Source organism: Geodermatophilus sp. SYSU D01186 (genome assembly GCF_054050215.1).
In genome coordinates this window covers 57,672-167,140 of sequence record NZ_JBJGYW010000008.1, presented here as the reverse complement: position 1 = coordinate 167,140, position 109,469 = coordinate 57,672, and the positions used below count along the sequence as shown (strand labels likewise).

General features: G+C 74.9%; 120 protein-coding genes and 1 tRNA gene (1 of these 121 only partly in view). 56 read left to right on the top strand and 65 right to left on the bottom strand.

Annotated features, from left to right (window positions below):
• Nucleotides 1–49 precede the first annotated feature (49 nt).
• The 11 genes from ACI784_RS08780 to ACI784_RS08730 all read right to left on the bottom strand — a co-directional run bounded on the left by ACI784_RS08780 (nucleotide 50) and on the right by ACI784_RS08730 (nucleotide 8,396).
• Nucleotides 50–646 carry a hypothetical protein gene (locus ACI784_RS08780; RefSeq protein WP_457013167.1) on the bottom strand — a complete coding sequence of 199 codons (597 nt, stop codon included), beginning with the start codon at nucleotides 644–646 and terminating at the stop codon, nucleotides 50–52.
• A gap of 134 nt (nucleotides 647–780) precedes the next feature.
• Nucleotides 781–1,401: a signal peptidase I gene (locus ACI784_RS08775; protein ID WP_457013165.1), complete on the bottom strand. Its 621-nt coding sequence runs from the start codon at nucleotides 1,399–1,401 to the stop codon at nucleotides 781–783.
• Nucleotides 1,402–1,435: 34 nt separating this feature from the next.
• Nucleotides 1,436–2,053, bottom strand: a complete 618-nt coding sequence (locus ACI784_RS08770; RefSeq protein ID WP_457013164.1) for a TasA family protein — start codon at nucleotides 2,051–2,053, stop codon at nucleotides 1,436–1,438.
• Between the two features lie 213 nt (nucleotides 2,054–2,266).
• Nucleotides 2,267–2,938, bottom strand: coding sequence for a response regulator (locus ACI784_RS08765; RefSeq protein WP_457013166.1), 672 nt, complete (start codon nucleotides 2,936–2,938; stop codon nucleotides 2,267–2,269).
• Entirely contained in the window at nucleotides 2,935–3,555 is a 621-nt protein-coding gene (locus ACI784_RS08760) for a signal peptidase I (protein WP_457013165.1), read from the bottom strand. The genes ACI784_RS08765 and ACI784_RS08760 overlap by 4 nt, the downstream gene beginning before the upstream one ends.
• A 34-nt stretch (nucleotides 3,556–3,589) precedes the next feature.
• Nucleotides 3,590–4,207 (bottom strand): TasA family protein, encoded by a 618-nt coding sequence (locus ACI784_RS08755; protein ID WP_457013164.1) that lies wholly within the window; start codon nucleotides 4,205–4,207, stop codon nucleotides 3,590–3,592.
• A gap of 242 nt (nucleotides 4,208–4,449) precedes the next feature.
• Nucleotides 4,450–5,685 (bottom strand): sensor histidine kinase, encoded by a 1,236-nt coding sequence (locus ACI784_RS08750; RefSeq protein ID WP_457013163.1) that lies wholly within the window; start codon nucleotides 5,683–5,685, stop codon nucleotides 4,450–4,452.
• Entirely contained in the window at nucleotides 5,682–6,059 is a 378-nt protein-coding gene (locus ACI784_RS08745) for a response regulator transcription factor (protein ID WP_456923205.1), read from the bottom strand. Before ACI784_RS08745 ends, ACI784_RS08750 begins: the two co-directional genes overlap by 4 nt.
• Before the next feature lie 196 nt (nucleotides 6,060–6,255).
• Complete coding sequence (locus ACI784_RS08740; protein ID WP_456923204.1) at nucleotides 6,256–6,954, bottom strand: DUF3618 domain-containing protein; 699 nt, start codon at nucleotides 6,952–6,954, stop codon at nucleotides 6,256–6,258.
• Between the two features lie 38 nt (nucleotides 6,955–6,992).
• Nucleotides 6,993–7,538: a phage holin family protein gene (locus tag ACI784_RS08735; RefSeq protein ID WP_456923203.1), complete on the bottom strand. Its 546-nt coding sequence runs from the start codon at nucleotides 7,536–7,538 to the stop codon at nucleotides 6,993–6,995.
• A gap of 3 nt (nucleotides 7,539–7,541) precedes the next feature.
• Nucleotides 7,542–8,396 carry a hypothetical protein gene (locus ACI784_RS08730; protein ID WP_456923202.1) on the bottom strand — a complete coding sequence of 285 codons (855 nt, stop codon included), beginning with the start codon at nucleotides 8,394–8,396 and terminating at the stop codon, nucleotides 7,542–7,544.
• Nucleotides 8,397–8,768: 372 nt separating this feature from the next.
• On the opposite strand from ACI784_RS08730, the gene ACI784_RS08725 reads away from it, so the two are divergent.
• The gene (locus ACI784_RS08725; protein WP_457013162.1) at nucleotides 8,769–9,611 is read left to right on the top strand and encodes a siderophore-interacting protein; all 843 of its coding nucleotides are present in this window, start codon (nucleotides 8,769–8,771) and stop codon (nucleotides 9,609–9,611) included.
• A 4-nt stretch (nucleotides 9,612–9,615) separates the two neighbouring features.
• Here the strand turns inward: ACI784_RS08725 and ypfJ are convergent, their stop codons facing one another.
• Nucleotides 9,616–10,533: a KPN_02809 family neutral zinc metallopeptidase gene (gene ypfJ / locus ACI784_RS08720; RefSeq protein WP_456923200.1), complete on the bottom strand. Its 918-nt coding sequence runs from the start codon at nucleotides 10,531–10,533 to the stop codon at nucleotides 9,616–9,618.
• Nucleotides 10,534–10,609: 76 nt separating this feature from the next.
• Complete coding sequence (locus ACI784_RS08715) at nucleotides 10,610–11,467, bottom strand: formate/nitrite transporter family protein (RefSeq protein ID WP_456923199.1); 858 nt, start codon at nucleotides 11,465–11,467, stop codon at nucleotides 10,610–10,612.
• 143 nt (nucleotides 11,468–11,610) lie between these two features.
• On the opposite strand from ACI784_RS08715, the gene ACI784_RS08710 reads away from it, so the two are divergent.
• From ACI784_RS08710 to ACI784_RS08695, 4 genes are all read left to right on the top strand, one after another.
• Nucleotides 11,611–12,006 (top strand): hypothetical protein, encoded by a 396-nt coding sequence (locus ACI784_RS08710; protein WP_456923198.1) that lies wholly within the window; start codon nucleotides 11,611–11,613, stop codon nucleotides 12,004–12,006.
• A 100-nt stretch (nucleotides 12,007–12,106) separates the two neighbouring features.
• Nucleotides 12,107–13,351 carry a glutathionylspermidine synthase family protein gene (locus ACI784_RS08705; protein WP_456923211.1) on the top strand — a complete coding sequence of 415 codons (1,245 nt, stop codon included), beginning with the start codon at nucleotides 12,107–12,109 and terminating at the stop codon, nucleotides 13,349–13,351.
• Between the two features lie 9 nt (nucleotides 13,352–13,360).
• Nucleotides 13,361–13,804 carry a nitroreductase family deazaflavin-dependent oxidoreductase gene (locus ACI784_RS08700; protein ID WP_457013161.1) on the top strand — a complete coding sequence of 148 codons (444 nt, stop codon included), beginning with the start codon at nucleotides 13,361–13,363 and terminating at the stop codon, nucleotides 13,802–13,804.
• Nucleotides 13,805–13,883: 79 nt separating this feature from the next.
• Nucleotides 13,884–14,852 (top strand): ABC transporter substrate-binding protein, encoded by a 969-nt coding sequence (locus tag ACI784_RS08695; RefSeq protein WP_457013160.1) that lies wholly within the window; start codon nucleotides 13,884–13,886, stop codon nucleotides 14,850–14,852.
• Between the two features lie 8 nt (nucleotides 14,853–14,860).
• On the opposite strand, the gene ACI784_RS08690 is transcribed toward ACI784_RS08695, so the two are convergent.
• From ACI784_RS08690 to ACI784_RS08665, 6 genes are all read right to left on the bottom strand, one after another.
• Nucleotides 14,861–16,411: an FUSC family protein gene (locus ACI784_RS08690; protein ID WP_457013159.1), complete on the bottom strand. Its 1,551-nt coding sequence runs from the start codon at nucleotides 16,409–16,411 to the stop codon at nucleotides 14,861–14,863.
• A gap of 63 nt (nucleotides 16,412–16,474) precedes the next feature.
• Nucleotides 16,475–17,446 carry an aldo/keto reductase gene (locus tag ACI784_RS08685; RefSeq protein ID WP_456923194.1) on the bottom strand — a complete coding sequence of 324 codons (972 nt, stop codon included), beginning with the start codon at nucleotides 17,444–17,446 and terminating at the stop codon, nucleotides 16,475–16,477.
• A gap of 50 nt (nucleotides 17,447–17,496) precedes the next feature.
• On the bottom strand, nucleotides 17,497–18,552 hold the full coding sequence (locus tag ACI784_RS08680; RefSeq protein ID WP_457013158.1) for a winged helix DNA-binding domain-containing protein: 1,056 nt from the start codon (nucleotides 18,550–18,552) through the stop codon (nucleotides 17,497–17,499).
• Nucleotides 18,553–18,587: 35 nt separating this feature from the next.
• Nucleotides 18,588–19,127 (bottom strand): GNAT family N-acetyltransferase, encoded by a 540-nt coding sequence (locus ACI784_RS08675; RefSeq protein WP_456923192.1) that lies wholly within the window; start codon nucleotides 19,125–19,127, stop codon nucleotides 18,588–18,590.
• A gap of 87 nt (nucleotides 19,128–19,214) precedes the next feature.
• Nucleotides 19,215–20,450, bottom strand: a complete 1,236-nt coding sequence (locus tag ACI784_RS08670; protein WP_457013157.1) for a hypothetical protein — start codon at nucleotides 20,448–20,450, stop codon at nucleotides 19,215–19,217.
• 86 nt (nucleotides 20,451–20,536) lie between these two features.
• Nucleotides 20,537–21,397 (bottom strand): hypothetical protein, encoded by an 861-nt coding sequence (locus tag ACI784_RS08665; protein ID WP_457013156.1) that lies wholly within the window; start codon nucleotides 21,395–21,397, stop codon nucleotides 20,537–20,539.
• A 243-nt stretch (nucleotides 21,398–21,640) separates the two neighbouring features.
• Between ACI784_RS08665 and ACI784_RS08660 the strand changes: the two genes are divergently transcribed.
• Genes ACI784_RS08660 through ACI784_RS08650 form a run of 3 tightly spaced genes read left to right on the top strand, consistent with a single transcriptional unit; the run spans nucleotide 21,641 to nucleotide 23,201 of the window.
• Nucleotides 21,641–22,453, top strand: a complete 813-nt coding sequence (locus tag ACI784_RS08660; RefSeq protein WP_457013155.1) for an SDR family NAD(P)-dependent oxidoreductase — start codon at nucleotides 21,641–21,643, stop codon at nucleotides 22,451–22,453.
• A 12-nt stretch (nucleotides 22,454–22,465) separates the two neighbouring features.
• The gene (locus ACI784_RS08655; protein WP_457013154.1) at nucleotides 22,466–23,065 is read left to right on the top strand and encodes a class I SAM-dependent methyltransferase; all 600 of its coding nucleotides are present in this window, start codon (nucleotides 22,466–22,468) and stop codon (nucleotides 23,063–23,065) included.
• A gap of 10 nt (nucleotides 23,066–23,075) precedes the next feature.
• Nucleotides 23,076–23,201 (top strand): hypothetical protein, encoded by a 126-nt coding sequence (locus ACI784_RS08650; protein ID WP_456923187.1) that lies wholly within the window; start codon nucleotides 23,076–23,078, stop codon nucleotides 23,199–23,201.
• Between the two features lie 219 nt (nucleotides 23,202–23,420).
• Here ACI784_RS08650 and ACI784_RS08645 read toward each other — a convergent pair whose 3' ends face one another.
• The 3 genes from ACI784_RS08645 to ACI784_RS08635 all read right to left on the bottom strand — a co-directional run bounded on the left by ACI784_RS08645 (nucleotide 23,421) and on the right by ACI784_RS08635 (nucleotide 27,251).
• On the bottom strand, nucleotides 23,421–24,236 hold the full coding sequence (locus ACI784_RS08645; RefSeq protein WP_457013153.1) for an alpha/beta fold hydrolase: 816 nt from the start codon (nucleotides 24,234–24,236) through the stop codon (nucleotides 23,421–23,423).
• A 27-nt stretch (nucleotides 24,237–24,263) separates the two neighbouring features.
• Nucleotides 24,264–25,478, bottom strand: coding sequence for an LLM class flavin-dependent oxidoreductase (locus ACI784_RS08640; RefSeq protein ID WP_456923185.1), 1,215 nt, complete (start codon nucleotides 25,476–25,478; stop codon nucleotides 24,264–24,266).
• A gap of 471 nt (nucleotides 25,479–25,949) precedes the next feature.
• Nucleotides 25,950–27,251: a phosphoribosyltransferase family protein gene (locus tag ACI784_RS08635; RefSeq protein ID WP_457013152.1), complete on the bottom strand. Its 1,302-nt coding sequence runs from the start codon at nucleotides 27,249–27,251 to the stop codon at nucleotides 25,950–25,952.
• Between the two features lie 195 nt (nucleotides 27,252–27,446).
• Between ACI784_RS08635 and ACI784_RS08630 the strand changes: the two genes are divergently transcribed.
• Both ACI784_RS08630 and ACI784_RS08625 read left to right on the top strand, forming a co-directional pair.
• The gene (locus tag ACI784_RS08630; RefSeq protein WP_456923183.1) at nucleotides 27,447–27,641 is read left to right on the top strand and encodes a three-helix bundle dimerization domain-containing protein; all 195 of its coding nucleotides are present in this window, start codon (nucleotides 27,447–27,449) and stop codon (nucleotides 27,639–27,641) included.
• Nucleotides 27,642–27,698: 57 nt separating this feature from the next.
• Nucleotides 27,699–29,318 (top strand): ABC-F family ATP-binding cassette domain-containing protein, encoded by a 1,620-nt coding sequence (locus ACI784_RS08625; RefSeq protein ID WP_456923182.1) that lies wholly within the window; start codon nucleotides 27,699–27,701, stop codon nucleotides 29,316–29,318.
• Between the two features lie 115 nt (nucleotides 29,319–29,433).
• On the opposite strand, the gene ACI784_RS08620 is transcribed toward ACI784_RS08625, so the two are convergent.
• On the bottom strand, nucleotides 29,434–30,660 hold the full coding sequence (locus tag ACI784_RS08620; RefSeq protein WP_457013151.1) for an amino acid deaminase/aldolase: 1,227 nt from the start codon (nucleotides 30,658–30,660) through the stop codon (nucleotides 29,434–29,436).
• Between the two features lie 111 nt (nucleotides 30,661–30,771).
• Between ACI784_RS08620 and ACI784_RS08615 the strand changes: the two genes are divergently transcribed.
• Nucleotides 30,772–32,106: a D-arabinono-1,4-lactone oxidase gene (locus ACI784_RS08615; protein WP_457013150.1), complete on the top strand. Its 1,335-nt coding sequence runs from the start codon at nucleotides 30,772–30,774 to the stop codon at nucleotides 32,104–32,106.
• A gap of 4 nt (nucleotides 32,107–32,110) precedes the next feature.
• On the opposite strand, the gene ACI784_RS08610 is transcribed toward ACI784_RS08615, so the two are convergent.
• The 3 genes from ACI784_RS08610 to ACI784_RS08600 all read right to left on the bottom strand — a co-directional run bounded on the left by ACI784_RS08610 (nucleotide 32,111) and on the right by ACI784_RS08600 (nucleotide 35,574).
• Complete coding sequence (locus tag ACI784_RS08610) at nucleotides 32,111–32,992, bottom strand: aldo/keto reductase family oxidoreductase (RefSeq protein WP_457013149.1); 882 nt, start codon at nucleotides 32,990–32,992, stop codon at nucleotides 32,111–32,113.
• A gap of 28 nt (nucleotides 32,993–33,020) precedes the next feature.
• Nucleotides 33,021–34,223, bottom strand: coding sequence for an MFS transporter (locus tag ACI784_RS08605; RefSeq protein ID WP_457013148.1), 1,203 nt, complete (start codon nucleotides 34,221–34,223; stop codon nucleotides 33,021–33,023).
• Between the two features lie 169 nt (nucleotides 34,224–34,392).
• The gene (locus ACI784_RS08600) at nucleotides 34,393–35,574 is read right to left on the bottom strand and encodes an alcohol dehydrogenase catalytic domain-containing protein (protein ID WP_457013147.1); all 1,182 of its coding nucleotides are present in this window, start codon (nucleotides 35,572–35,574) and stop codon (nucleotides 34,393–34,395) included.
• Nucleotides 35,575–35,863: 289 nt separating this feature from the next.
• Between ACI784_RS08600 and ACI784_RS08595 the strand changes: the two genes are divergently transcribed.
• The 3 genes from ACI784_RS08595 (at nucleotide 35,864) to ACI784_RS08585 (ending at nucleotide 39,085) form a co-directional block, all read left to right on the top strand.
• Nucleotides 35,864–36,931, top strand: coding sequence for a peptidoglycan DD-metalloendopeptidase family protein (locus ACI784_RS08595; RefSeq protein WP_457013146.1), 1,068 nt, complete (start codon nucleotides 35,864–35,866; stop codon nucleotides 36,929–36,931).
• 168 nt (nucleotides 36,932–37,099) lie between these two features.
• The gene (locus tag ACI784_RS08590; protein ID WP_457013145.1) at nucleotides 37,100–38,023 is read left to right on the top strand and encodes a cation diffusion facilitator family transporter; all 924 of its coding nucleotides are present in this window, start codon (nucleotides 37,100–37,102) and stop codon (nucleotides 38,021–38,023) included.
• An 81-nt stretch (nucleotides 38,024–38,104) separates the two neighbouring features.
• Nucleotides 38,105–39,085: a cytochrome c oxidase assembly protein gene (locus tag ACI784_RS08585; RefSeq protein ID WP_457013144.1), complete on the top strand. Its 981-nt coding sequence runs from the start codon at nucleotides 38,105–38,107 to the stop codon at nucleotides 39,083–39,085.
• Between the two features lie 295 nt (nucleotides 39,086–39,380).
• Here the strand turns inward: ACI784_RS08585 and ACI784_RS08580 are convergent, their stop codons facing one another.
• Entirely contained in the window at nucleotides 39,381–40,928 is a 1,548-nt protein-coding gene (locus ACI784_RS08580) for an MFS transporter (protein WP_456923173.1), read from the bottom strand.
• A gap of 80 nt (nucleotides 40,929–41,008) precedes the next feature.
• Here ACI784_RS08580 and ACI784_RS08575 point away from each other — a divergent pair, with 80 nt between their 5' ends.
• The 5 genes from ACI784_RS08575 (at nucleotide 41,009) to serB (ending at nucleotide 46,856) form a co-directional block, all read left to right on the top strand.
• Nucleotides 41,009–41,512, top strand: a complete 504-nt coding sequence (locus ACI784_RS08575; protein ID WP_457013143.1) for a metallophosphoesterase family protein — start codon at nucleotides 41,009–41,011, stop codon at nucleotides 41,510–41,512.
• Nucleotides 41,509–42,738, top strand: coding sequence for an MFS transporter (locus ACI784_RS08570; RefSeq protein ID WP_457013142.1), 1,230 nt, complete (start codon nucleotides 41,509–41,511; stop codon nucleotides 42,736–42,738). Before ACI784_RS08575 ends, ACI784_RS08570 begins: the two co-directional genes overlap by 4 nt.
• Nucleotides 42,735–43,601: a putative RNA methyltransferase gene (locus ACI784_RS08565; protein WP_457013141.1), complete on the top strand. Its 867-nt coding sequence runs from the start codon at nucleotides 42,735–42,737 to the stop codon at nucleotides 43,599–43,601. The genes ACI784_RS08570 and ACI784_RS08565 overlap by 4 nt, the downstream gene beginning before the upstream one ends.
• 125 nt (nucleotides 43,602–43,726) lie before the next feature.
• On the top strand, nucleotides 43,727–45,484 hold the full coding sequence (gene ctaD, locus ACI784_RS08560) for an aa3-type cytochrome oxidase subunit I (RefSeq protein WP_457013140.1): 1,758 nt from the start codon (nucleotides 43,727–43,729) through the stop codon (nucleotides 45,482–45,484).
• 112 nt (nucleotides 45,485–45,596) lie between these two features.
• Nucleotides 45,597–46,856, top strand: coding sequence for a phosphoserine phosphatase SerB (gene serB / locus ACI784_RS08555; protein ID WP_457013139.1), 1,260 nt, complete (start codon nucleotides 45,597–45,599; stop codon nucleotides 46,854–46,856).
• 104 nt (nucleotides 46,857–46,960) lie between these two features.
• On the opposite strand, the gene ACI784_RS08550 is transcribed toward serB, so the two are convergent.
• Together ACI784_RS08550 and ACI784_RS08545 are read right to left on the bottom strand one after the other, a co-directional pair.
• Complete coding sequence (locus ACI784_RS08550; protein WP_457013138.1) at nucleotides 46,961–47,536, bottom strand: isochorismatase family protein; 576 nt, start codon at nucleotides 47,534–47,536, stop codon at nucleotides 46,961–46,963.
• 13 nt (nucleotides 47,537–47,549) lie between these two features.
• Nucleotides 47,550–48,833, bottom strand: a complete 1,284-nt coding sequence (locus ACI784_RS08545) for a nicotinate phosphoribosyltransferase (protein WP_457013137.1) — start codon at nucleotides 48,831–48,833, stop codon at nucleotides 47,550–47,552.
• A gap of 66 nt (nucleotides 48,834–48,899) precedes the next feature.
• On the opposite strand from ACI784_RS08545, the gene clpS reads away from it, so the two are divergent.
• Both clpS and ACI784_RS08535 read left to right on the top strand, forming a co-directional pair.
• On the top strand, nucleotides 48,900–49,196 hold the full coding sequence (gene clpS / locus ACI784_RS08540; RefSeq protein WP_456923165.1) for an ATP-dependent Clp protease adapter ClpS: 297 nt from the start codon (nucleotides 48,900–48,902) through the stop codon (nucleotides 49,194–49,196).
• 4 nt (nucleotides 49,197–49,200) lie between these two features.
• The gene (locus ACI784_RS08535; protein ID WP_456923164.1) at nucleotides 49,201–49,698 is read left to right on the top strand and encodes a DUF2017 family protein; all 498 of its coding nucleotides are present in this window, start codon (nucleotides 49,201–49,203) and stop codon (nucleotides 49,696–49,698) included.
• Here the strand turns inward: ACI784_RS08535 and ACI784_RS08530 are convergent.
• Nucleotides 49,637–49,993 (bottom strand): hypothetical protein, encoded by a 357-nt coding sequence (locus ACI784_RS08530; RefSeq protein ID WP_456923163.1) that lies wholly within the window; start codon nucleotides 49,991–49,993, stop codon nucleotides 49,637–49,639. The two genes, ACI784_RS08535 and ACI784_RS08530, sit on opposite strands and share 62 nt — an antisense overlap.
• A gap of 86 nt (nucleotides 49,994–50,079) precedes the next feature.
• Here ACI784_RS08530 and ACI784_RS08525 point away from each other — a divergent pair, with 86 nt between their 5' ends.
• From ACI784_RS08525 to ACI784_RS08500, 6 genes are all read left to right on the top strand, one after another.
• Entirely contained in the window at nucleotides 50,080–50,553 is a 474-nt protein-coding gene (locus ACI784_RS08525; protein ID WP_457013136.1) for a Mov34/MPN/PAD-1 family protein, read from the top strand.
• 160 nt (nucleotides 50,554–50,713) lie between these two features.
• On the top strand, nucleotides 50,714–50,992 hold the full coding sequence (locus ACI784_RS08520; protein WP_436693918.1) for a ubiquitin-like small modifier protein 1: 279 nt from the start codon (nucleotides 50,714–50,716) through the stop codon (nucleotides 50,990–50,992).
• A 52-nt stretch (nucleotides 50,993–51,044) separates the two neighbouring features.
• Nucleotides 51,045–51,995 (top strand): PLP-dependent cysteine synthase family protein, encoded by a 951-nt coding sequence (locus ACI784_RS08515; protein ID WP_456923161.1) that lies wholly within the window; start codon nucleotides 51,045–51,047, stop codon nucleotides 51,993–51,995.
• Between the two features lie 141 nt (nucleotides 51,996–52,136).
• Nucleotides 52,137–52,877: an MBL fold metallo-hydrolase gene (locus ACI784_RS08510; protein WP_456923160.1), complete on the top strand. Its 741-nt coding sequence runs from the start codon at nucleotides 52,137–52,139 to the stop codon at nucleotides 52,875–52,877.
• A gap of 38 nt (nucleotides 52,878–52,915) precedes the next feature.
• A complete protein-coding gene (locus tag ACI784_RS08505; RefSeq protein ID WP_457013135.1) occupies nucleotides 52,916–53,869 on the top strand; it encodes a DNA polymerase domain-containing protein in 954 nt (317 codons plus the stop codon).
• Nucleotides 53,870–53,963: 94 nt separating this feature from the next.
• The gene (locus ACI784_RS08500) at nucleotides 53,964–55,190 is read left to right on the top strand and encodes a monooxygenase family protein (protein ID WP_457013134.1); all 1,227 of its coding nucleotides are present in this window, start codon (nucleotides 53,964–53,966) and stop codon (nucleotides 55,188–55,190) included.
• Nucleotides 55,191–55,381: 191 nt separating this feature from the next.
• Here the strand turns inward: ACI784_RS08500 and bcp are convergent, their stop codons facing one another.
• On the bottom strand, nucleotides 55,382–55,882 hold the full coding sequence (gene bcp, locus ACI784_RS08495; protein WP_456923156.1) for a thioredoxin-dependent thiol peroxidase: 501 nt from the start codon (nucleotides 55,880–55,882) through the stop codon (nucleotides 55,382–55,384).
• A 144-nt stretch (nucleotides 55,883–56,026) separates the two neighbouring features.
• Between bcp and ACI784_RS08490 the strand changes: the two genes are divergently transcribed.
• A complete protein-coding gene (locus ACI784_RS08490; RefSeq protein ID WP_457013133.1) occupies nucleotides 56,027–56,815 on the top strand; it encodes a methyltransferase domain-containing protein in 789 nt (262 codons plus the stop codon).
• 10 nt (nucleotides 56,816–56,825) lie between these two features.
• Here ACI784_RS08490 and ACI784_RS08485 read toward each other — a convergent pair whose 3' ends face one another.
• Nucleotides 56,826–57,230 carry a YjbQ family protein gene (locus ACI784_RS08485; RefSeq protein WP_456923154.1) on the bottom strand — a complete coding sequence of 135 codons (405 nt, stop codon included), beginning with the start codon at nucleotides 57,228–57,230 and terminating at the stop codon, nucleotides 56,826–56,828.
• Nucleotides 57,231–57,289: 59 nt separating this feature from the next.
• Between ACI784_RS08485 and rph the strand changes: the two genes are divergently transcribed.
• Nucleotides 57,290–58,045, top strand: a complete 756-nt coding sequence (gene rph, locus ACI784_RS08480; RefSeq protein ID WP_456923153.1) for a ribonuclease PH — start codon at nucleotides 57,290–57,292, stop codon at nucleotides 58,043–58,045.
• Complete coding sequence (rdgB, locus tag ACI784_RS08475; protein WP_456923152.1) at nucleotides 58,042–58,653, top strand: RdgB/HAM1 family non-canonical purine NTP pyrophosphatase; 612 nt, start codon at nucleotides 58,042–58,044, stop codon at nucleotides 58,651–58,653. The genes rph and rdgB overlap by 4 nt, the downstream gene beginning before the upstream one ends.
• Before the next feature lie 6 nt (nucleotides 58,654–58,659).
• Here the strand turns inward: rdgB and ACI784_RS08470 are convergent, their stop codons facing one another.
• The 5 genes from ACI784_RS08470 to ACI784_RS08450 all read right to left on the bottom strand — a co-directional run bounded on the left by ACI784_RS08470 (nucleotide 58,660) and on the right by ACI784_RS08450 (nucleotide 61,877).
• Nucleotides 58,660–59,238 carry a hypothetical protein gene (locus ACI784_RS08470; RefSeq protein ID WP_457013132.1) on the bottom strand — a complete coding sequence of 193 codons (579 nt, stop codon included), beginning with the start codon at nucleotides 59,236–59,238 and terminating at the stop codon, nucleotides 58,660–58,662.
• On the bottom strand, nucleotides 59,235–61,283 hold the full coding sequence (locus ACI784_RS08465) for a glycosyltransferase (protein ID WP_457013131.1): 2,049 nt from the start codon (nucleotides 61,281–61,283) through the stop codon (nucleotides 59,235–59,237). Before ACI784_RS08465 ends, ACI784_RS08470 begins: the two co-directional genes overlap by 4 nt.
• A 70-nt stretch (nucleotides 61,284–61,353) precedes the next feature.
• Nucleotides 61,354–61,539: a hypothetical protein gene (locus ACI784_RS08460; protein WP_456923149.1), complete on the bottom strand. Its 186-nt coding sequence runs from the start codon at nucleotides 61,537–61,539 to the stop codon at nucleotides 61,354–61,356.
• A gap of 79 nt (nucleotides 61,540–61,618) precedes the next feature.
• Nucleotides 61,619–61,756 (bottom strand): hypothetical protein, encoded by a 138-nt coding sequence (locus ACI784_RS08455; protein WP_457013130.1) that lies wholly within the window; start codon nucleotides 61,754–61,756, stop codon nucleotides 61,619–61,621.
• A 40-nt stretch (nucleotides 61,757–61,796) separates the two neighbouring features.
• A tRNA-Leu gene (locus ACI784_RS08450) sits at nucleotides 61,797–61,877 on the bottom strand.
• Between the two features lie 90 nt (nucleotides 61,878–61,967).
• Between ACI784_RS08450 and ACI784_RS08445 the strand changes: the two genes are divergently transcribed.
• Nucleotides 61,968–62,198 carry a DUF3618 domain-containing protein gene (locus ACI784_RS08445; RefSeq protein WP_456923147.1) on the top strand — a complete coding sequence of 77 codons (231 nt, stop codon included), beginning with the start codon at nucleotides 61,968–61,970 and terminating at the stop codon, nucleotides 62,196–62,198.
• A gap of 24 nt (nucleotides 62,199–62,222) precedes the next feature.
• On the opposite strand, the gene ACI784_RS08440 is transcribed toward ACI784_RS08445, so the two are convergent.
• Nucleotides 62,223–62,846, bottom strand: a complete 624-nt coding sequence (locus ACI784_RS08440) for a TetR/AcrR family transcriptional regulator (protein ID WP_456923146.1) — start codon at nucleotides 62,844–62,846, stop codon at nucleotides 62,223–62,225.
• A 125-nt stretch (nucleotides 62,847–62,971) separates the two neighbouring features.
• Here ACI784_RS08440 and ACI784_RS08435 point away from each other — a divergent pair, with 125 nt between their 5' ends.
• The gene (locus ACI784_RS08435) at nucleotides 62,972–64,066 is read left to right on the top strand and encodes an EAL domain-containing protein (RefSeq protein WP_456923145.1); all 1,095 of its coding nucleotides are present in this window, start codon (nucleotides 62,972–62,974) and stop codon (nucleotides 64,064–64,066) included.
• A gap of 174 nt (nucleotides 64,067–64,240) precedes the next feature.
• Here ACI784_RS08435 and ACI784_RS08430 read toward each other — a convergent pair whose 3' ends face one another.
• Nucleotides 64,241–64,822 (bottom strand): histidine phosphatase family protein, encoded by a 582-nt coding sequence (locus ACI784_RS08430; RefSeq protein ID WP_456923144.1) that lies wholly within the window; start codon nucleotides 64,820–64,822, stop codon nucleotides 64,241–64,243.
• A gap of 124 nt (nucleotides 64,823–64,946) precedes the next feature.
• Nucleotides 64,947–65,441: an STAS domain-containing protein gene (locus ACI784_RS08425; protein WP_457013129.1), complete on the bottom strand. Its 495-nt coding sequence runs from the start codon at nucleotides 65,439–65,441 to the stop codon at nucleotides 64,947–64,949.
• Between the two features lie 173 nt (nucleotides 65,442–65,614).
• Here ACI784_RS08425 and ACI784_RS08420 point away from each other — a divergent pair, with 173 nt between their 5' ends.
• On the top strand, nucleotides 65,615–66,769 hold the full coding sequence (locus ACI784_RS08420; protein ID WP_456923142.1) for an acyl-CoA dehydrogenase family protein: 1,155 nt from the start codon (nucleotides 65,615–65,617) through the stop codon (nucleotides 66,767–66,769).
• On the top strand, nucleotides 66,762–67,451 hold the full coding sequence (locus ACI784_RS08415) for a PaaI family thioesterase (protein ID WP_457013128.1): 690 nt from the start codon (nucleotides 66,762–66,764) through the stop codon (nucleotides 67,449–67,451). The genes ACI784_RS08420 and ACI784_RS08415 overlap by 8 nt, the downstream gene beginning before the upstream one ends.
• Here the strand turns inward: ACI784_RS08415 and ACI784_RS08410 are convergent.
• On the bottom strand, nucleotides 67,448–68,566 hold the full coding sequence (locus ACI784_RS08410; protein ID WP_457013127.1) for an NAD-dependent epimerase/dehydratase family protein: 1,119 nt from the start codon (nucleotides 68,564–68,566) through the stop codon (nucleotides 67,448–67,450). The genes ACI784_RS08415 and ACI784_RS08410 overlap by 4 nt on opposite strands.
• Nucleotides 68,567–68,719: 153 nt before the next feature.
• Between ACI784_RS08410 and ACI784_RS08405 the strand changes: the two genes are divergently transcribed.
• A complete protein-coding gene (locus ACI784_RS08405; RefSeq protein WP_457013126.1) occupies nucleotides 68,720–70,075 on the top strand; it encodes an ammonium transporter in 1,356 nt (451 codons plus the stop codon).
• Between the two features lie 97 nt (nucleotides 70,076–70,172).
• On the opposite strand, the gene ACI784_RS08400 is transcribed toward ACI784_RS08405, so the two are convergent.
• From ACI784_RS08400 to ACI784_RS08360, 9 genes are all read right to left on the bottom strand, one after another.
• Nucleotides 70,173–71,513 carry an MFS transporter gene (locus tag ACI784_RS08400; RefSeq protein ID WP_457013125.1) on the bottom strand — a complete coding sequence of 447 codons (1,341 nt, stop codon included), beginning with the start codon at nucleotides 71,511–71,513 and terminating at the stop codon, nucleotides 70,173–70,175.
• Between the two features lie 52 nt (nucleotides 71,514–71,565).
• Nucleotides 71,566–71,757: a hypothetical protein gene (locus tag ACI784_RS08395; RefSeq protein WP_456923136.1), complete on the bottom strand. Its 192-nt coding sequence runs from the start codon at nucleotides 71,755–71,757 to the stop codon at nucleotides 71,566–71,568.
• A 107-nt stretch (nucleotides 71,758–71,864) separates the two neighbouring features.
• Nucleotides 71,865–72,854 carry a heme-dependent oxidative N-demethylase family protein gene (locus ACI784_RS08390; RefSeq protein WP_457013124.1) on the bottom strand — a complete coding sequence of 330 codons (990 nt, stop codon included), beginning with the start codon at nucleotides 72,852–72,854 and terminating at the stop codon, nucleotides 71,865–71,867.
• Complete coding sequence (locus tag ACI784_RS08385) at nucleotides 72,851–73,789, bottom strand: PDR/VanB family oxidoreductase (protein WP_457013123.1); 939 nt, start codon at nucleotides 73,787–73,789, stop codon at nucleotides 72,851–72,853. Before ACI784_RS08385 ends, ACI784_RS08390 begins: the two co-directional genes overlap by 4 nt.
• Nucleotides 73,786–74,340 (bottom strand): dimethylamine monooxygenase subunit DmmA family protein, encoded by a 555-nt coding sequence (locus ACI784_RS08380; protein ID WP_457013122.1) that lies wholly within the window; start codon nucleotides 74,338–74,340, stop codon nucleotides 73,786–73,788. Before ACI784_RS08380 ends, ACI784_RS08385 begins: the two co-directional genes overlap by 4 nt.
• On the bottom strand, nucleotides 74,337–75,329 hold the full coding sequence (locus tag ACI784_RS08375; RefSeq protein WP_457013121.1) for a heme-dependent oxidative N-demethylase family protein: 993 nt from the start codon (nucleotides 75,327–75,329) through the stop codon (nucleotides 74,337–74,339). Before ACI784_RS08375 ends, ACI784_RS08380 begins: the two co-directional genes overlap by 4 nt.
• On the bottom strand, nucleotides 75,326–76,312 hold the full coding sequence (locus ACI784_RS08370; RefSeq protein ID WP_457013120.1) for a PDR/VanB family oxidoreductase: 987 nt from the start codon (nucleotides 76,310–76,312) through the stop codon (nucleotides 75,326–75,328). The genes ACI784_RS08375 and ACI784_RS08370 overlap by 4 nt, the downstream gene beginning before the upstream one ends.
• Entirely contained in the window at nucleotides 76,309–76,848 is a 540-nt protein-coding gene (locus ACI784_RS08365) for a dimethylamine monooxygenase subunit DmmA family protein (protein ID WP_457013119.1), read from the bottom strand. The genes ACI784_RS08370 and ACI784_RS08365 overlap by 4 nt, the downstream gene beginning before the upstream one ends.
• Before the next feature lie 5 nt (nucleotides 76,849–76,853).
• Nucleotides 76,854–77,213 carry a cupin domain-containing protein gene (locus ACI784_RS08360; protein WP_456923129.1) on the bottom strand — a complete coding sequence of 120 codons (360 nt, stop codon included), beginning with the start codon at nucleotides 77,211–77,213 and terminating at the stop codon, nucleotides 76,854–76,856.
• Nucleotides 77,214–77,432: 219 nt separating this feature from the next.
• On the opposite strand from ACI784_RS08360, the gene ACI784_RS08355 reads away from it, so the two are divergent.
• Together ACI784_RS08355 and ACI784_RS08350 are read left to right on the top strand one after the other, a co-directional pair.
• A complete protein-coding gene (locus ACI784_RS08355) occupies nucleotides 77,433–78,047 on the top strand; it encodes a helix-turn-helix domain-containing protein (protein WP_456923128.1) in 615 nt (204 codons plus the stop codon).
• A 245-nt stretch (nucleotides 78,048–78,292) separates the two neighbouring features.
• On the top strand, nucleotides 78,293–79,621 hold the full coding sequence (locus ACI784_RS08350; RefSeq protein WP_457013118.1) for an ammonium transporter: 1,329 nt from the start codon (nucleotides 78,293–78,295) through the stop codon (nucleotides 79,619–79,621).
• Nucleotides 79,622–79,765: 144 nt separating this feature from the next.
• Here ACI784_RS08350 and ACI784_RS08345 read toward each other — a convergent pair whose 3' ends face one another.
• Nucleotides 79,766–80,050, bottom strand: a complete 285-nt coding sequence (locus ACI784_RS08345) for an SDR family oxidoreductase (RefSeq protein WP_457013117.1) — start codon at nucleotides 80,048–80,050, stop codon at nucleotides 79,766–79,768.
• A 500-nt stretch (nucleotides 80,051–80,550) separates the two neighbouring features.
• Between ACI784_RS08345 and glnT the strand changes: the two genes are divergently transcribed.
• Genes glnT through ACI784_RS08320 form a run of 5 tightly spaced genes read left to right on the top strand, consistent with a single transcriptional unit; the run spans nucleotide 80,551 to nucleotide 86,000 of the window.
• Nucleotides 80,551–81,912 carry a type III glutamate--ammonia ligase gene (glnT, locus tag ACI784_RS08340; RefSeq protein ID WP_457013116.1) on the top strand — a complete coding sequence of 454 codons (1,362 nt, stop codon included), beginning with the start codon at nucleotides 80,551–80,553 and terminating at the stop codon, nucleotides 81,910–81,912.
• A gap of 32 nt (nucleotides 81,913–81,944) precedes the next feature.
• Nucleotides 81,945–82,838 carry a hypothetical protein gene (locus tag ACI784_RS08335; protein WP_457013115.1) on the top strand — a complete coding sequence of 298 codons (894 nt, stop codon included), beginning with the start codon at nucleotides 81,945–81,947 and terminating at the stop codon, nucleotides 82,836–82,838.
• A complete protein-coding gene (locus ACI784_RS08330; RefSeq protein WP_456923123.1) occupies nucleotides 82,826–83,569 on the top strand; it encodes a GltB/FmdC/FwdC-like GXGXG domain-containing protein in 744 nt (247 codons plus the stop codon). Before ACI784_RS08335 ends, ACI784_RS08330 begins: the two co-directional genes overlap by 13 nt.
• An 11-nt stretch (nucleotides 83,570–83,580) precedes the next feature.
• Nucleotides 83,581–84,885 (top strand): FMN-binding glutamate synthase family protein, encoded by a 1,305-nt coding sequence (locus tag ACI784_RS08325; protein ID WP_456923122.1) that lies wholly within the window; start codon nucleotides 83,581–83,583, stop codon nucleotides 84,883–84,885.
• Entirely contained in the window at nucleotides 84,882–86,000 is a 1,119-nt protein-coding gene (locus ACI784_RS08320; protein WP_457013114.1) for an FAD-dependent oxidoreductase, read from the top strand. The genes ACI784_RS08325 and ACI784_RS08320 overlap by 4 nt, the downstream gene beginning before the upstream one ends.
• Nucleotides 86,001–86,044: 44 nt before the next feature.
• Here ACI784_RS08320 and ACI784_RS08315 read toward each other — a convergent pair whose 3' ends face one another.
• From ACI784_RS08315 to paaK, 5 genes are all read right to left on the bottom strand, one after another.
• The gene (locus tag ACI784_RS08315) at nucleotides 86,045–86,572 is read right to left on the bottom strand and encodes a DUF6653 family protein (RefSeq protein ID WP_457013113.1); all 528 of its coding nucleotides are present in this window, start codon (nucleotides 86,570–86,572) and stop codon (nucleotides 86,045–86,047) included.
• Nucleotides 86,573–86,695: 123 nt separating this feature from the next.
• Nucleotides 86,696–86,935, bottom strand: coding sequence for a hypothetical protein (locus ACI784_RS08310; protein WP_456923119.1), 240 nt, complete (start codon nucleotides 86,933–86,935; stop codon nucleotides 86,696–86,698).
• Nucleotides 86,936–87,052: 117 nt separating this feature from the next.
• Entirely contained in the window at nucleotides 87,053–87,886 is an 834-nt protein-coding gene (locus ACI784_RS08305; protein WP_456923118.1) for an alpha/beta fold hydrolase, read from the bottom strand.
• A gap of 44 nt (nucleotides 87,887–87,930) precedes the next feature.
• Nucleotides 87,931–88,527, bottom strand: a complete 597-nt coding sequence (locus ACI784_RS08300; protein WP_456923117.1) for a TetR/AcrR family transcriptional regulator — start codon at nucleotides 88,525–88,527, stop codon at nucleotides 87,931–87,933.
• Nucleotides 88,528–88,552: 25 nt separating this feature from the next.
• Nucleotides 88,553–89,926, bottom strand: coding sequence for a phenylacetate--CoA ligase PaaK (gene paaK, locus ACI784_RS08295; protein WP_457013112.1), 1,374 nt, complete (start codon nucleotides 89,924–89,926; stop codon nucleotides 88,553–88,555).
• A 117-nt stretch (nucleotides 89,927–90,043) separates the two neighbouring features.
• Here paaK and paaA point away from each other — a divergent pair, with 117 nt between their 5' ends.
• The 9 genes from paaA to ACI784_RS08250 all read left to right on the top strand — a co-directional run bounded on the left by paaA (nucleotide 90,044) and on the right by ACI784_RS08250 (nucleotide 96,629).
• Nucleotides 90,044–91,003 (top strand): 1,2-phenylacetyl-CoA epoxidase subunit PaaA, encoded by a 960-nt coding sequence (paaA, locus tag ACI784_RS08290; protein WP_457013111.1) that lies wholly within the window; start codon nucleotides 90,044–90,046, stop codon nucleotides 91,001–91,003.
• Nucleotides 91,000–91,365, top strand: a complete 366-nt coding sequence (gene paaB, locus ACI784_RS08285; protein ID WP_456923114.1) for a 1,2-phenylacetyl-CoA epoxidase subunit PaaB — start codon at nucleotides 91,000–91,002, stop codon at nucleotides 91,363–91,365. The genes paaA and paaB overlap by 4 nt, the downstream gene beginning before the upstream one ends.
• Nucleotides 91,366–91,457: 92 nt before the next feature.
• Nucleotides 91,458–92,369 carry a 1,2-phenylacetyl-CoA epoxidase subunit PaaC gene (gene paaC / locus ACI784_RS08280; RefSeq protein ID WP_457013110.1) on the top strand — a complete coding sequence of 304 codons (912 nt, stop codon included), beginning with the start codon at nucleotides 91,458–91,460 and terminating at the stop codon, nucleotides 92,367–92,369.
• A gap of 5 nt (nucleotides 92,370–92,374) precedes the next feature.
• Entirely contained in the window at nucleotides 92,375–92,875 is a 501-nt protein-coding gene (paaD, locus tag ACI784_RS08275) for a 1,2-phenylacetyl-CoA epoxidase subunit PaaD (protein ID WP_456923112.1), read from the top strand.
• Entirely contained in the window at nucleotides 92,875–93,951 is a 1,077-nt protein-coding gene (gene paaE, locus ACI784_RS08270; protein WP_456923111.1) for a 1,2-phenylacetyl-CoA epoxidase subunit PaaE, read from the top strand. Before paaD ends, paaE begins: the two co-directional genes overlap by 1 nt.
• Before the next feature lie 57 nt (nucleotides 93,952–94,008).
• Nucleotides 94,009–94,551 (top strand): isopentenyl-diphosphate Delta-isomerase, encoded by a 543-nt coding sequence (gene idi, locus ACI784_RS08265; RefSeq protein ID WP_457013109.1) that lies wholly within the window; start codon nucleotides 94,009–94,011, stop codon nucleotides 94,549–94,551.
• Between the two features lie 91 nt (nucleotides 94,552–94,642).
• On the top strand, nucleotides 94,643–95,458 hold the full coding sequence (locus tag ACI784_RS08260; protein ID WP_457013108.1) for a polysaccharide deacetylase family protein: 816 nt from the start codon (nucleotides 94,643–94,645) through the stop codon (nucleotides 95,456–95,458).
• Nucleotides 95,459–95,535: 77 nt separating this feature from the next.
• Nucleotides 95,536–96,315: an SDR family NAD(P)-dependent oxidoreductase gene (locus ACI784_RS08255; RefSeq protein WP_456923108.1), complete on the top strand. Its 780-nt coding sequence runs from the start codon at nucleotides 95,536–95,538 to the stop codon at nucleotides 96,313–96,315.
• A 29-nt stretch (nucleotides 96,316–96,344) separates the two neighbouring features.
• On the top strand, nucleotides 96,345–96,629 hold the full coding sequence (locus ACI784_RS08250) for a hypothetical protein (protein ID WP_456923107.1): 285 nt from the start codon (nucleotides 96,345–96,347) through the stop codon (nucleotides 96,627–96,629).
• On the opposite strand, the gene ACI784_RS08245 is transcribed toward ACI784_RS08250, so the two are convergent.
• The gene (locus ACI784_RS08245) at nucleotides 96,626–98,935 is read right to left on the bottom strand and encodes a SpoIIE family protein phosphatase (protein WP_457013107.1); all 2,310 of its coding nucleotides are present in this window, start codon (nucleotides 98,933–98,935) and stop codon (nucleotides 96,626–96,628) included. The genes ACI784_RS08250 and ACI784_RS08245 overlap by 4 nt on opposite strands.
• On the bottom strand, nucleotides 98,932–99,537 hold the full coding sequence (locus tag ACI784_RS08240; protein WP_457013106.1) for a biliverdin-producing heme oxygenase: 606 nt from the start codon (nucleotides 99,535–99,537) through the stop codon (nucleotides 98,932–98,934). Before ACI784_RS08240 ends, ACI784_RS08245 begins: the two co-directional genes overlap by 4 nt.
• Nucleotides 99,538–99,694: 157 nt before the next feature.
• Here ACI784_RS08240 and ACI784_RS08235 point away from each other — a divergent pair, with 157 nt between their 5' ends.
• The gene (locus ACI784_RS08235) at nucleotides 99,695–100,630 is read left to right on the top strand and encodes a proline dehydrogenase family protein (RefSeq protein WP_457013105.1); all 936 of its coding nucleotides are present in this window, start codon (nucleotides 99,695–99,697) and stop codon (nucleotides 100,628–100,630) included.
• Nucleotides 100,631–100,682: 52 nt separating this feature from the next.
• The gene (gene pruA, locus ACI784_RS08230; protein ID WP_457013104.1) at nucleotides 100,683–102,308 is read left to right on the top strand and encodes an L-glutamate gamma-semialdehyde dehydrogenase; all 1,626 of its coding nucleotides are present in this window, start codon (nucleotides 100,683–100,685) and stop codon (nucleotides 102,306–102,308) included.
• A gap of 44 nt (nucleotides 102,309–102,352) precedes the next feature.
• Here the strand turns inward: pruA and ACI784_RS08225 are convergent, their stop codons facing one another.
• Nucleotides 102,353–102,997, bottom strand: coding sequence for a nitroreductase family protein (locus ACI784_RS08225; RefSeq protein WP_457013103.1), 645 nt, complete (start codon nucleotides 102,995–102,997; stop codon nucleotides 102,353–102,355).
• A complete protein-coding gene (locus tag ACI784_RS08220; RefSeq protein ID WP_457013102.1) occupies nucleotides 102,994–103,533 on the bottom strand; it encodes a DUF488 domain-containing protein in 540 nt (179 codons plus the stop codon). Before ACI784_RS08220 ends, ACI784_RS08225 begins: the two co-directional genes overlap by 4 nt.
• 87 nt (nucleotides 103,534–103,620) lie before the next feature.
• Here ACI784_RS08220 and ACI784_RS08215 point away from each other — a divergent pair, with 87 nt between their 5' ends.
• Nucleotides 103,621–104,769: an MFS transporter gene (locus ACI784_RS08215; RefSeq protein WP_457013101.1), complete on the top strand. Its 1,149-nt coding sequence runs from the start codon at nucleotides 103,621–103,623 to the stop codon at nucleotides 104,767–104,769.
• Nucleotides 104,770–104,820: 51 nt separating this feature from the next.
• Entirely contained in the window at nucleotides 104,821–105,261 is a 441-nt protein-coding gene (locus ACI784_RS08210; RefSeq protein ID WP_456923098.1) for a nuclear transport factor 2 family protein, read from the top strand.
• Between the two features lie 3 nt (nucleotides 105,262–105,264).
• Here the strand turns inward: ACI784_RS08210 and ACI784_RS08205 are convergent, their stop codons facing one another.
• The 5 genes from ACI784_RS08205 to ACI784_RS08185 all read right to left on the bottom strand — a co-directional run bounded on the left by ACI784_RS08205 (nucleotide 105,265) and on the right by ACI784_RS08185 (nucleotide 109,124).
• Nucleotides 105,265–105,606 (bottom strand): hypothetical protein, encoded by a 342-nt coding sequence (locus tag ACI784_RS08205; protein ID WP_456923097.1) that lies wholly within the window; start codon nucleotides 105,604–105,606, stop codon nucleotides 105,265–105,267.
• 96 nt (nucleotides 105,607–105,702) lie between these two features.
• Nucleotides 105,703–106,515, bottom strand: coding sequence for an ABC transporter permease subunit (locus ACI784_RS08200; protein WP_457013100.1), 813 nt, complete (start codon nucleotides 106,513–106,515; stop codon nucleotides 105,703–105,705).
• A complete protein-coding gene (locus tag ACI784_RS08195) occupies nucleotides 106,512–107,429 on the bottom strand; it encodes an ABC transporter ATP-binding protein (protein ID WP_457013099.1) in 918 nt (305 codons plus the stop codon). The genes ACI784_RS08200 and ACI784_RS08195 overlap by 4 nt, the downstream gene beginning before the upstream one ends.
• A gap of 222 nt (nucleotides 107,430–107,651) precedes the next feature.
• The gene (locus tag ACI784_RS08190; RefSeq protein ID WP_457013098.1) at nucleotides 107,652–108,716 is read right to left on the bottom strand and encodes an NAD(P)-binding domain-containing protein; all 1,065 of its coding nucleotides are present in this window, start codon (nucleotides 108,714–108,716) and stop codon (nucleotides 107,652–107,654) included.
• Nucleotides 108,717–108,767: 51 nt separating this feature from the next.
• Nucleotides 108,768–109,124, bottom strand: a complete 357-nt coding sequence (locus tag ACI784_RS08185) for a hypothetical protein (protein ID WP_457013097.1) — start codon at nucleotides 109,122–109,124, stop codon at nucleotides 108,768–108,770.
• Between the two features lie 145 nt (nucleotides 109,125–109,269).
• On the opposite strand from ACI784_RS08185, the gene ACI784_RS08180 reads away from it, so the two are divergent.
• Nucleotides 109,270–109,469, top strand: partial view of a hypothetical protein gene (locus ACI784_RS08180; protein ID WP_457013096.1) — the start only. Its footprint extends 409 nt past the window's final position; only the first 200 of its 609 coding nucleotides appear in the window; the start codon lies at nucleotides 109,270–109,272; its stop codon lies beyond the right edge, outside the window.

The window sequence follows — 109,469 nt, the reverse complement described above, 5'->3', positions numbered from 1 at the left end:
GGGCCCGGACCTGATCAGGTCCGGGCCCGCCGTCGTGTGTCCGAGGGGATCACTGCCGGCAGGTGGACACCATCACCGTGGCGTTCGCCGCCCAGCCGTAGGACGTCCGCGCCGTGACGGTGATCGGCAGCGTGTAGTTCTGGTCGATCGAGATCGGCGCGTAGGTGAACTGGGTCGTGTCACCGAGGTCTGCCGAGTACGGCGCGGGGCCGGGGATGGTCAGCGTGTAGCTGGTGACGTTCGGGGTCGTGCTCCGCTGCCAGGTGGCCACGCCCGACACGGTGGTGTCCTGGGTGGTCTGCCGGGTCGTGGTGGTGGTCGTCCCGTCCGGGTTGGTGGTCGTCTCTGTCGAGGCCGGCGGGTAGCTCCGGACCGGCGTGGTGACCGTGGTGGAGGAGGACTCCGTCACCGTGGACTGGCCGATGACGGTGCCGTCGGCCGCCTTCCGCGTCGTGGTGGTGGTGGTCGTCGTGGTCAGCGTGCAGGGCGCCGTGGCGCTCAGGCCGGTGACCGGGGCGACGGTGAGCGTGCCGACCGTGGTGGCCACGGATGCGCTGTCGCCGAAGGCGGCGCCGGCGAGCTGCTGCCCGCCCAGCACCATCAGGGTCGCGGTGGCGAGCACCGTGACTGCGCGGCGGACGATCATCGCCGGGCCTCCCCTTCCTCCACGCCGGGCAGGGGGGTCTGCCAGGTCCGTGTCGAGATCGACTGTGCCGGGCCGGCCGCAGGATCCCCGCGACGCATCCGCAAGGGATCCGCAAGGTGTGCCGGACGCGGTGGTCATGGCTGGTCCTGGTGGGTGTCGGTGTGGGTGTCGGTGGTGGGGCGCCAGATGGTGAGCAGGAGCCAGCCGGCCAGGAGGGTGGGGGCGCCGTAGACGAGCAGGTGGCTGAGCCAGGGGGTGCGCAGGGCGGTGATGGCGTGGCCGACCTCGGGGATGACGGCCTGGACCTGGTAGGCGGTGTCGCCTTGGAGGACGGCGGTCCAGGGGTCGGGGTGGTCGTTGGCGTCGCCCTGGGTCTGCACGGCGACGGTGCCGTCGGGGTTGTGCTCGACGGAGAGGACGCGGTGGGTGACCAGGCGGTGGTCGTCGATGGGGATGTGGTAGGTGATGATCATGCCCGGGGTGACGTCCTGGACGGCCAGGGGCGTGGTGACCACGATGTCGCCGGGGTCGATGGCCGGGGCCATGGAGGCGGTGAGCATGGTCAGGGTGCGGTAGCCCAGGACGTGGGGGCCGATGGCCAGGCCGGCGAAGGCCAGGACCGCGATGCCGACCAGGGCCCGGACCAGCCAGCGGCCGGTGGCCGCGGCCAGCGGCCGGAGCAGGGGCCCGGTGGTGGCCGCGGGGGGCCGTGGGTGGGCCGGCCCCGGTGCGGCGAGGGGGAGGACGGCGGTCATGGCGGGGTTCTCCGGTCGGCTCGGGGGGCGTCGGTCAGCGGGCGGTGCCGGTGCGCTGCAGGGCGGAGAAGGTCAGGCTCAGCGCGGCGGTCTGCTTCTGGAAGGCGTTGCCGGCGTCGGAGGGCAGCGAGACGGTGAAGACCAGGTGGTCCTTGGCGCCGGCGGTGAGGCTGGCGGCGTTGGTCACCTCGAAGGTGCCGACCGCCGGGCCCTGGCCGATGAGGCGCTCGGTGCCACCGGTGCAGGCGTAGGTCGGCGCGCCGGCGGCGGTGAGCGTCTCGGTCCAGGCCACCGAGCAGGACTTCAGCGCCAGCTGCAGGCCGTTGGTCTTGTCGCTGGTCAGGATGTTGGCCGGGCTGGTGGTGGTGACGGTCAGGTTGACCGAGGACAGCGCGGCGTCGCCGATGTTGGCGAGGGTGACCGCCCGGCTGAGCGAGTCGCCGGGGACGAAGGCGCTGGTGGTGACCGGGATGGAGGTGCCGGCGGGGGTCAGGTTGATGTCGACGTTGCCGGCGGTGACCTGGGTGGAGACCGGGGTGGTGGAGTCGGTGAAGGCGCCGAAGGTGCCCAGGCCGGCGACGGCGGCGGCGGCGCCGATCACGCCCAGGGAGCCGATGACCTTGCGGGTGGTGGTGCGGGTGGTGGTGCTCATGCGGGGCGTCTCCTGTGTGGGGGGCCGGAACGGGGTGTTCCGGCGGCACAGACGACGATCGGGGGGCAACCGCAGGGCACCCGCCCGCCTCCCGCAAGAAAGCCGCAAGCCTCCCGCGGGATCACACCCGGGGAGGCTCGCAGCAGGACCGTGTCGGTCCCCTGCAGGGTCCCGCCGCGAGCGTGCGAGCGGTGGGGGGCAGGGGGTCCTTCTTCAGGCGCCGGCGACGGCCTGCAGCTCGAGGACCAGGTGGTGGGCGAGGACCCCGCGCCGGGCGTCCTGCGCGATCGCGCGGCACACCGCGGCGACCTCCGGGTGGCCCAGCTGGGCGCTGGTCCCGGCGAGGGTGGCCGAGGCCCACGCGAGCGCCGTCGCGTCGCCGGACCGTGCGCCGTCGCTGATGGCGGTGAGCCGGTCGGGCAGGGCGGTGGCGTAGAGCTCCTGCAGCCGGTCCATGAGGTCGGCGTCCACGTCGTCGTCATGGAGGTCGGCCACCTCGCTGATGGCCTGCAGCGCTGCCGGCGGCCGGGTGGCCGCCCGGCGGCGGAGCGCGGTGAGCAGGAGGCCGGCGTCGACCGGCTTGGCCAGGCAGGCCAGGGCGCCGGCCCGCAGGGCGGCGGCGCGGTCCTCGGCGGTGACGGTGTCGCCGGCGACCACGAGCAGGTGGGCGCGGCAGCCGGCCAGCCGGAGCCGGCGCAGCAGGACCGGCCCCTCCCCGTCGGGAGCCAGGTCGATCACGACGAGGTCGGGGTCCAGCCGGCGGGCCAGGGCCGGTGCCTCGTGCGTGGACGGGGCCTCGTGCACCGCCCAGCCGGTGACGGCCAGGAGCCCAGCGACGCGGGCGCGGTCGGCCGCCTCGGCGTCGACGACGAGCGCGGTGGTCATGGCTGGTCCTGGTGGGTGTCGGTGTGGGTGTCGGTGGTGGGGCGCCAGATGGTGAGCAGGAGCCAGCCGGCCAGGAGGGTGGGGGCGCCGTAGACGAGCAGGTGGCTGAGCCAGGGGGTGCGCAGGGCGGTGATGGCGTGGCCGACCTCGGGGATGACGGCCTGGACCTGGTAGGCGGTGTCGCCTTGGAGGACGGCGGTCCAGGGGTCGGGGTGGTCGTTGGCGTCGCCCTGGGTCTGCACGGCGACGGTGCCGTCGGGGTTGTGCTCGACGGAGAGGACGCGGTGGGTGACCAGGCGGTGGTCGTCGATGGGGATGTGGTAGGTGATGATCATGCCCGGGGTGACGTCCTGGACGGCCAGGGGCGTGGTGACCACGATGTCGCCGGGGTCGATGGCCGGGGCCATGGAGGCGGTGAGCATGGTCAGGGTGCGGTAGCCCAGGACGTGGGGGCCGATGGCCAGGCCGGCGAAGGCCAGGACCGCGATGCCGACCAGGGCCCGGACCAGCCAGCGGCCGGTGGCCGCGGCCAGCGGCCGGAGCAGGGGCCCGGTGGTGGCCGCGGGGGGCCGTGGGTGGGCCGGCCCCGGTGCGGCGAGGGGGAGGACGGCGGTCATGGCGGGGTTCTCCGGTCGGCTCGGGGGGCGTCGGTCAGCGGGCGGTGCCGGTGCGCTGCAGGGCGGAGAAGGTCAGGCTCAGCGCGGCGGTCTGCTTCTGGAAGGCGTTGCCGGCGTCGGAGGGCAGCGAGACGGTGAAGACCAGGTGGTCCTTGGCGCCGGCGGTGAGGCTGGCGGCGTTGGTCACCTCGAAGGTGCCGACCGCCGGGCCCTGGCCGATGAGGCGCTCGGTGCCACCGGTGCAGGCGTAGGTCGGCGCGCCGGCGGCGGTGAGCGTCTCGGTCCAGGCCACCGAGCAGGACTTCAGCGCCAGCTGCAGGCCGTTGGTCTTGTCGCTGGTCAGGATGTTGGCCGGGCTGGTGGTGGTGACGGTCAGGTTGACCGAGGACAGCGCGGCGTCGCCGATGTTGGCGAGGGTGACCGCCCGGCTGAGCGAGTCGCCGGGGACGAAGGCGCTGGTGGTGACCGGGATGGAGGTGCCGGCGGGGGTCAGGTTGATGTCGACGTTGCCGGCGGTGACCTGGGTGGAGACCGGGGTGGTGGAGTCGGTGAAGGCGCCGAAGGTGCCCAGGCCGGCGACGGCGGCGGCGGCGCCGATCACGCCCAGGGAGCCGATGACCTTGCGGGTGGTGGTGCGGGTGGTGGTGCTCATGCGGGGCGTCTCCTGTGTGGGGGGCCGGAACGGGGTGTTCCGGCGGCACAGACGACGATCGGGGGGCAACCGCAGGGCACCCGCCCGCCTCCCGCAAGAAAGCCGCAAGCCTCCCGCGGGATCACACCCGGGGAGGCTCGCAGCAGGACCGTGTCGGTCCCCTGCAGGGTCCCGCCGCGAGCGTGCGAGCGGTGGGGGGCAGGGGGTCCTTCACCGAGGGGTGGGGAGGACGGGGTCCTCTCTCAGCGCGGCAGCGTCAGGGTGAACGTGGTGCCGCGGCCCTCGGTGCTGGCCACCTCGAGCGTGCCGCCGTGGGCGGTGGTGATGGCCTTGGTGATCGCCAGGCCCAGCCCCACACCCGGCACCGCGTGCCGGCGGGCGGTCGAGGCGCGGAAGAAGCGCGCGAACAGCTGCGCCTGCTCCCCGGCGGGGATGCCGATGCCGGTGTCGCTGACCGCCAGCTGCGCGACCGGGGTGGCACCCGGCTGCTCCCCGGCGACGACGGCGCCCTCCGGTGTGCGCCAGGCCGCCCGCAGGGTGAGGGTGACGCGGCCGCCGTGCGGGGTGAACTTGACGGCGTTGGAGACCAGGTTGTCGCATGCCTGCCCGAGCCGGACGGCGTCCCCGCGGACCGTCAGGTCGCCGTCGGGAACCTCCACCACCACCTCGACGCCCGCGGCGGCGGTGACCCGGGCGGTGTCCTCCGCGGCGCGGGCCACTGCGACCAGGTCGACGTCCTCGGGCTGGAGGCTGAACCGGCCGGCGTCCACCTGCGCGGTGAACAGCAGGTCGCCGACCAGGCGCAGCAGCCGCTGGGCGTTGCGCTCCACGGTGGTCAGGTACTGCCGCTGCTCGTCGGTCAGCGGTTGGTCGGGGTCGTCGAGGACCAGTTCCAGGTAGCCGAGGATCGAGCTCAGCGGGGTGCGCAGCTCGTGGCTGATCAGGCTCACGAACTGGTCCTTCATCCGCTCGGTGGCGCGGACCTCGGTCATGTCGGTGCCGACGAAGTTCCAGCCGGCGTGCGCGCCGCTGTCGTCGGTGCGGGGGGTCACCGCCACCGAGACGGTGAGCTCCTCTCCGGCGGCGGAGACGTAGGTCCAGTCGCGGACGTCGCTGCCGTGCTCCTGCGCGGTCCGGACGAGCGCGGCCAGCCCGCCGCCGGCCTCCTCGAGCTCCTCGGGCAGGTGGAACTCGGTGATCGAGCGGCGGCGGACGACGTCGGCGCGGGGCAGGCCCAGCATCTTCTCGGCGCCCGGGTTCCAGACGCGGACGACGCCGTCGACGTCGGTGCCGATGATCGACTGCTCGGTGACCGCGTCGATGACGCTGGTCATCGTCTGCGCTCGCGCCTGCAGCATGCGGGTGGCGACCTCGAGCTCCTCGTCACGGTGCTGCATCTGCGCGCGCAGCGCCGCGTTCTCCCTGCGCAGCCGCGCCACCTCGGGATCGGTGGTGGGGGTGGCGTCGATGGCGGTCACGCGGTGGCTCCGGAGGTCAGCTCCCGGACACGGGCGACCAGCCCCGCGACCGAGAAGGGCTTGGCGAGGTGGTCGTCGGCGCCGGCGGCCAGCCCGCTCGCGACGTCGTCCGGGGAGGCGCCCGCCGACAGCAGCAGCACGCGGACGGCGGCGGTGGCCGGGTCGGACCGGAGGGCGGCGCACACCTCCAGGCCGGTCGCTCCGGGCATGGAGACGTCGAGGACGGCGAGGTCCGGCGGGTCGGTGCGGGCGGCGGTCAGCGCGGACGAGCCGTCGGCGGTCTCGGCCACGACGGTGCACCCGGCCCGGCGGACGGCGAGGCAGACCAGGCCGCGGATGTCGTCCTCGTCGTCGGCGACCAGCACGGTCGGCACGGGGCGGGCTCCCTCGGTCGGGCGGCCGGTGCCCGGGGGCCCGCGCCGGTGGCGTCGTCCTCTCGGACGTCGGCCTCCGCGTCGGGTGGCTGCAGCCGGGGCGTCGCGGCCTCACCCCAAGAGGGGACCGGCCCCGGACAGCACTGCGCCCCGCCGGGGGAGTCCCGGCGGGGCGCAGTACGAGGGAGGGAACGGCTCAGCTGGTGCGGCTCTGCACCGTCTCCCGGGACTGCTGGGCCTGGCCCTGCACGTCCTGGGCGGCGGACTGGCCCTCCTGCTTGACCGTCTGGGCGGCGTCCTGCGCGGTGGCCTTGACCTCCTCGACCGCCTGCTGGGCGGCCGGCTTCAGCTGGTCACCGATCTCCTGGGCGGCCTGCTTGGCCGGCGCGAGCAGCGCGTCCTTGTTCTCGCGGACCGCGGTCTCGGCCTGCTGCGCGAGCTGCTTCTCCTTCTCCGACGCCGGCATGAGGCTGGAGACCAGCCAACCGACACCGAAGGCGATCAGCCCGGCCGCCAGCGGGTTGCCCTGGGTCTGGCGCACGACGGTGTCGGGCGCCTGCTGCACGGCCGAGGCCGCCGACTGCGCGGCGCCCTGCACCGACTCGGCGGCGCTCGACGCGACGTCCTGCACCGTGCCGGCGGCGTTCTGGGCGTGGTACTGGGCCGTCGACCGGGTGTCGTGGGCAGAGCCCATCACCGACGACCGGGCGTTCTGCGCGCTTCCCATCACCTTCTCCTTCACGCTGGTGATGCGGCCCTTGGCCGCGGTGACCCGCCGGTCCACCACCCGGGCGGGGTTGACCTTCTCGTTGAGGGCGTCGACGTCGTAGCTCAGCTCGCGCTGGGTGGCCTCGATCTGTGCCCGGATGACGTCGGGATCGCTGCTGCTGGTCATGTCTGCAACTCCAAGTCTCGGAAGGGCTGAGGCCGCGGTCAGTGGGGCTTGAGGGCGTCGGGCACCTGCTGCAGGGTGTCGACGGTCCGCTCGGGCTTCGGGTTCACGGTCTTGAGCTGCTTGCGGCCCATGACGAACGTGATCGCGGCGACGATCCCCCAGATCACGGCGACGATGAGCGCGGCCAGGCCGGCGTCCATCACGTTCTCCAGCGCCCACCACAGGGCGATGGAGAGGAACAGCAGGACCATGTAGCCGGCGAAGCCCGCCGCGCCCATGAGCCCCGCGCCCTTGCCTGCCTTGCTCGCCTCGGCCTTGACCTCGGCCTTGGCCAGCTCGAGCTCCTGGCGCATGAGGGTGGAGAGGTCCTTGGCGACCTCACCCATCAGCTGGCCGACCGAGGTGCCCTCCACGTCGGGGCGGCCCTGCTCGGTCGTGGGGGTGCCCATGGCGCCGCTGTGCGCGCCGTAGGCCTCGTCGGGGGAGACCGCGTAGTTGGCCTGCCCGGCGGCGGTGGCGCCGGTCGGGTCCTGGTAGCCCTGCGGCGTCCCCACCGGCGTGGCGCCGGAGTAGGGAGACGTCATCGGTCAGACCCCCCGATCCGTGGTGCGCGCGGGGTCGTCCCAGCCGGCCGAGGTGGTCGGCGGGACGGGCGCGTCCGGCGGCACGGTGCCGTACGGGGGCGGCGGCACGGGGGCGGTGCTGCTGGTGCCGTAGCCGGCCGTCTCGCCGTAGCCCGGGGTGGTCCCGGTGGTCCCGGTGTAGCCGGTCGTCGTCGTCTCGGTGTAGCCGGAGTAGGCCGGCGTCGGGGCGACGTAGTCGGTCTGCGTGTAGCCCACCGGCGTGGCGCGGTGCTGGCCGCTGGGACCGGAGTCGCTGTGCGCGGCCTTGACCCCGCTGGTGAGCCGGCCGGCGACGATCCCGGCGAGGGCGGCACCGAACAGGAACGTGCCCGGCTTGCGGCGGGCGAAGGAGCGGACCTCCTCGAGCAGGTCGGCCGGCTCGCGGTTCTGCAGCCAGCCGGCGAACTCCTCGACCTTGCTGGTGGCCTGCTCGACGATGTCGCGGGCCGGGCCGGCCTGCGCGCCGTTGCCCTCGACCATCCCGCGCAGCTGCGAGGCGATGCCCTGCAGGCCCGTGGCGGCCCGCTGCTGGGAGGCGACGGCCTGCTGGCGGAGCTGGGTGCGGCCCTGCTGGACGAGGTCCTGGGCCTGCGCCTTGGTCTCGTAGGCGACCCCCTTGGCCTGGTCGGCGGCGGTCGAGGCGACCTGGCTGCCGGCCTGGGCCGCGGTCTGGCCGACGTTGCGGGCCTCGTCCTTGGCGACGTCGGTGGTGGACGGGGAGCCCGTGGTGCCGGTGCTCGTGGTGCTCGTACCCGCGGTGGCGCCGCTGCCGTGGGTGGCCGGCGGCGGCGGGAACGGGGTGTCGATGGAGTGCGTCATCGTTCCTCCTCGGCATGCGTCGTGGTCAGAGCAGGCGCTACCCAGATCGCGATCACCCACACATCGCCGAACGACGGCCGTTCGGCGTTGACGTGCGGATATGGGTCTGGCCCGAGCCGCATGAGCGGGCCGGGTCGAGCGGTGTCGCCCGCCGGACGCGTCGTCGCGTGCTCGGCGGAGGGTGGAGCGGGTGGCCGGGGACGGACGGCCGGGCCGGTCGACCCACCGCGTCTTGGTGGCGCCCTGTCGCGGAACCGCTGGTACCCGGCGCGGAGGAGCCGAAACGAGACCGGTCGGTCGACGCCCGCCGTCACCGTCGGATCGCGGACTAAGGTGAGGCACACCTATCTCCCTCCCCGAGGAGCTTCGACCATGGCCGAGCAGGCCCCGCGCCGTCCGCGCTCCCCCCGGCTGGCCACGGTGCTCCGGACGTCCCGCCCCACGCCGCACCTCGTGCGCCTCGTCCTGGGCGGGGAGGGGCTCGCCGGCTTCGCGCCCGAGCACACCGACTCCTACGTCAAGCTGGTCCTGCCGCCGGCCGGCGCCCCCTACGCCGCGCCGTTCGACGTGGAGCGGGTGCGCAGCGAGCAGCCGGCCGAGCTGTGGCCCTGCCTGCGCACGTACACCGTCCGGGCGTGGGACGCCGCGGCGGGGGAGCTGACCCTCGACGTCGTCGTCCACGGCGACGAGGGGGTCGCCGGACCCTGGGCGGTCGCCGCCGCCCCCGGCGACCCGGTCCAGCTGCTGGGCCCCGGCGGCGCCTACTCCCCGGCCGACGACGTCGACTGGCACCTGCTCGTGGGCGACGAGACCGCGCTGCCGGCGATCGCCGCCTCCCTCGAGCGCCTGCCGGCCGGCGTCCCGGCCCGGGTGTTCGTCGAGGTGGCCGACGCCGCCGAGCAGCAGGACCTCGGTGCGCCGGCCGGCGTGGAGCTCGAGTGGGTGCACCGTGCCGGTCCGCCCGGGGCCGCCCTCGTGGCCGCCGTCCTGTCCGCCGAGCTCCCGGCCGGCACCGTGCACGCCTTCGTGCACGGGGAGGCCGGCTTCGTCCGCGACCTGCGCCGGTTCCTGCGGGTGGAGCGGCTGGTGCCGCGCGAGCGGCTGTCGGCCTCGGGCTACTGGCGGCTGGGCCGCACCGACGAGGGCTGGCGGGCGGAGAAGGCGGAGTGGAACGCCGCCGTCGAGGCCGACGAGCAGCGCCTGCCCGTGGCGTAGCGCCTCAGCCGAGGTCGTCGGTGGTGAAGGTGTCGCACTGGCCCGGGTCGCCGGTCTCGTAGCCGGTGCTGAACCAGCGCTGCCGCTGCTCGGACGAGCCGTGGGTGAAGGCGTCCTGGTCGACGGTGCCGCCACCGAGCTCGCGCTGGATGAAGTCGTCGCCGATGCGTCCGGCGGCGTCCAGCGCCCGGTCGATGTCGTCCTGCGTGATCTCGGCGATCAGCGGCTCGCCGGACTCGTCGGGCACCGTCTCGGCGTGGTTGGCCCAGGCGCCGGCGTAGCAGTCGGCCTGCAGCTCCAGCCGCACCGTCCCGCTCTCCGGGCCGGTCAGGCCGGGGGTGACCTGCTGGTTGGTGCCGAGCAGGTTCTGCACGTGGTGGCCGTACTCGTGGGCGATCACGTACGCGTTGACGAACAGCCCGCCCTCGGCGCCGAACTGCGACCGGAGCTGGTCGAAGAACGACAGGTCGATGTAGACGAGCCGGTCGCCCGGGCAGTAGAAGGGCCCCGAGCCGCTGGTCGCGCCGCCGCAGCTGGTCTGCACCGAGCCGTTGAAGAAGACGGTCTGGGTCGGCTGGTAGTCGGCCCCGAGCACGCCGGACCAGTAGTCCTGGATCGACTCGATGTCGGCGACCACGGCGCAGTCCACCGACTCGTTGGCGTCCGCACCGGTCCGGCACTGTGCGGCGAGCTGGCCGTTGTCGGCCGTCTGCCCCTGGCCGAGGCTGCCCAGCTGGCCGAGGGCCGCACCGGTGCCGCCGTCCCCGCCGCCGAGCAGTTGGAACAGCACCAGGACGACGACGCCGACCAGGCCGAGCCCGCCGCCGCCGACCGCCAGCCCGCGGCCCCCGCCGAGCCCACCACCGCCGCGCCGGTCCTGGACGCCGGACGTGTCGAGATCGGCACCTTCGCTGTACCTCATGGGCTGGGAGCTCTCCTGGTCCCCGGCACGCTCGGTCGGTGCCGTCGGTCCGCGCGGTGCCCCGCCGAGCCCCCGGTCATGCGCGCTCGGCGGCCTCCCCGCCGGTCGGCGTCCGGGTGGGCTGCTCGCGCGGCTCGTCGCGCAGGAACAGGTACCAGTAGGACGTCGCGACGAAGACCACCGCGCCGACCAGGTTCCCCACGCCGGCCAGCACCCAGTTGAGCAGCACGTCGCCCCAGCCGATGTCCGGGACGCCGGCCCACATCGCCGCCGGCAGGAAGAACATGTTGGCCACGACGTGGTCGAAACCCATGGCGACGAACGCCATGACCGGGAGGAAGACCGCCAGCACCTTGCCCGACACCGACTGCGCGGCCAGCGACATCCAGACCGCCAGGCACACCAGCCAGTTGCAGCCCACGCCGCGCAGGAAGACCTGCCACGGGGACTCGTGCAGGGCCTTGGCCTCGGCGATCGCGGCCAGCCGGTCGTGGGTCAGCGCGGCGTTGCCCGTGGCGCCGGGCGGGCCGATGACTCCCGTCTGCACGGCGAGGAAGTAGGCGACCACCAGGGCGCCGAGCAGGTTCCCGAGCAGCACGAGCGTGAGGTTCTTGACGACGTCGCTGCCGCTGAGCCGGCCGTGCATCGCGCCCAGCGGGACCAGCATCATGTTGCCGGTCGCGAGGTCGGAGCCGGCGACGATGACCAGGATGAGCCCGAGGGTGAAGGCCGCGCCCATGAAGAGGGTGGGCAGCGTGCCCCAGGTGTCGGGGTCCAGGCCGGAGGAGACGGTGATCGCCACCAGCGCCCCGAAGGCGATGTAGGCGCCGCCGAGGAAGGCGCTGACCAGCACCCGGTCCCACGTGCGGTGCACCTTCTTGGCGCCGGTCTCGCTGGCCACCTGGGCCATCTCGGGCGGCTGACGGTCGGACATCGCGCCTCCACGTGGCAGCGGACCTGGCCCTTCGGACGCTAGTGCTCGGGAGCCGTCCCGGCTCGTCGGCGACGCGAGAGCGTGGCCTGGCCCGCGGGCCGATCTATGGTCGGCCGACACCCCGACGTCCCCTGGGAGAGCACATGGCCGTCTCCAACCGCGTCCGCAGCGCCCTCACCACGACGGTGCTCGCGACCGCGGCCACCGGGTTCCTCGCCGGGTGCGGGACGGACGAGGACGAGCAGGAGCAGGTCGCCTACTGCACGAACGAGGACGGCGAGATCGTCGACGACGACTACTGCGACGACGGCTACCGCGGTCCGGGCGCCGGCCTGTTCTTCCTCTACCTGGGCGGGTTCCGCCCCGGCCTCCCGGTCGGCACCGTGCTGCCCGCCGGGGGCACCCGCATCCACCCCGCCGACAGCGCGGCCCGGCAGCGGGCCGGCCTGCCCGCCAGCGGCAAGGTGACCGGCGGCACCCGCGTGACCGGCGGCCTCGGGTCCGGCACCGGCGGCCGGGTCGGCACCGCCGGCGGCTGACCTCCTCCGGCAGCGAGATCAGCGCAGTGGCGGCCATCGGCCGGGGAACGACCGCGAGTGTGCAGATCTCGCGGGGAAGGGGAGGTGTCCGGTGAGGCGGATGGCGACCGGCGTCGTCCGGCCCGGGTGGGAGGCCGAGATCGAGGCCCAGGGGCTGGTCTACAACCGCACCACCACGCCCGGCGGCGAGGAGCGCAGCTACTGGCGGGAGGGCCCCTTCTACGACTTCACGATGGCGGAGGTGCAACGACTGGAGGGCTGGGTCGCCCAGCTGTTCGAGATGTGCGTGGCCGCGGGGGACCACGTCGTCGAGCACGACCTGTTCGACCGCATGCGGATCCCGCCGATCGCCCGCCCGGAGATCCGGCGCACCTGGGAGGCGGAGCCGCCCAGCGTGTACGGCCGGTTCGACCTGCGCTACGACGGGCTGGGCCCGCCCAGGTTGCTGGAGTTCAACGCCGACACCCCCACCGGGCTGGTCGAGTCGGCCGTCACCCAGTGGAACTGGCACCTGTTCACCGGCCAGGGCGCCGACCAGTGGAACGCGCTCCACGAGAAGCTCGTCGCCGCCTGGCAGCGGAACCTGCTGCGGTGGGAGCGGCGGACCGGCGTCCGGCCCCGCGTGCACCTGGCGTGGACGTCGGAGGAGCGCTCCGGCGAGGACCGGATGACCGTCGCGTACCTGATGGACACCGTCGTCCAGGCCGGGTACGAGGCGATCGAGCTGGTCGTCGAGGACATCGCGCTGGACGACGGCGACGGGCGCTTCTACGACCCGCAGGGCCGCCACCTCGACGTCGTCTTCAAGCTCTACCCCTGGGAGTGGCTGGTCGAGGACGAGTTCGGCGCCGCCGTCCTCGCCGACGCCGCCCGGCCCGGCGGGACCACGTGGGTGGAGCCGGCCTACAAGATGCTGTGGAGCACCAAGGCGCTGCTGCCCGTGCTGTGGCAGCTGTTCGGGGGCGACGCCGAGCTGTCGCAGCTGCTGCTGCCGGCCTACTTCGCCGACGAGATGCCGTCGTCGTGGCGGGACTACGTCCGCAAGCCGCTGTGGGGGCGCGAGGGGGCCAACGTCTCGATCGTCCGCGGCGGGCAGGTGCAGCTGAGCCAGCCCGGCCGCTACGGCACCGAGGGCTGGGTGGTCCAGGAGCTCGCGCCGCTGCCCGACTTCCCGGGCGTCGACGGTCCGCACCACCCGGTGCTCGGCGCGTGGGTGGTCGACGGGGAGCCGGCCGGCCTGGGCATCCGCGAGAGCGACGGGCTGATCACCGACAACCTGAGCTGGTTCGTGCCCCACACCATCGACCACCGGGCTCCACAGGCCGAGGGGCAGCGGCCCGTCTAGGGTCCGGCCATGCCTCTCTCCGGCGAGTACGAGCCCAGCACGCAGCAGTGGGTCCGCGACCAGGTCGAGCGGTACGAGGCCACCGGGGGGCGCGCGGCCAACACCCTCCGCGACACCGGCCTGCCCGTCGTCGTCTTCAGCACCCGGGGCGCGAAGAGCGGGAAGGTCCGCAAGCAGCCGCTCATGCGGGTCGAGCACGACGGTGCCTACGCGATGGTCGGCTCGGTCGGTGGCGCCCCGAAGGACCCGGCGTGGGTGGCCAACGTGCGGGCCCACCCGGACGAGGTCACCGTGCAGGACGGCCCGGAGCCGTGGGACGGCGTCGCCCGCGAGGTGGTCGGCGAGGAGAAGGCGCAGTGGTGGGAGCGCGCGGTCGCCGCCTATCCCGAGTACGCCGTCTACCAGCAACGGACCGACCGGGAGATCCCGGTGTTCGTCGTCGAGCGGCGGTGACCCCCGCCACGAGGATGAGGTGAGGCTGCCCTAAGTTCTTCCCGGGCGCCGGACGGTCCGGCGGCCAGGGAGGACGGCTGTGCACGAGATCGGGCGATACCGCGGCGGAGTGCTCGCGGTGGCGGTGGGGCTCGCGCTCACCGGCTGCGGCGGCGGGACGACGGACGAGGCAGCGGCGACCGCGACCGCGACCGCGCAGACCCGCACCGTGGAGCACGCGGCGGGGACGACGGAGATCGAGGGCACCCCGGAGCGGGTCGTCGTCCTCGACACCGGGGAGCTCGACGCCGTCCTCGCGCTCGGCCTCGCGCCCGTGGGCGCGGTGCGGACGTCGGTCAGCGACGAGCTGCCCGCCTACATCGAGGACGCCGGGGCCGACCCCGCCGAGATCGCGAACGTCGGCACCATCGCCGAGCCCGACCTCGAGGCGATCGCCGCCCTGACCCCGGACCTCATCCTGTCCAACGCCGTCCGGCACACCGAGATCTACGACCAGCTGTCGGCGATCGCCCCGACGGTGTTCGCCGAGGCGATCGGCGAGACGTGGAAGGACAACCTGCGGCTGGCCGGCGAGGCGCTGGGCCGGTCGGAGGAGGCCGAGGAGCTCCTCGCCACCCACGAGGAGCGGGCCGCGGAGGTCGGCGCGCTGTTCGGCGACCCGGCGGCGACCGAGGTGAGCATGGTGCGCTTCCTCGACGGCACCGCCGTCCGGCTCTACGGCGAGGGCTCCTTCATCGGCGCGGTGCTGGCCGACGTCGGGTTCGCCCGGCCGGAGGTCCAGCGCACCGGCGAGACCTTCGTCGAGGTCGCCCCGGAGGCCATCAGCCAGGCCGACGGCGACCTGCTCTTCCACGCCTCCTACGGCGAGGACGGGCAGACCGCGGCCGGGCAGATCACCGGTGGGGGCCTGTGGGCCGGCCTGTCGGCGGTGCAGAACGGCCGCGCGTTCGAGGTGGACGACGACCGGTGGTTCCTCGCCATCGGCCCGCTGGGGGCCTCCCTGGTGCTCGACGACCTGGAGGAGATCGCCGGCCGCTCGGTGGGCTGAGCGACGGGTCAGCCCGTCAGGTCCTCGCCGATCCGGCGGGCCAGGGAGTCGCCGAGCGCCTCGTCGCCGCGCGCCCGGGCACCCAGCAGTCCCCACCCCAGGTCGGCGACCCAGCGCGAGCGCTGCGTCCAGGCGGTCACCGACGGGGTGGGCAGCAGCTCCGCCCGGGCCGCGGTGGCCACCTCGTTGAGCTGGACGAGGGTGTCGTGCAGCCGGGCGTCGGCCGGGGAGCCGGGGGCCGCGGCGGCCGCGGCCACGGCGGCGTCGGCCGTGGCGCGCACCGCCCCGGGCAGCCGCCGGCTGGCCGCCCGGGGCAGCAGCGCGAGCCCGACGACGAGGGCGAGCACGATGCCGACCGCGGTCTCGGCCAGCCGTTCCCCGATCAGGTCCGTGCCGGACAGCCCGGGCCGGCCGATGTGCACCAGCATCAGCACCAGCGGGGTGATCGAGGAGACCGCGAGCACGTACTGGTGGGCGATGAGCAGCTCGACGCCGAGCTGCAGCACCCCGACCAGCGCGATCTCCACGCCGATCGGCAGGTCCAGCCAGATCAGCAGGCCGGCGACCAGGACGCCGAGCACCGTGCCGGTCGCCCGGTGCAGCGCGCGGGCCCGGGTGGCCCGCGCGTCGGTGCCGAGCTGGACGCCGACCGCGGTGGCCACCGCCCAGTACGGGCTGTGCAGGCCCAGCGCCGTCGCGACCAGCCCGGCCGCGGCGGCGCCTCCGCCGATGCGCAGCGCCGTCGCCGCCCACGGCGAGTGCCACCAGCGGTGGTCGGGCAGCTCGGCCTCCGGCAGCGGGGCGGTGCTCCGCGGTGTCGCCGGCAGCGCCCGCATGAACCGCTGCTCGACCTCGTCCAGGCGCCGGCGCAGCGTGCCGTCGCCCCGCCGGCTGCTGCTGCCGACGGCGGCCTCGGCCACGCGGATGGCGCGGGCGACGGTGCCGGGCCGCTGGGTGCCCGGCCCACCCCGCTCGACGACGTCGACCGCCGCGTCGGCCGCGGCCAGGGCCCGCCGCTCCGGTCCGGTCGGGTCCCACAGCCACGGCAGCATGCAGCCGGCCCAGGCCAGGGCCGCGCCGCCGGCCGCGGCCAGGGCGTGCAGGCCGAGGTCGCCGGGGCCGGTGCCGAGGGCGCTGGACCCGCCGGCCACCAGCACGATGCCCAGCGGGCCGGGCGGGCCGACCCGCCAGAGCACCGTGATCGCAGCCGCCGCGGCGGCCATCGCCCCCAGCAGCAGGGACAGCGCCACGGGGTGGCCACCGGCCAGGGCGCCGAGGGTGCCGGCCACGGTGAGGGTGACCCCGACGGCGGCCACGACGACGGCCCGGCGCCGGTAGGGCAGCGCGTGCCCGTAGACGGCGGTCAGGGCGGCGAGGGCGGCCGCCGACCCGAGGTCGGCCCGGCCCGCGGCCACGCCGAGGGCGAGGGGCACGGTCATGCAGACCGCGGCGGTGACCCCCCGGCGGCCGCCGGCCTGCCACAGGGCGGACAGCGCCGGGAGCGGCGGGCCGACGAGGTGGGGGCGTACCCGCCGCACGCGGGAGGGGGCAGCGGACACGCCCCTCATCCTCACCGGCCGGCCGATTCCCCACCCGCCGGCGGACCGGTGATCCTCATCCCCTCAGAAGCCGGCGACGGCGTGCGGGGTGTAGGGCTCCTCCAGCCGTGCGACCTCCTCCGCGGTCAGCTGCAGGTCCACCGCGGCGACGGCGTCGTCGAGGTGGGCGTCCTTGGTGACCCCGACGATCGGCGCGGTCACCACCGGCTTGGACAGCACCCAGGCCAGCGCGACCTGCGCCCGCGGGACGCCGCGCTCCGCGGCCACCTCCGCCACGCGCTCGACGATGGCCCGGTCGCTGGCCTCGTCGTAGAGCCGCTTGCCGAACTCGTCGGTGCCCGACCGGTCGGTCGACTCGTCCCAGTCCCGGGTCAGCTTGCCGCGGGCCAGCGGGCTCCACGGGATCACGCCGATGCCCTGGTCGGCGCAGAGCGGGTGCATCTCCCGCTCCTCCTCCCGGTTGAGCAGGTTGTAGTGGTCCTGCATCGACACGAAGCGGTGCCAGCCGTGCTCCCCGGCGAGGTGCAGCGCCTTGCTGAACTGCCAGGCCCACATGGACGACGCGCCGAGGTAGCGCACCAAGCCCCTCCGCACCGCGGAGTCCAGCGCCTCGAGCGTCTCCTCGACCGGCGTGTGGGGGTCCCAGCGGTGGATCTGGTAGAGGTCGACGTACTCCGTGCCCAGCCGCCGCAGGCTGTCCTCGAGCTCGCGCAGGATCGCCTTGCGCGACAGCCCGGCACCGTTGGGTCCCGGCCGCATCCGGCCGTGCACCTTGGTGGCGAGGACGACGTCGTCGCGGTCGGCGAAGTCGCGGATGGCCCGGCCGGTGATCTCCTCGCTGGACCCGTCCGAGTAGACGTTGGCGGTGTCGAAGAAGGTGACGCCCGCCGCGATCGCCTTCTCGATCAGCCGGCGGCTGTCCTCCTCCGGCAGGCTCCACGGGTGGTTGCCGCGGGCCGGGTCGCCGAAGCTCATCATCCCGAGGCAGATCCGCGAGACCTGCAGGCCGGTGCTGCCCAGACGCGTGTACTCCATGACCTCGGAGCCTTCCGCGGTCGCCCGGCCGCGGCCACCCGGCTCCCGCCTCACGGCAGGGCGGCGGCCACCTCCGGGAGGGCCCTGGCCACGTCGGCGGGGAACGTGGTGAACGGCTCGGCGACCAGCCGCCGCCGCGGGCCGGTCCCGGTCCAGCGCCAGGTGCCGACCACCCGGCCGCCGGCGACGACGGTCGGCCGGAAGACGCCGTTGCCCCCGGGGACGATCCGCTCGGCGAACTCCGGCGGCACCGCGCAGCTGCGGTCGGCGTAGCCGAGCACGAACTCGTCGAAGCCAGGCAGGAGCAGCAGCCGCTGCGCGTCGGCGCGGTGCGCGGCCAGCAGGTCCGGGGTCTCCGGTGCCATCAGGTGTTCCCGGCCGTCGACCTCCACGGCGGCCAGCTGCTCCCGGACCGCGGCCAGCCCGGCGCGGACGTCGCGCAGCGGCAGCCCGGCCCAGCGCGCGAGGTCGGCGACGGTCGCGGGGCCGTGACCGGTGAAGAACCGCAGGGCCAGCTCGGCCAGCGCCTCCTCGCGGCCCAGGCGCCGGGGGCTGGGCACCCACTCGTCGAGGAGCACGAACAGCTGCTCGCCGTCGCGGGTCGGCCCGAGGCAGAGCGTGCCGGTCTGGGCCAGGTACCAGAGCAGGTGGTAGCCGCGCTGCCCGCCGGTCGCGACCCCGCCGTCGGCGACCGCGGCCAGCAGCTCCCGGCGGCCGCACCGCCGGCCCCCGGCCAGGGTGGCGGTGACGACCCCGCGGGCCCGCTCGATCTCGTCGACGGTCAGGTCGAGGGCGGCCCGCCGGTGCGTGGCGCCGGCCAGCACGCGGGGGCCGAGCAGCTCCAGCAGCCAGTGCAGGTCCTCGGCGGCGACCAGGTGCAGGGTGCCGCGCATCGGCCAGGAGCGGACGACCTCGCCCGCGTCGAGGGCCGCCTCCACCGCGGCGCGTGAGCGGCCCGCCGTCCGCAGGGCCACCGAGGTGAGCGCGCCCGGGTGGTCCTGGGCCTGGACGCAGGTCAGCCGGCGGACCGCCGCCCCCGGTGTGGGCAGCGGCGGGCCGGCCAGCCGCTGGGCGACCAGCCGGAGCAGTGCGAGGTCCGGCTCCACGGCGGCAGCCTGGCAGGAGGGGCCGACAGCGGCGGTCAGCGCAGCCGGTGGAGGTAGACCATGTCCTCGGCGTCGGGCTCGGTGGTCAGGGGGCGGAACCCGGCCGCGGCCGCGGCGCGCAGGCTGGCGCCGTTGTCCGGCTCGATGCCCAGGACGAACTGCTCGACGTCGGTGGTCTCCGGCGCCGCCACCAGCGCGGCCAGGGCTGCCCGCCCGTACCCCTCGCCGGTCCGCTCCGGGTCGACGACGTAGGCCGCGCCCATCGTGCGGCGGGGGTCCTCGGCCAGCACCTGCTCCCGCTCGGGGTCCCACGCCGTCCAGCGGTCGTAGACGTCCCCGCCGATCTGCGCGACGGGACGGTCGTCGGGACCGAGGACGACGAAGGTGTGCGCGCGGAGCACCCGGCGGCCGCGGAACTCGTCGGTCCACGCCGCCGTCCGCAGCGCCAGCTCCCGCTCGGGCCACTCGCGGCCGCCGAGCCGGCGCTGCACCTCCGGGTCGTCGAACCAGGGGAGGACGGCGAGCAGGTGCTCCGGCTGGAAGGGGACGAGCCGGACGGGTGGGTGCTCGCTCACGGCGTCACCCTGCCGTCGCCCGCGCGTCTCCGCACGCCGGCGGCCCGGACGCCGGCCGTGCCGACGTCCGGGTCACCGGGGGTGGGGCTACGCCCGGTGCCGCGCGCGCCGGCCGCGGGGAACGGTCAGCAGGAGCCCCGCGAGCAGCGTCAGGACGCCGGCCGTGACCGTTGCCGGCCCGGCGGCCGCCGCCGGAGAGGTCGCCGACCGCGTCGCGACGGCCTGCGGGGTGCCGGTGCCGCACGCGTCGCCGGTCCCCGTCCCGTCGGCGTCCGTGCCGCCGGTGCTGGGGCCCTCGGCGTCCGGGTCGCCGGTGTCCGCTGAGCCGGTCGGCCCGCCGGTGCCCGGACCCGTGGGGGAGCCGGTGGCGCTTCCGGTGCCGGTCGTGCTGCCGGTGCCGGACGAGCCGGCGGCCGGGACCGTCCGGCCGGCGGCGCCGGTGCAGTCGCCGTCCGCGTCAGCCGCGGTGGAGCCGTCGAGGGAGGGAGCGGCGGTGCTGCCGGCCGCCGTGCCGGCCGCCGTGCCGGCCGCCGTCCCGCCGTCGCCGGAACCGCCTCCGGGCCGGCCCGCGCCGTCGCCGGACTGCTCGCTGCCGTCGCCGGGCTGCTCGCTGCCGTCGCCGTGCTGGTGCCCCTCGCCGTCCCCGCCGAGCAGGCCCGGCAGGAGGTCGCCGGTGGCGGAGGGCAGCGGCAGGGTCACCGTGCTCGGCCGGTCGCCGTCGAGGCCGGCCGGGAGCTCCAGGACGGTGTCCGGCGTCGTCGCGCCGTCGGTGTCGCCGATCGTCACCGTGTCCCGGAGGTCGAGCAGCAGGCCGTCCCCACCGGGCCCGGCCGTCACCGGGTCGGTCAGGTCCACGTCGACGTCGGCGCCGGTGAGCGGGTCGCCGTCCAGGGCGTCGCCGAGATCCCCGGTGACGATCGGGACGGTGATCGTCGTCCCCGCCGTCCCGCCGCCGGAGGTGTTGACCGGGACGGTGACGGTGAGGCCGTCCGCCGGGTCCGGGAGGCGGTCCTCGGCCTCGGTGACCCGCACCGGGACGCTGACGCCCCCGTCGCCGAGGACGGTCGTGCCGGGCGCGGTGTTCGTGTCGACCGGGAGCCTGAGGTCGTCCCCGGTTCCCGTGCCGACGGCGAGGTCCTCGCCGGTGCCGGTGACGACCGGTGTGCCGAGGACGGCCCCGTCCTGGACCGGGACGGTCACGGTGGCGCCGAGCAGGTCGGCGGTGAGGTCGTTCTCGTCGGCCGCGGCGACGCCCGCTCCGGCGGCCAGCAGGCCCCCGGTCAGCAGGGCGGTGCGCAGGCCGCGCTGCACCCATCTGTTCATGGCTGGTTCCTCCTCCGTGCTGAGTGGACCGGCCCCGGACGGGACCGGGAGTCGTGCCGTGCCGGCTCGGGGCCGGCCGGCCGCACTCAGTCGGGCGAGGTGGAGGGGTCGTCGGCGAGGTCGCCGACCGCGTCGCGGGCCGCGTCGGAACGCATCCCCGTGGCGGTGAGGGCGGCGGTGCGGGGGTCGGTGGGCAGCGTGGCGGTGCCGGCGTCCGGGCCCGGTGCGGCGCCGCCGGCACCCGCGGCAGGAGCCGGGACGGCCGGCACGGCGCCGGACAGGGGACCGGGGCCGGCCGGCACCGGGACGGGGAGCGGCGACGGTGCGACCGAGGGCGGCGTCTCCTGGAGGAGGCGGAGGTCGGACGTCGGCGCGACCGGGCGCGCCACCGGGGCGAGCGGCGCGGCGGAAGCCGGTGGCTCGGCGGCGACGGCGGCGGGGGGCTGGACCGTCTCCGGAGCCGGGGGCAGGAGGTCGGGCGCGACCGGTGCGGCGACGTGCGGTGCGGGCGCCGGGGCGGCGGGCACCGGGCGATCGACCACGGGCGACACGACCTCGGCCACCGGGGACACGACCTCGGCCACCGGGGACACGACCCCGGTCACGGGGGACACGACCCCGGTCACGGGGGACAGGGCCTCGGTCACGGGGGACAGGGCCTCGGCCACCGGTGGAACGACCTCGACGACCGGCGCGGGAACCGCGGTGGTCGTCCGTGCGACCTCGGCGATGACCTGCTGCGGAACCGCGAGGGAGTCGGCCGGCGAGCCGTGCACGATCCCGGGGAGCACGCCGGTCAGCGGCGCGACGAGGCCCTCGTCAGCAGAGGCGCCCGACGTCCCGGTCAGCCAGAGGCCGACACCGAAGCCGCCGAGCAGGACCGCGCGGTACAGCAGCCGGCGGCGCCGGGGACGGGCGCGGAGGAGGGGAGCGGTGTCGTCGGGCACGACGTCCTCCCTCACTCCGCGTGTTGAGCCGGTCACACCGAGGCTAGGCAGGGGTCATCGCCTCCCGCGCGCCGAGACGGGTCGCCCGACCGGGTGGACAACGCTCGTCGTCGTCACAGGAGGTCACCGGTCCCGCGTCCGGCGTCCGGTTGCGGCACGCCGGGGTCCGGAACCCGCACCACGTCTGGACGTCGGCAGCGTGGGTACGCCCGCCCTCGGACCGCACCCGACGAGAGACTCCCCATGCCCCCGCTGCACCCAGCCCTGGCCGCTCCCGCGGCCGAGCCCATCCCGCTGCGTCCCCGCGGACGACGGCTGTCCGGACGGCGCGTGGTCGTGACCGACGGCGCCGACGGCCTCGGCGCGGCGATCGTGCGTGCCTTCGCCGACGAGGCGGCGACGGTGGCGGTGCTCGACCCCCGTGCGGAGGCCGCCCTCCGGCTGGCCGCGGAGGTCGGCGGCCGGGCGTACCCCGTCGACCTGGCCGACCCCGTGGACACGCGGGAGGCGATGGAGAAGGCGGTCGCCGGGCTCGGCGGGCTCGACGTCCTCGTCGCCTGCGCCGGCGAGCAGCGCTACGCCCCGCTGCTGGAGATGGACCCGCTGGACCCGGACGGCGCCTTCCCCCTGCCCGTCCAGTCGATGCTCGCCGCGATCCAGGCCGCGGCCTGCGCGATGGTCGGGTTCCGGACGCCCGAGGACGACTGCGTCGGCAAGATCGTCACGGTCGCCGGCGCCGGCGCGCCCGGTTCCGGCGGACCGGCGCACCACGCCGCGGCGAGGGCGTCGGTCGTCGCCCTGACCCGCGCTGCGGCCCAGGAGCTCGGCCCGCACGGCATCACGGTCAACTGCCTGTGCCCCGGCTACGTGCTCCCGCCCGCGGAGGCCGCCGCACGCCACCGCGCCGAGGTGGCCGCCTGGTCGGCGCTGTCCCCGCTCGGGCGGCTGGGGGAGCCGCGGGACGTCGCCCGCGCCGCGGTGTTCCTCGCCTCCAGCGACTCGGACTACCTGACCGGGGACGCGCTCAACGTCGGCGGGGGCGTGCCGCTCCACTGACAGACTGCCCGCGTGCGCGCACAGGAGTGGGACCAGCGCTACGCGGAGCAGCGGCAGTGGTCGGCCGAGCCCAACGCGCTGGTGGCCGAGCTGCTCAGCGGCCTGCCGCCGGGGACGGCCGTCGACCTGGCGGCGGGGGAGGGCCGGCACGCGCTGTGGCTGGCCGACCGTGGCTGGCTGGTGACCGCCGTCGACTTCTCCACGGCCGGGCTGGACCGCGGCCGCCGGCAGCCCGGTGCCGAGCGGGTGACGTGGGTGGCCGCCGACGTCCTCGGGTGGGACGCGCCGCCGGACTCCCTCGACCTGGTGCTCGTCGCCTACCTGCACCTGCCCGAGGCCGACACCGTCGCGCTGCTGCGCCGGGCCGTCGGCTGGCTGCGCCCGGGCGGCCGGCTGCTGGTGCTGGGGCACGACGTCGACAACGTGACCGCCGGCGTCGGCGGCCCGGAGGACCCGGCGATCCTGCACAGCGTGGCGCGGCTGGCCCCGGTGGCCGGGCTGCTCGACGTCGACCGGTGTGCGCAGGTGCCCCGGTCGACGCCGGCGGGGACCGCGCTGGACACCCTCCTGTGGGGCCGTCGACCGGACCCGACCGCCGGTCCCCAGCGGTAGCGTGCCGACCGTGATGGGGATGGGGGGCGCCGGCGGGCGCCGGGCGGAGCGACGGCGGCGGATGGTCGCCGCGGTGATCGTGGTCGCGATGCTCGTGGTGGCCGGTGCGACCGTGCTGTCGATCGCCCTGGGCTGAGGAGCCCGGGCAAGGGGATCGAGGCGTGGTCCGCCGCGGCCACCCGGCGCGATGAGGAGCCGTTGCAGGGGAACGGTGAGCGCTGCCCGGCCGCTCGGACGCTGGCTAGCCGTACCCCGCTCCAGGCTCCTGGTCCGGTTCCAGGTGTCTGGAGGGGGCACGGCTGTCCGCCCTCCGCGAACGCACCCCGAGGTGGTGTGGCGAGTTGTGGGCGGTGCCCTATGAGGCGCCGACCGTCTCCTCGCTCAGGAAGTCCCGCACCACCCGTTCCACTCTCTCGACCTGCTCCCACTGGGGGACGTGGCCGGCACCTTCGATGATCTCGACACGAGAGTCGCTGATCCGTTCAGCGAACTCCTGGGCGTAGACCGGCGAGATCAGCCGATCCTGCTCGCCCCAGATGATCAGCGTCCGTGCGGTCACTCGGTGCAGCCGCTTCTTCAGGCCCTTGTCAGGCACCGGCCAGACGAACTTCCCTGTCGTACCGAGCGCCCACACCGAGTCGGCCTGCGCTCTCGCCAACTCCTGTGGATCTGTGGGCAACGCGAGGAAGTCCTGCACCGACGGGGCCTCCAGATTGCTGAACAGCGTCGTCACGAGCTCCTCGGGATCCAGGAGCATGTACTGCGTGACGGGGGCATCGTCGCGCCACAGTCCGATCGGGTCGATCAGCACGAGCCGGCTGACCCGGCCAGGGTTGTGGGCCGCCACTTCGCACGCCATCATCCCGCCGAACGAAGAACCGACGAGGGTGACCGAGGAGAGTCCGAGCGCCTCGAGGAGTTCGTCGTAGATGAGGACGAGATCCCAGAGCGTGTCCACTCTGTAGATGGCGTCCCGGTCCGTTTCTCCCAGTCCGGGATGGTCGGGTGCGTAGACCGTGTACTCCTCGGCGAGCTTGTCGAGGAACAGGTCCCACTTCGGGCCACCCGCGGTGTGGAGGTAGACCAGGGGCGGACCATCTCCTGCCACCTTCACCTTGGCTTCGAAGTCGGCGTGCTTGAGCTGGACGGTTTCGACTCTCGGTGCAGCCATCGTCTTCGCTTCTCCTCTCTGCCTCGTTCAGCGGACGGGCGTCTTCTCGAGCCGCTTCGGCCACCAGCGCTGTTCCCATCCGTCGCCGTCCCACATCCGCTGCAGATGCGGGAGGACCTCACGACCGAACAGTTCGATGTTCCTCATCGCCTGTTCATGGCCCATGGAGCCGAACTGGAGCACCGTCATGAGGTGGCCGACGTTGAGGCGCCGCGCCATCTCCTCCAATCTCTGCCGTACGGTCTCCGGGCTCCCGACGACCGCAAATCCCTCTTCGATCATCTGCTTGCCGCTGACCTGGGTCAGTTCTCGGTAATCGGAGTGCTTGAGCATCCCGGAGCCGAACAGGTTGATGAGACTCTTGTAGTCCGTGGCGCCAGGGACGGCGAGGTACTGCGGCGGGATGTAGAGCATCTTGTGGTAGAAGTACTCGACGTGCTCGATGAACTCCTTCTCCGCCTGGGCGTCCGTCTCGGCGACGCCCACCAGTTGTAGGAACGCCGCTCGATAAGGGTTGCGGTCCCTGCCCTTCTCCTCGGCTCTCGCCCAGAAGCGGTCCATGACCTTGACCGCGGAATCGCCGCCGAAATAGCTGAGGTAGGCGTAGGGGAGATCCCGTTCGTGACAGTAGTCCCAGGTCGACGAGCTGGCGGCGCCCGGGATGATCAGTGGCGGATGAGGAGACTGGATGGGGCGCGGCCACAGGTTCACCTTCGGCAGCTGGAAGTGCTTGCCGTTCCAGACGAAGAACTCATCGGCGGTCCAGGCCTTGATCATCAGATCAATGCCTTCCCGCCACCGCTCGCGCTGCTCCATGGGAGGAACGCCATAGGCGATGTTGGCGTCCGCGCCCAGGCCGTGCGGTAGGCCTGCCACGAGTCGGCCGCCACTGATGCAGTCGATCATCGCGTACTCCTCCGCAATGCGTATCGGAGGAGAGGTCGAGGAGATGGTGGCACCCAGTTGGACGATCGCCACGTCGTCCAGACCCTGGTCGTGGGTCAGCTTCGCCAGCGTGGCCCCGAAGAGGTTCGGGTTGTTCCAGAACCCGTACACCGCCTGGTGGTGCTCGTTGGTCCCGAGACCGTCGAAGCCCAGTTGTGCGGCGAACATCAACTCGTCCAGCGACCAGTGGTAGTACTGGCCTGCCTTCTCGGCATCGCCCAGTTCCCACCACGGGGCGTCGGTCCAGGAGCCGGTGTAACGCTTCTCGAAGTCCGCAGGCAGGTCGCGATGCGGCATGAAGTGGAAAGATGTCACTTTCACGGCGACTCGATTCCTCTCTCTGGACGAACATCTGGCGGTCCCGGTCGGTGGCCCACCTCGACGACGGATCGATGACGTGCCTCAGCGCTGTGCGGTGACGCTGTCCGACCGCTCCTCCTCATCGCCGGAGTGCTCGGGTGCACGACGGCGGTGTGTCCGCACGGATGGGGCCCGGTCGGTTGGCGCGGACAGTCTGTGATGTGGGTCACGAACGGGCCGCGAGTGTGTCGGGTCGGGAATTCCGAGGTCAAGCCCTCACTGCAGCGGTCGACGGTCGTGGTCGTCTCCGGGGACCGGTGGCGAGGACCACCCGTGGCGCCGAGGAGGCGGCTCGCCGAGTCGGAGCGCGATGTCCACGATCCGATCCCGCATCAACGGGACGGCCCGCGGCTCGGGGGCGGCCGATCTGCCTCCGTCGCCGTGGCGCACCTCCGCCGGACGCAACGGCTACTCCGCCGGCTGACCGGCGGCCGGCCGGGGGAGGTGGTCGAGGAACCAGTCGCGGGCCAGGGCGGCGGCCGTCTCCAGCGTGCCCGGCTCCTCGAACAGGTGGGTCGCGCCCGGGACGACGGCGAGGCGGTTCACGCACCGCAGCTGCTGTTGCGCCTGCCGGTTGAGCTCCAGCACCTGCCCGTCCTCGCCGCCCACCACCAGCAGGGTCGGCGCGCGGACGTCGGCCAGCAGCGGCCCGGCCAGGTCGGGACGCCCGCCCCGGGACACCACCGCCCGCACCTCCCCGTCCCGGGCCGCGGCCTCCAGCGCGGCGGCGGCACCGGTGCTCGCACCGAAGAACCCCACCGGCAGCTCCGCGCAGGCGGGCGTCGCGCGCACCCACGCGGTCACCGCGCCCAGCCGGTCGGCCAGCAGCCCGATGTCGAAGACGGCGGCGCGGTCCCCCTCCTCGGCAGGGGTGAGCAGGTCGAACAGCAGCGTGCCCAGGCCCGCCTGCTGGAGGACGCCGGCCACGAACCGGTTGCGGGGGCTGTGCCGGCCGCTCCCGCTGCCGTGGACGAAGACGACCAGGCCGGCCGCGCCCGCCGGCACCGTGAGCGTGCCGGCCAGGTCCACCCCGCCGGCGGGCACCGTGACCTCGCCGCCGGCCGGCTCCGCGGCGGGGCCGGCGGGCGTCCCCAGCAGTGCCACGACCTCCTCGTCGGCCGTGGGGCGGAAGTCCTCGTAGAACCGGCCCACGGCGGCGAACCGGTGCGGCACCTCCAGGCACACCACCTCGTCGAACTCGTCGGTCAGGGCCTGCGCACTCTCGCGGGCGCACACCGGCGCGGCGAGGACGACGCGGCCGGCGCCCTGGGCCCGGACGACCGCGCCGGCCGCCCGCGCGGTGGAGCCGGTGGCGATCCCGTCGTCCACCACGACCGCCGTCCGGCCGGTGAGCGGCACCGGCGGGCGGTCCCCGCGGAAGCGCCGCGCGCGCTGCACGAGCTCGGCGCGCTCCCGCTCCTCGGCGCGGGCCACGACGTCCGGGCCCACCCCGGCCATCGCCACGACCCGCTGGTCGACCACGGTGACCCCGCCCTCGCCGACGGCGCCCATCGCCAGCTCGGGCTGGGAGGGCACCCCCAGCTTGCGCACCACGACGACGTCCAGCGGCGCGCCGAGTGCGCGGGCCACCTCGTAGGCCACCGGCACCCCGCCGCGCGGCAGGCCCAGCACCACGACGTCGTGCCCGCGCAGCCGCTCCAGCTGCCCGGCCAGCCGCCGTCCGGCGTCCCGGCGATCGAGGAACGGCACGTCGCACCTCCTGGCCTCCGGTCCCCGATGCTGCGCGTCCCGGGGCGGTCGCCGACAGGGGACGTTGGTCCCCGATGGGGGCGGGGTGACCAAGGTCCCTGGTGTCGGATCCGGGGGGCAGCTTGGGTGGAGACCACTCCCGGGGGCAACTGCTCAGCGCCCCCGGTCTCCACCCGGCACGAAGGGGCCCGCCGCATGACGCTGACCGACGACTCTGCCGTCGACCAGGCCGTGGCCCGTCTCGCCGACGAGTTCCGCGCCCGGTTGCGGCCGCAGGTGATCGGCACCGTGGTCCGCAACTGCCGTCGGGACCTCAGCGGGGTGCCGGCCACCGCGCTGCCCGAGCTGGTCGAGCGCCTGGCGCGGGCCCGGCTGGAGCAGGTGGGCTGAGCGCCGGTCCCGGGGGCCGCCGCGGAACTCGCTTGCCGCCGCCCGGACGATGACCGGGTGGGCTTCGTCGACGTCACCGGCATCCGGCACACCCTCCCTGACGGGCGGGTGCTGCTCGACGACGTCTCCTTCCGGGTCGGTGACGGCGCCCGCGCCGCGCTCGTCGGTGAGAACGGCGCCGGGAAGACCACCCTGCTGCGGATCGTCGCCGGCGACCTCGTACCCGAGGCCGGCGCCGTGGCGCGCAGTGGCGGCCTCGGCGTCATGCGCCAGTTCATCGGCTCGGTCCGGGACGACACGACCGTGCAGCGGTTCCTCGTCGACCTCTCGCCGCCCGACGTCCGCGCCGCGTGGGAGGCGGTCGAGGCCGCCGAGCTGACCCTCATGGAGACCGACGACGAGGCCGCCCAGCTGGCCTATGCCGACGCGCTGGGGCAGTGGGGTGACGCCGGCGGCTACGAGGCCGAGGTGACCTGGGACGCCGTGACCGTCGCCGCGCTCGGCGTCCCGTACGAGCGCTGCAAGTACCGCGACCTGTCCACCCTCTCCGGTGGCGAGCAGAAGCGGCTGGCCCTGGAGGCGCTGCTGCGCGGTCCGGACCAGGTGCTGCTGCTGGACGAGCCGGACAACTACCTCGACGTCCCGGGCAAGCGCTGGCTGGAGGAGCGGCTGCTGGAGACCCGCAAGACGGTGCTGTTCGTCAGCCACGACCGGGAGCTGCTGGCCCGCGTCGCCGACCGCGTGGTCACCGTGGAGGGCGGGACGGCGTGGGTGCACGGCGGCGGGTTCGCCGGCTACCCCGCCGCGCGGACCGCCCGGCACGAGCGGATGGCCGAGCTGCGCCGCCGCTGGGACGAGGAGCACGAGCGGCTGGTCGAGCTGGTGCGCACGCTGCAGCAGCAGGCCGCCAACTCCCCGGACATGGCCTCGCGGTACCGGGCGATGCAGACCCGGCTGGCGCGGTTCGAGGCGGAGGGGCCGCCCCCGGAGCGGCCGCCGGAGCAGAAGGTGGCCATGCGGCTGCGCGGCGGGCGCACCGGCGTGCGGGCGGTGATGGCCGAGCAGCTGGAGCTGACCGGGCTGATGCGGCCGTTCGACCTCGAGGTCTGGTACGGCGACCGGGTCGCCGTCCTGGGCGCCAACGGCGCGGGCAAGTCGCACTTCCTGCGGCTGCTGGCCGGCCAGGAGGTGGCGCACACCGGCGCCTGGCGGCTGGGCGCGCGCGTCGTGCCGGGCTTCTTCGCGCAGACCCACGCGCACCCGGAGTGGCTGGACCGCACCCTCGTGGACCTGCTGTGGCACGGCGAGCCCGGGCGGCCGGGGGTCGACCGCGGGCGGGCGATGGCGGCGCTGCGCCGCTACGGCCTGGCCGACCAGGGCGACCAGCTGTTCCGCACCCTCTCCGGCGGGCAGCAGGCCCGCTTCCAGGTCCTGCTGCTGGAGCTCTCCGGCGCCACGCTGCTGTTGCTCGACGAGCCCACCGACAACCTCGACGTGCTCTCGGCCGAGGCGCTGGAGGAGGCGCTGGCCGCGTTCGAGGGCACGGTCCTCGCGGTGACCCACGACCGCTGGTTCGCCCGCTCCTTCGACCGCTTCCTGGTCTTCGGCGCCGACGGCCGGGTGTACGAGGCGCCCGAGCCGGTCTTCGACGAGGGGCGCGTGCAGCGAGCCCGCTGACCTCGACTGCCCGCGCCCTGGCGGGGGACGACGCCGACTGAGCAGTCGTGGTCGCCGGACGCGGCGTGTCCGCCCGTGTCGGCGACCGCAACTGCCCACTCGGCGCAGCGGCGGCTCAGCCGAACGCCCGGCCCTCGCCGCGGTAGGTGGGGACGGCGCCGGTGCGGACGTCGCCCTCCAGCGTGTGCAGGACGTCGACGTGCTCGCACAGCTCCCCGGCCTTGGCGTGCCGGAACCAGACCCGGTCGCCGACCCGCAGCCGCGCGGCGTCCGGACCGCGCAGCGGGGTCTGCACCTCACCGGCCCCCTCCGCGCCCAGCAGCCGCAGGCGCGGAGGGTGGGTCGGCCGCGGCTGCCGGTCGCCGCCCGGTGGGCCGGAGGCCGACCAGCCACCACCGGCGACGGTGACCGTGCCCGGCGCGGGGACGCGGGTGACCGGCAGGGCGAAGAGCGCGGCCGGGCGGGCGGAGAAGGCGCGGTACCCGTCGAACAGCGTCGGGCAGAAGAGCCCGGAGCCGGCCGCCAGCTCGGTCACCGACGGGTCGGCCGCGGTGCGCTCGAGGCTGCCGGTGCCGCCTCCGTTGACGAACTCCAGCGGGCTCACCGCGCCGACCGCGGCCACCACCGCGGCCCGCCGGCCGGCCAGCTCGCGGGCCGACACCGCCTGCATGCCCCGCACGGCCAGGCCGCGCGCCCACCGGCCCGGCGGCGCGTCGGGCACCCCGGCGATCTGCGCCTCGTAGGCCAACAGCCCGACCAGCGTGAACCCCGGACGGGCGGCGACGGCGCGGGCCAGGGCGGCGGCGTCGGCCGGGTCGTGCACGGGGGAGCGGCGCACGCCCAGGTGCACCCGGCCCCCGGCGGTGCGCAACGACGCGTCGACGTCCAGGCAGATCCGCACCGGCGGACGCCGGCCCGGCGGCGCGACCGCGTCGACGACGTCGAGGTGCTCGGGGGAGTCCACCATGAGCGTCACCCGGGCCGCCGCGGCCTCGTCGGCCAGCAGCCGGCGCAGCGCGCCGCGGTCCACCGACGGGTACCCGACGACGGCGTCGGCGGTCACGGGGTCGTCACCGCCGGTCAGCCAGAGCGCCTCGGACAGCGAGTAGGCGAGCACGCCGGCGAAGCCCGGCCGGGCCAGCACCCGGCGCAGCACCGGCCGGCAGCGCACCGACTTGCTCGCCACCCGGACCGGCCGGCCCCCGGCGCGGGCCACGAGGTCGGCGGCGTTGGCGTCGAGGGCGTCGAGGTCGACGACGGCCAGCGGCGGGTCGAGGTCGGCGGTCGCGCCGTCCAGTCGCGCCCGGGCCGCCTCGGCGGACAGCTGCGGTGCCGCGGTCACGCGGCGAGGGTGGCCGTCCGACAGCGGAGGGTCAACCCCCGATCAGGCCGTTGACCTGCGGACTCCGCGCCGTGCAGAGTCCCTGGGAGCGAGCGGGAGGAGGACGGCCGGGTGGCGGTACGGACGGCGTTGCCCGGGAGCACCACGCGCTGGCGCAACTGGTCGGGCAACGAGCGGGCCGAGGTCGCGGTCGTGCACCCGGCCTCGGTGGAGGAGGTCGCCGCCGTCCTCACCGCGGCCGCCGGGGCCGGGCGCCGCGTGCGGCCGGTGGGCAGCAGCCACTCGTTCTCCGCCATCGCGCGCCCCGAGGCCGTGCAGGTGGTCCTCGACGAGCTGTGCGGTGTCGCGGTCGGCGCCGACGGCCTGGTCACCGTCGGGGCCGGGACGCCGCTCTACCGCCTCAACGCCGAGCTGGCCCGGACCGGCTGGGCGCTGACCAACCTCGGCGACATCGACCGCCAGACCGTCGCCGGTGCCCTGGCGACCGGCACGCACGGCACCGGCGCCCGCTTCGGCGGGCTGGCCACGCAGGTCCGGGCGCTCGAGCTGGTCACCCCGGCCGGGGAGGTGCTCCGCTGCGACGCGGCCACCCGGCCCGACGTCTTCAGCGCCGCCCGCGTGGGCCTGGGCGCCCTGGGCGTGGTCACCTCGGTGACCCTGCAGGCCGAGCCGGCGTTCGCGCTGCACGCCGTCGAGGGGCCGGGCCGGCTCAGCGCCGCGCTGGAGCGCTTCGAGGAGCTGATGACCTGCACCGACCACGTCGAGTTCTACTGGTTCCCGCACACCGACGCGACGCTGGTCAAGTGCAACACCCGGGTGCCGCTGGCCGAGGGGCTCGACCCGCTGCCGCGGTGGCGGGCGGTGTGGGACGACGAGGTGCTGGCCAACGCCGCGTTCGCCGGTGTGGTCGCGGCGGGGCGGCGGGTGCCGGCGCTCGTGCCGCCGCTGGCCCGCGTCTCGGCCCGTGCCCTGGGCGCGCGCAGCTGGACCGACCACTCGCACCGGGTGTTCGTCAGCCGCCGGCGGGTGCGGTTCCTCGAGATGGAGTACGCCGTCCCGCGCGGCGACGCGCCGGCGGTGCTCGCCGAGCTGCGCCGCGTGCACGAGGCCGGCGACTGGCGCACCGCCTTCCCCGTCGAGGTCCGGCTGGCCGCCGCCGACGACGTCCCGCTGTCGACGGCGTCCGGCCGCGACACCGCCTACATCGCCGCGCACGTGCCCGCCGGCACCGACCCCGGCCCGTGGTTCGCCGCGGTCGAGGCGGTCGCGGGCGAGGTGGGAGGCCGCCCGCACTGGGGCAAGCTGCACGGGCTGGACGCTGACGTGCTGCGGGAGCGCTATCCGCGGTTCGACGAGTTCCTCGCCGTCCGCGACCGGCTGGACCCCGGCGGGGTGCTGGCCAACGCCCACCTCGACCGCGTGCTCGGACCGGCGCCCGGCCGCTGACGCCTCACGCCGTCGGCGTACCGCCGATCGCGTCGAGCTCCTCCAGCTCCCGCGGGCCGAGCACCAGCGCGGCCGCGGCGAGGTTCTCCTCCAGGTGCGCCACCGACGAGGTGCCGGGGATGAGCAGCACGTTCGGGCTGCGGGCCAGCAGCCAGGCCAGCGCCACCTGCATGGGGGAGGCCTCCAGCCGGCGGGCCACCGTCTCCAGCGCCGCCGACTGCAGCGGGGTGAAGCCGCCGAGCGGGAAGTACGGCACGTAGGGGATGCCCTCGCGGGCGAGCGCGTCGATCATCGGGTCGTCGCCCCGGTGCACCAGGTTGTAGTGGTTCTGCACGCAGGCCACCGGCGCGATCGCCCGCGCCTCGGCCAGCTGCTGCGTCGACACGTGGCTGACCCCGAGGTGCCGCACCAGCCCCTCCTGCTGCAGGGCGGCCAGCGCCTCGAACGGCTCGGCCAGCGACCGCTCGACCGGCCCGTGCAGCCCGGGCATCCGCAGGTTCACCACGTCGAGGGCCTCGACGCCGAGGTTGCGACAGTTGTCCTCCACGGCCGACCGCAGCTCGGCGGGGGAGAGCGCCTCGGGCCACCCGCCGTCCGGCGTCCTCCGGGCACCGACCTTGGTGACGATGACCAGGTCCTCGGGGTAGGGGTGCAGCGCCTCGCGGATGACCTCGTTGGTGACGTGCGGCCCGTAGTAGTCGCTGGTGTCGACGTGGTCCACGCCGAGCTCGACCGCGCGGCGGAGGACGGCGACCGCGGCGTCCCGGTCGGCCGGCGGCCCCATCACGTGCGGGCCGGCGAGCTGCATCGCGCCGTAGCCGATGCGGTGCACCGGCCGGTCACCGAGGGTGGACTGTCCGGACCGCTGTGCGGTGAACGTCGTCATCCCCGGCCCCTACCCATCCGGGGGCGGGTCAGGCGGTGCTGCCGACCACCTCGGCGACCGGCCGCGGGGCGTCGGGGACGGAGGCGTCGTCCCGCCGGGTGACCGACTGGGCGAGGACGGCGATGCCGGAGCCGGTCAGGGCGAGGACGGCACCCACCCACATCGGCGCGGTGTAGCCGAAGCCGGCCGAGAGCACGAGGGCGCCGAGGGCGGCGCCGACCGCGTTGGCCACGTTGAACGCGCCCTGGTTGGCCGCCGAGACCAGGCTGCCCCCGCGCACCTGCGCGGCCTCGATGACGCCGTTCTGCACCACCGGGCCCAGCGCGAAGGACACCGTCCCGAACAGGACAAGGAGCACGACCGCCGCCACCGGCGTGCGGGCGAGGAAGGCGAAGGCGACCAGCACGACGGTGGTCGCCAGCAGCCCGACGGCGACGAAGGAGAAGCCGTGGCGGTCGCCGAAGCGGCCACCCAGCAGGGTGCCCACGGTCGTGCCGATGCCGAACAGCGCCAGCACCGGGGTCACCCACGCCTCCGGGATGCCGCCGAGCTCGGTGAGGATCGGGCTGACGTAGCTGTAGACGGCGAACAGCGCGGCGAAGCCGACCATGGTCAGGCCGAGCACGAGCCACACCTGCCCGCGGCGGAACGCGCGCAGCTCCGAGCGCAGGTCGCTGGGCTCGCCGACGTCGTGGGGCATCCACGCCAGCAGGCAGGCGATGGTGACCACGCCGATGACGGCGATCGCGCCGAGCACCAGCCGCCAGCTGGTCTGCTGGGCCACGAAGGTGCCGAGCGGGACGCCGATGACGTTGGCCAGGGTCAGCCCGGTGATCATCAGGGAGATCGCCTGGGTGGCGCGGTCGGGGGAGACCAGCCGGCGGGCGGCGACGGCCCCGACGCCGAAGAACGCGCCGTGCGACAGCGCGGTGAGCACGCGGGCGGCGGCCAGCGTCTCGTAGGTCGGGGCCAGCGCCGACAGGGCGTTGCCGACGACGAACACCACCATGAGGCCGACGAGGGTCTGGCGGGGCGAGAAGCGCACGCCGAGCGCGGTCAGCGTCGGCGCGCCGACCACCACGCCGATCGCGTAGGCCGAGATGAGCATCCCCACCGCGGACACCGACACCCCGAGACCGCCGGCGATCTGGGGCAGCATCCCCATGACGACGAACTCGGTGGTGCCGATGCCGAAGGCACCGATGGCGAGGGCGAGCAGACCGCGGGGCACGAGGGTGACTCCAGGAGGACGACGGCGAGTACGGGTGTGGCTCGGACTGCGTCGTCCTGCCGGGGGTCGTTGCCCGACCCTCTCTCAGGGCAAGTCAGTGCCCCGCGACGGCATGCCCCGAACGTCGGGTGGGTCTCCTCACACCCGGCGTCCGGGACCGAACCCCGGGTCAGGGCCTGAGGAGCACCTTGACGGCGCCCTCCTTCTTCTCCCGGAAGTTCGCGTAGGCCTCCGGTGCCTCCTCCAGCGGCACGTGGTGGGTCGCGAAGTCGTCGACGCCCAGCGGGTCGCCCTCGGTGAGGATCGGCAGGATGTCGGGCACCCAGCGCCACACGTTGGCCTGGCCCATGCGCAGCTGGATCTGCTTGTCGAACATCCGCATCAGGGGCAGCGGGTCGGTCGCGCCGCCGTAGACGCCGGACAGCGAGATCGTGCCGCCGCGGCGGACGGCGTCGATGGCGGTGTTCAGGGCGGCGAGGCGGTCCACGCCGGCCACCTGCATGACCCGCTCCATGATGGCGTCGGGGACGACGGCGGTCGCCTTCTGGGCGAGCGAGGCCAGCGGCGAGCCGTGCGCCTCCATGCCGACGGCGTCGATGACCGCGTCGGCGCCGCGGCCGTCGGTCGCGTCCTGGATGGCCTGCACGACGTCGTCCTTCCTGGTCGACCGGATGACGTTCGTGCCGCGGGCCGTCGCCCGCTGGAGCCGCTCGGGGACGACGTCGGAGGCGTAGACCTTCTCGATGCCCAGGTGGTGGGCGATGCGGGTGCACATGTCACCGATGGGGCCCAGCCCGAGGACGAGCAGGGTGCCGCCAGGCGGGACCGCCGCGTACTGGACCGCCTGCCAGGCGGTGGGCAGCACGTCGGACAGGTAGACGAAGCGGTCGTCGGGCAGCCCCGTCGGGACCTTGATCGGCAGCGTGTTGCCGAACGGAACCCGCAGGTACTCGGCCTGGCCGCCCGGGACCTGGCCGTAGAGCTTCGTGTAGCCGAACAGGGAGGCGCCGAAGCCCTGGTCGCGGTTCTGCGTCGTCTCGCACTGGGACTGCAGCCCCTGCGAGCACATCCAGCAGGTGCCGCAGGAGATGTTGAAGGGGACGACGACCCGGTCCCCGGGCTTGACGGCGGTCACCTCCGACCCCACCTCACGGACGACGCCCATCGGCTCGTGGCCCATGACGTCGCCCACCGACATGAAGGGCGCCATCACCTCGATGAGGTGCAGGTCGGAGCCGCAGATGCCGCTCGAGGTCACCTCGATGACGACGTCGGTCGGCTCCTGGATCGTGGGGTCGGGGACGGTGTCCACCCGGACGTCCGCCCGGCCGTGCCAGGTCACTGCGCGCATGTCGATGTGCTCCTCGGGTCCGCGTCGGAGGGCTCCGACGGAGCCCTCCTGCCCTGCCGTGAGGCGCATCGCTCGTGTATCGAGCCGCCGTCGGCGCGCCGGTCACTCTGCGGAGTGAATGTTGCACGCGCAGCTGAAGGGCAATGGTGCATTCCTGTGTTCCTGCTCACAAAACCGCAGGTCACGAGGGGGGTGGGCACATCACGAATTGATAACGGCATGTTTACATGGACCACGTCCGCTCCCCCGGGCACCGCACGCCGTCCTGTCCCCCACGGAAGCCAGGTGCATGACTCAGCTCCACGACGACCGCCTCCTCGCCGAGGGGTCGGCACCCGTCCCGGGTGTGCGCGACCCCCTCGACCCGGCCGCGGTCCCGTCCTCGCGACGGCAGCAGGCACCGGCGGGGGAGCCGACGGCGCAGCCCATCCCGACGCCGCGCGTGGGGGACGCGCAGCAGTCCGAGGCCGGCGGATCCGAGGCGCCGCACGAGCTGGCCGAGGTCACCGACCTCGCCGGCCTCAGCGGGCTCGCCGAGGCCACCGCTCGCGCCGGCATCGACGCCCTCCACGCGATCCCGGTCCCCGGCCCGGAGGCCGGGGGCGCCGTCCCGCCGGGACGCCGTCGCGGCCGGCGCCGCCGTCCGGCGCTGCCCGCGCCGTCCCGCCGGCCGGCCGCGTACCTGGCCGCCGCCCTCGTGGGCGCCGCAGGACTGGGTCTGTTCTCCCCGGGGGACCCGGTGGCGCAGGCCGAGCCGGTGAGCTCCTCGGTCAGCGTCGCCGAGGAGCTCGGCCTGGACGAGCAGGCCGCCGCCGCGCCCGTCATGCCGGACGACGCCGCCGCGCGGCTGGAGGAGATGGCCGCCAGCCGCACCGCCCGGGAGGCCGAGCAGGCCGCCGCGGCACAGGTGCAGGCCGAGGCCGACCGGCTGGCCGCCGAGGCCGCGGCGGAGGCCGCCCGGCCCAAGGCCGTGCTGCCCGTCGCCGGAGCCCGGCTGAGCAGCACCTTCGGCTCCCGCTGGGGTCGGATGCACGCCGGCATCGACCTCGCCGCCCCCATGCGCACCCCCGAGTACGCCGCGATGGACGGCGTCGTGCTCGAGGCGGGCCCGGCCAGCGGCTACGGCAACGTCGTCTACATCCAGCACGAGAACGGCGACGTCACCGTCTACGGGCACATGGAGGAGATCCTGGTGTCCGCCGGCCAGGTCGTGCGCGCGGGCGACACGATCGCGCTGCTCGGCAACCGCGGCCAGTCCACCGGGCCGCACCTGCACTTCGAGGTGGCGATCGGTGGCCTCGACGGCCAGAAGGTCGACCCGCTGCCGTGGCTGCGGGAGCGCGGCGTCCAGATCTAGGAGGACCCCCTTGCCCCCACCGCTCGCACGCTCGCGGCGGGGCCCTGCAAGGGAGCCGTTCCAGCACGTCACCCCGATGGACGCCCTCCTCCCGGCCGGTCCGGGCGGAGGGCGTCGTCGGTTGCGGCACACTCGCGGTGTGCGGCGCGGGACGGAGGTGGGCAGCTGATGGGACACGACCACGGCCACTCCCATCGGCCGGCGACCGCCTCGGCGGCGCACCGGCGCCGGCTGGCCGTCGTCCTCGTCCTCACCGTCGCCGTCATGGCCGCCGAGGTCGTCGGCGCGCTGGTCTCGGGCTCGCTGGCCCTGCTCGCCGACGCCGGGCACATGGCCACCGACGCCCTCGGCCTCGGCTTCGCGCTGGGCGCGGTCACGCTCGCCCAGCGCCCGCCGCGCGGCCGCCGGACCTTCGGCTGGCAGCGCGTGGAGATCCTCGCCGCGGTCGCCAACGGGCTGCTGCTGGTCGGGGTCGCCGTCTACGTCCTCGTCGAGGCGGTGCGCCGGTTCGGTGACCCGCCGGACATCGGCTCCGGCGTGATGCTCGTCGTCGCCGCGGTGGGCCTGACGGTCAACCTCGGCGGGCTCGTCCTGCTGCACCGGGGCCGGAGCGAGTCGCTCAACGTCCGCGGGGCGTACCTGGAGGTCCTCGCCGACGCGCTGGGCTCGGTGGCGGTCATCGCCGCCGCCGTCGTCATCGCCACCACCGGCTGGACGCCGGCCGACACCGTCGCCTCGATCGGGATCGGCCTGCTCGTCCTGCCCCGGGCCTGGTCGCTGCTGCGCGAGGCCGGCGACGTCCTGCTCGAGGCCGCACCGCGCGGGGTGGACCTGGACTCGGTGCGGGCGCACATCCTCGCGGTCGACGGCGTCCTCGGCGTCCACGACCTGCACGCCTGGACGATCACCTCCGGCCTGCCGGTGCTCTCCGCCCACGTCGTCGTCACCGACGAGGCCCTCGAGGCCGGGCACGGCGGGCGGGTGCTCGACGCCCTGTGCGGCTGCCTCGGCGACCACTTCGACGTCGAGCACTGCACCTTCCAGCTGGAGGCGGCCTCCCACGCGGGGCACGAGGCGCCCGTCCACGACTGAGGGCCTGCCTGAAGGGTCCCCGTTCCCGCACGTCGCCAGGTGGGACAGTGGGGGAGCAGTCGGGACGCAGGAGGCGCAGCGGTGGAGCACGGTCAGCACTCGGGCATGTGGGTGCCCAGCGAGCCACCGACCTGGGGGCGGATGTTCCTGCCGCACCTGGACGGCTGGTCGCTGCTGGCGGTGCTGAGCCTGCTCGGGATGGTCGGTTACCTGGTGGCGCTGGTCGTCCTGCGGCGCTCCGGAGTCGCCTGGCCGTGGTGGCGGACGGCGTCCTGGCTGGCCGGCTGCCTCTCGCTGTTCGCCGTGACCGGCACCTGGCTCAACGGCTACAGCATGGTGCTGTTCAGCATCCACATGGCCCAGCACATGGTGCTGTCGATGGTGTCGCCGATCCTGCTGCTGATCGGCGCCCCGGTCACCCTCGCGCTGCGCACGCTGCCCCGTGGCAAGGGGGTGGCCGGCGTCCCGCGGGCCCTGCTGCTCGACGTCCTGCACAGCCGGGTGGCGCGCTTCCTGTCGCACCCGGCGTTCACGCTGCCGCTGTTCCTGGCCAGCCTCTACGGCGTCTACTTCACGCCGGTCTTCGACGCGCTCATGGCCGATCCGTTCGGCCACCAGTTCATGCTCGCCCACTTCACGGTGACCGGGCTGCTGTTCTTCGGCCCGATCCTGGGTCAGGACCCCTGGCCCCGGACCACCGGCCACGGCGGCCGCATGCTCGAGCTGCTCATCCCGATGCCGCTGCACGCCTTCTTCGGCGTGGCCGTGATGATGTCCAGCGCCCTGGTCGTGACGACGTTCGCCGACCCGCCGGCCGGCTGGGGCATCGACACGCTCGCCGACCAGAAGGCCGCCGGCAGCATCGCCTGGTCCTTCGGTGAGCTGCCCACCGTCTTCGTCATGGCGATCGTGCTGTTCTCGTGGATGGGGTCCGAGGAGCGACGCGCCAAGCGCCTCGACCGCGCCGCCGTCCGCACCGAGGACGCCGAGCTCGAGGCCTACAACGCCCGCCTCCGCGCGATGGCGGCGGTGACACCGCCGTCCTCCGGGACGCCGCGCTGATCCCGTCGTCCTCCGGACGACGCCGTGGCCAGGTGCCGTCCCCGACGTGCGGTGAGCCCACCCGTGTCCAGGTCGGGAGGCCCTCCGGGCCTCCGCGACCGGTCCACTCCGAGTGGATGTCGTCCCGCCCCGTGGGCCGGGCTCTCGTCTCCTCCCGCGACTCCGGGGAAGGTGTCGCCCGTGGCGCCGGGGGAGGCGCACCTCCCCCGGAGTCGCGGCCCGGACCCCGGCACGACGCACCGCGGCCCCTCTCCGGACGGATCCGGGGAGGGGCCGCGGCGGGTGGGAACGAGGCTCAGCCGACGTGGACGACGGCGTCGCTGTCGGTGGGCAGGTCGTCCTTGGTGGCCTTGATCAGCACCGCGGACACCACCGCGCCGAGGACCAGCAGCGCCGCCGCCCAGGTGAAGGCGGTCGTGTAGCCCTCCACCTGCGCCTGCAGCGCCACGGCCGGGTCCTGCGGGTTGCCGCCGGAGGTGGCGACGTCGGTCAGGTGGTTGGTGATCGCGCCGACCGACAGCGTCGCCAGCAGCGCGGTGCCGATGGAGGCGCCCACCTGCTGGGTGGCGTTGAGCACCGCGCTGGCCGCGCCGGCGTCGTGCGCACCGGCCCCGACCAGGGCCAGGTTGGACAGCGGCACGAAGGTGAAGCCCAGACCCAGGCCGAGCAGCAGCTGGCCGGGGAAGGCCAGCGACCAGAACCCGCTGTCGACGTCCAGGAACGACAGGACGAACAGCCCCGAGGCCGCCAGCAGCCCACCGAGCACCATCAGCGGCTTCGGGCCGACCTTGACCACCAGCGCGCTGGCCGCACCGGCGGAGAGCAGCACGCCGAGGGTCACCGGCAGCGAGGCGATGCCGGCGTGCACCGGCTTGTACTGGAGCACCTGCTGGAAGTAGAGGCTCAGGAAGAAGAAGGCGCCGATCAGCCCGGCACCCACCAGCGTCGAGGTCAGGTACGCCCCGCCCCGGTTGCGGTCGAGGACGATGCGCATCGGCAGCAACGGGTTGCGGGTCCGCAGCTCCAGGACGACGAACGCCGCGACCAGCAGCACGCCGACGACGATGAACGCCAGCGCGGCCGGGTCGGTCCAGCCGCTGTCGGGGTTGCCGGCGGCCGCGTTCTCCTGCGACTTCTCGGCGACCTGGGTGAACCCGTAGACGAACGACGCGATGCCCGCGGTCACCAGGACCGCGCCGGGGATGTCGTAGCTGGTGTCACCCGGCGCCCGGCTCTCCGGGACGATCGGGATGGCCGCCACGATGGCGACGACGGCCACCGGCAGGTTCACCCAGAAGCACCAGCGCCAGTCGGCGTACTCGGTGAGCACGCCGCCGAGCAGCAGGCCCACGGCCGAGCCGCCGCCGGCGATCGCGCCGTAGACGGCGAAGGCCTTCGCCCGCTCCTTGGCGTCGGTGAAGAGCACGGTCAGCAGGGCCAGCGAGGCGGGCGCCAGCAGCGCGCCGAAGGCCCCCTGCAGCGCGCGGGCGGCGAAGAGCATCGCCTCGTTCTGCGCGATCCCGCCCAGCGCCGAGGCGACGGCGAAGCCGGCCGCGCCGACGAGATAGGTGCGCTTGCGGCCCCAGAAGTCGGCGATCCGGCCGCCGAGCAGGAGGAAGCCGCCGAAGGTCAGCGTGTAGGCGGTGACGATCCACTGCTGGCTGGCGGCGCTGATCTGCAGGTCGGCCGAGACGGCCGGCAGGGCGATGTTGACGATGGTGGCGTCGAGGATGACCAGGAGGACGGTCAGTGCGATGACCCCCAGGGCCAGCCACCGCCTCGGGTACGGCTCCTCGCCGACGTGGCCGGCGCCGGAGGCGCGCGTGGACGTGGGGTCAGTCATGGAGAGGTCCTCAGGAGGTCGTACGGGGAGAACCCGGTCGTCGGGCGCTCCGCAAGGTAACCGCCTGGGACCATGTCCGCGTGCCGCTCTCCCTGGTGTTCACCTCGGACACGCACGTCCCCAAGCGTGCGCGTGACCTACCTCATTCCCTGTGGGCGGCGATCGACGAGGCCGACGTCGTCGTGCACGCGGGGGACTGGGTCGACGTCGCACTGCTGGACCGGCTCGAGGAGCGGTGCCGGCGGCTGGTCGCGGTGCACGGCAACAACGACCACGGGGCCCTGCGCGAGCGGCTGCCGGAGGTGGCCCGCGCCGAGGTCGAGGGGATCCGGCTGGCCGTCGTCCACGAGACCGGCGACCGGAAGGGCCGCGAGGCCCGGTGCGCCGCCCGGTTCCCCGACACCGACCTGCTCGTCTTCGGGCACAGCCACATCCCCTGGGACACCACCACCGACACCGGGATGCGGCTGCTCAACCCCGGGTCGCCGACCGACCGGCGCCGGCAGCCGCACGGCACCTTCGTCACCGCGGTGGCCGCCGACGGCGCGCTGCGCGACGTGACGTTCCACCCGGTCCCGAGGTGACGGAGGACGACGCGTCGAGGGCGCGCTGGCGCCACCTCGGGGTGGGCCTCGCCGGGCTGGTCGCCGCCTGCGCCGCCCAGAACGGCCTGCCCTTCCTCACCGTCGCCCTGCGCGAGGAGGGCCTGAGCCTGACCGCCATCGGGCTGCTGGTCAGCGCGCCCGCGGTGGGCCTGGTCCTCAGCCTCCTGGCCTGGGGGGCCGCCGCCGACCGGTACGGCGAGCGGGTGGTGCTGACCGCGGGCCTGACCGTCGCCGCGGTCGCCCTCACCGGGGCGGCGCTGGCGGGGACGCCGGTCGCGGTGGGTCTGTGGCTGCTGCTCGCCGGTGCCGGCAGTGCCTCGGTGCACGCGGCCAGCGGGCGTCTGGTGCTCGGCTGGTTCCCCGCGCGGCAGCGGGGGCTGGCCATGGGCATCCGGCAGGCGGGGCAGCCGCTCGGGGTGGGCCTCGCGGCCCTGCTGCTGCCGCGGCTGGCCGAGGGTGGCACCGGGCGGGCGTTCGCCGCCCTCGCCGCGGGCTGCGCGGTCACCGCCGTCCTGATCGGCGCGCTCGTGCGGGACCCGGCCCGGCCGCCGGTGGTGGCCGGGGCGCCGCGGCCGGCCTCGCCCTACCGGTCCCCGGTGCTGTGGCGGGTGCACGCGGCCAGCACGCTGCTGGTGGTCCCGCAGTTCGTGGTGGGGGCGTTCGCCTTCGACTTCCTCGTCCGCGACGCCGCGTGGACCGCGGCCGCGGCCGGCACGCTGCTGGCGGTCACCCAGGCCGGCGGCGCGGCCGCGCGGCTGGGCGCGGGCGTCTGGTCGGACCGGGTGGGCAGCCGGCTGGGTCCGCTGCGGCTCATCGCGCTCGCGGTCGCCGCCGTCGTCGCCGCGCTGGCCGTCGCCGCCGCGCTGACCCCCTCGGCGCTGGGCCCGGCCGCCGCCGCGGCCGCCGTCGTCCTCGCCGCGGTCGTCACCGTGAGCCCCAACGGGGTGGCCTTCACCTCGGTGGCCGAGCACGCCGGGGCCGCCTGGGCCGGTCGCGCGCTGGGGGCCCACAACACCGCCCAGAACCTCTCGGCGGCGGCGACCGTGCCGCTGGCCGCGCTGCTCGTCGAGGGCGGCGCCGGGTACCCGGCGGCCTTCGCCGCCGGCGCCGTCGCCGCGGCCCTGGCGGTCGGCGTCGTGCCCGGCCGGGTGGCCGAGGCGCGCCCGGCGGCGCCCCGGCCCGGTGCCGCGGTGCCGACGCCGTGAGCGCCCGCCGTCCCTGGCCCTCGCGCGCGGTCGACCTGCTGGCCTGCCCGGTGTGCGGCGGGTCCCTGACGCCCCTGCCCGGCGACGCCGGCCTGCGCTGCCCCGCGGGCCACTCCTTCGACCGCGCCCGGCAGGGGCACGTCACGCTGCTGCCGCCCGGGCACGTGCCGCCGTCCGGCGACTCGGCGGCGATGGTCGCCGACCGGGTCGCCTTCCTGGCCGCCGGGCACTACGCCGGCATCACCGGCGCCCTGGCCGACGCCGTCGCCACCGGGGACGACGGGCCCCCGACGACCCTGCTCGACCTGGGCGGGGGCACCGGGCAGCACCTGGCCGGCGTCCTCGACCGCCTGCCGGACGCGGTCGGCGTGGTCCTCGACTCCTCCCGGTACGCGGCCCGGCGGGCGGCGGGTGCCTCCCCGCGGGCGGTCGCCGTCGTCGCCGACGCCTGGGCGCGGCTCCCCGTCCGGGACGCCGCCGTCGACCGGGTGCTCGTCGTCTTCGCCCCCCGCAACGGGCCGGAGATCGCGCGGGCGCTGCGGCCCGGCGGCCGGCTGGTGGTCGTCACCCCCGCCGCCGACCACCTGACGGAGCTGGTCGGGCCGCTGGGGCTGCTGCGGGTCGACCCGGAGAAGGGCCGGCGGCTCGCCGCGACGCTCGAGCCGCACCTGCGGCCGGTCGCGGCCGCGGACCACCGGGAGCGGCTGGAGCTGGACCGGGCCGCCGTCACGACGCTCGTCGGCATGGGTCCGCACGCGCGCCACCTCGGGCCCGGGGCGCTGGCCGTCGCCGTCGCCCGGCTCCCGGAGCGGTCTCCGGTGACGGTGTCGGTCGACGTGACGAGCTGGGTGCGGGCCGGCTGACGGGCCCGCCGCGGTGCCGCCGGGTCACGGGTGTGCGCTGGGACACAGTGCACTCACCGGTGGTGTGCGGCGCGCCTCCACCGTCGGGAGGAGACGCCGGTGGGTCACCGTCTAAGCTCGCGGCCGTGACGATCGCACCGGCGCCGATCGTGAGCCGGCCGAGCCCGGCTCACGAGGTCGAGAAGGGTTCGCGGCTCTCGAATCTGCTGCGGACCACCGACCACAAGACCATCGGCCTCATGTACCTGGCCACCTCGTTCGCATGGTTCCTGCTGGGCGGGCTGATGGCCATGCTCATCCGTGGAGAGCTGGCCCAGCCGGGCCTGCAGTTCCTCTCCCCGGAGCAGTACAACCAGCTGTTCACCATGCACGGCACGGTGATGCTGCTGATGTTCGCGACGCCGCTGTTCTTCGCCTTCGGCAACCTGATCATGCCGCTGCAGATCGGCGCCCCCGACGTCGCCTTCCCGCGGCTGAACGCCTTCTCCTACTGGCTGTTCCTGCTCGGGTCGATCGTCGCGCTGTCGGGCTTCCTCACCCCGGGTGGTGCGGCCGACTTCGGGTGGACCGCCTACACCCCGCTGTCGGACGTCACGAACAGCCCCGGCGCCGGCGGCAACCTGTGGATCACCGGCCTGGCCGTCAGCGGTCTGGGCACGATCCTCGGTGGCGTCAACTTCACCGCCACGATCGTCTGCCTGCGGGCGCCCGGCATGACCCTGTTCCGGATGCCGATCTTCACCTGGAACGCGCTCGTCACCAGCGTGCTGATCCTGCTGGCCTTCCCGATCCTCACCGCCGCGCTGCTGGCGCTGCTGGCCGACCGGAACCTGGGCGCGCTGATCTACTCCGAGGAGAACGGCGGGGCGCTGCTGTGGCAGCACCTGTTCTGGTTCTTCGGGCACCCCGAGGTCTACATCATCGCGCTGCCGTTCTTCGGCATCATCACCGAGATCATCCCGGTGTTCAGCCGCAAGCCGCTGTTCGGCTACAAGGGCATGGTCTTCGCGACCCTGGCCATCGGTGGCCTGTCCCTGACGGTGTGGGCGCACCACATGTACGCGACCGGTGCGGTGCTGCTGCCGTTCTTCGCGTTCCTCACCTACCTGATCGCCGTGCCGACCGGCATCAAGTTCTTCAACTGGATCGGCACCATGTGGCGCGGCCAGCTGACCTTCGAGACGCCGATGCTGTTCTCCATCGGCTTCATGGTCACGTTCCTCCTCGGCGGCCTGACCGGCGTCCTGCTGGCCAGCCCGCCGCTGGACTGGCACGTCTCCGACTCGTACTTCGTCGTCGCGCACTTCCACTACGTGGTCTTCGGCACCGTCGTGTTCGCCGCGTACGCCGGCATCTACTTCTGGTTCCCCAAGATGTGCGGCCGGATGCTCGACGAGCGGCTGGGCAAGCTGCAGTTCTGGCTGACGTTCATCGGCTTCCACGGCACGTTCCTGGTCCAGCACTGGCTGGGCAACGAGGGCATGCCGCGCCGGTACGTCAACTACCTGCCCACCGACGGGTTCACCACGCTGAACACGATCTCCACGATCTTCTCGTTCGTGCTCGGCGCCTCGACGATCCCGTTCCTGTACAACGTCTTCAAGTCGTGGCGGTTCGGCCGGCTCGCCGTCCGCGACGACCCCTGGGGCCACGGCAACTCGCTGGAGTGGGCGACGTCCTCGCCGCCGCCGCGGCACAACTTCGTGGAGATCCCGAAGATCCGCTCGGAGCGGCCGGCGTTCGAGGCGCACTACCCGCACCTGCTCGACCGTCTGCAGGCCGAGGCGCACGCCGGCAAGCGGCACGAGCCGTACGCCGGAGTCAGCAACCTCGGTCTCACCGAGGGCCGGCGGCAGGGGCCGAACGACCCCGACCCCAGCTGAACCGCGTCCCTGCAGGGACGCCCGCGACGCCCCGTCGGCCACCGGCCGGCGGGGCGTCGCCGCGTCCGGGGCGGGCCACGGTCGCCGCGAGCCGGTGGGGCACGATGGCGCCGTGCTGCACGACCCCATCCACCGGACGCCGTCGGACCCCTCCGGAGCGCCCCCTCGGGCGCTGCTGACCGTCACCGGGGTCGACCACCCGGGTGTCACGGCGCGGCTGTTCACCGCCCTCGCCGAGGCCGCGGACGGCCGGCGGGCGATCGAGGTGGCCGACGTCGAGCAGGTCGTCGTCCACGGGCAGCTGGTGCTCGGCGTGGAGGTCACGGCCGTCGCGCTCGACGGCGGCGGTGCCGTGGACGAGACGGCGTTCCAGGCCCGGCTGCGGCGGCTGGCCGCGGAGGTCGCGGACGCGACGGGCATGCAGGTGCAGGTCGACGCCATCGACGAGCAGGGCCGCCCGGCCGGCCGGGCGCACCACGTGATCGTCCTCGGCCGCCCCGTCCCGCCCGCCGCGGTGGCCGGTGCCGCCTCGGCGATCGCCGGCATCGGCGGCAACATCGACGCCATCCGCCGGCTGTCGGACTACCCGGTCACCAGCTTCGAGCTCACCGTGTCGGGCGCGGAGTCCACCGAGCTGCGGACCGCCCTCGCCTCCGTCGCCGCCGCCACCGGTGCCGACATCGCCGTGGAGCAGGTGGGCCTGGCCCGCCGCAGCAAGCGGCTGATCGTGCTGGACGTCGACTCCACGCTCGTCCGCGGCGAGGTCATCGACGAGCTCGCCGCCCGCGCCGGGCGCGCCTCCGAGGTCGCCCGCATCACCGCCGCCGCCATGAACGGCGAGCTGGACTTCGCCGAGTCGCTGCGGGCCCGTGTCGGTGCCCTGGCCGGGCTGCCGGTGAGCGTGCTCGACGAGGTGCGCGAGCACCTCGTGCTGACCCCGGGGGCGCGCACCCTGATCCGCACCCTGAAGCGGCTGGGCTTCCGCTGCGGCATCGTCAGCGGCGGCTTCACCCAGATCACCGACCCGCTGGCCGCCGAGCTCGGGCTGGACTTCGCCGCGGCCAACACCCTCGAGGTGGCCGACGGGCGGCTCACCGGGGGGCTGGTGGGGGAGATCGTCGACCGCGCCGGCAAGGCCCGCGCGCTGGCCCGCTTCGCCGACCAGTACGGCATCCCGCTGGACCAGACCGTGGCGGTGGGGGACGGCGCCAACGACCTCGACATGCTCAACGCGGCCGGGCTGGGCATCGCGTTCAACGCGAAGCCGTACGTGCGCGAGCAGGCGCACACCGCCCTCAACCAGCCCTACCTGGACGCCGTCCTGCAGGTGCTCGGCTTCACCAGGGACGAGGTCCTCGACGCGGTGCCGTGACCCGGTGACACCGTCGTCCCCCGGACGACACCGCGGCCAGGTGCCGTCCCCGGCGCCGTGCAGCCGCTGCCCGTGTCCCTGCGACCGGGCGCCCGTTCCCCCGCTCAGCCGGCCCGGTGGACGGTCCCCTCCAGCTCGACGCCGGCGGCGCGCAGCTGGTCGAGGGCGGCCGCGGTGGTCTCCGCGGTCACGCCCGCGGTGAGCGGCAGCAGCACCCGGGTGGCGAACCCCGAACGGACGGCGTCCAGGGCGGTGGCGCGCACGCAGTGGTCGGTCGCGATGCCGACGACGTCCACGGCGTCCACCTCGTGCGCGCGCAGCCAGTCCGCCAGGCGCACGCCGTCGGCGGCGCCCTCGAACCCGGAGTAGGCGGCGGCGTACTCGCCCTTGTCGAACACCGCCTCGATCGGCTCGCGGTCCAGTCGGGGGTGCAGCTCCACGCCGTCGGTGCCGACGACGCAGTGCCGCGGCCAGGTCTGGACGAAGTCGGGCGCCGCGGCGAAGTGGTGGCCGGGGTCGATGTGGTGGTCGCGGGTCGCCACGACGTGGGCGTAGTCCCCCGCGTGCCGGCGCACGTGCTCGGTGATGGCACCGGCCACCGCCTCCCCGCCGGCCACGGCGAGGCTGCCGCCCTCGCAGAAGTCGTTCTGCACGTCGACCACCACCAGTGCTCGGGTCATCGCCGTTCCCTCCTCAGGCCGTGACCGTCTCGATCGCGCAGTCGCCGCGCGACAGCGCCCACGCCTCCTGCGGCAGGGCCTCCTTCACGCGCGCGTGGTGGGCGCGGGCCGCGGCGAGGGCCTCGCGGGGCGACAGGGGGTCGCACACCCGGCCACCGCGCACGAGTTCCACGACCAGCTGCCGGTCGCCGTCCTCCGGCGGGATCGGGCCGCTGCAGATGACCTCGGCGGTCGCCGTCCCGTCGGTGTCGTGCCGGCGGACGGCGTGCTTGCGGCCGCCCACGGAGTTCTTCCCCTCGGACCGCTTCGCCACCGGGACGCCGTCGCGCTCCACCAGCTTGTAGACCATGCCGGCCGTCGGTGCCCCCGACCCGGTCACCAGCGACGTGCCGACGCCGTAGCCGTCCACGGGTGCCGCCATGAGCCCGGAGATGGCGAACTCGTCGAGGTCGCTGGTCACGATGATCCGGGTGCGGGTCGCGCCGAGGGAGTCCAGCAGCTCGCGGGCGTGCGTCGCCAGCGTGGGCAGGTCACCGGAGTCCAGCCGGATGGCGCCCAGCTCGGGGCCGGCCACCTCGACCGCCGTCCGGATGCCCTGGTCGACGTCGTAGGTGTCGACCAGCAGGGTCGTGCCGACCCCGAGGGCGGCGATCTGGGCGCGGAAGGCAGAGGCCTCGTCGTCGTGCAGGAGCGTGAAGGCGTGCGCGCTGGTCCCCGTGGTGGGGACGCCGTAGCGCCGGCCGGCCTCGAGGTTGGACGTCGACGCGAAGCCGACCAGGTGCGCGGCGCGGGCCGCGGCGACGGCGGCCTCCTCGTGGGTGCGCCGCGAGCCCATCTCGATGCACGGCCGCTCGCACGCCGCGGCGACCATGCGGGCCGCGGCGGAGGCGATCGCGCTGTCGTGGTTGAGGACCGACAGGATCAGCGTCTCCAGCAGCACCCCCTCGGCGAACGGGGCGCGCACGGTCAGCACGGGCGAGCCGGGGAAGAAGAACTCGCCCTCGGCGTAGCCGTCGACGTCCCCGCTGAAGGCGAAGTCGGCCAGCCAGTTGAGCAGTCGCGCGTCGGTGAGCCCCTGGTCCCGCAGGGTGGCGAGGTCCTCGTCGGAGAAGCGGAACCGGGGAAGCTCCTCCAGCAGCCGGGCCGTGCCGGCGACGACGCCGTACCGGCGGCCGTGCGGCAGCCGGCGGGCGAACACCTCGAAGACGCAGTCGCGGTGGGCGGTCCCGTCGGCGAGGGCGGCGGCGACCATCGTGAGTTCGTACCGGTCGGTGAGCAGGGCTGGACCCGTCGACATGGCTCCGGAGCGTAGGCGGCTGCGGCCGGGGCGACCCGTCGAGCGGCGGCGTCCTAAGGTGGGGGAGTGGGCGGACCACTAGCGCCGACACGGACGCCGGAGACCACGGTCGAGGAGCACGCCGATCTCGACCGACCCTGGGTGACGATCGTCTGGGACGACCCGGTGAACCTGATGACCTACGTCACCTACGTGTTCCAGGAGTTGTTCGGCTACGACGAGGCGACGGCGACCGCGCTCATGCTCGAGGTGCACCACGAGGGCAAGGCGATCGTGAGCTCCGGGCCCCGCGAGCGGATGGAGCACGACACCAACCGGCTGCACGCCTACGGGCTGTGGGCCAGCTTCCAGCGGGACACGTGAGCAGGTGAAGCCCTTCCGCCGCCGTGGCGACGAGTGCGTCGCCCGGCTCAACGAGGCCGAGGTCAGCATCGTCGGGCTGCTGCTCGACCAGCTGGAGCAGCTGCTGGACGCCGACGCGGCCGACGTCGGCTCCGACCCCGTCCTGCTGCGGCTGTTCCCCGACGGGCACCGGGGAGACCGGGCGCTGGCCGACGAGTACCGGGAGCTGACCCGCGAGGGGCTGGCGTCGGGCAAGAGCGACGACCTCGCCACGGTGCGGGCCACGCTGCCCCCCGACGGCGGCGCCGTCCGGCTGGACCCCGAGCAGGCGCAGGCCTGGCTGCGCACCACCAACGACCTGCGCCTGGCGATGGGGACCCGGCTCGGGATCGAGGCCGACAGCGAGCCCCCGGAGGACCTCTCGTCCGAGGAGGGCCAGCAGCTGGCCGTCTACTACTGGCTCACCGGCCTGCAGGGTTCGCTCGTCGACGCGCTCGTCGCCGGTCGCGCCGGCCGAACGTGAGCAGGACCAGCACGGCCAGGAGCAGGTCGAGGACGAAGAAGACGTAGACCATGCCGTGCAGCTCCACGTCGCGGAGCATCGCCCCGACCGTGGAGACGAGGACGACCAGCGACAGGGCGCCCATCAGCAGCAGGGTGAGCAGCCGGATCGAGACCAGCAGCACCAGCGAGGCCCGGTCGGCCCCGACGTCGCTGCTGTAGTGCCCGCTGCGGCGGCGCAGGCCGCCGATCCCGAGGACCAGGGCCGGTGCCGCGACGACCAGGACACCGACGACCAGCAGCACTCCGAGGACCACGGTCCGGCACGGTACTGGCGGCCCCGTCCGGGCACCGCCCCGAGCCCGCGAGCGGTGGGGGGACGACGGCCTTCTAGACTGGACCTGTGCTGCGCATCGACCGCGCGACCTACGACGCCATCGTGGCCCACGCCCGGGAAGACCACCCGGACGAGGCCTGTGGTGTCGTCGCCGGCCCCGAGGGCAGCGACCGCCCCGAGCGCTTCATCCCGATGCTCAACGCCGCGCGGTCGCCCACGTTCTACGAGTTCGACTCCGCTGACCTGCTGAGGCTGTACCGGGAGATGGACGACCGGGACGAGGAGCCGGTGGTCATCTACCACTCGCACACCGCCACCGAGGCGTACCCGTCACGTACCGACATCAGCTACGCGTCCGAGCCCAACGCGCACTACGTGCTGGTCTCGACGCGGCACCACGGTGCGCAGACCGGCCTGGCCGGTGACGACGTCGAGTTCCGCAGCTTCCGCATCGTCGACGGCGAGGTGAGCGAGGAGGACGTCGAGGTCGTCGAGTCCTACCTGTTCGGCCACTCGCCGACCACCGTCGTCTACGACTGAGACAGGGACCCTCCTGCCCCCGCTTCGGGACCCTGCAGGAGGGCCGACGGGGCCGCCCGCCGGAATGCCCCGCGGCGCACGGGCGTTCCCCGTCCAGACGCACGACCCGCCGCAGGCTGGCGGGCCCGCCACCCCCCGCTCCAGAGGAGAACAGCACGCCATGGCCATCGAGGTCCGGATCCCGACCATCCTGCGCACCCACACCGGCGGCAACAAGACCGTCGAGGGCACCGGTGACACCCTGGGCGCGCTCGTCGACGACCTCGACGCCAAGCACCCCGGCCTGAAGAACCGCCTCGTCACCGAGGAGGGCAAGCTGCACCGCTTCGTCAACGTCTACGTCAACGACGAGGACGTCCGCTTCACCGGTGCGCTCGACACCCAGGTCAAGGACGGCGACTCCGTCACGATCCTCCCGGCGGTCGCCGGCGGCTGCTGAGCGCCCGCTCAGCTCCCGCCCCGCACCCGTCTCCCCCGGAAGAGCACCCCCCATGGCCCGCTTCGCCTCCCTCGTCGACTCGCTCGGCAACACCCCGCTGGTGGGGCTGCCGAACCTGTCGCCGACCCCTGACGTCCGGCTGTGGGCCAAGCTGGAGGACCACAACCCCACCGGCTCCATCAAGGACCGCGCGGCGATCTCGATGATCGAGGCGGCCGAGAAGGAGGGGAAGCTCAAGCCGGGCGACACCATCCTCGAGCCGACCAGCGGCAACACCGGGATCTCGCTGGCGATGGTCGCCCGCCAGCGGGGTTACCGGCTGATCTGCGTGATGCCGGAGAACACCTCGATCGAGCGGCGTCAGCTGCTGGAGATGTACGGCGCGCAGATCATCAGCTCCCCGGCGGCCGGCGGCTCCAACCAGGCGGTCGCCGTCGCCAAGGGGCTCGCGGCCGAGCACGACGACTGGGTGATGCTGTACCAGTACGGCAACCCGGCCAACGCCGAGGCGCACTACACCGGCACCGGCCCCGAGATCCTGGCCGACCTGCCCTCGATCACCCACTTCGTCGCCGGCCTGGGCACCACCGGCACGCTCATGGGCGTCTCCCGCTACCTGCGCGAGAAGAAGCCCGAGGTGCGGGTGATCGCCGCCGAGCCCCGGTACGGCGAGCTGGTCTACGGGCTGCGCAACATCGACGAGGGCTTCGTGCCGGAGCTCTACGACGCCTCGCTGCTGGACTCCCGGTTCTCCGTCGGCCCGCAGGACGCCGTCCGGCGCACCCGCGAGCTGGTCGAGCAGGAGGGCATCTTCGCCGGCATCTCGACCGGCGCGATCCTGCACGCCGCGCTCGGCATCGCGGACAAGGAGGTGGCGGCCGGACGCAAGGCCGACATCGTCTTCATCGTCTGCGACGGCGGCTGGAAGTACCTGTCCACCGGCGCCTACGCCGGCACGCTGGAGGAGGCCACCTCCGCGCTGGAGGGGCAGCTGTGGGCCTGAGCCGGCTCCCGCTGTGGGCCTGAGCCGGGTCCTGCTGTGTGCCTGAGCCGGGTCCTGCTCGGGGCGTGAGCGCCGTCTCCCGGCGTTCCCCGCTAGCCTGACCTGCGTGCCTGGGACAGTCGACCGCCCGCGGGACGCCGCGTGAGGCTCACGATCGTCGGCTGCTCCGGCAGCGGCCCCGGGCCGCAGTCGCCCGCGTCCTGCTACCTCGTCGAGCACGACGGCTTCCGGCTGCTCCTCGACCTCGGCAACGGGTCCTTCGGCGTGCTGCAGGGGCTGGCCGACCCGGCCACCGTCGACGCGGTGTTCCTGTCGCACCTGCACGCCGACCACTGCCTGGACGTCGCGCCGTTCGTGGTCTGGCACCGCTACTCGGGGCGCTCCACGCGGCAGCTGGTGCCGATGTACGCGCCGGTGGGTGCCGAGCGCCGGCTGGCCCTGGCCTATGACATGGACGGCGAGGGGCTGACCGACGTCTTCGACTTCGTGCCCGTCGGCGCGGGCCGGCTGGAGCTGGGGCCGTTCACCGCCGAGCTGGTTCGCACCGCGCACCCGGTCGAGTGCTACGCCATCCGTCTGGACGCCGACGGCCGGTCGCTGGTCTACACCGGGGACACCGGCGCGAGCGACGCCGTCGTCCGGCTGGCCAGCGGTGTCGACGTCCTGCTGGCCGAGGCCGCGCACCCCGACGTCCCGGACCTGCCGCCGGCTCTGCACCTCAGCGGCCGGGAGGCCGGTGAGCACGCCGCGGCCGCGCAGGCCGGGCGGCTGCTGCTGACCCACGTGCCGCCCTGGATCGACCGGGAGGTGCAGCTGGCCGACGCGCAGGCGGTGTTCCCGGCCAGCGAGCTCGTGCAGCCCGGCGCCACCTACGACGTGTAGGTGTTGCCCGGCGGTGCGTCGGCGGGCACGGTGGGCCGGTGGTCGACGACGAACGGGACGGCGTCCGGCTGACCAGCCTGGACGCGCCGCTGGGCGACGGGCTGGACGTGACGAAGGGCGACCTCGTCGACCACCTCGACGCGTTCGCCGACCGGCTCGTCCCGCTGCTGGCCGGGCGTCCGCTGTCGGTGATGCGGGTCCGGCCGGGCCAGCAGCCGTTCATGCAGCGCAACGTGGCGAAGGGCGCGCCCGAGTGGGTGCGCACGGTGGCGGTCTGGTCCCAGGGGGCGCACCGCGAGGTGCACCAGGTGCTCTGCGACGACCGCCGGACCCTGCTGTGGCTGGCCAACCAGCGGGCGGTGGAGTTCCACGTCCCGTTCGTCCCGGCCGGCGGGGACGAGCCGACCGGCATCGTCCTGGACCTCGACCCGCCCGAGGGTGCCGGCTTCGACGTGGTGGTGCGGGCGGCCCACCTGGTCCGGCAGGCGCTGGCCGACGCCGGGCTGGCCGGGGCGGTGAAGACCAGCGGCTCCAAGGGCGTGCACGTCGTGGTCCCGGTGCGCGGCGCCCGCGCCGACGACGCCGCGGCCGCGACCCGGGCGCTGGCGGTGCGGGCCGAGCGACTGGACCCGGACGTCGCGACCACCGCCTACATCAAGGCCGATCGGCACGACCGCGTCTTCCTGGACTCCACGCGGTCCTACGCGTCGACGATCGTCGCCGCCTACAGCCCGCGGGTGCGGCCCGGGCTGCCCGTGTCGGCCCCGGTGTCGTGGGAGGACCTGCCGGCGGTGCGGCCGGGCGACGTCACCGTCCGGACGGCGGCGCAGCGGCTGGGGGACGGCGACCCGTGGACGGCGCTGCTGCCGGAACCGCAGGAGCTGCCGGCCGACCTCGTCGCCGAGGGCCACACCATCCCGGTCGCCCGCGTGCAGGCGATGCACGAGGGGCGCCGCCGGGCCCGCGCCCGCCGGGCGGAGGAGGGGGACTGACACTCCGGCGAGCGCTCCACAGGGAGCGCCGCCGTCCACAGCCGGCGCAGCCGGTCCCGGCGCGACGTCCGGGCCCCGGCGCAGGCTCCCGGGCATGACGACCGACCCGCAGACCATCGCCTGGCTCGACCAGGAGGACGCCCACCTCACCACCCTCATCCGCGAGAACCGCTGGGCCGTGCAGTACGTCGGCGAGGGGGAGTCGCCCGACGAGCCCGCCTTCGGCTACACCGTCGGGCTGTTCGGGCTGGGGCACCCGGAGCTGGTCGTGGTCGGGCTCGGCCCGGAGGCCACGCGCCGCCCGCTCGACGACGTCGCCGCGCTGGTGCTCGGAGGGCGGGCGCTGGTGGCGGGGGAGTTCGTCGCCCTGGTGGACCGGCCGGGGCGGCTGTTCGTCGAGGTGTGCCCCAACCCCGGCGAGATCCTGTACTCGGCCAACCGCTCCTACCGGCGTCCGGCCGAGGAGTCCGTCCCGGCGTACCAGCTGACCTGGCCCTCGCGCGACGGCACGTTCCCGTGGGAGCCCGGCCACCCGTGCGGTCCGGTCGGCCGGCCCCGGCCGGGCACGTGGCGGGCGCGAACCCGACGGCGGTCGCGGTCACGCACCGCGGCGCCGCGCGCGGTGCACGGTCCCGGCGCGCGGGGTGGCGGGGCGCGGGGGTGTCCCGGCCGGCCGGAGCGGTCGAGCATGAGCCGTCGACGGGCAGCGGCCCGGCAGGCGGGAGGGAGTCCGATGGCGCGCATCCACCGCGGTCGCTTCGGCGCCGAGATCGACGGCGACTTCGTCGTCTTCGTCATCGGGGCGCGGCTCAACACCCCGTGGCGGGTGCTGCAGAGCCTGCGCGACCTCGGCGGCCGGCGGCGGGGCATGCAGGCGATGCTCGCGGAGCTGGTGCGCCGGCCGGAGAAGGGGCTGCTCGGCTACCGGATGTCAGGGCTGACCGTGATCCAGTACTGGCGCTCCTTCGAGCACCTGGAGGCCTTCGCCCGGGACCCCGGCGACCTGCACCGGCCGACCTGGCTGGAGTGGTTCCGGCGCGATCCGCAGGGGCGGACCGGCATCTGGCACGAGACGTACCTGGTGCGCGCGGGGGAGTACGAGGCCATCTACAGCGACGTGCCGGAGGCCGGGCTCGCCGCCGCCGGCCGGGTCGTGCCGCTCGCGGGCAACAGCTCGGCCCGGCTCCGGCTGCGCCGGGAGGCGGGTGCGGTGCCGGGGCCGGGGGGGGGGGCGGGGGGGGGGGGGGGGGGGGCCCGGGCCCCCCCCCCCCCCCCCCCCCCCCCCCCCCCCCCCCCCGCGACGGGGCCCTCCGGCACCTGAGGCGCGCAGGCCGCGCCCCTCGGACACGAGCGCACCGCCGAGAGCCGTGCTGGGAGTGGTGCTCTCGCGGTGTTGCGCACGCTCCGGCGGCGTTGCCGCACGGCAAGAGCGAGGAGGACACCGCACGACCCGGCGGCACCGGAGTCCGGCGGGATCTCTGCTCCCACCTCGACGTCACCCGGCTGCCGGCCTCAGGCCAGGCCGAGCTCCCGGCGCAGCTTGGCCACGTGCCCGGTGGCCTTGACGTTGTAGGACGCCTTCTCGATGCGGCCGTCGGCGTCGACGATGAAGGTCGAGCGGATCACGCCGATGACCTCCTTGCCGTAGAGCTTCTTCGGCCCGAACGCGCCGTAGGCCGTGAGCACCTGCTTGTCGACGTCGGAGACCAGGGTGATGTTCAGGCTCTCCTTCTCGCGGAACCGCAGCAGCTTCTCCGGCGGGTCCGGCGAGATGCCGATGATGTCCAGCCCGGCCTCGGCGAGCTCCCCCGCCGAGGCGGTGAAGTCGACGGCCTGGGTGGTGCAGCCGGGGGTGAGGGCAGCGGGGTAGCAGTAGACGATCACCCGGCGTCCGCGGTGGTCGGCGAGGGAGACCGGGGTGCCGTCCGCGTCGGGCAGCGTGAACTCGGGCGCCGGGTCGCCGGGGGCGAGGCGGACGGGGGCCGAGTCGGTGCTGCTGTCGGTGTCGGTCATGTCCGGCATCCTGCCGTGTCCTCCCGACCGGACTCCACGGGGTGCCGGGGTGGACCCGCGCGACGGGTCGTCGGGAACGGGCTGGCCACCGCGGGGGCGGAGGGCCACAGTCGGTCCGTCCGGCCGCACCGGGAGGAGACGGCCATGGCTGGCCCTCTGCACTACGACGACGAGGCGTCGCGCCGGCTCGAGGAGGCCTACACGGGCGACGCCCTGGTGGAGCAGCGCCGCGCGGTCGTGGAGCTGCTGGCCCTGCGTCCGGGGGAGCGGGTGCTCGACGTCGGCGTCGGTCCCGGGCTGCTCGCCGCCGACCTGGCACGGGCCGTCGGGCCGACCGGGCGCGTCTGCGGCGTCGACACCAGCGAGAGCATGCTCGCCCTCGCGGGCCGGCGGGCGACGGCGGAGGGAGCCGCGCCGGTCGAGCTGCGGTGCGCCGACGCGGTCGCCCTCCCGTACGCCGACGCCACGTTCGACGTCGCCGTCTCGACCCAGGTGCTCGAGTACGTCGAGGACGTCGCGGCGGCGGTCGCAGAGCTGTGGCGCGTGCTGCGGCCGGGGGGCCGGGTCCTCGTCCTGGACACCGACTGGGACTCGGTCGTCTGGCACTCGCGCGACCGTGTCCGGACGGCGCGCGTGCTGGAGGCGTGGGAGCAGCACCTGGCCGACCCGCACCTGCCCGTGCGGCTGGCCGGCCACCTGGAACGGGCCGGTTTCCGGGTGGAACCCGTCCGCGTGCTGCCCCTGCTCGACGTCGGCTACGGACCGCGCGCCTTCAGCGCGCGCCTGCTCGACCTGGTCGCGGCCTTCGTGGTGGGCCGGAACGGACTGACGGCGGAGGACGTCGAGGGCTGGGCCGGCGACCTGCGCTCGCTCGGGCCGGAGTACTTCTTCAGCCTCAACCGCTACGTCTTCCGCGGCACGCGGGTCGGGTGAACCGCAGCTGTCAGCCGGAGAGGAACGACAGCCGCACGTGGCGCTGCGGGTTGTCGGCGTTGGTGTCGACGAGGCAGATCCGCTGCCAGGTGCCCAGCTGCATCCGTCCCTCCAGCACCGGGACGCTCGCGTGCGGCGGCACGAACGCCGGCAGCACGTGGTCGCGGCCGTGCCCGCGGCTGCCGTGCCGGTGCCGCCAGCGGTCGTCCCGGGGGAGCAGGACGTCGAGCTGGGCCAGCAGGTCCTCCTCGCTGCCCGAGCCGGTCTCGATGATCGCGACCCCGGCCGTCGCGTGCGGCACGAACACGTGCAGCAGCCCGTCGGCCTCGGCGCGCACGAAGTCGGCGCACTCCTCGGTGAGGTCGACGACGGTCGGGACGCCGCCGGTGCGGACCGCTCGCAGCTCCGATCGCATGCCCGCGATCCTGCCCGGGCCGACCGGGAACCGCCCGGTGCGCACTACTGTCGGCGTACGTGACGGCGACCCCCGCGAAGACCCGCCCCGACGGCCGGGCGGCCGACCAGCTCCGGCCGGTGGGCATCACCCGCAACTGGCTGGACCACGCCGAGGGCTCGGTGCTCGTCGAGTTCGGCCGCACCCGCGTGCTGTGCGCGGCGAGCGTGACCGAGGGCGTGCCCCGCTGGCGGAAGGGCTCGGGCCTGGGCTGGGTGACCGCCGAGTACTCGATGCTGCCGCGCGCCACCCACACCCGCAGCGACCGCGAGTCGGTCAAGGGCCGGATCGGCGGTCGCACCCACGAGATCAGCCGGCTGATCGGGCGGTCCCTGCGCGCGTCCATCGACCTGGCCGCGCTGGGGGAGAACAGCATCGCGATCGACTGCGACGTGCTGCAGGCCGACGGCGGCACCCGGACCGCGGCGATCACCGGGGCCTACGTGGCCCTGGCCGACGCCGTGTCGTGGCTCGGTGCCCGGAAGAAGCTGGCCCGGCCCAAGGCGATCGTGCAGTCGGTGGCCGCGGTCAGCGTCGGCGTCATCGACGGGCAGCCGCGGCTGGACCTCGCCTACGAGGAGGACGTCCGCGCCGGCACCGACATGAACGTCGTCTGCACCGGCGACGGCAGCTTCGTCGAGGTGCAGGGCACCGCGGAGAACGGCGTCTTCGACCGGGCGACGCTCGACGCGCTGCTGGACCTCGCCGTGGGCGGCTGCGCCGAGCTGAGCCGGCTGCAGGCCGAGGCGCTGGCCCGGTCCGAGGGAGCCCGGTGAGCACCCGGCTGCTGCTGGCCACCCGCAACCCCGGCAAGCTCGCCGAGCTGCAGCGGCTGCTGGAGTGCGCCGTCCCCGGGGTGGAGGTCGTCGGCCTGCGGGACGTCGAGGAGTACCCCGAGGCGCCGGAGACCGGTGTCACGTTCGCCGAGAACGCGCTGCTCAAGGCGCGGGAGGCGGTGCGGTACACCGGCCTGCCCGCGGTCGCCGACGACTCCGGGCTGACCGTCGACGCGCTCAACGGCATGCCCGGGGTGCTCAGCGCCCGCTGGTCGGGGCGGCACGGGGACGACGCGGCCAACACCGCGCTGCTGCTGGGCCAGCTGGCCGACGTCCCCGACGAGCGGCGCGGCGGGGCGTTCGTCTGCGCGGCCGCCGTCGTGACGCCGAGCGGTGCCGAGCACGTGCTGGAGCGCTCGTGGCGCGGCCGGGTGGTGCGGGAGGCGCGCGGCGGCAACGGGTTCGGCTACGACCCGGTGTTCCAGCCCGACGGTCTGGAGGTCACCGCGGCCGAGCTGGCCCCGGCGGAGAAGGACGCGCGGAGTCACCGCGGTCAGGCCTTCTCGGCGCTGGTCCCGCTGGTGGCCGAGTTGCTCCGGCCCGCCTGACCGGCCTCACCGCGAGGCGACCCACCCGACGAACCACAGCGACAGGGCGGTGATCGACGGGGGGAAGGCCAGGACGAGGAAGGCGGCGAACGCCCGGTCACCGCGCCAGACGATCCGCTGGCGGGGGCCCCGCATCCGGTGCCGGCCGGTGAGCGGCAGCGCGGCGCGGGCGACACCGGCCTCCTCCCCGGCGGTCAGCGCGACCGAGCGGGCGGCCTGCCACGCCTCGACCCGCGCCCACCCGGGCGCGACTCCGCAGAGCAGCGCGAGCACGGCCGCGCCGGCGAGCACCGGCACCAGCCCGACGACGCCGAGCACGAGCAGGCCCGCGGCGGCGGCACCGGCGGTGAAGCCGGCGACGGTCACCGCGGCGACGCAGAAGACCGCCCCGAAGGTCACCATGAGGATCGCGTAACCGGGCAGCAGGGCCTCGTCCCACGAGCGGCCCATGACCAGCATCAGGGGGATCTCGGCGGCCAGCACCAGGCCGCAGACGAGGAACACCCGCCGCAGGTCGACGCGGGGCGGGCGCACCGCCGAGGTGGCCGCCGGCCGGCCGGTCGCCGGCAGCGAGGTCGTGGTCACCGCTGCACCTCCGGTGCGATGTCGGACCAGGCCACCCGCCCGTGCACGTCGGCGGCGGCGTGCCGGCCGACGTCCGCGGACGCCGGCGCCCCGGAGCGCGCCGTCCCCTCGGACGCGGCGGCCGGGGCCCCCGGGCCCTGGACGTGGGCGGAGAGCCCGTGCTGGGTCTTCTCCCAGTAGAACGGCTTGGTCACCAGCTGCCAGGCGGCCTTGTACGAGGCGATCGAGTGCAGCAGCCAGTACAGCGGCGACAGCAGCGCGAAGGGCACCAGGCCGTAGCTGCGCCGCTTGAAGCCGGCCAGCAGCGACAGGTAGATGATCACGCCGTTGCCGAACAGCAGGTTGGTCAGGCTGACGAGGGTGAGCCACTCCGGCAGGTCCGGGACGATCACGCCCGGCAGCAGCAGGTCGGCGAGGAACAGCGCGTACAGCCACGGGGTGGCCAGGAACATCAGCGGGGTGCCGCCGATGAGCAGCGCGAAGCCCGCGGTCTGCCGCAGCCCGACGGTCCGGACCAGCGTGACCGGGTGCCGGGTGTGCACCAGGACCGTCTGCATGTAGCCCTTGATCCAGCGGCTGCGCTGCCGGATCCAGTTGCCGACGGCCATGTTGGCCTCTTCGTAGGTCGTCGAGTTGACGACCGCGACGCGGTGCCCCCGGGCGGAGGCCCGGATGCCCAGGTCGGCGTCCTCGGTGACGTTGTAGGGGTCCCAGCCACCGAGCCGGCGGAGCAGGTCGGTGCGGAAGTGGTTGCTCGTGCCGCCCAGCGGGATCGGCAGCCGCAGCTTGTCCAGGCCGGCCAGGGTGTAGTCGAACCACGAGGAGTACTCGAGGGTGAACATGCGGGTCAGCAGGTTCTCCCGCGCGTTGAAGTAGTTCAGCGCGGCCTGCACGCACACCAGGTCCTCGCCGCCCTTGCGGAACGCGATCAGCGACTTCTTCAGCTGGTCGGGATCGGGACGGTCCTCGGCGTCGTAGATGACGACGAACTCACCGCGGGCGAACGCCAGGCCGACGTTGCACGCCCGCGGCTTGGTCTTGGGCAGCGAGTGCGGGACGACGACGATCCGGACGAGGTCCGGCGGGGCCGCGGCCAGGGCGGCGCTCAGCGTCTCCGGGTCGTCCTCCTCCAGCAGCAGGAGGATCTCCAGCTTCTCGCGCGGGTAGTCCAGCGCGGCGAGGTTGCGCATGAGCAAGCCGACGATGCCGGCCTCTCTGTAGACCGGCACGAGGATCGTGTACCGCGGCAGGTCGGTGTCCTCGAGCGCCGCGACCTCGGCGTCGGTGACCTGCTCGACGGTCTCGTACGCGGTGCCCACGGTGCTGATCAGCGCCTTGGTGCCGACGGCGAGGGCGACGGCGACGTTCACGACGGCGACCAGCCAGGACATGGTCGTGGAGAACCACAGGGCGGCGCAGACGACCGTGCCGACGGTGAGGGTGAGGCCCAGGGCGACCTGCGGCCAGACGAAGACCTTGGACGCCGACTCGTCGGGACGCCGCTCGGCCAGGGACCGCACCGCGTCGTGCACCAGCTCGTCCCGCCAGACCGTGCGCAGCGCGCGCTGCACGTCCCAGTCGGTGGTCACCACCTGGCGCACCCGCTGGATGCCGGTGCGCTGCACGACCTCCTGGGCGACGTGCGCCGACGGCCGGCCGGCGGTCGCGACGACCACCTGAGGCTCCCCGTCGGCGTCCTGCTCGACCTGAAGCGGCACCCACACCTCGCGGGCGAGCATCGCCGAGGGGAACAGCCGGGCCAGGTCGGGGTCGACCTCGACCGGGTCGACGAACGCCATGTCCGCGCCCCACACGTCGGCGAGGGCCACGTACAGCTGCCGGCGGGTCACCAGACCGCGGGCGAGGAGCACCGCGCCGAGCGGCTCGCCGACCTCCTGGTGCTGGCGGAGCGCGTCGGTGAGCTGGGCCCGGGTGAGCACGCCCTGCTCGACGAGGACGTCACCCAGCCGGCGCTCGGGGGGCGGCAGGACCGCGCCGGGTGCCGCTCGGCCGGAGGCCGCCGGGTGCGAGGGCAGAAGCGTCACGGCGAGGGAGTCGGCAGGCCCGGTGTCCCGGTCGAACCGGGAGCACCGGGCCGTCACCCGGACGGGTGGGTCAGCCGGCGGCCGGGGCGAACCCCAGCCAGTCGAGCAGGTCGCCGTCCACCCGGGGGTCGTACTCGGTGCGGTCGTCCTCGGGGGCGGCGTGCCGTCCCGGGCCGCGGTCGGCGGCGACGCGCACGACGGCGTCGGCGTCCGGGGCGAGGTGGCGGGGGCCGGTGGGGGAGAGGGAGAGGGGCACGGGACGTCGTCGGCAGGTCCGGCCCCGCGGCGGAGCGTCTCCGGCGAGGACGACCCGATCGGGGGACGGCGACGTGCGGCTACAGCCCGGCCGCGTCCAGGTCCGCGCACGTCCACGCCGGCGTCGCGCGCTGGTGCTCGAGGAAGCCCAGGAGGGTGGCGGTCCCGTCGGCCGCGCGGGGTGGCTCCGGCCGGCCGTGCTCGTCGAGGTCGGTCACGGGCGGAAGCCACCGAGCCACCCCGACCGGGCGGCCCGAGTGCGGGAGGGGGGAGTCGAACCCCCACGCCCGAAGGCACCAGATCCTAAGTCTGGCGTGGCTGCCGTTACACCACTCCCGCTCGAGGGCCGAGTGTAGGGATCGCCCGTGCGGGTGGCCCCCGACCGACGGGAACGCGCTGGACGGTGGTGCGTCTGGCAGGCTGTCGCCCGTGCCTCGCGACCCTCGACAGATCCAGCTGGAGATCGACGCCGCCCGTGAGTCGCTGGCGGCCACCCTGGACCAGCTGGTCTACCGGAGCAGCCCGCAGCGCCTGAAGGCCAAGGGGCAGGCCGCCGTCCAGCAGTTCCTGCAGACGCCGGTCGGCCTCGCCAGCGTCGGGGCGCTCGGCCTGCTGATGAGCCTGGTCGTCGTCCAGAAGGTCCGGCACCGCAACGACTGACCGGTCGCCGCGCGCGGCGGAGGCTCAGGCCTCCGGCCGCGCGTTGGCGATCAGCGGCAGGACGACGACCTCGAGCACGCGCTCCACGTACTCGTCGTCCACCGGCTCGCCGGTGAGCAGCCACCGCTGCACGATCAGCGCGCTCGTGGCCTCCGCCGTCACCGACTGCGCCAGCCCCGGGCGGACCTCGCCGCGGGCCTCGGCGCGCGCCCACATCTGCGCGTAGGCCGCCCGCCACACCGCGAGGGGGCCGCTGCGGAACGCCTCGACCAGGGCCGGCTGGTGCTGCATGGCCGGCAGCAGGGAACGGATCGCGGCCCCGGCCGGGCTCGTGGTGGCCATGGCCACCCGGTGCATGAGCTCGCGCAGGTCGCCCTCGATGGTGCCGGTGTCGGCCGGCACGGCCATGGCGTGGCTCATGTCGGAGATGGTGTCGACCACGAGGTCCTGCTTGGTCCGCCAGCGGCGGTAGATGGTCGCCTTCCCGACGCCGGCCTCCGAGGCGACGGCGTCCATCGTCAGCGCGGCGTACCCGACCTCGGCCAGCAGCCGCAGGATCGCCGCCCGGATCACCTCGTCCCGGCTGGGGTCACGAGGGCGTCCGCCCCGGGCGGAGCGCGGCGGATCGATCATCTGTGGTGCGACCATGGAGCTGACCTTAGACATTCAAGTTGGTGACGCCCGACAGGCGTGCAACGTGTGTGTGTTCGGTGGGGTTCCGGCTTCCCGCGCGCCTGTGCGCGCTCGTGTGCCCGCTCGGTCATCCTGCTGGCGTGGGAACCACCGTCGGCGGCGCCCGGCGCCGGGAGTACTGGCACGTGCCCGGCTCGGCCGGCCGGGTGCTCCTGGGCAGCACCGACGGGGAGCTGCTGGGGGAGGTGGCCCGCTTCGCGCGAGCGGTCGGGCTGTCGGTGTCGGGTGGGCCGGACCTCCTCGACCTCACCGACGAGGACGGCGGCCGGGGCATCGACCGCCTGTTCCGGCGCCTCGCCCGCGAGCTGACCACCGCGGAGGCCGAGCACGTGCGGGTGGCCACCGACCCCCCGACGCAGGAGCCCGCGCTCGCGGCCCGGCTGCTGAGCGCACCCACGCTGGCCGTGGAACTGGCCCGCCGCGGGGTGACCGCCGAGATCGGCGTCCTCGCCGAGGCCGAGCTGTGGTCGGTGTACCAGCCGATCGTCCGCCTGTCCGACCGGTCGGTCGTCGCCCACGAGGCGCTGCTGCGCGGCCTGGTCGACGGCCGGGAGGTCGGCGGTGAGGACCTCTTCTTCGTCGCCGAGTCCGCCGGCTGGCTGCCGCGGCTGGACCGGATCGGCCGGGAGTCGGCGATCGCCGGCGCCGCGTCCTGGCTGGGTGACGCCGACCTGTTCGTCAACTCCGACCCGGCGTCGGTCGTCCGCCCGCGGACCGGCCTGGCCTCGACCGAGCAGGCGCTGCACGACGCCGGCATCGAGGCCGGCCGGCTGGTCGTCGAGGTGGGCGAGGTGTCGGCCGTCGCCGACCGGGGGCACCTGCTGTCGGTGCTCGAGCACTCCCGCTCGCTGGGCTGGCGGGTCGCCCTGGACGACGTCGCGGCCGGCTGGTCGAGCCGCTCCCTGCTGTCCACGGTGCGCCCGGACGTCGTCAAGCTGGGCAAGGCCCTGGTGCAGGCCCTGCCCGACGACGGCGCGCGGACGATGGTGCGGTCGGTGGTGGAGGTGGCCCACGGGCTGGGTGCCCAGGTCGTCGCCGAGGGCGTGGAGAGCGAGCGGGTCGCCGAGGAGGTCACCGACCTGGGCGCCGACCTGGGTCAGGGCTGGCTGTTCGGCCGCCCGGTCGCGCCCCCGGGGGACGGCGGGACGGCCGCCGTTCTCCGGGCGCCACGGTGATGGTCGGCTGAGCACTCCGGCAGCGTGCGCGCGGCCGCACGGACACGCGCGGGACCGACGACGTGTTCCGGGGGGTCCGAAGGACCCTGACCCCGGGGTGTCGCGCCCGGGGGTTCCCGCACGGTTCGGCACACCACTGCAGACGCCGCGGACCCCGCCGGATGACGGGTGGGGTCAGTGCAGGCCCCACCCGGTGAGCACCGGGCGGCTGTGCTCGTGGCCGAGGATCCCGTAGGAACCGGCGGGCAGGGCCAGCAGGCGGCCGGCCGCCGGGTCCAGGCCCAGCCAGCGGGCGGTGAGGATCCGCAGCACGTGTCCGTGGGCGACCAGCATCACGTCGCCGTCGTCCAGCAGCGGCCGCGCCCGCTCCAGGACGCGGTCCACGCGCCTGCCGACGTCGGCCAGCGACTCCCCGGGGGTGTCCCCGGCGACGGTGCCGTCGACCCAGATCGACCACGTGCGGCCGAGCTCCTCGCTGATCGCCGCCGTCGTCCGGCCCTCGTAGCCCCCGTAGTCGAGCTCGACGAGGTCATCCTCGGTGCCGGTCGGGGTGAGCCCGGCCAGCTCGGCGGTCCGCCGGGCCCGCAGCCGCGGGCTGACCCACACCGCGGCGAAGGTGCGGTCCCCGAAGACCCCGGCCAGCCGCCGCGCCTGCTCCTCGCCCTCGGGGAGCAGGGGGAGGTCGGTGACGCTGGTGTGCTGACCGCTGAGGCTCCACTCCGTCTGCCCGTGCCGCAGTACGACGATCTCGCCCATGGGGCCTCCTGACTGTCCGGGAGGTCACATCGTCGTCAGCGTGCAGGATGCCGACAACCGGACCGACCGGGGTCCGCGACCCCACCACCGGGCACGGCGCCGCGTCGCTCCCGGCGCCGGCCGGTCACCCCCAGCGGCGCAGCGTCGCCGTCCGGGCCCGCCGCCGGGCCGGCCGGTCGTCGGACCGCCGCGCCGACCGTCCCTGCCGCAGGGCGAGGGCGCGCCGGACGGCGGCCGGCTCGGCCGGCAGCGGCGGCAGGGGCGGGACGGTCGGCCCGGTCCGCACCGGGTCCGCGCCGTCGAGCGGGCCGTCGAGCTCCAGCCGGTCGGCGAGCCCCGCGTCCCGCACCAGCCGGCGGGTGTCGGCGGGGGCGCCGACCACCCGGCACTGCCGGCCCGCGGGCGCCAGCGTGTCGGTGAACGCGGTGAGCGCCTGCAGCCCCGAGCAGTCACGGAAGCGGGCACCGGCGACGTCCACCACCACCCGCCCCGTGCCGAGGCCGGCGGCCCGGCGGAGGGCGTCGGTGAGCCGGTCGACGGTGGAGACGTCCGCGTCGCCGGTCACCCGGACGACGACCTGGTCGGGAGCGGGGACGAGGGCGACCTGCAGGTGCGGCACGGGCACTCCGGCGGGTTGTGCAGGGGCCGCCGCGGGTTCGGGCGACTGCCGTCGACGCTAGTTCCGAGGGCCTCCCGCCACAACAGGCAGTGCTGGTTCGACTGCGCTGTGCGCTGGCGTGTCAGGTGCGACCCGCCGAGGCGGGGCGCTGCCGGTAGCGGCAGCATGACGGCGTGGACGCCGAGGACTTCAGCCAGGTCAGGGACGCCGTCCGGCAGCTGGTGCGGGACGTCGTCATGCCGCTCGAGGAACGCATCGAGGACGAGGACCGCATCCCCGACGAGTTGCGGGCCCGCGCGGCGGAGATGGGCCTGTTCGGGTACGCCCTGCCCGAGGAGTACGGCGGGCTCGGCGTCACCATGGCCGAGGACGTCGAGCTGGCGTTCGAGTTCGGCTACACGACCCCGGCGTTCCGGTCGCTGTTCGGCACCAACAACGGCATCGCCGGCCAGGTCATCGCCCGGTTCGGCAGCGCGGAGCAGAAGCAGCGGTACCTGCCCGGGCTGGCCGCGGGGGAGCTGATCGGGTCCTTCGCCCTCACCGAGGCCGAGGCCGGTTCCGACCCGGCCGGGCTGCGCACCACCGCCCGGCGGGACGGCGGGGAGTGGGTGCTCACCGGCAGCAAGCGCTACATCACCAACGCCCCGCTGGCCGACCTCTTCGTCGTCTTCGCCCGCAGCGATCCCGCCGAGAGGGGCGGCCGCGGCATCTCCAGCTTCGTCGTCGACGCGCGGACGCCCGGGCTCACGGTCGGCCCGCACGACGCGAAGATGGGCCAGTCCGGCGCCTGGACCGCCGAGGTCTTCCTCGACGACGTGCGCGTCCCCGCCGGCGCGCTGGTCGGGGAGGAGGGCCGCGGCTACGCCAAGGCGCTGACCGTCCTGTCCCGCGGTCGGCTGCACATCGCGGCACTGTGCGTCGGCATGGCGCAGCGGGTGCTCGACGAGTCCGTCGCCTACGCCGCCACCGCCAAGCAGGGCGGGGCGCCGATCGGGCGGTTCCAGCTGGTGCAGGCCCACCTCGCCGACATGCACGCCGAGCTGCTCGCCGGGAGGGCCATGGTGCGCGACGTCGCGGCCCGCTACGACACCGGCGAGGACACCTCGGTCGGGCCGTCGTCGGCGAAGCTGTTCTGCACCGAGATGGTCGGCCGCGCCGTCGACCGGGCGGTGCAGGTGCACGGCGGTCTGGGCTACCTGCGGACCACCCCGGTGGAACGCTTCTACCGCGACGCGCGGCTCTACCGCCTCTACGAGGGCACCAGTGAGGTGCAGCGGGTGATCATCGGCGGCGGCCTGCTCCGCGCGGCGGGCATGCCCCGTGCCTGAGCTGCCGCCGACCGAGCGCGCCGCCCGCCGGGAGGTCGTCGGCGAGCTCGGGACGGCGCTGCGGGACCTCGTCGACGCCGCCGTCCGCACCGAGGTGCCGGCCGACGAGCTGGCCGCCGTCGCTGCGGCGGCCCGCGCGCTCACCGCCCGGCTGCGGGCGGCCGACCGCGGCCTCCACGAGGTCGCCTCCGTCGACGACCCCGAGCGCGGGGAGCGCTGGTACAGCCCGGTCTACGGCCCCGGCAGCCCCGTCGCGCCGCCGCTGGAGGCGACCGACACCCCCGACGGACGGGCCACCGGCCGGGTCACCGTGGGCCGGGCGCACGAGGGCCCGCCCGGGCTGGTGCACGGCGGCGTGGTCGCCACCCTGCTCGACCACGTGCTGGCCCGGGCGGTGCGCGCGGCCGGGCGGGGCGGCCTGACCGCCACGTTGACCGTCCGCTACCGCCGTCCGGTGCCGCTCGGCGTCCCGCTGCTGGTGGCCGCGGAGGCGGGGGAGGCCGACGGCCGGCGGACCCCGGCGACCGCGCGGCTGGTCCCCGAGGACGACACGGGCACCGTGCTCGCCGAGGCCGAGGCCCTGTTCGTGGCCCTGCGCCCCGAGCGGTCGGCGGAGGTGTTCGCGCCGATGGGCCGCCCGATCGCCGCCTGGACCGCCCGGGAGGACAGGGCCGGCGACTAGTTGGCCCGCGGGCCGGGCGCGTTGGCCGGGTCGCCGGCCGGGTCCCGCTCCGGGCCGCCGGCCGGGCGCAGCAGCGGCCCCGGCGCACCCTCGCCGCGGCCGAGCGCGGCGACGAACTGGGTGAGCACGTCGTCGCCCTTGTGGAACGGAGCCCAGTCCAGCAGCTTGCGGGCGCGGGTGGTGTCCAGTGCCGGCGCCTGCGTGCCGAGGTCCAGCCAGCCGGGCTCGGTGGGCACCAGATGGGCGTGGAAGGCGGCCGACAGCCCGGCGCGCAGCACGAACGCCGGCGTCGGCACCCGGACGCTGCCCAGCGCGCGGGCGATGTCGTCGGCGTCCATGACGGGTTCGGCGGCGAGGTTGAACGGGCCCGGGGCGCGGCGGTCCAGCACCCGGCCGAGGGCGTCGGCGACGTCGTCGGCGTGCACGAACGACACGTGCACCGAGGGCAGCGGCAGCGGCAGCAGCCTCGCGACCGCACCCGGCAGGAGACGGGCGGCGCCGAACAGCAGCGGGCCGAGGAAGTAGCGGCCGATCTCGCTGCTGGCCTCCGGCTGCAGCACGAGGGTCGGGCGCACCACGGTCAGCGTGGTGTCCGGACGCCGGCCCAGGACCTCCCGCACCACCCGTTCGGCCTCGGACTTGTCCCGGCTGTACTGGGAGCTCGGGATGCCGGTGGTCGGCCAGTCCTCGGTGACCTTCTGCCCGCCGGAGCCGGCGGCGTAGGCGCCGAGGGAGGACATGTGCACGAACTGGGCCACGCCGGCGGCCGCGGCCGCCCGGGCCACCCGCCGCGTGCCCTCCACGTTCACCCGGTGCAGCCGCTCCCGCTGCCGGCCGGGCTGCAGCGCCCAGGCCAGGTGCACCACGGCGTCGGCGCCGTCGAGGAACCGGGTCAGCACGTGCTCGCTGCGGGTCTCCCCGAGGTCGGCCGGGAACCACCGGACGCCGTCGTACGGTGCGCCGTCCGGCGGCCGGCGACGGGCCAGCCCGCGCACCTCGGCCACCCCGCTGCCCGGCGCGGTGAGCCGGCCCAGCAGCGCCGTCCCGACGTTGCCGCTGGCGCCCGTGACGGCGACCGTCAGGCCCTGGAGGTGGTCCCGGGTCAGTTCAGCCATGGAGGGCGGCTACCCCCAGGACGGCCGGTGAACCCGGGAGCCGCGGGCCGGCGCGTCACCCGAACGTCACAGACGACGACCACGGCGGTAACCCGCGTCCCGTCTACTCGCACGCAACCGCGAACACCGCGAGTAGACGATCGAGAGGCCCGCATGGACGTCGGAAGCACAGCTTTCATCCTCGCCGCCACGATGGCCGTCGCCCTGATGATCCCGGGGCTGGCGCTGTTCTACGGGGGGATGGTCTCCTCCCGCGGCATCCTGAACATGATCATGATGGTGTTCGGGGCCGTCGCTGTCGTCGGCGTGCTCTGGACGCTGTTCGGCTTCTCCGCCGTCTTCGGGAACAGCTACAGCGGGACCGGCCTGCTGGGCGACGTGACCGAGTACCTGGGGCTCGGGTCCCTCGTGTCCGGCGACGAGAGCGCGGCCCTGCCACCGGCGCTGGTCGCGGTGTTCCAGGCGCTGTTCGCGGTCATCACGACGGCGCTCATCGCCGGCGCGGTCGCCGACCGGGTGCGGTTCGGCCCGTGGCTGCTGTTCGCCGGGCTCTGGGCCGCGCTGGTGTACTTCCCGGTCGCACACTGGGTGTTCGCCTTCGACTCCGCCGACGGCAGCGTGCTGGGCGGCTGGATCGCCAACGACCTCGCCGCGGTCGACTTCGCCGGTGGCACCGCGGTGCACATCAACGCCGGTGTGGCCGCGCTGGCCGTCGTCCTCGTCGTCGGCAAGCGGACCGGCTGGCCGCGCCAGGCCCGGCCCAACAGCCTGCCGCTGGTCGCCCTCGGCGCCGGCATCCTCTGGTTCGGGTGGTTCGGCTTCAACGGCGGCTCGGCGCTGGCGGCCGGCAACAGCGCGTCGGTCGTCATGCTCAACACCTTCAACGCCACCTGCGCGGCGATCCTCGCCTGGCTGCTGGTCGAGCGGCTGCGGGACGGGCACGCCACGGTGCTCGGCGGGATGTCCGGCGCCATCGCCGGTCTGGTCGCCATCACCCCGGCCTGTGGCGCGGTCACCCCGATGGGCGCGCTCGCCGTCGGTGCCGTCGCCGGCGCGATCTGCCCGCTGGCGGTCGCCCTGAAGTACCGCTTCGGCTACGACGACTCCCTGGACGTCGTCGGCGTCCACCTGGTCGGCGGCATCGTCGGCACCCTGCTGGTCGGCGTCTTCGGCTCGGCCGCGGCGCCCAGCGGCCGCGACGGCCTCCTCTACGGCGGTGGATTCGAGCTGCTCGGCGTGCAGGCGGTCGCGGCGGTCGCGGTGGTCGGCTACTCGTTCGTCGTCTCGCTGCTGATCGCCCTGGCGATCCACAAGACGGTCGGCATGCGGGTGACCAAGGAGGTCGAGGTCAACGGCATCGACCTCGCCGAGCACGCCGAGGTCGCCTACGACCTGGAGGGCGCTCTGCACACGCCGGGAGCGACGAGCACGCCGGAGAGCGTCATCGCCTCCGCCGAGCGGATCGCCGCCGGTGCGCCGTCTCCGCGGGCGGAGACGCCCACGCGCTGACCGGGCCTCCACGGCTCCGCGACGATCATGGCGCCGTGACCACCCGGGACACCCTCCCGGTGGTCACGGCGCCATGCTCACGGTGGAGTCGGGCGCGCTACGCCGAGCCGACGTCCTCCAGCGTGCGGCCGCGGTGCTCGGGCAGTGCCCACGAGGCCGCGGCGGTGAGCACGAAGAACGCGGCGAAGGTGCCGAACACCAGGCCGTTGCCGCCGGCCGCGAGCAGCGGCGGCACGCACAGCGGGGCGGCGATCGAGGCGATCCGGCCGAACCCGGCGGCGGCTCCGGCGCCGGTGCCCCGCAGCGCGGTGGGGTAGACCTCCGGCGTCACCGCGTACACCGCGCCCCAGGCGCCGAGGTTGAAGAACGACAGCACCATGCCGGTGACCAACACGGCGGTGTCGCCGTCGGCCAGCGCGAAGAGGCCGGCCCCCACCGCGGAGCCGAGCAGGAACACCCCCAGCGTCGGCCGCCGCCCCCACCGCTCGATGAGCACCGCGGCCGCGGCGTAGCCGGGCAGCTGGGAGAGGGTGATCAGCAGGGTGAACCCGAAGGACCGCACCAGCGAGAACCCCGAGGCCACCAGCAGCGTCGGCAGCCAGATGAAGGCGCCGTAGTAGGCGAAGTTGATGCCGAACCAGACTGTCCACAGCGCCGCCGTCCGGCCGCGGTTCTCCCGCGCCCACAGCGCCCCGGGCCCGGGCGGCGCCGCCGGCTCGGGCGTCGTCGACGGCACCGGGGGCACCCCGGCCGCGGACTCGAAGCGGCGCACCGCCGCCTCCGCCTCGTCCTCGCGGCCGCGCAGCTCCAGGAAGCGCACGGACTCCGGCAGCCCGCGGCGGACGACGACGGCGTAGACCGCCGGGACCGCGCCCAGCGCCAGCGCCCACCGCCAGCCCGCGTCGCTGCGGGGCACGACGAAGTAGCCGATCAGCGCCGCGAGCAGCCAGCCGACCGCCCAGAACGCCTCCAGCGCCACGACCACCCGCCCGCGGACCCGCGCCGGCGCGTACTCGCTGACCAGCGTGGAGGCCACCGGCAGCTCGGCGCCCAGGCCGAGGCCGATGAGGAAGCGGAACACCAGCAGTGCGCCGACCGACCACGCCAGCGCCGCGGCGCCCGTGGCCAGGCCGAACAGCAGCAGGGTGAGCGCGAAGACCTGGCGGCGGCCGATCCGGTCGGCCAGCAGCCCGCCGAGGGTCGCGCCCAGGGCCATGCCGACGAAGCCGATCGACCCGATCCAGGACAGCTCGGTGGGGGTCAGCGACCACTGGACGGCGAGCGCGGCCATCACGAAGGAGATGAGGCCGACGTCCATCGCGTCCAGGGCCCAGCCGAGGCCGGAGCCGACGACGAGCCGGCCGTGCTCACGGGTGAACGGCAGCCGGTCCAGCCGCTGGGCCCGGGTCGCCGAGGTCGTCGTCGCGTCGGTGCTCATCGCCCCCGCCCTACCCCGCGGGGTCACCGGTCACGCGGTGGCGCCGGCGGGCTCAGCCGTTCTCGCCGTCCTCGCCGTCGGTGGCGTCCTCCACCTCCTGCTCGACGTCGTCGACGCCCTGCTCGACGTCCTGCTGCACGTCGTCGTCGACCACGTCACTGCCGCAGCCGGCGGTGGTGACGGAGGCGAGGGCGATGGCGAAGCCGGCGGCGACGGTGCGCCAGCGGCGGCTGGATGCGGACACGGGGACCTCCCGGTGGTGCCTCCGATGGGCTCCCGGGGTGCCCGCCGGAGCCCCGGTCCATGCGTGGCGGCGCCCCCACGGTGGCCGCGGGGGGCGCCGGGGCCCGGCTACGCCGCGGCGACGTGGGCGCGGGTGGCCTCGGTCAGCCAGGCCACGACCTCGTCGCGGTAGGGCGCGATGCCCTTGTACCCGGCGATGTCGTCGGGCAGTTCGGCGACGACGGCCGCGAGCTGCCCGCTCCACTCGGGGATCGTCGCGATCTCGGCCAGCGGGGCCATGTAGGTGCGGATGTTGAACGTCAGCGTCCCGGTCAACGGCAGCCGGGTGAGGTGCTCCAGCTCGATGCGCAGCTGCAGCCGGCCGAAGTCGCCGTCCCGCACCAGCTGCGGCACGTCGGCGTCCCACTCGGGCTTGACCTCGAGGCTGATGTCGCGCCGCGGTGACCCGTGCGCGGAGAACGTCCAGTTGACCCGGCGGTAGGTCTGCTCGGTCGTCAGGCTGCGCATGAACCGGGTCGCGCGGCTGGTCACGCCGCCCTCGTTGAGTCCCGGCACCGGTCCGTGGATCTCGTCCAGGTGCATGCCGACGTCGAACTTCACCGACCATGCGGCCGCCCAGGTCACCAGGGCGGCGTCGAACCACAGCCGCCCACCGCGGTCGCTGACCATGAGGATGTCGTCGGGCACCTGGCAGCCGATCCACGTCAGCGGGTCGGTCGGCAGCGTGGCGGCGTCGCCGAGGACGAACTCCTGCTCGATGCCGAGGAGGTCGTTGCGCCAGCCGAACTCCCGGCCGTCCCCGGAGAGGTGCATCACGTCGGGGCGGGCGGCGACCAGCTCCCGGAGCAGGTACAGGAGCATGTCCCAGCAGGCCGGTTCCATGTGCGGGAGCACCTGCCGCCGTCCCGGGTCGCGCGCGAGCAGCTCACGGCGCATCCGCATCTGCTCCTCGTAGTCGTCCCCGAGGTCGACGACGTGCGCGCCCCAGGAGCCGGCGGGGGTCTCGACGCGGCGGCGGGCCGGCTCGACGTTGACCGCGTACCGGAACGCCTGCTCACCGGGCGCGAACGGCCAGGGCAGCCGGGACAGATCACTCACAGGTCGAGCTCCACTTCGCTGTCGGCCGCCCGCGACACGCAGGCGAGCATGCTGGTCGAGGCCTGTCTGTCGGCCTCGTCGAGGACGAGGTCGCGGTGCTCGACGCGGCCGGCGGTGACGGGCACCAGGCACTGCCCGCAGACGCCCTGGCGGCACATGTTGGGCACGTCGACCCCGGCGCCGAGCACCGCCTCGAGCAGGCTGGTGCCGCTGGGCACCGGCAGCCGGCGGCCGCTGCGCCGCAGTCGCGCGGTGAACGGCCGGCCGGGGTCGAGCGGCGGCGCCGCGAAGTGCTCCAGGTGCACGCGGGCGGACGGCCAGCCGGCCGCCCGGGCCGTCTCGGTGAACAGGTCGAGGACGGCGACCGGTCCGCACGCGTAGGCGTGCGTCCCCCACGGCTGGGCCGGCAGCCGCTCGCGCAGGGCGCCGGCGAGCGCGTACCGGCCCGGCGCCTCGACCAGGTCGGCCCCGGCCAGGTCCCGCAGGTCCGCCAGGTGCGCCGCGGCCCCGGGGCGGTACCCGTAGACCACCTCCACGGGACGGCCCCACATCCTTGCGGCCCTCAGGTGCGACAGGATCGGGGTCACGCCGATGCCCGCCGCCACCAGCAGCGACTTCGTCGATGCCAGCTCGGGCCGGAACGCGGCCCGCGGCCCCTCGACCTCCAGCAGGTCGCCGACCGACACGGAGTCGTGCAGCCAGGCCGACCCCTCGCCGCCCCGGGTGCGCAGCACGGAGATCCGGTAGTCGGCGGGGGCGATCCCGGACCCGGTGAGGGAGTAGGCGTTGCGCTTGCCGCCGGCGGTCACCACCAGGTGGCTGCCCGGTGCGTACCCCGCCAGAGTCCGGCCCTCGGGGTTGGTGAGGACGAACTGTCGGACGCCGTCGGTGACCTGGTCGACCCGGGAGACGCGCATCCGGGTGGTGGCGCTCACGAGGCGCCCCCGGCCACGGCGGAGGCGAGGTAGCTGCCCCGGTGCCCGGAGACGTGCTCGTGCACCTCCAGCCGCGTGCCGCAGCCCGGGCAGTCCACCTCGGCGCCGGGGTCGGCGGCCAGCCGCGAGGTCACCTCGCAGTGGACGCAGAAGACGCGGAGGGACTCCCGCCCGACGGCGAAGGTGGTGATCTCCTCCGGTACGAGCCCCGCCCGGCGGGCGTGCGCCGCCATCGCGAGCACGTCGGCCTCCGGGCCGGCGATCACCAGCCGCGCGCCCACGCACAGCGCGCCGAGGCGACGGGCGAGCTCGGCACCCGAGCCCTCGTCGGTCCGCGGCAGGCCCCACAGGCGCACCGGCCGGCCCCGCTCCCGGGCCTGGGCCAGCCACTGCTCGACCACGCCGTGGGCCGCGGGGCCGATGTGCACGACCAGGAACGACCGGCCCGTGAGGTCCAGGGGCGGGGGCTCGGGGGGCCAGACCGGCACGCTGGTGAGGCGGGGCCGCTGGGAGGGCGGGGCGGCTGGGGGAGGGGGCAGCAGGGCGGTCACGCGGCGCTCCTCAGCCAGGCGACCGCGGCCTCGCGGTACCGGGTCAGGCCCTTGTAGTCGGCCATGTCCTCCGGCAGCTCCTCGAGGACGGCGGCGAACCTGTCCCGCCAGGCCGGCACACGGGCGACGTCCTCCAGCGGCAGGAGGTACGTGCGGATGAGGAACAGCACGGCACCGGAGCCGGGCAGGCGGACCAGGTGCTGCACCTCCACCCGGAGATGAAGGCGGGCGCCGAGGTCCTCCTGGAGCACGAGCCTGCGGTCGGGCCCCCACTCGGGATAGGTCTCCGTCGCGGTGTCCAGGCGCCGGCCGACGGTCATCGTCCAGTTCGTCCGCCGGTACACCTCGCCGGGCTGGAGTCGCATGAGGAACTGGTGCGCACGGTTGACCACGCCGGCCGGGTGGACCCGGGGGACGGGACCATGGATCTCCGGGAAGCTCATGCCGACGTCGAAGCGCATGGACCAGTCGGCGGCCGCGGTGACGACGCCGGCGTCGGCCCAGAGGGATCCCTCGCGCTGGTCGAGGAGCACCAGGTCGTCCTGCACCTGGGGGGCGGTGAAGCGCAGCGGGTCGGTGGGCAGGGTCGCCTCGTCGCCGAGGACGAACTCCTGCTCGATGCCGAGCAGCCGGTTGCGCCAGTGCCAGCGGTCCCCGCCGAGGTGGTCGAGGGTGAAGGCGTCGGGCCGGGCCCGCTGGAGCTCGCCCATGACGTAGAGCATCGCGTCCCAGCACGCCGACCTCATGTGCGGCAGCTCCTGCAGGCGGGCGGGGTCGGCCGCCAGCAGGGCGGCGCACTCGGCGCTGTCGGACCCGTAGTACTCGTCCACGTGCAGGACGTGCTCGCCCCAGCTGCCGGCCGCGGTCTCGTGGGCCGCACCCGCCGGCTCGACGTTGGTGCTGTAGCGGTAGCGGTCGGTGGGGAACGGGAAGGGGAAGGAGGCGATGCGGTCGGGCAGCGCCCGATCGATCAGGTCGGTGCTGGTCACAGGTCGAGCTCCAGGGACGGACCGGTGCTGCGCGACACGCAGCACATGACGCTGTCGGCGGCGGCCTTCTCCTCCTCGGTGAGGAAGAGGTCGCGGTGGAGGGGACGGCCGGCGAGGACCGGGACGCGGCACTCGCCGCAGACCCCCTGCCGGCAGAGGTTGGGAACGCTGACCCCGTCGCGTTCCAGGGCCTCCAGCAGGCTCACGCCGGAGGGGACGGCGATGCGGCGTCCGGACCGGGCCAGCGTGGCCGCGAAGGGCTCGCCGGGGTCCAGCGCCTCCGCGGAGAAGCGCTCGGTGTGCACCCGGTGCTCCGGCCAGCCGAGCCGGTCCGCCGTGGCGAGCACGAAGTCCAGCAGCGGCGCGGGCCCGCAGGCGTAGAGGTGCGTGCCCAGCGGTGCCGAACCCAGGACGGCCTCGAGGCGGGGCAGGAAGGTCGCGACGTCCGGGTGCTCCTCCAGCCGCGGCCCGCACAGCTCCCGCAGCTCGGCCAGGTGTGCACCCGCACCGGGGCGGTAGCCGTAGAGGAGGGTGAAGTCGCGACGCCAGCGGACCGCCGCCCGGGCGTGGGAGAGCATCGGCGTGATGCCGATGCCGCCGGCGACGAGCAGGTGGTGCCGGGCGGTGGCGACCGGGGCGAAGGCACTGCGCGGCCGCTCGGCGCGGACCACGTCGCCCGCCGCCAGCCGGTGCACCCACCGCGAGCCACCGGCGCCGTCCGGGCAGAGCAGCACCGAGATCGTGTAGCGGTCCGGTGAGGTCCCTGGTCCGGTCAGCGAGTAGGCGTTGCGGCGGGCGCCGCAGTGCAGCACGAGGTGGCTGCCCGGGGGATGGGCCGGCAGCGCGCTCCCGTCCGCGGCCACCAGGGTGATCGACCGGATGCCGTCGGCGGCCTCCCGCACCTCCGCCACGACGAGGTCGAGCGGGCCCCGACCGGGCGGGACGCCGACCGCGGCCGGGGCCGGCAGGGACAGGGTCGTCACGCGGGGACCCCCGCCGCGAGAGCCGGCTCGGCGTCCTCGGCGTCGACCATGTAGCCGAGGTAGGCGCCCAGACAGCGGGAGACGTGGTGGTAGACGTGCAGCGTGCGGCCGCAGCCGCGGCACGTGCACGTCCCGTCCACGGGGGCGGTCGTCTCCGTCTCCTCGGCGCAGTGCGCGCAGTGGACCCGTCGCACCGGCACCCCGGTGACCGAGGTCAGGATCTCGGCCGGGACGGCGCCGAGCTGCAGCGCCCGGGCGCGGGCCCGGAGGACGTCGGCCTCCGGGCCCGCCACGAGCAACCTCCAGCCGACGACGGCGCCCGCCATCTGCGCCGCCAGCCAGGGCAGCGCCTCCGCGCAACCCCGGGTGCGCATCGCCCGCGCGTCGATCCCGGCCTCCGCGGCGGCCGCCTCCCAGGAGGTGACGACCTGCTCCGCGGCGTCGTCCAGCGCCAGGAGCGTGACGCTCCGGGCGTTGCCGGGGAGTGCCGGTGCCGCGGTCTCCCACCGCGGCACGCTGGTGTGCTCGATCCCCATGCCGATCAGGGGGCGAAGGACCGCTGGCCGGTGTAGAAGCCCAGCGCGCGCTCGGGCGTCTCGAACCGGATCCGCGACCCCTTGGGGAAGAAGAGCACGTCCTTGGCGCGGGCGACGACCTGCTGACCGCTGTCGAGGTCGGTCAGGTGGAACTCGCCCTCGACGACGACCTTCATCTCGTCGTAGGTGTACGTGTACTCCAGCGGCTCGCCGGCGTGCAGTTCGAAGAACCCGGAGCAGAGCTCCGAACCCCCGGGGTTGGCGAACGTGTCGCCGATGAAGGCGTGCACCCCGGGGACCTCCATGCTGGGCAGTCCCTCGTACGTCCCGCTCGCGTGCCCGAAGACGATGGTGTCCGTTGCCATGTGTGGCCTCCTCAGCGTCGGGACCCGCCGGAGTGGCGCGGTCCCTGTGGGTGGACGCCATGTAACGACAGTGGACGTAGCGATGGGTGACGGCGCTGTAACGAGTGGGTGACCACTGGAGGCCGGGGTCGGCACCGGCCGAGTGCGGCCCTGTCACCGCGGGGTTACGTTCCCTTTTCGCCGGGCCGGGTGGGGCGCTCGGGCTCCTATGCTCCGGCTGTGGAGGTCACCCCGCTGCCCGGTGGGCACGACGACGCGCCCGCTGGGCACCTCGAGGACGTCATCGCCGTGCGCGTCCGCGAGTTCCGGCTGGCCAAGGGCATCTCGCTCGCGGAGATGGCGCGGCTGGCCGGCATGAGCAAGGCGATGCTGTCGAAGATCGAGCACGCCCAGACCTCGTGCAGCCTGTCCAGCCTGGCGCGTCTGGCGGATGCGCTCGCCGTGCCGGTGACCGCGCTGTTCCGCGGGGTGGACGCCGAGCGCGAGGCCGTGTTCACCCCGGCCGGGCACGGCGCCCGGATCGTCCGGCGGGGCAGCAACGTCGGACACCTCTACCAGTTGCTCGGCGCACTGCGCGGGGAGCACAAGCGGCTCGAGCCGCTCCTGGTGACGCTCACCGAGGCGAGCGAGGTGTTCCCGCTCTTCCAGCACCCGGGGACCGAGTTCCTCTACATGCTGGAGGGCGTGATGGTCTACGGGCACGGCGAGGCCCGGTACGAGATGCGCTCCGGCGACTCCCTCATCTTCGACGGGGAGGGCCCGCACGGTCCCGCCGAGCTCGTCGAGCTGCCGGTCCGCTTCCTGACCGTCACCGGGTACGGGCACGTCGTCTAGGTCGCCGGACGCCGGCCGGCGCCGGAGGCCCGGCCCCGCGCTGCGCCACCGTTCGTAACGCGGTTTCACGCCACGGTAACCACCGGCGCGTTTCCTCCCACGAGACTGGGTCTCCCGCGGCGACACGACTCCGCGGGTTCTCGCCGAGGAGCGTGGGCGTCCCGTGGTGACGCGACCGTCCCTCGCACCCCCACCCTTCCCGCGGCGTGGCACGTCCACGCCCGGACGACCCGAGGAGACCTCTCATGCCCGCAGCCGACCTGGCGTGGCTCCTGGCGGCGTTCGCGCTGGTCCTGCTGATGTTCCCCGGGCTCGCCCTCTTCTACGGGGGGATGCTCGGCGGCAAGAACGTGCTGAACATGTTCATGATGGTGATGAGCACGCTGGCGGTGACCAGCGTGCTCTACGTCCTCTACGGCTACGGGCTCGTCTCGGGGGACTCGCTGGGCGGCTGGGGGCTGATCGGCAACCCGGTCGAGCACCTCGGCCTCGCCGGCTTCCACGAGGACGGCGGTTCCGGAGGCGCTGAGGGCGTCTACTGGACCGCGTTCTTCATCCTCTTCGCGGCCATCACCGTCGCCATCGTCGCCAGTGGCGCGGCCGGCCGGATGACGTTCGGGGGCTGGCTGGTCTTCTCGGCCGTCTGGCTGACGCTGGTCTACTTCCCGCTGGCGCACTGGGTCTTCGCCTTCGACGACGAGGGGAGCGGCGTCGTCGGCGGGTGGATGCGCAACGTGCTGCAGCTCCACGACTTCGCGGGCGGGACGGCCGTGCACATGAACGCGGGCGTCGCCGCGCTGGCGCTGGCCATGGTCCTCGGCAAGCGCCGCGCGCCGACCCACCGGCCGCACAACATGCCGCTGGTCGTCCTGGGCGCCGGGATCCTCTGGTTCGGCTGGTTCGGCTTCAACGGCGGCTCCGCGGGCGGGGCCAACTTCACCGCCCAGTACGTCGTCCTCACCACGCTCCTGGCCGGGTCCACCGGCATCCTCGGTTTCCTGCTCGTGGAGAGGATCCGCGACCGGCACGCCACCACCCTGGGCATGGCCTCCGGGGCGATCGCCGGCCTGGTCGGCATCACGCCGTCCGCCGACGCGGTCAACTCCCTCGGCGCTCTGGTCGTCGGCTTCGTCTCCGGCGCCGTCGTGGCCTGGGCGGTGACGTGGAAGACCCGGCTGGGCATCGACGACAGCCTCGACGCGTTCGCCGTCCACGGCGTCGGCGGCATCGCCGGGACCGTCTGCGTCATGCTGATCGGCGCCTCCAACGCGCCGGGTGGTGTCACCGGCGTCCTCCTCGGCGGCAGCTGGGACATCGTCTGGCGGGAGCTGGTGGCGATCGTGGCCACCTGCACCTTCTCCTTCGTGATGACCTACGCGATCGCCTGGGTGCTGCAGCGGACGATCGGCCTGCGCGTCGACCCCGCGGCGGAGGACGCCGGCCTCGACGTCTCGGTCCACGCGGAGTCCGCCTACGACCTCGACCGCGGGGCGAGCCCGACGCGGGTGACCCCCAGCGTCTACGGCCCCGACCACGTGCCGCCGGCGCCGACCGCCGCCCCCACGCCGGCCTGACGGGGGAGTTCGCCGCCCTGCCGACGCCACACTGCGGGCGTTCTCCGCGCATCCCGGGTCGTGCGGGACCCGCGGGGCGCGAGGAACGCCCGCAGTGCTGTCGGAGGGCCGCGCCGGGGGTGCTCGCGGGAACGGCCGGACGGGTCAGCGCACGAGCATCCCGGCGTCCACCGGCAGCGCCACGCCCGTGACGTAGCGGGCCTCGTCGGAGGCGAGGAAGGCGACCGCGGCGCTGACGTCCTCGGGCTGGACGAGGGTGACGTCGAGCAGGTTGCGGACGTCGTCGACCGGCTTGGCCGGGGTGCCGCCGCCCCCGCCGAACAGCGCCTCGACCGCGGGGTCGAGCACCATCGGCGTCGCGACGCCCGAGGGGGTGACGCAGTTCACCCGGACGCCGTGCAGGACCAGCCAGTTCGCCCACGTGCGCATCAGCCCGACCACGCCGTGCCAGGCGGGCGGTCTCGGCGAGGTCCTCGGCGGTGGCCAGGTCGTAGGCCACCGTGTCGATCGGCGCGCACCGGTCGACCGCGACCACGTCCGCGCCCTCGCCGGCCAGCCGGACGGCGTGGCTGCGGCCCTGGCCCCGCCCCGCGCCGGTGATGAAGGCGACCTTCCCGTCGAACCGTCCCACGAGCCCTCCCCGATCGGTGTCCCGGACTCCGACTGCGCCGGGCGCGGGAACTCGTCGCCGCGCCGACGCTCCGCCGGCCCACTGTCGCGGTGGTTCGCGTACTCCTGCGGTGGCGCACCGCCGCAGAGGCGGGCAGCCGGCCGCAGGAGCGGGCCGGGCGGGGCCCGGCACCCGGCCGCGGGTCTGGGACGGCGGGCAACACGAACTCCCCGCGGCGGTAACCGGTCGGAAACCCGGCGCGAGTTCACTCTCAGGCGACAGCAGTTCACCTCAGTGGACGCAACGCCAGGAGGCTCCCGTGTCGCTCACCGCCACCCGCCCCGACGCCCCGCCCGCGCCGCGGCCGGCCGCCGCCGTCGAGACCGACCTCGCCACCCGCGCCCGCGCCGACGGCATCGAGTTCGTCATGGCGCTGTTCGTCGACCTCACCGGCAAGCCGTGCGCCAAGCTCGTGCCGATCGAGGCGGTCGAGGAGCTGCAGACCGAGGGCGTCGGGTTCGCCGGCTACGCGGTCGGCGCGATGGGCCAGCAGCCGCGGGACCCCGACCTCATGGCCATCCCCGACCCGTCGTCCTACATGCCGGTGCCCTTCATCAAGCCCGGCCTCGCGATCGTGCACTGCGACCCGCACGTCGAGGGCCGGCCCTGGCCGTACGCGCCCCGCGTGATCCTCAGGGAGCAGCTGGCCCGCGCCGCCGAGCTCGGCCTGGAACTCAAGGTCGGCGCCGAGGTCGAGTACTTCCTCGTCGAGCGCGGCCCCGACGGCGCCCTGCGCCCGGCCGACCCCAAGGACACCGCCGCGCGCCCCTGCTACGACGCCCGCGGCCTGACCCGCATGTACGACCACCTCACCGAGGTGTCCAAGGCGATCAACTCCCTGGGCTGGGGCAACTACGCCAACGACCACGAGGACGGCAACGGCCAGTTCGAGCAGAACTTCGCCTACGCCGACGCGCTGACCACCGCCGACCGGGTGGTCACCCTCCGGTACCTGCTCGGCGTGCTGGCCGAGCAGCGCGGCATGACCGCGACCTTCATGGGCAAGCCGTTCACCGACCGCACCGGCAGCGGGCTGCACATGCACCTGTCGCTGTGGCGCGACGGCCAGGCGGCCTTCCCGGACGCCGGCGACCCGCGCGGGCTGGGCCTGTCCCCGCTGGCCTACTCCTTCGTCGCCGGCCTGCTCGACCACGCCTGCGGCCTGCAGGCGGTGCTCGCCCCGACGGTGAACGCCTACAAGCGCACCGGCGCCAGCTCCACCCGCTCCGGCGCCACGTGGTCCCCGCGGACGGCGACCTACGGCGGCAACGACCGCACCCACCTGCTGCGGGTGCCCGACGGCAACCGGGTGGAGCTGCGCGGCGGCGACGGCTCGGCCAACCCCTACCTCGCCGCGGCGGCCGCGCTCGCCGCCGGGCTCGACGGCGTCCGCCGCGGGCTGGACCCCGGCGACCCCGGCGCCACCCGCAGCAACCCGCTGCCGCCGACCCTGCTGCACGCGGTCGAGGCGATGGAGGCCGACCCGGTCGTCGCCGGGGCCCTCGACGTCGCCGGCCCGGGCGTGGCCGGCTACTTCGCCGGCCTCAAGCGCGACGAGTTCTTCGAGTGGCACGGGCAGGTGACCCCCTGGGAGGTCGACCGCTACGTGACCGCCTTCTGACCGGCAGAACCAGAGAGAGGAAACCCACTGACGTGTGCGGGATCGTCGGGCTCCACCTGCGGGAGCCCTCCCTGTACCCCCGGCTCGGCGAGCTGCTGACCGGCATGCTCTGCCAGGTCACCGAGCGCGGCCCGGACTCCGCCGGCGTCGCCGTCTACGGCGACCCGCGCTGGTCGCCGCCGGGGCGGTCCGCCGTCTCGCTGCTGGCCGGCGACCGGACGGCGGACGACGTCGCCGCCGCCGTCCGGGCGCCCCTGCCGGAGGCGGAGGTGGTCGACGCCGGCCAGACGCTGGTGGTGCACGCCGCGACCGATCCGCAGACCCTGACCGCCGCGGTCCGGCAGACGGTGCCGGGCGCCCTGGTCATCGGCGCCGGCGAGGAGGTCGCCGTCCTCAAGGGGGTCGGCCACCCGCAGGCGCTGGCCGCCGAGTTCGGCCTACCCGCGGCGCAGGGCTGGCAGGGGGTGGCGCACACCCGGATGGCCACCGAGTCGGCGGTGACGCCGGCGCACTGCCACCCGTTCTCCGTCGGCACCGACCAGTGCCTGGTGCACAACGGCTCGTTCGCCAACCACGCCACCATCCGCCGCGAGCTGGCGGCCGCCGGTGCGGTCTTCGACAGCGACAACGACTCCGAGGTCGGCGCCCGGTTCGTCGCCGCGCAGCTGGCCGCCGGGTACGACCTGTCGACGTCGCTGAAGCTGCTGTGCGAGCGCTTCGACGGCTTCTACACGCTGCTGGTGTCGACCAGGGACAGCTTCGCCGTCGTCCGCGACGCCATCGCCTGCAAGCCCGCCGTGGTCGCCGAGACCCCGCAGTGGGTGGCGATGGCGTCGGAGTACCGCGCCCTGGCCGGCCTGCCCGGCATCGACAACGCCCGCATCTTCGAGCCCGAGCCGGAAGAGGTCTACGCATGGCAGCGCTGAGCACGTCCCTCGACCCCACCCCGGTGGAACTCACCGAACTGACCGAACCCGCCCTCGTCGACCTGTCGGTGGCCGGCGTGCGCGAGCTCAACGCCGCGCTGCACGCCCGCGACGTGGCCGAGAAGGCGCCGTCGTGGCGGGTCACCCACCCCGACGGGAAGCACAGCCTCGCGGTCGGCCTCGACGCCGACATCGACGTCCGCATCGAGGGGCACGTCGGCTACTACTGCGCCGGCATGAACAAGACCGCGACGGTGACCGTCGAGGGCAACGCGGGCGTCGGCGTCGCGGAGAACATGATGAGCGGCACCGTGCGGGTGCGGGGCAACGCCTCGCAGTCGGCCGGCGCGACCGCGCACGGCGGGCTGCTCGTGGTCGAGGGCTCGGCCGCGGCCCGCTGCGGCATCTCGATGAAGGGCGTGGACATCGTCGTCGGCGGCGACGTCGGGCACATGAGCGCCTTCATGGGCCAGGCCGGCCGGCTGGTCGTCTGCGGCGACGCCGGCGACGCGCTCGGCGACTCCCTCTACGAGGCCCGGATCTACGTGGCCGGCTCGGTGAAGAGCCTCGGCGCGGACTGCGTCGAGAAGGAGGTCCGGCCCGAGCACCTCGCCGAGCTGGCCGGCCTCCTCGCCGCCGCGGGCCTGGACGCCGACCCGCGGGAGTTCCGCCGATACGGCTCGGCCCGCCGTCTCTACAACTTCCACGTCGACAACGCCTCGGCGTACTGAGGAGCGCAGCCATGACCCTCCGCGAGTCCGCCACCTTCGACCGCACCACGATCGCCGAGATCCAGCGCGCCGCCGAGACCGGCATCTACGACATCCGCGGCGGCGGCGCCAAGCGCCGCGTGCCGCACTTCGACGACCTGCTCTTCCTCGGCGCTTCGATGTCGCGTTACCCGCTCGAGGGGTACCGCGAGCGGTGCGACACCGACGTCGTCCTCGGCGACCGCAACGCCACCTACCCCCTGCACCTCTCCACGCCGGTGACCATCGCCGGGATGAGCTTCGGCGCGCTCTCCGGCCGGGCGAAGGAGGCCCTGGGCCGCGGCGCCAGCGAGGTCGGGACGTCGACCACCACCGGCGACGGCGGGATGACCGAGGAGGAGCGCGGCCAGTCCAAGCACCTCGTCTACCAGTACCTGCCCTCCCGCTACGGCATGAACCCCGACCACCTGCGCATGGCCGACGCCATCGAGGTCGTGCTCGGCCAGGGCGCCAAGCCCGGCGGCGGCGGCATGCTGCTCGGCCAGAAGATCACCGAGCGGGTCGCCGGGATGCGCACCCTGCCGGTCGGCGTCGACCAGCGCAGCGCCTGCCGGCACCCCGACTGGACCGGCCCCGACGACCTGGAGATCAAGATCCGGGAGCTGCGGGAGATCACCGACTGGGAGAAGCCGGTCTACGTGAAGATCGGCGCCAGCCGCACCTACTACGACGTGAAGCTCGCGGCGAAGGCCGGCGCCGACGTCATCGTGCTCGACGGCATGCAGGGCGGCACCGCCGCGACCCAGGACGTCTTCATCGAGAACGTCGGCATCCCCACGCTCGCGGCGCTGCCGCAGGCGGTGCAGGCGCTGCAGGAGGAGGGGCTGCACCGGCAGGTCCAGCTCATCGTCTCCGGCGGCGTCCGCAACGGCGCCGACCTCGCCAAGTGCATGGCCCTCGGCGCCGACGCCGTCGCGATCGGCACCGCCGCGCTCATCGCCCTCGGCGACAACTCCCCGCAGCTCGATGAGGAGTACCGGGCGCTGGGCTCGGCGGCCGGCTTCTACGACGACTGGCAGGCCGGCCGCGACCCGGCCGGCATCACCACCCAGGACGACGAGCTGGCCGCCCGCCTCGACCCGGTCGTCGGCGGCCGCCGGCTGGCCAACTTCATCCGGGTGATGACGATGGAGGCGCAGATCATCGCCCGCGCCTGCGGCAAGGCCCACCTGCACTCGCTGGAGCCCGAGGACCTCGTCGCGCTCACCATCGAGGCCGCCGCCATGGCGCGGGTCCCGCTGGCCGGCACCTCGTGGGTCCCCGGGCGGGGGCTGTGACCGACCTGCGGGTCGAGGTCGCGGTCGTCGGCGCGGGCCTCATGGGCGCCGCGACGGCGTGGGAGCTGGCCCGGCGCGGGGTGTCGGTGGCGCTGGTCGAGGCCTTCGACCCGGGGCACGTGCACGGCAGCTCGCACGGCACGTCCCGGATCGTCCGGCGGGCCTACGCCGACCCGTTCTACGTGCGGCTGACCGGGCGGGCGTTCGACCGCTGGGCCGAGGCGGAGGCCGACACCGGGACGACGCTGCTGCAGACCACCGGCGGGCTCGACCACGGCGCGGCGCGCGACCCGGCCGGCCTGGCCGGGCTGATGCGGCGGGAGGGCGTGCCGCACGAGCTGCTGTCCGCGGACGACGCCGAGGCGCGCTGGCCGGGGATGCGCTTCGACGGGCCGGTGCTGTTCCACCCCGAGGCAGCGGTCCTCGACGCCGACGCCGCGGTGGCCGCCTGGGTGCGCCGGGTCGGTGAGCTCGGGGGCACGGTGCTCGGGCGGACCCGGGTCCTCGGCGCCGAGCCGCTGGGGGACGGTGTCCTGCTGCGCACCGACGGCCCGGCGGTCGCCGCCGACCGGGTCGTCCTCGCCGCCGGGCCGTGGCTGCCCGAGCTGGCGCCGGAGGTCGGCGTGCCGCTGGCCCTGCCGCGGCTCACGGTGACCCAGCAGCAGGTGTTCCACTTCCCACTGCGGGACCCCGGCGCCGCCTGGCCGACGTTCGTACACAAGGGGGAGCTGCAGCTGTTCGGGCTGCCCTCGGGCGCCGACGGCGGCCCGCGCCCGGCGTTCAAGGTCGCCCAGCACGACGGCGGCACCGCCACCACGGCGGCCACCCGGGACGGCCGGGTCGACCCGGCGTCGCGGGAGCGGGTCGTCCGGTACGTCGAGGAGTTCCTGCCCGGGCTGGCCCCCGAGCCGATCGCGCAGGGCAGCTGCCTCTACACCACCACCCCGACCGAGGACTTCGTGCTCGACCGGGTCGGACCGGTCGTCGTCGTCTCGCCGTGCTCGGGCCACGGGGCCAAGTTCGCCGCGCTCGTCGGCGAGCTGGCCGCCGACCTCGCGTTGGACCGCGCGGCCGCGGAGCCCCGCTTCGCCCTCCCGGCGGCGGCGACGGTGTGACGCGGAGTGGCCCGGGAGCGGATCCCGCTCCCGGGCCACTCCGCTCAGTACTCCCAGGCGGCGTACTCGGGACGGCGCGCCTTCACGTCCTCGAACAGCAGCACCATCCGGTCGGCGAACCACGCCTTGGCGCACTGCACGAGCAGGAGCCCGGCGACGGTGGCCAGCGGGTCCAGCACGGCCAGGCCGTAGGTCAGCTGGGCGAGGCCCGCCACCTGGAACGCGTAGGTCACCACCTCCGCCCGCGCGGACCGGAACTGCGCGGGGAGGTCGGCGCGCGCCGTCTCGGACCGCACCCGCTCGCCCAGCACCGCCTTCGACGCCCAGTTCCGGGTGGACGCCGGCGGCGGGAACAGCAGCGGGTTGACCACCATGAAGACGACCGACGCGGCGACCGCGACCAGCGACCACCAGCCGATCCAGTCCCGGCTCCAGACCGACAGCGCCAGGAGCGGGAGGACGGCGAACCGGGTCCAGACGCTGACCGGGTTGGCGTGCCGCATCCAGCTGTCGCCCTGGAGGCCGAACAACCGGGCCAGCCGGGCGTCGGTGCCCGCGCCGGAGCTCCCCACGCCAGTCCTCGGTGATGACATGGCATCCCCTTCCGGGCAAGGGGCCCGTCGGCCCACGGCTCCCGGGGAGGGTGACGCCCCGGCGCCGCCCGTGCCTCGCACGCAGCGGATGAGGCGCCGGGCCTACGCGGCGTGCTCCGCGCAGTCGGCGCAGCGCAGCACGCCCACCGTCGGCAGCTGCCAGTCCCGGTTCGGCAGCGGGATCACCTCGGTGCCGCAGACGGCGACGGCGCGCCCGGTGGCGGCGGCGCGGGGGACGGCGTGCGCCACCCCGGCGGGCTGGTCATCGTCCCGCCGTCCGACGACGGAGGTCGGCCCGACGGCGACGATCCGCTTCGCCCCGACCACGTAGTCACTCCGCACCCGGAACACTGTGCCACCGTCTGACCACGCAGAGGGACGGGCGGCCTGTGACGGTTCCCTCTTGCCCGCCCCGGCCGCGTGTGCCCGGCCTCTTGACCTGGACGGCCGCGGTCGCGGTCAGGGGTGCGCGCGGACGTGCTCGACGACCAGTTCGGCGACGCGGTCGGGAGCGAGCTCGGGGATCCAGTGGGTCAGGCCGTCGAACACCTCCAGCCGGTAGGGGGCGTCGACGAAGTCGCGGGTGGCCTCGGTGGCGGTGCGGCCCAGGAACGCGTCGCCGGTGCTCCACAGGTGCAGCGTCGGCACCCGCACCGTGCCGACCGTGTCGCGGGCGCTCAACGGCAGTGCCCGGTACCAGGCCAGCGCCGCCGCCAGGGCGCCCGGCTCGCGCATGCGGGCCACGTAGTGCTCGCACACGTCCAGCGGCAGGTCGCTGCGCAGGAACATCCGGCGCAGCGGCTCGCCGCCGGCGGCCAGCAGCAGCCGCTCCGGCAGGAACGGCACCTGGAACAGCCCCACGTAGTACGAGCGCAGCGCCTGGTCGCTGGTGAGCATCGCCCGGGCCATCGCCGCCGGGTGCGGCACCGACAGCGCGGTCAGCGTGCGGACCCGCTCCGGGTGCCACGCGGCCAGCGCCCACCCGACGATGCCGCCCCAGTCGTGGCCGACCACGTGGGCGCTGCCCAGCCCGGCCTCGTCCAGCAGGGCCAGGACGTCGGCGGTGAGCTCGCGCACCCGGTAGGCCGAGCGTCCGGTGGGGCGCGCGCTGGGGGAGTAGCCGCGCTGGTCGGGAGCCAGCGTGCGCAGGCCCGCGGCGTGCAGGCCGGCGGCGGCCGCGGCCCAGGCGGTGGAGTCCTGCGGGAAGCCGTGCAGCAGCACGACCGGGTCGCCGTCGGGCGGGCCGCCGTCCCGGACGTCGAACACCATGCCCTCGCGCCGGAAGCCGTCCATCCCGCGACCCTGACCCCGTGGGCCGCCCCGCGCCACCCAGCCGGTCAGCGGGCGGCGCGCAACCCCGAGAAGGCGACCGCGACGACGGCGTCGGCGAGCGCACCGGGGGGCAGGCCGCCGTCCGGCCGGTACCACTCGGCCAGCGAGTTGACCGTCCCGAACAGCAGCCGGCTGGTGACCGCGGGGTCGACGTCAGGCCGCACGCTGCCCTCCTCCTCGGCGGCGCGCACGAGGTCGGTGACCAGCCGGTCGAACTCCCGCCGCCGCTGCAGCGCGGCGCGCTCGACCGCCGAGTTCCCCCGCACGCGCAGCAGCAGCGTGACGAACGGCAGCTCCGCGGCGAGCACCCGGACCGAGCCCCGGACGACGTGCTCGAGCCGGTCGATCGCGGCCCCCGTCGTCGCCGCCGGCTCGCGGGTGACGGCGAACAGCGCGTCGAGCGCCCGGTCGACGGCCAGCCGCAGCAGCTCCTCCTTGCTGCGCACGTGGTGGTAGATCGCCGACTTGGTGACGCCGAGGCGGGCGGCCAGCTCGTCCATGGTCGTGGCCTCGTAGCCGCGCTCGTTGAACAGCTCGACGGCGACCGGGAGCAGCGACTCCAGCGAGTGTCCGGGCCGCCCACGGCGGACCGCTGCGGTCACGGCAGCACCTCGCTCGCTGCGATGCTCACGCCCCTGTCCGCTCGCGTTGGTCGATGAGCCGCTTCAGCTTCCCCACCGAGCGGGGCAGCGTCTCCGGGTCGACGACGGCGACGTCCACGCTCACCCCGACCGTCTGCTTCACCGCCGCCGCCACCTCCCGTGCGGCCTCGTCGCGCCGCTCCGGCGCACAGTCCGGTCGCGCCTCGACGTGCACCGCGAGGGCGTCCATCCGCCCCTGCGTGGACAGCACGAGCGTGAAGTGCGGGGACAGCCCCGGCGTCCGCAGCACGACCTCCTCGATCTGGGTGGGGAAGAGGTTCACCCCGCGCAGGATGATCATGTCGTCGGTGCGGCCGGTGACCTTCTCCATGCGGCGCATGGCCGGCCGCGCCGTGCCCGGCAGCAACCGGGTGAGGTCGCGGGTGCGGTACCGGACGACCGGCATCGCCTGCTTGGTCAGCGAGGTGAACACCAGCTCGCCGACCTCGCCCTCGGGCAGCACCTCACCGGTCAGGGGGTCGATGACCTCCGGGAAGAAGTGGTCCTCCCAGACGTGCAGGCCGTCCTTGGTCTCCACGCACTCCTGCGCGACGCCGGGGCCCATCACCTCGGAGAGCCCGTAGATGTCGACGGCGTGGATGCCCAGGCGCTCCTCCATCTCCCGGCGCATCTGCTCGGTCCACGGCTCGGCCCCGAAGATGCCGATCTCCAGCGAGCTGGCCCGCGGGTCCAGGCCCTGCCGTTCGAACTCGTCGACCAGGGCCAGCATGTAGGTCGGCGTCACCATGATGACCCGCGGCCCGAAGTCGGTGATCAGCTGGACCTGCCGCGGCGTCATCCCGCCGGACACCGGGACGACGGTGCAGCCGAGCCGCTCCGCGCCGTAGTGCGCACCCAGCCCGCCGGTGAACAGCCCGTAGCCGTAGGCGTTGTGCAGGACGTCGCCGGGCCGCCCGCCGGCCGCCCGGATCGACCGCGCCATGACCGTCGCCCAGGTGTCGATGTCGTCCTCGGTGTAGCCGACGACGGTGGGCCGGCCGGTCGTGCCGGAGGAGGCGTGCACCCGGCGGACCTGGTCCCGGGGGACGGCGAACATGCCGAACGGGTAGTTGTCGCGCAGGTCGGCCTTGCTCGTGGTCGGGAACCGCGCGAGGTCCGCCAGCGACCGGCAGTCGTCGGGGTGCACGCCCACCTCGTCGAAGGCCCGCCGGTAGTGGGGGACGTGCTCGTAGACGCGGTGCAGCGTCTCCTGCAGGCGGGTCAGCTGCAGCGCCCGCAGCTCGTCGAGCCCCATCCGCTCCGTGGGGTCCAGCGTCGCGGGGTCGGGCGCCTCGCCCAGGCGCCGGGCGCTGCCGGCGTCCGGGGGCGTCGCCGTCGGGGTCGCGTCGGTCGTCGTCATCGTCGGCCGTCCCTGGGGTCGGTGCCGGGCGATCGGCCCGGACGCTTGTGGTCCTCGGGTGCTCTGGGTCACACTATTCCTGACCGCCCGGTCAGTAAATGCCTGTGAGGAGGACCCGTGTCCGCTCCGACGCTGGACCGGCCGGCCGCCGACGAGGCGGCCCTGCAGCAGCACTTCGACGCCACCATCGCCGCCGAGCACCGGATCGAGCCGCGGGACTGGATGCCCGAGGGCTACCGCAGGACGCTCGTCCGGCAGATCGCGCAGCACGCGCACTCGGAGATCATCGGCATGCAGCCCGAGGGCGACTGGCTGCTGGCCGCGCCCAGCCTGCGCCGCAAGGCGATCCTGCTGGCCAAGGTGCAGGACGAGGCCGGGCACGGCATGTACCTGTACTCCGCGGCGGAGACTCTCGGCGCCGACCGGGCCGACCTCACCGACAAGCTCATCGAGCGCAAGCAGAAGTACAGCTCGATCTTCAACTACCCGACGCTCACCTACGCCGACGTCGGCGTCATCGGCTGGCTGGTCGACGGCGCGGCGATCTGCAACCAGGTGCCGCTGTGCCGATCCTCGTACGGCCCCTACGCACGGGCCATGATCCGCATCTGCAAGGAGGAGTCGTTCCACCAGCGGCAGGGCTACGAGCTGCTGATGACGATGATGCGCGGGACCCCCGAGCAGCGGGCGATGGTGCAGGACGCCGTCGACCGCTGGTGGTGGCCGTCGCTGATGATGTTCGGCCCGCCGGACGCCGACAGCCCCAACTCCGCCCAGTCGATGGCGTGGGGCATCAAGCGGCACAGCAACGACGAGCTGCGCCAGCGGTTCGTCGACATGACCGTGCCGCAGGCGGAGTTCCTCGGCGTGACGCTGCCCGACCCGGAGCTGCGGCTGGACCCGGAGACCGGCACGCACCGCTTCGGCGCCATCGACTGGGACGAGTTCAAGCGCGTCCTGGCCGGCGGCGGCCCGCGCAGCGAGGAGCGCATCCGCAGGCGCCGGGCCGCCCGCGACGACAACGCCTGGGTCACCGAGGCGGCCACCGCCTACGCGCGGAAGCACGCCGCGTCGTGAGCGACGTGACCGCCGAGGGCGGGCACGGCGCCGTCCCCACGGGGCCGGAGGTGCCGGTCGCGCCGGCGCCGGCCGTCAGCCGTCGCGACTGGCCGCTGTACGAGGTGTTCGTGCGCGGCAAGCGCGGGCTCAACCACGTGCACGTCGGCTCGCTGCACGCCCCGGACGACGAGATGGCGATCGACGCCGCCCGCGACCTCTACACCCGGCGCAACGAGGGCGTGAGCATCTGGGTGGTCCGGGCCGCCGACATCACCGCCTCCAGTCCCGACGAGAAGGACCCGCTGTTCGCCCCGAGCGGCGACAAGGTCTACCGCCACCCGACGTTCTACGAGATCCCGGAGAACGTCCCCCACATGTGAGAGGACCCCCTGCCCCCACCGCTCGCAAGCTCGCGGCGGGACCCTGCAGGGGGCCTTCCATCCACCCGTCACGAGGCAAGGAGCGTTCCGACGTGGTGCACGAGGAGACGGTGTACGAGGCGCTCGAGCACGCGCCTGGGGACGAGGCGCACTGGGTGTTCGGCACCGGCTTCGACGACCCGCTGGCCGGGGTGGACACCACCGTCCCCGACGGCGTCGACCCGGCCGACCTCGGCGTCTACTGCCTGATGCTGGGCGACGACGCGCTCGTGCTCGCCCAGCGGCTGATCCAGTGGACCACCCGCGCGCCCGAGCTGGAGGAGGAGGTCGCGCTCGCGAACGTCGCGCTCGACCTGCTCGGCCAGGCGCGGCTGCTGCTGGCCCGCGCCGGGTCGGTCGGCGTCCTCGGCCGCTCCCGCGGGCACGCCACGGCGTCGATCCCCGACGAGGACGCGCTGGCCTACTTCCGCGATCCCGACGAGTTCCGCAACACCGGCCTGGTCGAGGCGCCCAACGGGGACTTCGCGCAGACCGTCGTCCGGCTGTTCGTCGCCGCGAGCGTCCGGCTCGCCCTGTTCGCCCGGCTGCGCGACTCCCGGGACCCCGTGCTGGCCGCGATCGCCGCCAAGGGCGTCAACGAGCTGGCCTACCACCGCGACCACGCCGCGCGCTGGCTGCTGCGGCTCGGCGACGGGACGGCGGAGTCGCACCGCCGGGCCCAGGACGGCGTCACCGCGGTGTGGCCGCTGCTGGCCGAGCTGTTCACCGCGACCGACGTCGAGACCCGCCTGGCCGCCGCGGGGGTGGCCGTCGACCCGGGGGAGCTGCGCGCCGAGGTGCGGTCGGTGCTGCTCGAGGTGCTGGACCGGGCGACCCTGTCCGCGCCCGCCTGGCCGGCCGACACCCCGCCCCGCGGGCGGGCCGGGGAGCACGGGCCGGAGCTCGCCGACCTGCTCGCCGAGCTGCAAGGACTGGCGCGAGCGCACCCGGCGGCGACATGGTGAGTGTGATGACCACCACAACCGAGCCCCGTGCCGTGGCCGACACCGTCACCGACCCCGAGCTGCCGATGCTCACGCTCTCCGACCTCGGCGTGCTGCGCGACGTCCGCGTGGAGGAGGGGATCGTGGTCGTGGAGATCACCCCCACCTACACCGGCTGCCCGGCGATGGGCACGATGCGGGCCGACCTGCTGCGCGCCCTGCACGAGGCCGGCTTCCCCGACGTCGACGTCCGCACGGTGCTCGCGCCGCCGTGGAGCACCGACTGGATCACCCCCGACGGCCGCCGCAAGCTCATCGAGGCCGGCATCGCCCCGCCCGGTCCGGCGCCGCGCCGCGAGCCCGGCCCGGTGCCGCTGCAGCTGGGACCGTCCCGGCGGACGGCGTCCTGCCCGCTGTGCGGGTCGGCCGACACCGAGGAGCTCAGCGAGTTCAGCGCCACCGCGTGCAAGGCGCTGCGCCGGTGCCGCTCGTGCCGCGAGCCGTTCGAGCACGTGAAGGAGATCTAGTGACGGCGAGCACCCGACGGCGCCCGCAGTTCCACCGGCTCGAGGTGGCGCGGGTCGAGCGGCTGACCGACGACGCGGTCGCGGTCACCTTCGCCGTCCCCCCCGAGCTGGCCGCGGACTACGCCTTCGAGCCCGGCCAGGCGCTGACCCTGCGGCGCGTCGAGGGCGACCGCGACGAGCGGCGGTCCTACTCGATCTGCGCGCCGATGGGGGCCGCCCCGCGGGTCGGCGTCCGCGAGGTGCCCGGCGGCTTCTTCTCCTCCTGGCTGGTGCACTCGGTGCGGCCCGGCGACGAGATCGAGGTGCTGCCACCCTCGGGCACGTTCACCGCCGACCTGTCCGTGCCCGGCGACCACGTCTTCGTCGTCGCCGGCTCCGGCATCACCCCGGCGCTGTCGCTGGCCGCCACCGTGCTGCGGGACGGCGAGTCGACCGTGACCGTCTTCTACGGCAACCGGCGCACCAACACGGTGATGTTCGCCGACGAGCTCGCCGACCTGAAGGACCGCCACGGCCCCCGCCTCCAGCTGGTGCACGTGCTCTCCCGGGAGCCGCGGGACGCCGAGCTCACCAGCGGCCGGCTCGACGGACCGCGGCTGCGCACCCTCGTCGAGCGGCTGGTCGACGTCCCGCACGTCGACCACTGGTGGCTGTGCGGCCCGCACGGGATGGTCACCGACGCCCGCGCGCTGCTGGCCGAGCTCGGCGTCCCGGCGGAGCGGGTGCACCAGGAGCTGTTCTACGTCGACGACGTCCCGCCGCAGCCGGTGCGGGGGGACGACGAGACCGTCGCCGGCCCCAGCTGCGAGGTCACGGTCGTGCTGGACGGCCGCTCGACGACGATGGCGCTGCCCCGCGACGTGCCGGTGCTCGACGCCGCCCAGCGGGTCCGCGGCGACCTGCCCTTCGCCTGCAAGGGCGGCGTGTGCGGCACCTGCCGGGCGCGGGTCACCGACGGCGAGGTGCACATGCGCCGCAACTACGCCCTCGAGCCCGGCGAGGTCGAGGCGGGCTACGTGCTCACCTGCCAGTCGCTGCCGGTGTCGGAGACGGTGACCGTCGACTTCGACGCCTGACACCCGGGGCGGTCACGGTCGGCGGCGCCGGTCGGGCCGATCCGGGACGATGGGGGAGTGACGGCACCCGCGCAGGAGCTCATCGTCCTGGTCGACGACGACGGGACGGCGATCGGCACCATGCCCAAGCCGCTGGTGCACCACGGGGAGACCCCGCTGCACCGCGCCTTCTCCGCCTACCTGTTCGACGACGCCGGCCGGCTGCTGGTCACCCGCCGCGCCGAGGGCAAGCAGACCTTCCCCGGCATGTGGACCAACACCGTCTGCGGCCACCCCGGCCCCGGGGAGGACGACGCCGCCGCCATCGCCCGCCGCGCCGACTTCGAACTCGGCCTGCGGGTCGGCGAGTTGCGGGAGGCGCTGCCGGGTTACCGCTACCGCGCCGAGTTCCGCGGCGTCGTCGAGAACGAGGTCTGCCCGGTCTACCTGGGCCGCTTCACCGGCACCCCCGCGCCCGACCCGGCCGAGGTCGGCGACTGGGAGCTGCTGGACTGGGCGGCGTTCCGCCACCGGCAGGAGACCGAGGGCGACGCCTGGTCGCCCTGGTGCCGCGAGCAGGCCCGGCTCATCGAGGACGCCGGGCTCGCCCCCCTGAGCTGACCGTGAGGGCAGCACCACGGGCAGTGTCGGCCACTCTCCACGCCCGTGTCGTTGCGGTGCGCCACGCCACCCCGCTCCTAGCGTCCGCCGCGTGGAACGCCGACGGTTTCTGCTCGTCCTCGCAGCCGGCCTCGCCGGGACGGCGCTGGGCCGCGGCGCCCTCGACCTCGCCGCTCCGGACGTCGTCGCCCGGGCGGCCACCGTCCCGGTCCCGGCCGCCGAGCCCGTCCCCCGGGTGCGGCTCCCCGAACCGCCGGTCGGCCCGGTGTCGTCCCTGCCCGGCGAGGGTGCGTCGATCGCCCTGACCATCGACGACGGCACGAACTCGGAGGTGGTCGCCGCCTTCTGCACGTTCGCCGCCGAGACCGGTGTCCGGCTCACCTTCTTCCCCAACGGCAGCTGTCGCTCGTGGGAGGAGAACGGCGACCGGCTGCAGCCGCTGATCGACTCGGGCCAGGTGGCGCTGGGCAACCACACGTGGTCCCACCCCGACCTGACGGCCGTCTCCGACGACGAGGTCGCCGAGGAGATCGGCCGCAACCGCGAGTGGCTGCTGACCACCTTCGGCGTCCGGACGCCGTTCCTCCGGCCGCCCTACGGAGCGCACGACGAGCGCACCGACCGCATCGCCGCCGAGGCCGGCCACCCGACGGTGGTGCTGTGGGACGGCACCCTCGAGGACAACCGGCTGGTGACGCCCGACGAGCTCGTGGCGGCGGCCGACCGGTGGTTCACCGCGCAGTCGATCGTCGTCGGCCACGCCAACCGGCCGGCCGTCACCGCCGTCTACGACCGGTTGCTGGCCCTCCTCGCCGAGCGCGGCCTGCAGACGGTCACCCTCGACGACGTCTGGCCCAGCGGCCTGGCCCGCGTGGACGCCACCTCGGGGAGCGCGTCCTGCACCTGACCACCGCCGACCTGCGCCGCCCGCCGTTGTCGGGAAGGGTGGTCGCCGACAGGCACGGTCGGTGGACGGAGGAGCGGATGGTCGACAGCGGGACGTTGGCGGGGCGGGTCGCACTGGTCACCGGGGGTGCGAGCGGGCTGGGGAGGGCCACCTGCGTCGCCCTGGCCGAGGCCGGTGCGCACGTCGCCATCGCCGACATCGACGCGGCCGGCAGCGAGGCGACCGCCAAGATCGTCGCCGAGGTGGGGGGCTCGGCCGAGGTGGTCCCGCTCGACGTCACCGACGACGCCAGCCGCCGCGAGGTCGTCGCCCGACTGTTCGACGCCCACGGCGACGCCTTCGACGTCCTGGTCAACGTCGCGGGCATCGACCGGCCCGGGTACGTCACCGACATCGACCTCGCCGACTACCAGCGGGTGCAGGCGGTCAACTGCGAGGGCCCGGTGTTCCTGACCAGCGAGTTCATGAAGCGGGTGCAGCACCTGCCGGAGGGCCGCACCGCGGACGTCGTCCACATCGTGTCGCTGTCGGCGATCACCTCCGGCAGCGGCGCGATCGCCTACAACGGCTCCAAGGCCGGCTTCCTCAACGCGACGAAGTGCATCCAGCGCGAGCTGCGCGAGAAGGCGGTCACGGCCGAGGACGGCACCGAGCGGCCGTTCCCGTGCCGGGTGCAGGCGGTCATCCCGGCCGCCATGGACACCCCGATGATGGAGCAGTGGGGCATCCCGTCCCACCTGATGATGCCGCCGTCGGCCGTGGCCGAGATGGTGCGCTACCTCGTCACGCTGCACCCGGCGGCGTTCGTGCCGGAGATGCAGATCGTGCCGCGACTCGAGCCCAACTTCCCCCGTTGATCCCCGTGACCGGCAAGAGGAGGCGCGGCATGAGCGCGACCGACCCCGAGGACCCGACCCCCGACACCGCGATGGCCTCCGGCTCGGACGCCGGGGAGCCCGGTGGTCACCTCGGCCCCGGTGACCTGGCCCCGGACGAGGAGCGGCTCCTGGCCGCCCTCGAGCGCGACGCCCGCACCGGGAGCGCCGCCCCGGAGGACACGACCGCCGAGGTGCGGGCGGCCGAGGACGAGGCGCCGCTGCCGGCCGAGGGTGGCGACCAGGGCGACGGGCTCAGCGCCCGGTTCGCCGCCCCGCCGGAGGACCAGGGCTAGGAGCGCAGCCGGACGGCGACCAGCGCGACGTCGTCCTCCGCGCCGTCGGCGAGCAGCCGGTCGAGGACCTCGTCGCAGACCTCCTCGACCGGCCGCTCCCGCACCCGCGCGAGCTCGGCGCCCAGCCGCTCCACGCCCTCGTCGAAGACCTGGTCGCGGCGCTCGACCAGCCCGTCGGTGTAGAGCAGCAGCGTCGAGCCGGCGTCGAGCACCTCCTCCTGCTCGCTGCGGACGGCGCCGGTGTCCACACCCAGCAGCAGCCCCGCCCACGGGGCCGACAGGGTCCGGACCGTGCCGTCGGGGCCGGCCACGAGCGGCGGCAGGTGTCCGGCGCTGGCCCAGCGCAGCCGCGCGCCGCCGGTCGCCGGGTCGGGCACCAGCCGGCCGACGAGCACCGTCGCCAGGGCGCGCAGCCCCAGCCCGTCGATCGCGCCGTCCAGCCGGCGGAGGACGGCGGCCGGCCCCTCGGCGTTGTCGAAGGCGATGCCCCGCAGGACCCCGCGCAGCTGCCCCATGTCGGCGGCCGCGGCGGTGTCGTGGCCGACCACGTCGCCGATGACCAGCACCGTCGAGCCGTCGGGCTGGTCGAACACGTCGTACCAGTCGCCGCCCACCTGCGCCTCGCGGGCGGCCGGCACGTAGCGCACCGCGATCTCCCGGTCGACCCGCCGCGGCGGCTCGGTGAGCAGGCTGCGCTGCAGCGTCTCCGCGGCGCGCACGATGCTGCGCGAGCGCGCGTAGAGCGCCTCGAGCAGGTGGGTGCGCAGCTCGGTCACCTCGGCGAGCTCGTGCGCCGTCCACGGCTCGGAGCGGTCGCGCACCGTCTCCCGCCACCGGTCGAAGCTCTTGCGGGGGCTGAGCCGGACCTCGTCGCCCTCGCGGGCGGCGATCGCCTTGTTGTGCGGGTCCCCGCCCCAGTCGACGGTGCGCACCGCCTCGGCGCGGTGCCAGAGCACGTACTGGCCCTCCGGGAGCGGGAGCACCAGCACCCCGCAGGCCGGGCCGGCCGGGACGCCCGGTGCGTCCAGCGGCAGGGAGGCGGTGGCCACGACGTCCTCGCCCTGCGCGGCGGCCCAGGCGGCGATCGCCTCCGCCACGCCCTCCGGCAGGGGTGCGCCGCGGGTGCCGCTGTGCCGCTGCAGGCACACCACGACGCCGTCGGCCGGCAGCAGGTCGAGCAGGCTGGGGGAGCCCAGCAGGGTCTCGGCCAGCGGGCGGTCCTCGTCGAGGGCCGCCGCGGTCAGCCAGGCGAGGGTGGAGCGCACCCGCAGCGCGCGGTGCACCTCGTCCTCCTCGGCCCGGTCGACCAGCCGCAGCGACAGCGTCGAGCCGAGGAACTCCGCGGCTGCCCGGGTGGCGTGGGGCGGGGCGTGCGGGCCGGTGTAGTGGTGGCAGGCGATGAGGCCCCACAACCGGTCGTCGCGCAGCAGCGAGATGGACATCGACGCCCGCACGCCCATGTTCTGCAGGTACTCGACGTGGATCGGGGAGACGCTGCGCAGCGCCGAGTAGGTCAGGTCGAGCGGCTGCCCGGTCGACGGGAGCGCCACCGGCCGCAGCCGGGCCGGCACGTAGTCGACGTCGGAGATCAGCCGGATCCAGTTCTTCTCGTACAGGGCGCGGGCCTGGGCCGGGATGTCGGAGGCCGGGTAGTGCAGGCCGAGGAAGGAGTTGAGCCCCGGCGCCGCTGCCTCGGCGACGACCTCGCCGTTGTGGTCGGCGTCGTAGCGGTAGACCATCACCCGGTCGAAGCCGGTGAGCTGCCGGACCGCCCGCGCGGTGATGTCGTAGAGCTCCTGCAGCGACGAGGCCCGGTTGAGCTCGCCGACCGTCCCGCGTACCGCCTGGTAGGTGTTCGGGAAGGAGAACGGCCGCGGCCCGTGGGCCGGCTCGAGCTCCACGACGAGGGTGGGCGCCGGGGGCGTCCCCTCCACCCCGGTGCCGGCCACGGCCCGGTGCAGCAGCGCGTCGACGGGCACCGGACCGCCGTCGACGTCCAGGGTCACCTCGACCGGGTTGCGCTCGCGCAGGTCGCCGAAGGCGCTGGCCGAGCGGGCGACGGCCTCGGCGGCGACGACGCCGAGGACGTCGGGCAGCCGCCGGCCGAGGGCGTCGGCCGGCTCGACGCCGACCAGGTCCGCCAGGTTCTCCGACACCTGCACCACGACGAGGTCAGGCTCGGTCACGGCCAGCAGCACGCCGCGCGGCTGGATGCTGCCCGGCACGTGGATGGGCTCGCGCTCGCAGTTGGAGAGGTCCACCGGCGTGCCCGGCGGGAGCAGCTCCAGGCCGGGCCCGTCGGTCACGACGGCGTCCCGAGCGGGGCCACCCAGCCGGCCAGCGCGCCGAAGGTGGTGACCGCTGCCCCCACGAGCCGGTCGGCGTCGCCCCCGGCGGCCACCCGCTCGCGGGTCACCCGCCGGTAGGCGTGCCACATGGCGCCGGTCTCGGTGCCGTAGGGGGAGAAGGCGCCCACCCGCGCGTCGGGGCCGAGGGTGGGCAGCGTGGCCAGGTGCCGGGAGATGAAGGTGCCGCCGAGCGTGGAGCCCTCGAGCACGTAGAGCCGGCCCAGCGCCTGGTCGGTGTCCCCGACCTCCTCCAGCTCGGGGTCGGGGCCCGGCTCCGGCGCCGCGCCGAGTGCCGCCAGGTCGTCGGCGAACAGGTGCGCGCGGCGGCGGCGGGACCAGTCGACGGTCGCGGCGTCGGCCGGCTCGCGGCGGGCCCACGCGTCCAGCCCCGTCTCCGCCGCCGACCAGAACGCGTGCAGCCGGGCGAGCACGGCGACCAGGCGGTCGCGGCGCAGCTCCGGGTCCATCAGCGCGAGGGTGGCCTCCACCTGCTCGTGCTCGGCGGACGTCGCCGACCGCAACGTCGTGAGGACGTCGGCGCGCCCCGCATCTCGAGGCAACGCCTCTCCTCCCACACCGGCTGGCCACCCGAGGGTAGGCCACGCACGCCCTCGGGGGCGCGCGACGACGAGGCCGGCCGTACCGCTGTCGCTGGTGGGAAGGGCGGGAGCTGCCTAGCGTCGGGTGTGTCGACGTCGCCGGTGCCGGAGGTGGTCCGTGCTCTCGCAGAAGGCACTCCTGCTCGGCGCCTCGCGGCGGCCCGAACTGCGCCGGCTGGTCACCGGCACCGCCGCGACCCGGCGGGTGGTCGACCGGTTCGTCGCCGGCGAGACGCTGGACGACGCGCTGGCCGTCGTCCGCCGGCTGACCGGCGAGGGCATCGCGGTCACCCTCGACCACCTCGGCGAGGGCGTGACCGACCGCGCCGAGGCGGTGCGCTCCCGCGACGCCTACCTCGCCCTGCTCGACGGGCTGGCCCCGCTGGGCCTGGGCCGGCGGGCGGAGGTGTCGGTGAAGCTGTCGGCGTTCGGGCAGGCGCTGCCGGGCGGCGGCACCGACCTGGCGCTGGAGCTGGTCCGCCCGGTGGCCGAGGCCGCCGGCGCGATCGGCACCACGGTCACCCTCGACATGGAGGAGTCGGCCACCGTCGACTCCACCCTGACCGTGCTCGCCGAGCTGCGCCGCGACCACCCGGGCACCGGCGCGGTCCTGCAGGCCGCGCTGCACCGCACGCTCGACGACGCGCAGGCGCTGGCCGTGCCCGGCTCGCGGGTGCGGCTGGTCAAGGGCGCCTACGACGAACCGCCGTCGGTCGCCTCCCAGAGCCGGGCCGAGGTCGACGCCGCCTACGCCCGCTGCCTCGGCGTCCTGCTGCGCGGGCCCGGCTACCCGATGGTCGGCACCCACGACCCGCGGCTGATCGCGATCGCCCAGCGGCTGGCGGCGCAGACCGGCCGGACGCCGGAGACGTGGGAGGTGCAGATGCTCCACGGCATCCGCACCGCCGAGCAGCGCCGGCTGGCCGCGGCCGGGGTGTGCGTGCGGGCCTACGTGCCCTATGGCGCCGACTGGTACGGCTACTTCATGCGCCGCCTGGCCGAGCGGCCGGCCAACCTCCGCTTCTTCCTCCGCTCCCTCGCCACCACGTCCTGACCCTTCCCAGCCGAAGTGGCCACTTTGGCCGCCGTCCCCTCAGGAGGACCCGATGGACGCCGTCACCCGTGTGCCCGCGCCGCGCAACGAGCCGGTGCTCACCTACGCCCCCGGCTCGCCCGAGCGGGCGGCCCTGCAGCAGCGGCTCACCGAGCTGGCCGCCGAGCCGGTCGAGCTGACGATGGCGCTGGGCGGCACGCACCGCCTCGGCGGCGGTGAGCGCTTCGACGTCGTCCAGCCGCACCGGCACGCCGCCGTCCTCGGGACCGGCGCGCACGCCACGCACGCCGACGCGCAGGAGGCGCTGCGCTGCGCGCAGGAGGCCGCGCCCGGGTGGCGGGACCTCTCCTTCGACGACCGCGCCGCGGTCTTCCTCCGGGCCGCCGAGCTGCTCGCCGGGCCATGGCGGCAGACCCTCAACGCGGCGACCATGCTCGGCCAGAGCAAGACCGCCTACCAGGCCGAGATCGACAGCGCCTGCGAGCTGGTCGACTTCTGGCGGTGGAACGTGCACTTCGGGCGGGAGGTCCTGGCCGAGCAGCCGGTCTCCAGCCCGGGCGTGTGGAACCGGGTCGACCACCGCCCGCTGGAGGGCTTCGTCTACGCGATCACCCCGTTCAACTTCACCGCGATCGCCGGCAACCTGCCCACCGCCCCGGCGCTCATGGGCAACACCGTGGTCTGGAAGCCCGCGCCCACCCAGCAGTTCGCCGCGCACTTCCTCATGCGGCTGCTCGAGGAGGCCGGCCTGCCGCCCGGGGTGATCACGATGGTCACCGGCAACGGCGTCGAGGTGTCCGAGGTGCTGCTGGCCGACCGCGACCTGGCCGGCATCCACTTCACCGGCTCGACGGCCACGTTCCAGCACCTGTGGCGGACCGTCGGGCAGAACATCGACCGCTACCGCGGCTACCCGCGCATCGTCGGTGAGACCGGCGGCAAGGACTTCGTCGTCGCGCACGCCTCGGCCGACGTCGACGTGCTGCGCACCGCACTGATCCGCGGCGCCTTCGAGTACCAGGGGCAGAAGTGCTCGGCGGCGTCGCGGGCCTACGTGCCGCGCAGCGTCTGGGCGCGGCTGCGCGACGACCTGGTGGGGGAGACCGAGGCGCTGCCGATGGGCGACGTCACCGACCTGTCCAACTTCCTGGGCGCGGTCATCGACCGGCGGTCGTTCTCCAAGCTCGCAGGCGTCCTGGACCGGGCGACCGACGACGACGCGCTGACCGTCGTCGCGGGTGGCAAGGCCGACGACAGCGAGGGCTTCTTCGTGCGGCCGACGATCATCGAGGGCACCGACCCCGGACACGAGGTGTTCACCACCGAGTACTTCGGGCCGGTGCTCGCCGTGCACGTCTACGACGACGCCGACTACGACGCGGTGCTCACGCAGATGGAGTCGGTGGCGCCGTACGCGCTCACCGGCGCGGTCATCGCCTCCGACCGCGCGGCCATCGCGCACGCGCAGCGCTTCCTGCGGTTCGCCGCGGGCAACTTCTACGTCAACGACAAGCCGACCGGCGCCGTCGTCGGCCAGCAGCCCTTCGGTGGCGGGCGGGCCTCGGGCACCAACGACAAGGCCGGCGCCGCGCAGAACCTGCTGCGCTGGACGAGCACCCGCTCGATCAAGGAGACGTTCGTCCCGCCGACCGACCACCACTACCCGCACATGTCGTGATGCGGAGGCTCACGGCGCAGGGAACCTGCGCCGTGAGCCTCCGCTCACCAGCGGTCGAGGTGCAGCACGCTGTCCAGCGGCTCGCGCGCGGCGGGCTTGAAGGTCTCGCCGGTGTAGAAGGCCGTCGGCACCAGGGCCGCCTGGTGGACGCCCTCCGGGAGGCCCAGGATCTCGGCGACCTCGGCCTCCCGCGCCAGGTGCAGCGAGGTCCACGCCGTGCCCAGCCCGCGGGCGCGGGCGGCCAGCATGTAGCTCCACACCGCGGGCAGCAGCGAGCCCCACAGCCCGGCCTGGTTGCCCGCGGGCAGCGGCCCCCCGGTGGCGATGCACGGGACGAGCAGCACCGGCACCCGGCCCATGACCTCGCCCAGGTGGACGGCGCTGTCGCCCACCCGCTGCTGCACCTGCGACCGCTCCGGCCGGTCGGCGAACAGCTTGCCCGCGAAGATGCCGGACTCCGCGTAGCGCTCCACCTGCTGGCGGTAGATCTCGCCGATCGCCTTGCGCTGCCCGGCGTCGGTGACCACCACCCACTGCCACGACTGCACGTTGGACCCCGACGGCGCCTGCAACGCGATCTCCAGGCACTCGCGGACCAGTTCCAGCGGCACCGGCCGGGTGAGGTCCAGCCGCTTGCGCACGGCGCGGGTGGTGGTGAGCAGCTGGTCGGGTGTCAGCGGCAGCGTCATGGGGTCACCCTGCCCGACGCCGGCCAGTGCACCAGGCCGTCGGGACCGGTCACGGCACCCGCCGACGGGGCGTGCAGGGTCAGCCGGCCGTCGGGCATCAGGTGGTCGACGGGCACGCCGCGGGCCAGGACGGCGACGTCGGCGACCAGCCGCCGGTGGCAGCGCCACCACACGCTCTCGCTGCACATCACCGCGACGGTGGCCGCGCGGGCCTCGGCCAGCACCGCGTCCAGGGCGGCGCCGAACCCCGCCGTCCGGGTGTGCGCGGCGTAGGCGGCGAACTGCGCGACGGTCCACCAGTCGTCGGCGACCGGCTCGCCGGGCGGCAGCCGGCGCCGGCCACCGAGGCGCTCCTCCCACCGGTAGCCGATCCCGGCCGCGGGCAGCCACTCCTCCAGCGCCTCGCGCCGCACGTCGGGGTGGGTGCGGCTGCCCGGGAACCGGCGGACGTCGACGACGAGGTCCACGCCCGCCCCGGCCAGCCGCGCGCCCAGGCGGGTGCGGTCGTCCCGGCCGTGGCCCACGGTCAGCAGCACGGGCGCTCCCTACCCGGCGGGCGGCCGCCCTCCCGCGCCGGTCATGCTGGTCGGCCGGGCGACGGGGCCCGGAGCGAGGGGAGCGGCGTGGCGGGGACGGCGGAGGTGCGGACGTCGCTGTGGCGGCTGCCCGCGATGCGGGCGCTGATCGGTGCGACGGCGCTGGGGTTCGCCAGCTACTGCCTGACGCTGGCGTCACTTCCGACGTACGCGGTCACCGGGGGTGCCGGCGCCGGGACCGCTGGCGTGGTCACCGCGGTCTTCCTGGTCGTCACGATCGCCGTGCAGTCGGTCGTGCCGGCGCTGACCGAGCGGTTCGGCATCGGCCCGGTCCTCGCCGCCGGCCTGGTGGCCCTCGGTGCGCCGTCCCCGCTGTACGTGCTGGACGACGGGCTGGCCTGGCTGTCGGCGATCTCGGTGGTGCGCGGCGCCGGCTTCGGCGTCCTGACGGTGCTGGGGGCGACGCTCGCCGCCCAGGTGGCCCCGGTGGAGCGGCGCGGGGAGTCCATCGGGCTGTACGGCCTGGCCATCGCGGTGCCCAACCTGGTCGCCGTCCCCGCCGGGGTGGCGCTGGTCCTCGACGGGCACGTCGCCTGGCTGGCGTGGCTGGCGGCCTCCCCGGTGCTGGCGCTGCCGCTGGTGCCGCTGCTGGCCCGGTCGGTGCGCCTGGAGGCGACGGCCGGGCGGTCCTCCCGCGCGGCGGCGCTGGCCGCGCTCGCCCCGTCGGGAGTCCTGCTCGTGGTCACCCTCGCCGGCGGCGGGCTGGTGACGTTCCTGCCGATCGAGCGTCCCGAGGGGGCGGTGGCGACGGCGGCGCTGCTCGTCTTCGGCATCACCGGCGCGATCACCCGCTGGCGGGCGGGGTTGCTGGCCGACCGGCTGGGCCCCCGGTTGCTGATGCCGCTGGGACTGCTCCTCTGCGCCGCCGGGCTGGCCGTCGTGGCGCTGGGGCTGGTCGCCGGCGACGCGGTGGTCCTCGTCGGGGCGGGGGTGTTCGGCGCCGGGTTCGGGGCGGTGCAGAACCTCACCCTGGTGACCGCGTTCGCCCGGGCCGGGGAGGGCGGGGCGACAGCGGCCAGCGCCATGTGGAACGCCTCGTTCGACGTCGGCACCGCCGCCGGAGCGCTGGCGCTCGGGGTGGTCGCGACCGGGCTCGGGCTGCCGTGGACCTACGTCGTCGTCTCGGTGGCGCTGGTCGCCACGCTGCCGGTCGCGCTGGTCGCCACCCGGCGCTGACCGGGGCCGGCGACCCTGTCGGCCGGCCGGGGACGGGTGTAGGAGACCGGCATGGGCGAGGCCGAGGTGCTCGAGCTGTTCCGCCGCGCGGTGGCCGGCGACGACGCGCAGGCGATGCGGGCCGGGCTGGAACGGCTGCTCGGCCTCTCGTCGGGCGGCGCGCTGTCGGCCGAGGACGAGTACCGGGTGCGGCACCCGGACTACGTCATGGAGATGCCGCAGTCCGGCGAGCGCATCCGCGGCCGCGACGCCATGCGGGCCATGCAGGAGGCGTTCCCGGCCCCGCCGCGCATCCGGTTGCGGCGGGTCGTCGGAGCCGGCCGGGTGTGGGTCGTCGAGGGCGTCAACGACTACGGGGCCGGCGACGTCTGGCACGTCGTCCTGACACTGGAGCTCGACGACGACGGCCGGATCCTGCGCGACACCCGCTACTACGCCCAGCCGGTCGAGGCCCCGGCCTGGCGGGCCGCGTGGGTGGAGCCGCTCGGCTGAGCGTCAGCCGGCGAGGCCGTCGGCGACCGCCTGCTGTGACCGGATGAGCACGACCTCCTCGGCGGCCCGCAGCAGCCAGCGGCGCAGCCCCTCCGGGTCGTCGCGGTGGGCGTCGCGGAGCTGGCCGAGCCGCAGCTGCCGGGTGCTGGCCTGGGCCCGCTGCGCCGGGGGCAGGCGACGGCCCTCGGCGCGGGCGACCGACGTGAGGCCGGCGCCGACGAAGACCAGCTCACGGATGGTCGGGACGCCGGCCAGCAGCTCCTCGGCCGCGGCTGCGTCGTCCTCGGTGAGCAGGCGGAGCAGTTCGTCGGCGGTGCGCCGGCCGGTGCCGTGTGCGTCAGTCACGGGGAGCCATTGTCCTGCACCCGCACTGCCGGCGTTCCCCGCGCCCTGCGGTGCCTCCAGGACCCGCGGTGCACGAGGAACGCCGGCAACGGGGGACTACGCGTCGCGGCGCGAGAACGTCGTCGCCGCGATCGCGAGGAGGACGGCGACCTCGGCGGCGAAGACCGCGAAGCCGGCCCACGGGTCGAGCAGCATCGGGTTGAACGACTCCGGGGTGGCGATCCGGCCACCGGCGTTGCCGGGCATGAGCTTGGTGGCCCACTCGCCCCAGGCGTCGGGCAGCAGCATCACCATGTTGCCGACCACGAACACCAGCCCCAGCACGATCGACAGCGCCGCGGCGGTGTGCCGGACCAGCAGACCGACCGCGGCGGCGAGCAGCCCGAGGCCGGCCATGTAGAGGCCGCTGCCGACCAGGGCGCGCAGCACCCCGTCGTCGGTCAGCGCGAGGCCGATGCCCTCCCGATCGAGGAACCAGTTGCCCGCGAGGTAGCCGGCCAGGGCGGTCAGCGTGCCGGCGACGAACAGAGTGCCGGTGAGGACGACGGCCTTGGCGGCGAGCACCGTGCCGCGGCGCGGGGTCGCGGCGAGGGTGGCCCGGATCATGCCGGTGCCGTACTCGCCGGTGACCGCCAGCGTGCCCAGCAGGATGGCGGTGACCTGGGCGAACATCATCCCCCAGGTGACGAAGGCGCCGGCCGGCTCACCGGTGTCCCCCGCGGCGAGGTCCTCGGCGGCCAGCGCGCAGACCAGCGTGGTCAGCCCGGCGCCGAGGACGAACATCGCCACGACCGACCAGATGGTCGACCGCACCGTCCAGAACTTGATCCACTCGGCGCGGACGGCCGCGTCGAACCCGGGGGCGGGGGTCTCGGTGCGGGTCCAGGCGTGGGTGCCCACGGCGGTCATCGCTGTGCTCCGGCGGGGGTCGCGGCGTACTCGACGCTGTCGGCGGTCAGGGTCATGAAGGCGTCCTCCAGCGAGGAGCGCACGAGGGTGAGCTCGTGCAGCAGCAGCCCGGCGCGGCCGACGAGCTCGCCGACCCCCGGGGCGTCGAGCCCCTGCACGCGCAGCTCGTTCCCGTGCGCGGCGACGTCGAGGCCGTGCCGCCGCAGCACGGTGGCGGCCTCGTCGTGCTGGGGGCTGCGCACCCGCACGTAGGAGGCGGCGTGCTCGGCGATGAAGTCGGCCGTCGAGCAGTCGGCCAGCACCCGGCCGCGGCCGATCACCAGCAGGTGGTCGGCGGTCTGGGCCATCTCCGCCATGAGGTGGCTGGAGACGAACACGGTGCGGCCCTCCGCGGCCAGGTCGCGGGCCAGGGTGCGCACCCACCGGATGCCCTCCGGGTCCAGCCCGTTGACCGGCTCGTCGAGGACGACGACCGGCGGGTCGCCCAGCAGCGCCGCGGCGATGCCCAGGCGCTGGCCCATGCCGAGGGAGAACCGGCCCACCCGCTGCTCGGCGACCGCGGTCAGCCCCACGAGGTCGAGCACCTCGTCGACGCGGGCGCGCGGGATGCCGTTGCTCGCGGCCAGCCAGCGCAGGTGGTCGCGGGCCGAGCGGCCGGGGTGCAGGGACCGCGCCTCGAGCAGCGCGCCCACCTCGCGCAGCGGGGCGGGGGCGGTGGCGTAGCGGCGGCCGTTGACGGTGACGCTGCCGGAGGTGGGCCGGTCCAGGCCCAGGACCATCCGCATCGTCGTCGACTTGCCGGCGCCGTTGGGGCCGAGGAAGCCGGTCACCCTGCCGGGCTCGACGGTGAAGCTGACGCCGTCGACGGCGGTCCGGGTGCCGTAGGTCTTGGTGAGCCGGTGCGCGGTGATCATGCGATCACCGGGGCGGGAGAGGTCATGCCGTCGAGGCTGTCGGCTTCGGGCGCCGGGGGACATCCGGGATCGCCCTGGACCGACCCTGAACGGTCCCGGACCCGTCGCCAGCGGCGAGATCGGCGATCTCGCCCGATTGGCCGCCGGGAGTGCGCGAGATCGGCGATCTGGGTGGGTTGGACCGCCGGGAGTGCGCGAGACCGGCGATCTCGACGGCCCGGATCAGGCGGTGCGGGGCAGGTCCACGGCCGGGTGCAGCAGCCGCCGCAGGGTCACCGCGGCCTCCCGGCCGGCCCGGTTGGCGCCGACGGTGCTGGCCGAGGGGCCGTAGCCGACCAGGTGCACCCGCGGCTCCCCGGCGACGTGCGTGCCGTCCATCCGGATACCGCCGCCGGGTCCGCGCAGGTGCAGGGGTGCCAGGTGGCCGAGCGCCGGACGGAAGCCCGTGGCCCAGAGGATCGCGCCGGCACGGACCGACCGGCCGTCGTCCCAGGCGACGCCGTCCTCGGTCAGCCGGTCGAACACCGGCAGCCGGTCCAGGACGCCGCGCTCCCGGGCCGCCCGCACCCACGGGGTGACCACGAGCCCGGTGACGCCGACGACGCTGCCGGGGGATCGCCCCTCGCGGACGGCGTCGGCCACCAGCGCGACCGCCGCGCGCCCGGCCTCGGGACCGAACGCCTCCTCGCGCCAGACCGGCGGGCGCCGCGTCACCCAGGTGGTGTCGGCGACCTCGGCGATCTCGCCCAGCAGCTGCACCGCCGACGCCCCGCCGCCCACCACGACGACCGACTGCCCGGCGAACTCGTCGGCGCCGCGGTAGTCGACCGGGTGCAGCTGGCGGCCGCGGAACAGCTCCTGCCCGGGGTAGCGCGGCACGAAGGGGCGGGTCCAGGTGCCCGTGGCGTTGACCACGGCCCGGGCGGTCCAGTCGCCCTGCGGCGTCCGGACCAGGAACCGGTCGTCGCCGAGACGCCGGACGGCGCGCACCCGGACCGGCCGCTGGACCGGCAGCCCGAACCGCCGCTCGTACTCGGCGAAGTAGGCAGGCACCGCCTCGGCGGCCGGGACGTCGTCGGCCGCGGCGGGGAAGGCCAGGCCGGGCAGGTCGTGCACGTGGTGGGTGCGGGCCAGGGTGAGCGAGGGCCACCGGTGCTGCCACGCGCCACCGGCACGGGCGTCGGCGTCCAGGACGACGAAGCCCGTGCCGGGCGCGAAGCCGACCCGCGCCAGGTGGTACGCGGTGCTCAGCCCTGCCTGCCCGGCGCCGATGACCACGACCTCCACGTCCCTGTCCACGTACGGGACAACCGGGAGCGGGCCCGGCTGCTTCCGCGGTCAGCCCGGCCGGGTGACGGTGAGCCGGGCCAGCTCCGCGCCGGAGAGCGTGACGGATTCCCGGTCGTACCCGAAGCGCACCGTGACCTCGCCCAGCCGCGCCTCGACCAGGGTGACCGGGCGCTCCGGGGACCCGTCGGCCGGGCGGTACCACCAGCGCTCGGCCAGCAGCGGCAGACCGCGGCGGCGCAGGAACTCGGCGGCCTGCTCGCGGTCCGCGAACTCCTGCAGCGGAGCGCCGAAGAGGGAGTGGGCCACGCACGCGTCGCCGTCCTCGCGGCGCGCGGTGGTCAGGTGGCCCACGAGCTCGCCGTCCTCACAGCGGTGGACCGGCTCCAGCTCCTCGATCGGGGTCACGTCCCGACGGTAGGGAGGCGGGCAACGGGGTTTCGGCATCTTGCGGAACCCTTGCGGTTCCCCGGCGGGAGGCCTGCGGTCGGGCCGCCAGAGTTCCTCCTGTCGCCGGAACACCGGCGGCGACCCGCACCGAGAGGAACACCCCGTGACCGCCGCAACCTCCCGTACCAAGGGCCGGATCGCCGCGTCGATCGCCGTGGTCGGCGCCGCCGCAGCGGTCGCGGGCCTGGGCACCTTCGGCACCTTCACCGACAGCACCACGCCCGTGGTCACCCAGCTGGACACCGGGGTGCTCTCCATCGAGCTGACCAAGGCCGCGGACGCCGCGACGCTGTCGCTGTTCGA

Coding starts and splice junctions, on each gene's coding strand:
- paaK (WP_457013112.1), bottom strand. CDS start 89,926: ATGACGACGACCGACGCGACCCCGACGGCGACGCCCCCGGACGCCGGC.
- ACI784_RS08520 (WP_436693918.1), top strand. CDS start 50,714: ATGGCCATCGAGGTCCGGATCCCGACCATCCTGCGCACCCACACCGGC.
- ACI784_RS08600 (WP_457013147.1), bottom strand. CDS start 35,574: ATGCGCGCAGTGACCTGGCACGGCCGGGCGGACGTCCGGGTGGACACC.
- ACI784_RS08440 (WP_456923146.1), bottom strand. CDS start 62,846: ATGGTCGCACCACAGATGATCGATCCGCCGCGCTCCGCCCGGGGCGGA.
- ACI784_RS08365 (WP_457013119.1), bottom strand. CDS start 76,848: ATGGGGATCGAGCACACCAGCGTGCCGCGGTGGGAGACCGCGGCACCG.
- ACI784_RS08770 (WP_457013164.1), bottom strand. CDS start 2,053: ATGAGCACCACCACCCGCACCACCACCCGCAAGGTCATCGGCTCCCTG.
- ACI784_RS08550 (WP_457013138.1), bottom strand. CDS start 47,536: ATGACCCGAGCACTGGTGGTGGTCGACGTGCAGAACGACTTCTGCGAG.
- bcp (WP_456923156.1), bottom strand. CDS start 55,882: ATGACCGACACCGACAGCAGCACCGACTCGGCCCCCGTCCGCCTCGCC.
- ACI784_RS08350 (WP_457013118.1), top strand. CDS start 78,293: ATGCCCGCAGCCGACCTGGCGTGGCTCCTGGCGGCGTTCGCGCTGGTC.
- ACI784_RS08345 (WP_457013117.1), bottom strand. CDS start 80,050: ATGCGCACGTGGGCGAACTGGCTGGTCCTGCACGGCGTCCGGGTGAAC.
- ACI784_RS08490 (WP_457013133.1), top strand. CDS start 56,027: ATGGCTGGCCCTCTGCACTACGACGACGAGGCGTCGCGCCGGCTCGAG.
- ACI784_RS08610 (WP_457013149.1), bottom strand. CDS start 32,992: ATGACGACGTTCACCGCACAGCGGTCCGGACAGTCCACCCTCGGTGAC.
- ACI784_RS08430 (WP_456923144.1), bottom strand. CDS start 64,822: ATGGGCGAGATCGTCGTACTGCGGCACGGGCAGACGGAGTGGAGCCTC.
- ACI784_RS08765 (WP_457013166.1), bottom strand. CDS start 2,938: ATGACCACCGCGCTCGTCGTCGACGCCGAGGCGGCCGACCGCGCCCGC.
- ACI784_RS08735 (WP_456923203.1), bottom strand. CDS start 7,538: ATGACGTCTCCCTACTCCGGCGCCACGCCGGTGGGGACGCCGCAGGGC.
- ACI784_RS08590 (WP_457013145.1), top strand. CDS start 37,100: ATGGGACACGACCACGGCCACTCCCATCGGCCGGCGACCGCCTCGGCG.
- ACI784_RS08710 (WP_456923198.1), top strand. CDS start 11,611: ATGGCCGTCTCCAACCGCGTCCGCAGCGCCCTCACCACGACGGTGCTC.
- ACI784_RS08730 (WP_456923202.1), bottom strand. CDS start 8,396: ATGACGCACTCCATCGACACCCCGTTCCCGCCGCCGCCGGCCACCCAC.
- ACI784_RS08485 (WP_456923154.1), bottom strand. CDS start 57,230: ATGCGATCGGAGCTGCGAGCGGTCCGCACCGGCGGCGTCCCGACCGTC.
- ACI784_RS08225 (WP_457013103.1), bottom strand. CDS start 102,997: ATGACGCTGCCGCTGACACCCGACCAGCTGCTCACCACCACCCGCGCC.
- ACI784_RS08715 (WP_456923199.1), bottom strand. CDS start 11,467: ATGTCCGACCGTCAGCCGCCCGAGATGGCCCAGGTGGCCAGCGAGACC.
- ypfJ (WP_456923200.1), bottom strand. CDS start 10,533: ATGAGGTACAGCGAAGGTGCCGATCTCGACACGTCCGGCGTCCAGGAC.
- ACI784_RS08700 (WP_457013161.1), top strand. CDS start 13,361: ATGCCTCTCTCCGGCGAGTACGAGCCCAGCACGCAGCAGTGGGTCCGC.
- ACI784_RS08515 (WP_456923161.1), top strand. CDS start 51,045: ATGGCCCGCTTCGCCTCCCTCGTCGACTCGCTCGGCAACACCCCGCTG.
- ACI784_RS08330 (WP_456923123.1), top strand. CDS start 82,826: ATGGCAGCGCTGAGCACGTCCCTCGACCCCACCCCGGTGGAACTCACC.
- ACI784_RS08670 (WP_457013157.1), bottom strand. CDS start 20,450: ATGAACAGATGGGTGCAGCGCGGCCTGCGCACCGCCCTGCTGACCGGG.
- ACI784_RS08630 (WP_456923183.1), top strand. CDS start 27,447: ATGACGCTGACCGACGACTCTGCCGTCGACCAGGCCGTGGCCCGTCTC.
- ACI784_RS08705 (WP_456923211.1), top strand. CDS start 12,107: ATGGCGACCGGCGTCGTCCGGCCCGGGTGGGAGGCCGAGATCGAGGCC.
- ACI784_RS08645 (WP_457013153.1), bottom strand. CDS start 24,236: ATGGCTGCACCGAGAGTCGAAACCGTCCAGCTCAAGCACGCCGACTTC.
- ACI784_RS08595 (WP_457013146.1), top strand. CDS start 35,864: ATGACTCAGCTCCACGACGACCGCCTCCTCGCCGAGGGGTCGGCACCC.
- ACI784_RS08195 (WP_457013099.1), bottom strand. CDS start 107,429: ATGATCACCGCGCACCGGCTCACCAAGACCTACGGCACCCGGACCGCC.
- ACI784_RS08360 (WP_456923129.1), bottom strand. CDS start 77,213: ATGGCAACGGACACCATCGTCTTCGGGCACGCGAGCGGGACGTACGAG.
- ACI784_RS08405 (WP_457013126.1), top strand. CDS start 68,720: ATGGACGTCGGAAGCACAGCTTTCATCCTCGCCGCCACGATGGCCGTC.
- ACI784_RS08545 (WP_457013137.1), bottom strand. CDS start 48,833: ATGTCGACGGGTCCAGCCCTGCTCACCGACCGGTACGAACTCACGATG.
- ACI784_RS08500 (WP_457013134.1), top strand. CDS start 53,964: ATGACGACCGACCCGCAGACCATCGCCTGGCTCGACCAGGAGGACGCC.
- ACI784_RS08760 (WP_457013165.1), bottom strand. CDS start 3,555: ATGACCGCCGTCCTCCCCCTCGCCGCACCGGGGCCGGCCCACCCACGG.
- ACI784_RS08780 (WP_457013167.1), bottom strand. CDS start 646: ATGATCGTCCGCCGCGCAGTCACGGTGCTCGCCACCGCGACCCTGATG.
- ACI784_RS08740 (WP_456923204.1), bottom strand. CDS start 6,954: ATGACCAGCAGCAGCGATCCCGACGTCATCCGGGCACAGATCGAGGCC.
- ACI784_RS08725 (WP_457013162.1), top strand. CDS start 8,769: ATGGCCGAGCAGGCCCCGCGCCGTCCGCGCTCCCCCCGGCTGGCCACG.
- ACI784_RS08660 (WP_457013155.1), top strand. CDS start 21,641: ATGCCCCCGCTGCACCCAGCCCTGGCCGCTCCCGCGGCCGAGCCCATC.
- paaD (WP_456923112.1), top strand. CDS start 92,375: ATGACCACCACAACCGAGCCCCGTGCCGTGGCCGACACCGTCACCGAC.
- ACI784_RS08200 (WP_457013100.1), bottom strand. CDS start 106,515: ATGACCGCCGTGGGCACCCACGCCTGGACCCGCACCGAGACCCCCGCC.
- ACI784_RS08400 (WP_457013125.1), bottom strand. CDS start 71,513: ATGAGCACCGACGCGACGACGACCTCGGCGACCCGGGCCCAGCGGCTG.
- ACI784_RS08685 (WP_456923194.1), bottom strand. CDS start 17,446: ATGGAGTACACGCGTCTGGGCAGCACCGGCCTGCAGGTCTCGCGGATC.
- ACI784_RS08305 (WP_456923118.1), bottom strand. CDS start 87,886: ATGGACGGCTTCCGGCGCGAGGGCATGGTGTTCGACGTCCGGGACGGC.
- ACI784_RS08210 (WP_456923098.1), top strand. CDS start 104,821: ATGGGCGAGGCCGAGGTGCTCGAGCTGTTCCGCCGCGCGGTGGCCGGC.
- ACI784_RS08775 (WP_457013165.1), bottom strand. CDS start 1,401: ATGACCGCCGTCCTCCCCCTCGCCGCACCGGGGCCGGCCCACCCACGG.
- pruA (WP_457013104.1), top strand. CDS start 100,683: ATGGACGCCGTCACCCGTGTGCCCGCGCCGCGCAACGAGCCGGTGCTC.
- ACI784_RS08410 (WP_457013127.1), bottom strand. CDS start 68,566: ATGGCTGAACTGACCCGGGACCACCTCCAGGGCCTGACGGTCGCCGTC.
- ACI784_RS08755 (WP_457013164.1), bottom strand. CDS start 4,207: ATGAGCACCACCACCCGCACCACCACCCGCAAGGTCATCGGCTCCCTG.
- ACI784_RS08255 (WP_456923108.1), top strand. CDS start 95,536: ATGGTCGACAGCGGGACGTTGGCGGGGCGGGTCGCACTGGTCACCGGG.
- ACI784_RS08580 (WP_456923173.1), bottom strand. CDS start 40,928: ATGACTGACCCCACGTCCACGCGCGCCTCCGGCGCCGGCCACGTCGGC.
- ACI784_RS08250 (WP_456923107.1), top strand. CDS start 96,345: ATGAGCGCGACCGACCCCGAGGACCCGACCCCCGACACCGCGATGGCC.
- ACI784_RS08325 (WP_456923122.1), top strand. CDS start 83,581: ATGACCCTCCGCGAGTCCGCCACCTTCGACCGCACCACGATCGCCGAG.
- ACI784_RS08640 (WP_456923185.1), bottom strand. CDS start 25,478: ATGCCGCATCGCGACCTGCCTGCGGACTTCGAGAAGCGTTACACCGGC.